Genomic DNA, 115343 nt, shown 5'->3' on the forward strand with positions numbered 1-115343 from the left:
TATAACTGACAAAGTCCTAATCGGGGCATAAGTAGCTAACTTTGATGGAAGATAAGGTTCACTTTGTCAGTTTGGTTGTTGATTAAAAGTACTCTAAATTTATTTAGCAAATCTAAAGGATGGAAGTGGCATCCTTTGCCTTTTTTCTTTAAAAAGGCAAAGATATAACGGACAGCGGGACGATGCTGCCCAGAAAGCCTTTTGTTGCTGCTCCTTACAAATACAAAAAAAAATAATATATTAACTCGAGCACTGCCCTTGCTCATAATTTACCCCAATAACTAACCTACTTATGAAAAAAAAATCTTTATGGCTTATGGCACTTTTGACGAGTGCTAGTGTCTCTTTTGCTCAAATTAAAACAACAAAAATCAAGAATCACAACACTGAACATTACATTACTACCGTAATTAACTATCCTATTGCGGGACTTTATGCGGTGCAAAAACAAGTTGAACCCATAACGATTCTCAATGCCGATGGAACGGGAATACTACAAAATGAGGATTTGGTGAAAGAACCAATTGTTTGGGGAATTGAATGTTCAGAATCTGGAATTCCGATTTTTAAAGAGGGTTTTGACAGTTCAGCTTATTCATTGTGGTACAAAAAAGCGAAGGCTAACGAGGAGGAAGAATGGACTTACCTGTCGTTTACGATTCATTTCAATAAAATGAAAATGTTTATTGCTGGAGAGCGCTTTAAGGAATTTACTGAGGAAGAGTTAAAAAGGTAAAACGTCAACTCCTTGAAAACCTTTTGATTGAAGATTCTATTCAAGACAAAAGAGCCTAAAAACAGTTTTTTAAACAAAATTGGCTGTTTCAAGAAATCGATTTCGTTGAATACCAACTACTTAGTATTCAGAATAATAATTAGTTTTTAAAAACCTAAAAATGTTAGCATTTTTTATTTAATTTGCGAAAAATTCAATTCATTTATAATGGTAAATATCACACGCCTATTTGATTTTCCTTACTATCAATTAGAGAAATTCAACTCAATTCCCGATGCTTTGGTGACTAAGCAAAATGGAGTTTGGAACAAAACTTCAACCGAAGAGTACATTGCAAAATCGAATACCATTTCTAGGGCTTTGATTAGGATGGGTATTCAAAAAGACGATAAAATTGCCATTATATCCTCCAATAATAGAACCGAATGGCATATTATGGATATTGGTGTACTCCAAACCGGAGCCCAAACCGTGCCTATTTACCCAACTATTGGTGAGGAAGACTACGAATATATCTTAAACCACTCTGGTTCTTTGTACTGTTTTGTTTCGGATGTTGAAGTCTACAATAAAGTTAAAAACATACAAGCCAATGTTCCGGCTTTGAAAGGAATCTATTCATTTAATGAAATTGAAGGTTGCGAAAACTGGACTTCACTATTAACGCTTGGGGCAGACACTAGCAATCAAGATGTGGTAGAAGACCGCAAAAACAATGTGAAGACTCAAGATTTGGCTACCATTATTTATACTTCGGGAACTACCGGAAAACCAAAAGGAGTAATGCTTTCGCATCAAAATATTGTTTCGAATGTGTTGAATAGTGCACCTAGGATTCCGTTTGAACCCGGAAAAAATACAGCGTTAAGCTTCTTGCCTATTTGCCATATTTTTGAACGAATGATTTTGTATTTGTACCAATATTATGGTGTTTCGGTTTACTTTGGAGAATCGATTGAAAAAATTAGCGATAACATCAAAGAAGTACGTCCAAACGTAATTACTGCAGTTCCGCGTTTGCTAGAAAAAGTATACGACAAAATTTATGCTAAAGGAGCTGAACTAACGGGTATTAAAAAAGCCTTGTTCTTTTGGGCAATCAATTTAGGATTACGTTACGAACCTTATGGGGCGAACGGTTTTTGGTATGAATTCCAATTGAAAATTGCTCGAAAACTAATTTTCAGCAAATGGAAAGAAGGTTTGGGTGGCAATCTTGATTTAATGGTTTCAGGAAGTGCCGCATTGCAACCGCGTTTGACTAGAGTGTTTGCCGCTGCCGAAATTCCTGTAATGGAAGGTTACGGATTAACGGAGACTTCACCTGTAATCTCGGTGAACGATATGAGAAACAAAGGTTTCAAAATTGGTACTGTAGGTAAACTAATCAACGGTGTTGAAGTAAAAATTGCTGAAGATGGCGAGATTCTTTGTAAAGGTCCAAACGTAATGATGGGCTACTACAAAGATGAAGAAAAAACAAAAGAAGCACTTGCCAATGGTTATTTCCACACTGGAGATATTGGTAACATTGATGCGGAAGGTTTCTTGAAAATCACCGACCGTAAAAAAGAAATGTTCAAAACCTCTGGTGGAAAATACATTGCTCCACAATTGATTGAGAACACTATGAAACAATCTCGTTTTATTGAACAAATTATGGTAATTGGTGATGGCGAAAAAATGCCAGCTGCTTTCATTCAGCCAAGTTTTGAATTCATCAAAGAATGGGAAAAACTACACGGTATTGAAGTAGGTAAAACCAACCAAGAAATCATTTCGAATCCAAAAGTAATTGCACGTATTCAGGAAGAAGTAGACCATTTGAATGCTAAATTTGGAAATTGGGAAAAAATCAAACGCTTTGAGTTAACACCAGACGTTTGGTCTATCGATGGCGGTCAACTTACCCCTACTCTAAAACTTAGACGTAAAATTGTACTGGAAATGTACAAACCACTTTATGAAAAAATTTATGGTCAATCATAAAAATACGATTTAACATCAACTTAAAAGTCCTGAATTTGAAATTCAGGACTTTTTTTTTGTTGTAAAGCATTTGAGATATTTTGTGAAAACATTTTGTAGATTCCTCTCTCTTTCACTATTTTTCAACTTTACTTCTTTTTGTTAGCAAAATCATAATGTATTGGCAAAAAAAATATTTTAACAACACCATAAACTCCTGAAAAACAATGGAGTTTTTTTATTTTTACAAAAAAATTAAAAAAATAATATGCATGCATAGTATTTTTTATATATATTTGAAATCGATATAGTAAACTATGAAAGACAAAACAATTGATTATGTTTTAAGAGCAACATGGCAAGCCGTTTCTAGAATGTATAACGAAGAAGCCGCCAAATATGATGCAACAATGGCAACAGGATTTGCCTTATTGAGTATTGACAAAGAAGACGGAACACCTTCGACTGCTTTAGGACCAAGAATGGGAATGGAAGCTACAAGTTTGACCAGAACCTTGAAAACAATGGAAGAAAAGGGATTAATCTTCAGAAAGAAAAATCCAGACGACGGTAGAGGAGTTTTACTATATCTAACTCCCTTTGGAAAAGAAAAAAGAGAGCTTTCAAAAAATACAGTGCTAAAGTTTAATGAAACAGTTAAACAACATGTTTCGGAAGAAAAACTAGCGCACTTTATGGAGGTTGCCGAAATCATCAACGAATTGATTCATGAGAAAAGTATTTTCACTACTCCAGAAAACGAATCTAACGAAGACACAATGATGAGTGAAAATACCGAACAATAAGTAACGGTTTGATAAGCGACACCACATTCAAGAAATAAAATAAAAAAAATAAATAGTAACTAAGTATGAAACGCACAATTAAAAAAGTCGCAGTAATCGGGTCTGGAATTATGGGTTCTGGAATTGCTTGCCATTTTGCCAACATTGGTGTTGAAGTCTTACTTTTGGACATCGTCCCAAGAGAATTGACGGACGCTGAAGCCAAAAAAGGATTAACTCTCGAGAGTAAAATCGTGAGAAACCGATTGGTAAATGATAGTTTAGCTACCGCTTTAAAATCAAAACCCTCTCCTATTTACAATCAAAAATTTGCCAACCGAATTACTACCGGTAACACTACCGATGATATGGCAAAAATTGCAGGAGTTGATTGGATTATCGAGGTGGTTGTAGAGCGTTTAGACATCAAGAAATTGGTTTTTGAACAAATTGAAAAATTCAGAAAACCAGGCACTTTGGTAACTTCCAACACTTCGGGTATTCCAATTCATTTTATGAGCGAAGGCCGCAGCGAAGATTTCCAAAAACACTTCTGCGGAACTCACTTTTTTAACCCTGCGCGTTACTTGAAATTATTCGAAATCATTCCAGGTCCACAAACTTCAACAGAAGTTTTGGATTTCTTAACAGGATATGGCGAAAAATTCTTAGGAAAAACATCGGTTGTAGCCAAAGATACTCCAGCTTTTATCGGAAACAGAATCGGAATCTACGGCATCCAAAGTTTATTTCACTTAGTGAAAGAATTAGGATTAACCATTGAAGAAGTGGATAAATTGACGGGACCAGTTATTGGTCGTCCAAAATCGGCTACCTTCAGAACGGTTGATGTTGTTGGTTTGGATACCTTAGTACACGTAGCCAACGGAATCTACGAAAACTGCCCAACTGATGAACAACATGAGTTGTTCAAACTACCAGATTTCGTCAACAAAATGATGGAAAACAAATGGTTGGGAAGTAAAACAGGACAAGGTTTTTACAAAAAAGAAGGCAAAGAAATTTTATCTTTAGACTTAGACACTTTAGAATATCGTGCTTCGAAAAGAGCTTCTTTTGCCACTTTGGAATTGACTAAAACAATTGACAAACCCATCAATAGATTTAAAGTTTTAGTAAAAGGAAAAGACAAAGCGGGTGAATTCTACAGAAAAAGTTTTGCTGGAATGTTTGCTTATGTTTCGAATAGAATTCCTGAAATCTCAGACGAATTATACAAAATCGACGACGCCATGAAAGCTGGTTTTGGGTGGGAAAATGGACCATTCGAAATTTGGGATGCTATTGGTGTTGAAAATGGAATTGAAATCATGAAAGCTGAAGGTTTAGCACCTGCTGCTTGGGTTACCGAAATGATTGCTGCTGGAAATACTAGTTTTTATACGGTAAAAGAAGGAGCTACATATTTCTACAATGTTCCTACCAAATCACAAACTAAAGTACCTGGTCAGGATGCATTCATCATCTTGAACAACATACGCGAAACCAAAAAAGTATGGAGCAACAGTGGCGCCATTATTCAAGATTTAGGAGATGGTATCTTAAACTTAGAATTCCAATCTAAAATGAATACTATTGGTGGCGATGTATTGCAAGGCATCAACAAAGCCATCGATCTAGCCGAGAAAGAATACCAAGGCTTAGTAATTGGAAATCAAGCAGCAAACTTTTCTGTTGGTGCCAATATTGGAATGATTTTCATGATGGCTGTAGAGCAAGAATACGACGAATTGAACATGGCTATCAAAATGTTCCAAGATACTATGATGCGTGTACGTTACTCTGGAATTCCAGTAGTAGTTGCACCGCACGGTATGACATTAGGTGGTGGTTGCGAAATGAGCTTACATGCTGACAAAGTTGTAGCTGCAGCTGAATCGTACATTGGATTAGTAGAATTTGGTGTAGGTGTAATTCCTGGTGGTGGTGGATCAAAAGAAATGGCGTTGAGAGCGTCTGATTTGTTCCGTAAAAACGACGTAGAATTGAATGTACTTCAAGAGTATTTCTTAACAGTGGCTATGGCCAAAGTATCTACATCTGCTTATGAAGCTTTCGATTTGGGTATTTTACAACATGGTAAAGACATAGTGGTTGTCAACAAAGATCGCCAGATTGCTGAGGCTAAAAAACACGCTTTATTGATGGCCGAAGCTGGTTACACTCAACCTATTCGCAGAAAAGATGTAAAAGTATTAGGAAAACAAGCCTTGGGAATGTTCTTAGTAGGAACTGACCAAATGCAGGCTGGTAAATACATCTCTGAACACGACAAGAAAATTGCCAACAAATTGGCCTATGTAATGGCTGGTGGTGACTTATCTGAATCGACCTTAGTATCTGAACAATACTTATTGGATATCGAAAGAGAAGCTTTCTTATCTCTTTGTACCGAAAGAAAGACATTGGAGAGAATTCAATTTATGTTAACTAAAGGGAAACCGTTGAGAAACTAAAAGCCCCCTAACCCCCAAAGGGGGAACAAGGTAGCGAACTAATACTAATTTAAAATCCTATTTACCCCTAATAGGAATTCCCCCGCCTAGGCGGGGGCTAGGGGGCTAATATGAAAACAGCATATATAGTAAAAGCTTATCGTACAGCCGTAGGAAAAGCACCAAAGGGAGTTTTTAGATTCAAACGCCCTGATGAATTAGCGGCAGAAACCATTCAATATATGATGAATGAGTTGCCTGATTTTGACAAAACCCGTATTGATGACGTAATGGTTGGAAATGCTATGCCAGAAGCTGAGCAAGGTCTAAATGTGGGTCGTTTAATCTCTTTAATGGGATTAAAAGTAAATGATGTTCCTGGAGTTACGGTAAACAGATATTGTGCTTCTGGATTAGAAACTATCGGGATGGCAACTGCCAAAATCCAATCTGGAATGGCACATTGCATTATTGCCGGTGGAGCAGAAAGTATGAGTTATATTCCAATGGGAGGTTATAAACCAACTCCAGATTACAAAGTGGCTGCAGCTGGTCACGAAGATTACTACTGGGGAATGGGATTGACTTCTGAAGCGGTAGCAAAACAATTCAATATTTCGAGAGAAGATCAAGATGAGTTTGCTTTTCAATCGCACAACAAAGCCTTGAAAGCCCAAGCTGAAGGAAAATTTGATAGCCAAATTGTTCCGATTACTGTTGAGCAAACTTTTATCAATGAAAATGGTAAAAAAGAAACCAAATCGTATGTAGTAACTAAAGATGAAGGACCTAGAGCTGGTACTTCATTGGAAGCTTTGGCAGGTTTGCGTCCTGTTTTTGCTGCCGATGGAAGTGTAACTGCTGGTAACTCCTCACAAATGAGTGATGGTGCTGCTTTCGTTTTGGTGATGAGCGAAGAAATGGTAAAAGAATTAAACATTCAGCCGATTGCTCGTTTGGTAAACTTTGCTTCTGCAGGTGTAGAACCAAGAATTATGGGAATTGGTCCTGTAAAAGCTATTCCAAAAGCCTTAAAACAAGCCGGATTGACACTAAATGACATCGATTTGATTGAGCTAAATGAGGCTTTTGCTTCTCAAGCTTTAGCAGTAACTAGAGAACTCAACTTAAATCCTGAAATCATCAACGTGAATGGTGGAGCTATTGCTTTAGGTCACCCTCTAGGTTGTACAGGTGCTAAACTTTCGGTTCAATTATTCGACGAAATGAAACGCAGAGGCAACAAATACGGAATTGTTTCTATGTGCGTAGGTACAGGACAAGGAAGTGCGGGGATTTTCGAGTTGGTGTAAAAGCCCTCTATCCCTTCCTCTATGTAGGAATTAATAAAATGCATTCAATTAAAAAAAATAGTTTAACAATTTATACCCTACTTACCCCTAGTAGGAATTCCCATAAAGCTTACTCTACATTCGTGGTTTGGGTGCTTGGGTTAGGGGGCTACTATGAGCAATAAAACAAGAGGTGGTCAATTCATCGTAAAAGAAACAAAATGTGAAGATATTTTCACACCAGAAGATTTTAATGAAGAGCAGTTAATGATGCGTGACTCTGTAAAAGAGTTCGTAGACAAAGAATTATGGGCACACAAAGATCGCTTTGAGAAAAAAGATTATGCTTACACCGAAGAAACCATGCGTAAAGCGGGTGAATTAGGTTTATTAGGTGTTGCTGTTCCAGAAGCTTACGGTGGTTTAGGAATGGGATTCGTATCGACTATGTTGGTATGTGACTATATCTCTGGAGCTACTGGTTCATTTTCAACTGCATTTGGAGCACACACAGGTATTGGAACTATGCCAATTACATTGTACGGAACAGAAGAACAAAAATTAAAGTATGTTCCAAAATTGGCTTCAGGCGAATGGTTTGGTGCGTATTGTTTGACTGAGCCAGGAGCTGGATCAGATGCGAATTCAGGAAAAACAAAAGCAGTTTTATCTGAAGATGGAAAATATTACACCATCACAGGACAAAAAATGTGGATTTCAAACGCAGGATTTTGTTCGCTTTTCATTGTTTTCGCTAGAATTGGTGATGACAAAAACATTACAGGTTTCATCGTAGAAAACGATCCAGCTAACGGAATTTCTATGAATGAAGAAGAGCATAAATTAGGAATTCGTGCTTCTTCTACTCGTCAGGTATTCTTTAACGAAACCAAAGTTCCTGTAGAAAACATGTTGTCTGAGAGAGGAAACGGATTCAAAATTGCAATGAACGCCTTGAACGTAGGACGTATCAAATTGGCAGCAGCTTGTTTGGATGCACAAAGAAGAGTTATCTCTGGAGCAGTTAACTATGCCAATGAAAGAATTCAATTCAACACTCCTATTTCTCAATTTGGAGCTATCCGTTCTAAATTAGCTGAAATGGCTACTTCATGCTACGCTGGTGAAAGTGCATCATACCGTGCAGCAAAAGATATCGAAGACAGAATCGCAGAACGCGAAGCTGCCGGTTCTTCACATCAAGAAGCAGAATTAAAAGGGGTTGAAGAATATGCTATCGAGTGTTCTATCTTGAAAGTAGCGGTTTCTGAAGACGTTCAAAACTGTTCTGATGAAGGAATTCAAATTTTTGGTGGAATGGGATTCTCTGAAGATACTCCTATGGAAAGTGCTTGGAGAGATGCTCGTATCGCACGTATTTACGAAGGCACAAACGAAATCAACCGTATGTTATCAGTAGGTATGTTGATTAAAAAAGCCATGAAAGGACACGTAGACTTGTTAGGACCAGCTTCTGAAGTACAAGCAGAATTAATGGGAATTCCTTCTTTCGAAACTCCTGATTATTCAGAATTATTTGCTGAGGAAAAAGAAATGATTGGCAAATTGAAAAAAGCTTTCTTGATGGTTGCTGGTGGAGCGGTTCAAAAATACGGTCCAGAATTAGATGGTCATCAACAATTGCTTATGGCTGCTGCGGATATCCTTATCGAAATCTACATGGCTGAAAGTACTATATTGAGAACAGAAAAATTAGCTAAGACAAAAGGTGAAGCTGCCGTAAAAGAACAAATTGCTATGGCACAGTTGTACTTATACAAAGCAGTAGATATCATTACTCAAAGAGGAAAAGAAGGTATCGCATCTTTTGCTGAAGGTGATGAACAACGTATGATGTTAATGGGACTTCGTCGTTATACTAAATATACAAACATGCCAAATGTGGTAGGTTTAAGAGAAATCATTACATCAAAACTAGTAGCTGAAAACGCTTACTGTTTCTAAGATTTTTTTTTAGTTTTTATTTGTTTAAGAAAGTCGGCTTGTGTGGTACAAGTCGGCTTTTTTATTATTACAAAAGAACCACAAATTAGCAAATTAACCATTTACAAAGAGGTAAACAATTTGAGAATGATGGTACTATTTACAAACTATTTTCTCCCAGATAATGTTCGATAGGAAAGATAAAAACTAACCAAAGTCAAGCATGAAGCCAAGAAAAAAGGAGCGCCTGGCACATGAAACGTACTGTTCTTGGCGGTAGCAAAAGCAAACAAATTGGTCATTAATAAAGGACCAAACACTCCACACAAACTCATTAAACTCGTAAGGGCACCTTGTAATTCTCCTTGCTCATTGGCAGGCACTTGGCTCGAAATAACACCTTGTATACTTGGCCCAGCAATTCCTCCTAAACAATATGGAATCAAAAAAGCAAACATCATCCAGCTTTCTGAAGCCAATCCGAAAAGCAATAAACCAAGAGCTGAAAAAGACATGCCTAAATAAATGGATTTGGTTTGTCCTAAACGCGGAATGATTTTTCGAATCAAAAATCCTTGAACAAAAGCGACCAAAACTCCAACGACAGCTAGTGAATATCCTACGATTTCAGCAGTCCAATTGAATTTATACATCGTGTAAAAGGACCAATTCGATTGTACAGCATGGGAGGCAATAAAAGTGAGCACTAGGGAAATTACCAAACCTGAAACGACTGGATACTTTCTTAAATTTTTCAATGAACTAATAGGATTCGCGCGCTTCCATTCAAAAGCCCTACGATTGTCTTTTGACAAGGATTCAGGCAAAACAAAATAACCATAAATTACATTCAACAGTGTAAGTCCAGCAGCAATCAAAAAAGGAACATTAGTTCCCCATTTGCTACTTATACCTCCAATTACAGGGCCTATAATAAATCCCAAACCAAAAGCTGCTCCAATTAGTCCAAAATTCTGTGCTCTTTTTTCTGGCGAGCTAATATCGGCAATATAAGCAGTAGCCGTACTAAAACTCGCGCCCATAATTCCAGCTATAATTCTCCCAACAAAAAGCCAGGCAATAGAAGGCGCAAAGGCATGAAAAATATAATCTAAACCCAATCCAAAAAGCGAAAGTAATAAGATAGGACGTCTCCCAAATCGATCACTTAGTCCTCCTAAAATTGGAGAGAAAATAAATTGCATGATGGCAAAAGAAAACAACAACCACCCTCCATATTTGGAAGCTTCGTTAATACCAAGACCTGTTAAATTTTCAATTAATTTTGGTACAATCGGAATAATAATTCCAAGACCTATAACATCTACTAAAACAGTAATAAAAATAAACAGTAAGGCATTATTGGGTGTGGTCTTCATAAAAAAAAAGATAGAATTAAAAAGGTAAAAATAGCATTTAAAAGCCAGCTCGCATACTATTCATATTTTTAAAATTGCGAGTAATAAAATCAAAGGCTGCCGTCATAATACCTCCCATTGATTTAGCATTTTTGAAGTTCAAATCATGTGTATAATTGTACAACTCCATTTTCAATTGGTTTAAATGCTCAACTGGAGCTAAAGTTTCACCAGACATAATTTGCACTAATCTTTTTATTCTATTTTCAGAAGATTGGATTCTCTTGGCCATTGCAGAGCGCTCTTCCTTTTTATATTGTTCTATAGAACTTTCTTGAAGCTTTTCTTTTACCAACAAAATCATTGGATAATTTTCTTTAAAGAACTGAGGACGGTAGACTTTAAAATTTCCTTCGTAACACTGTTGATCAAAATCTATAGCTCGAATCTTATACACTACTTGATCAAAATCATGCGTAGGTACAATCACATAATTGTAGGCTCTCATATCCCCTAACAATCGAATCATGCAACGTTCATTAAACTTAACAAACTCTTTAGCGATTTGAGCTTTGGCAGTTTCCGTACAATCTTTTAACAGATTTTTCATGAATACATCCCCGGGAATCCCCATAATATGCTCTTCGATTAACGTATCCTTATAAACCAAAAAATTAATCTTATCAGGAGATAAAATATGTTCAAATTCAAGACCATAGACTCTAGAAGCATCCGCTTTTTTGATATAAAAATGGGTATAGTTATCATTAAGAATATTACGCACTTTCACACGAAAGGGTTTAGAATTTCCAAAAGTGCAATAATCTATACAATCGACTGTTAGAAACTTTATGATATTCAAATTTCCATCAGAATGCAATAACGAATAGATTTTCATCAAAGTCAAATCGATTTCATTGCGCTCAAATTCGTTATAATACACTCGTATCCAAAGCGTATCATTGTTGTTTTTATCATAGACATTTATTGAACCCGAAAAACGCAACAAATCATCATAAAAAATAGGAACTTTAGAAATGCGTTCAAATCGTTCCAAATATTCCATTAAAGGTTTGTTTATTGGGTAGGACGGTTTTTTAAAAACCATTAATGGCTCGCTCATAGGTCTGTCTTTTCTACAAATTTACAGTATTTTCTATTTTAAAAGTAACAAATTACGAATTGGCTCGTCCTACATAAAACTAAATAACTAAAAACTTGGAAACGATACTAACCATCAAAAACCTCAACAAACGCTACGGAAGAATCCAAGCGTTAAAAAACGTTTCTTTTGAAATTAAAAAAGGCAATGTTTACGGAATCTTAGGCCCCAACGGAAGTGGTAAATCAACCACACTAGGTATTACACTCAACGTAGTAAATGCTACTTCAGGAGAATACCAATGGTTTGATGGAGCACTAGAAACACATGAAGCTTTAAAAAAAGTAGGAGCTATTATCGAGCGTCCTAATTTTTATCCCTATATGACAGCATACGAAAATCTCAAACTTGTATGCAAAATTAAAAACATCAATTATTCCAAAATAGAAGAAAAATTAGAACTGGTAGGACTTATCGAGAGAAAAGACAGCAAATTCAGTACGTTTTCTTTAGGGATGAAACAGCGCTTGGCCATTGCCTCTGCTTTACTCAACGATCCTGAAATTTTAATTCTAGACGAACCCACTAATGGTCTCGACCCACAAGGAATTCACCAAATTCGTGACATCATAAAAAAAGTAGCTAGTTTAGGGACCACTATCCTTTTGGCCTCGCATCTTTTGGATGAAGTAGAAAAAGTATGCTCACATGTAGTGGTTTTGAGAAAAGGAGAAATTTTATATGCTGGTTTGGTAGACGGAATGGCCGCCAATGAAGGCTTTTTTGAACTTGAAGCAGATGATACTACTACACTTAAAACAGTACTTGCTACACATCCGGCAGTGGATAAAATTGCAGCAGAAGAAAACAAAGTATTGGTGTACCTAAAAACTGACTTGAAAGCTTCGGACTTGAATCAGTATTTGTTTCAAAATGGCATTGTTCTCAACCATTTAGTCAAACGAAAAAACAGTTTGGAGGAGCAATTCTTAGCATTAACCAAAAAGTAGTTTTTTATCTCTTAACCTTCTCAAAAAACAAATCATGAAACGATTACTCTCTATAGAATTACAAAAAATCTGGCTCAACAAAGCCAGTAGAGTCCTTACGCTTACTTATTTCATATTACTTTCCTTCATTGCCTTGATTGCATCCATCAAATTTGATTTGGGTGTATTCAAATTTCATTTGGCCGAAATGGGAATTTTCAACTTCCCTTTTATTTGGCATTTTAATACTTATATCGCGGCCATCTTAAAATTCTTTTTGGCGATTGTCATTGTATCGATGATGGCCAATGAGTACAGTTATGGCACACTAAAACAAAACCTCATCGACGGAATGAGCAAAAAAGAACTGGTACTTTCTAAATTTTTGACGGTAGTTGCTTTTGCCTTAGCTTCAACAGTATTTGTTTTTGTAATGAGTTTAATTTTGGGATTGTGTTTCTCTTCCTACACTGAGGTGAGCATCATTTTCTCTGATTTAGAATACGTCCTTGCCTTTTTTGTAAAACTTACAGGATTCTTTTCTTTGTGTTTGTTTCTTGGAATTCTAGTCAAACGTTCGGCTTTTGCTATAGGATTTTTATTGGTTTTATCCATTGCAGAAGGAATTGCTAATGGTATTTTAACTTTTAAAATCTTTCCAGATAGCCCAATTGCGGGATACATTACCCAATTTTTCCCATTAGAAGCTATGTCGAATTTGATTGTAGAACCTTTTTCAAGATTATCGTTAGTCAAAACCATTGGTACTCAAATTGGCGTTGAAAACACCAAAGACTATGGCGTAGCTTTTACCTCCATTCTCATCGTGTTGGGATGGATTGTAGTTCTCAATTTATTGTCTTACAAAATCTTAAAAAAGCGCGATTTATAGTATATTTGCTGTACTATGAAGATCAAATCTTTCCTTTTTTTACTAGTTGTTTTTTGTTTTTTTCAAAAAGCAAAAGCGCAATTTATCAAAGTAGACGATACGTTTAACACGCAACATTTAGTTGAAAAAGTATTGGTCAACAGTTCTTGTGCTCAAGTTTCAAATTTTAGTGAATCGGGCGACACATTTACCCCTAGTAGAAAAAGTTTAGGTTTTTTTGATGCTAACGGTACTTCGTTCCCTTTTAAACAAGGGATATTTTTGAGTACGTGGAGCAGTAACAACACACCTGGTCCCTATGTCGAAAATCAAAGAGGTGGAGGTTCAAAAAATTGGGGAGGAGATGTAGACTTGGATGCAGTACTTGGCATTTCGAGTATTAATGCTTCTGTTATTGAATTTGACTTTGTGCCATTAACGGATTATGTAAGTTTTAATTATTTGTTTGCTTCTAATGAATATCAATCTTACTTTCCTTGTGAGTTCTCTGATGGATTTGCTTTTTTAATTAAAGAGAAAGGAAGTACTACCCCATACAAAAATTTAGCTGTTTTACCAGGAACTACAACTCCAGTTTCGTCAAAAATTGTCCACCCATTGATCAATCCAGTTACCACTAGTAACGGAGTTAGACCAGGCTGTCCTGCAATTAACGAAAACTTTTTCAATGGCTATAATGCTTTTAATAGTCCTATTAATTATGCTGGACAAACCAAAGTATTGACCGCCGAAACAAAGGTTACTGCGGGAAAAACCTATCACATCAAATTAGTAGTTGCCGATGATAGAGAAGAAGTTTTTGACTCGGCTGTTTTTATTGAAGCAGGAAGTTTCAGCTCTAAAATTGATTTGGGAGCTGATCGTTTATTGGCCACCAATAACCCGATTTGTTTTGGAGATTCATTACTCTTAAACACGAATTTACCAGCAACAAATTCTTTTGAATGGTTTAGAAATGGAGTAAAAATTAATGGCGCAAACCAACCTACCTATCAAGTTACCTCAGCTGGAACCTATAGAGTTGACGTGGCATTTTCGCCAACTTGTATCATCTCAGAAGAAATAAAAATAGAATACACTCCAGATTTGACATTGAATAACAGCACTGTAGTGCAATGTGATATTGACGCAGATGGTTTGACCACTTATGATTTAAGTACTACTGATACCAATCTAAAAAATAATGATGTAAACATTACAAAAACTACATGGCACAGCAACTTGACCGATGCACAGAATACGACCAACGCAATAACCAATTTAACGAGCTTTAGTAATTCGAGTCCAAATCAAGTGCTTTATGTGAAGGCTAGTTCCAAATATGGCTGTTCTAAAATTGCAACAGTTACTTTGAGTACAGCTACCACGGTTGTTCCGAGTCCGAATCCTATTGCTGTTTGTGACGAAGATGGTACGCTAGATGGATTGCATCGATTTGATTTAGCCACATTGGTAACGCCTCAATTGTTGAATGGTTTGCCAACGGGTTTGGTGGCGGAATACTATCTTTCGTTTGCCGATGCTTTGACAGAAAAAAACAAGATAGGTCCAGTTTTTACAACTACTCAAGCTTTTCAACAAACTATTTATGCTAGAGTTAAAAACGGTTCCGATTGCTATGGCATAACCCCAATTAATTTGGTGGTTAACGTTTTTAATCCTATTAATTTTGAAGATGAATCACTTTTTTTATGTAATGGAAATAGTGTAAGTTTGAGTGTAGACTCGGGTTTTTCAAGTTATTTGTGGAATACTGGCACTACTACAGCAGCAATAACTGTGCAGCAAGCGGGCACTTATACTGTAACCGTAACTAACGATAAAGGTTGCAAAAAAACAAAAACGTTCATCGTCAAAGCTTCTGAAAAAGCAATTTATGAGAATGCCGTGGTAAAAGATTTTGCGGGGAATAAAAACACTATTATAATACAATTCAAAGGAACAGGAAACTACGAATTTTCGTTAGATGGTACAAGCTATCAAGACAACGCTACTTTTACCAATGTAGCTCCTGGTAGTTATACCATTAGTATCCGAGATAAAAATGGCTGTGGCATCACTACTAGTGATTTGATTTATGTATTGGACTATCCTCGTTTTTTTACCCCAAATGGGGATGGTTTTAATGATACTTGGAAAATCAATAATTTAAACACTTTGCCTCAATCGAGAATCGTAATTTTTGATCGATATGGCAAACTGCTTAAGGAATTAACTGCTGTAGGTGATTCTTGGAATGGGACTTTTACGGGAGCGCCATTGCCTTCGGATGATTACTGGTTTCAACTTATTTTTGCTGATGGTAGAATCATCAAAGGACATTTTAGTTTAAAACGATAATTACTGCGCTCTTTTATAAAAAATTGCTTTTCGTGCAAAAAACATAAAAAAAGATACCTCTACTTTGCATAAAAACTTATAAATAATTCTTTTTAGTACTCTTTTTTTATCCACTTAATAAACCTATTTTTGGTTTTATAATCTAAAAATCAATTGTATTGATGTTTGCCAGTAATCTATTTCTTAACTTTTAGCCCCGGTAGTAGCGGCATCCTTTTTCTTTTTTCTTTAAAAAGGAAAAGATACAGCGGATAACGGGACGATGTTACCTAACAATGCCTATTGTTACTGCTCCTAAAAAAAGAAATATTTTGATTTGGCAAAACCATAAATCATGCTTTTAACAACCCTATGAAAAACCTATTAACCATTTTTTTTATATTTCTAATTTCTACTGTACAAGCGCAGTTTAGTAAAACGCATTACTTACCTCCTATTACCGCGCAATCGGGTGTGGTAGAAGACCATTACATTTATATTTCTACGCCAAATACTACAAATGTTCCTTTTAAAATTATTGAGAATGGTGGTACAGTGATTTCGGGTGTGGTGAATAATTTGAATCCCTATCGCTATTTTATAGGAACGGGCGATTTTACGCAATTGTTTACTCCAAAAAACATAATTGGAATTGTAAAAAATAAAGGATATGTAATTGAAGCCGAGGATTTGGTGTATGCCAATATTCGTGTGAATGCGGCAAGAACCACCTCTAATGCCTTTAATCACGCTGGGGGAATGGTCTCGAAGGGAAATAGTGCTTTGGGTAAAACATTCCGATTGGGAGCGATGTTGAATCCTCTTTTTGATACTACTTTATTGAATTTTGCCTCCATTTTGGCGACTGAAAACGGAACAAAAGTCACGATTTCGAATTTGCCTATTGGAACTATTTTGACCGATGGTACGGTAATTAACGGACCAATCACAGTGACGCTAAACAAAAATGAAAGTTACGTACTGGCATTGGAAAATAATAACTCAGGCGGAACACCGTCAAATAGCGGAAAAATGATTGGCGCCTTGATCGAATCGGATAAAGCGGTGGCGGTTAACGCGGGTTCGTTTTGTGGTAGTAATAGTACTGTGGTAAATGGTGCAGGAAATCCAATAGGACGTGATGTGGGATTTGATCAAATTGTGCCTATTGAACGCACGGGAACTGAATATATTTTTGCCAAAGGAGAGGGAACAAACGAACTAGAGCGAGTTTTACTAGTAGCACATACAGACCAAACCAAAATTTTCCTTAACGGTGGTACAGCCCCTTTTGCTACCTTAAACAAAGGAGAATACATTGCGATTGATGGTATCAATTTTATTAACGGTAGCATGTATGTTACCACTTCTGAAAAAGTTTTTGCCTACCAAAGCATTGGAGGAACAGCTTCACCAGCCAATCAAAACATGTTTTTTGTTCCGCCTTTGAACTGTTCTACACCAAACGTGGTGGATAACATTCCAAATATTCAAGAAATTGGTAGCATCATTTATGATGGTGGATTGAATATCATTACTGAAACAGGAGCCACGGTTTTAATCAATAATTCCCCTATTAGTGCCAGTCCGCAATCAATTACTGGAAATCCTGGGTTTGTGAAATATACTGTGTCAAATTTGACAGGAAACATAGCTGTAAAATCTACCAAACAAGTGTATGTTTCTTATTTTGCAACCAACGGAGCTGCGACCTATGGCGGTTACTATTCTGGTTTTGATTTGAAACCAGAAATTGTATCGGATAAAATTGCTGTAGGTACCTCGTCTTGCATTCCTAATGTTGTTTTAAAAATTAGTAGTTTATCAGCTTATGATACATTTCAATGGTACAAAGATGATGTGGCAATTCCGTTGGCTATTACCAACACCTATACACCTACTACACCAGGTTATTATCAAGTTAGAGGAAGTATTTCGGGTTGTTTGAGTGATGTTTTCTCGGATAAAATCCCTGTTAGCGATTGTGCCAAAGATGATGACAATGACGGTACAAACAACAACATTGATATTGACTGGGATAATGATGGCATCGTAAACAATACCGAAAGCAATACTATGTTGCTTAACCAAAGTACACCTTTAGCATCAAGTGATTATGATGGAACTATTACAGGCCCAGGAACGATTTCTGGTTATCCTTTTTATGGATTTGTTTCTGAAGTACCTGCTGTTAAAAACACTCCAAATAGCTATACTTTGACCTTCAAAAAACCTGAAACCATTACTTTTCAATATATAATTGATGGCATTTCTCAAACTACACCTGTTGGAGATTTAGCCAATGGTGATGGAGATTTCGTAGTTAGTGCACCAACGAATCAAACGTTGACAATTACCAACCCATTCGATGATGTCTTAATTGATACGAATTTTGATGGAATTTATGAAAGTGGTGTAAAAGAATTTACCTCTTTTGAAATTCGTTTTCGATTTAAAAGCACTACCCCTATTCCCCAAGGTGGTGCGCGCTTTAAAATTCAAGGATACAAAATTACAGCCTTAACATTTAAACATTACAATCTTTCGGAAACAACTAGCAATCGTGCTACATTTATGCTAGGCCAAAATATAGAAACGGACACTGATGCAGATGGTATTGCAAACGCCCTAGATTTAGATAGTGACAATGATGGAATTCCTGATAGTATTGAAGCACAAGGAAAAGGATTTAAATCATTTACTGGTGTAGATACCAACAAAGACGGTTTGGATGATGCCTTTGAACCTGGATTAGTACCCATTAATTTTGATACTGATGCAACTATAAGTTTCACTGGTTATGACTACTTAGACCTTGATAGCGATAATGATGGTATTTATGACCTAGTTGAAGCAGGACACAATGCCGTCGATGCGAACAAAGATGGAAAAGTAGACGGTAATGTAGGTTTGAATGGATTATTGGACAGTTTAGAAACTACTCCAGATAGCGGAAAATTAAAGTATACCATAGCGGATTCTGATGCAGATGGTAATTTCAACTATTTTGAATTAGATAGTGATGATGATGGTTGCAAAGACGTCATCGAAGCTGGATTCCAAGATGCTGACGCAGATGGATTATTAGGAAATAGTCCAGTGACGGTAAACGACAAAGGAGTTGTTACATCAGGCACAGGATACACCACTCCAAATACAAATTACACTATTGGAGCTCCTATCGTAATTACTTCTCAACCCAGTAACAAATCACAATGTCTACTACAAAGTACTACTTTTGAAGTAGTCTCTAATGCAGACAGTTTTCAATGGGAATTGAGTACTGATGGAACAACTTGGACTACACTAATCAATAACGCAAATTATTCAGGTGTTACAACTAAAACACTACAAGTCAATAGCATTGCCGCAAGTATGAATGGCTATATTTATCGTGTGCAATTGAACAGAGTAGGAAACTCATGTGGTTTAACTTCTACAGTGGCAACATTAACCACATTAGCACTTCCAACTGTCGCCTCAAGTATCACGTTGAAACAATGTGATGATAACATTGATGGTATCTCTGATTTTAATCTCACCGAAAAAAATAGTTTCATTAGTACAAATTATCTAAACGAAACGTTTACTTATTTCAAAACTGCTGCTGGAGCTACAAACAATGATGCGGCAACGAAAATTGCTGACCCAACCAAATATACCAGTGGTATAGGAAGCGTTTGGGCTAGAGTAGAAAACACAAATGGTTGCTTTAGTACAAGTGAAATAAAATTAATCGTTTCAGCTACACAAATTCCAACCTCTTTTCAGCGCAATTTTGTAGTTTGCGATGATTATGTAGATGCTGCAAATGACGACAGAGACGGAATCGCCACCTTTAATTTTAGTAGTGTAACTGCCGATATTCAATCATTGTTACCTTCTCCATCTACAGCTTACACTATAAAATATTTCCCAACACAAGCTGATGCTTTAGCCGAAACTAATGAAATAACGAATACCACTTCCTACAGAAATACTATAGCAAATCAACACCCTATTTATGTAAGAGTAGATTCTAATCTAGACAACGCCTGTTTTGGCTTAGGAAATTATGTGACACTAACCGTTGAAAAATTACCCGTTGCCAATCCAATTACTGACTACAAAGAGTGTGATGAAATTAGCAATGATGGCATTTTTACATTCAATACAGCAACTTTACAAGCCGATTTATTAAAAGGACAAACCAATGTGGTGGTTACCTATTTTGATGAAAATAATAATCCGTTGCCCAGTCCGTTTCCTTCTAATTTTTCGACTAAATCACAAACCATAAAAGCACGAGTAACGAACAGCATTACCAAGACAAACAACGGCGTTCCTTGTTATGATGAAACAACCATCAAATTTATCGTCGACGTTCATCCAGTTGCTAATGCAGTAACCATTCCTGCTACTTGTGATGATGCTAACCCAAGTGATACCGATGGACTAAATGCTTTTGACACCAGCACTATAGAAAGCCAATTATTAAATGGTCAAACTGGAATGGTGGTTCGTTATTTTGATGCTAACAATACTCCTTTACCAAGTCCTTTGCCTAATCCTTTTATTACGGCTACTCAAAATGTTAAAGCAACGGTTGAAAATCCAAAAAATACGACTTGCATAGAAGAAACCTTAATCTCTTTTGTGGTAAATCCATTGCCCAATATTAATTTGAATACCGATGGATCTGAAGATGCCTTGGTGTGTACCAATTTACCGACCTTTTCGGTACAACTCAACGCCGCGATTAATGATGGAAGTCCAATATCGAATTACAGCTATATTTGGAAAAAAGACGGAGCTGTACTAGTAGGACAAACTGGTTATACTTTAGATGTTACTAGCAAGGGAATTTATACAGTTGAAGTAGCAACAGCACAAGGATGTAGTAGAACGAGAACAATAAAAGTAACCGCCTCCGACATTGCCAAAATCGAATCTGTTGAAATTGTTGATTTGAGCGATGTGAACAAAGTTACAATCAATGTTAGTGGCCAAGGAGATTATGAATACAGTTTAGATGACGCTACAGGTCCATTTATTTCTTCAAATGTGTTTGAAAACATTTCTTCTGGCATTCACACAATTTATGTCAATGATAAAAATGGATGTGGAATTGTGAGCAAAGAAATCGCTGTTGTTGGTGCGCCCAAATACTTCACCCCAAACGGAGATGGTTACAACGATTATTGGAATGTTAAAGGGACCAATACTGCCGCCAACTCAAAATCTGTGATTCGTATTTTTGACCGATACGGTAAATTGCTCAAACAAATTTTTCCTAACAGTAATGGTTGGGACGGAACTTTTAATGGTCAACCACTACCTTCTGATGACTATTGGTACACAGTCGTACTCGAAGATGGTCGAGAAATCAAAGGCCATTTTGCCCTGAAACGATAATTTATAAAAGGTTTGACTGCCGGAATTGTCTCGGCGTCAAACCTTTTTTCTTCAAAAATATTCGGTTAAAATAACTCAAAGACTCATAACCACATTGCATAGCAATCTGATTGATATCCAAGTCTGTTTTTAATAAAACTTGACAACTTTCTTGTATTCGAATATCATTCAAATAATCTGAGAAAGTTTTACCCGTAGCTTTTTTAAAAAATTTGCAAAAATTACTTTCCGAAAGTGAAATCAAATTCGCTACCTCAGCCAAAGTAATTTTTTTAGTGAAGTTTTGCTCCAAATAACCACAAACTTTATTAATTCTTCTTTCCGTTTCTAAAGAGTATAAAGGCACAAATTTTTCTGTGGCCAATGGAACTGATTCAGCAACACTCAATTGATTCAAAACTGACAAAAAAGAAAGAATACGATCAAAACCCGAAGTCTCCGTAAGTTGAATCATCAAGCTTTTAATTTCCTCGTTTGAAGCAGTAAAAAAAAGTCCTTTTTCGGCATTAACTAACATTTTTTGCAAAGCATCACTTTCCTCAAAACCTAAAAAAGAAGCTATAAATGAGGAAGAAAACTGTAACACAACTGCTTCAAACAACGAATCATCTTTAGATTTCCCTACCCAAGTATGCGGTAAATTAGGACCTATCAAAACCAAATCACCTTCTATAAATGGTGCATAGCTATTCCCCACTAATCGAAAACCATTGCCTTTAACTATATAAGTCAATTCATATTCGGGATGATAATGCCATTTGAATTCAAAAAAAGGAATTTCAAAACGATAGCTATAAAAAGTAGCATTAGGTTGCTGCAATCTAATTTGTTCTAAAACTGGCTTCATAACACAATACTATTCATATTTTTATCAAATATAACAACTTAAATTCAGTATAGTATCATAATTGAATAAGATAGGATTAATTCTGTACCGTATATTCCACTAATTTTGATATATTAAGTATTTTTTATTTAAAAAAAATAAAAGATATGATTTCAAAACGTCAATTTCAATCCTATGAAAAGCTATTATATTCTTTTTGCCTTATTATTTTTTAGTACTATGAATGCACAACAAAAAAAACAGGAACAGTACACAACACTACCTTTTGGAAGTATTACTCCTTCGGGCTGGATAAAAAATCAAATGGAAAATGACATGAAGGGTTTTGTTGGTCATCTAGACGAATTAGTTCCCGATTTGATTAATGATCCCATATACGGAAAAGGAAGACTGCAAAAACACAGCAAAGCAAAAGATTTGGGCAATCAAAAAGAGGGAGATGCCGAAGGAGATGATCAATACAAATGGTGGAATAGCGAAACGCAATCCAATTGGTGGGATGGCTACATAAGAAATGCCATTTTGCTGAATGACAGCAAGGCTTTACAAAAAGTAAAAAAACATATCAAAGAAATCTTAGCCACACAAGATGCTGATGGCTATCTTGGAATCTACGACCCTGAACTACGATATAAATTCAATTCAGAAAATGGAGAATTATGGGCAAAAGCCACTTTGTACCGTGGTTTATTAGCCTATTATGACTATTCAAAAGATCCTAAAGTTTGGAATTCATTAGTAAAAGCTGTCGATAACGTAATGCAAAATTATCCCATAAACGCGTCAAGTCCGTTTAGTTCAGGGGAAAAATTCAATGGTGGAGTTTCTCACGGCTTAACATTTACAGATGTTTTAGACAAGATGTATCAAATCACTAAAGAGCAAAAATACCTAGACTATGCCCTGTTCTTGTACTTAGATTACTCAAAAACGTTTCAATCTGAAAAAGATGCACAGTTACAAAACATTTTAAATCCAAATTACAAACTGCAGTCGCACGGCGTTCATACATTTGAACATTTACGACCTTTAATTGTGGCAACATATACAAAAAACAATCCTGAGATGGAACAAGCCCTTGATACTTTTATACAACGCATTAGAGAAGTTACCACCACTACAGGAGGACCAATAGGTGATGAATGGATTGCAGAAAGAAAAGCCAATGCAACACATACAGGTTATGAATATTGCTCTATTCACGAACTTTTGGATAGTTACAGCGTCTTGCTTCAAAAAAATGGAGAAGCACAACTTGGAGATGACATCGAAACTATATTTTATAATGCTGCACAAGGGAGTCGAAATCCTAATCATTCCTGCATAGCCTATCTAAAAACAGATAACTCTTTTGAAATGATGGGAACCAAAAATGGTGAAATAGAACCCAACAGAAAACAAACCCGATACAAATACTCACCAGCGCATCAAGATGTCGCCGTTTGTTGCAATCCAAATGCTGGTAGAATTACACCTTATTTCATAGAAAAATCTTGGTTGCTAGAAATTAACAATACACTTGTGGCAAGTTTGCTTGCCCCTTCAACTGTAAAAACAACCATAGAAAACAAACCCATACAAATAGAAGAAGTTACCCAATATCCCTTTGAAAACCAGTTTACATTTAGAATACATAATCCTAAAAAGGCAAAATTTAATCTAAAAATCAGAAAACCCAATTGGGCGACTAAAATAATTGCATCAAAACCATACAAAGAGGTCAACGGTTTTTTATTTTTTGAAGAAAACAGTAAAGAAAAAGAGGAGATTTCATTAAAATTTGAAGCTGAAATCATAGTCAAAAAGGACAATAACAACGAAAAATATTTTACCTATGGTGCTCAGGTTTTTGCGTTACCCATTCAAGCCGAAGAAATAAAAGGAAGACAGTACAAAACTGGTTTTTACGATGTAGAATATGCTCCTAAAGAAAAGTTAAGTTACTCCTTTATTGAGGAAAATTATGCTAAATTTAAAGATGGTAAAATAGAGGTAACCTTAAAAAACAACAAAACACAAACCACTAAAATAGTGACTCTTATCCCATTTGGAAAAACCATTTTAAGACAAGTTTCCTTTTAAAATATTGTATTTATGAAAAAAATCACCATCCTATTACTAGTAATCACCACTTCAATTCAAGCACAGATCCAACGCATTGAACCCGCCAATTGGTGGGTAGGTATGAAACTTAATCAAATCACGTTATTGGTCTACGGAAATAATATTCAAGATTTAGAACCTACAACAAAATATGAAGGAGTAAATATCGTGAAAACAGAAAAAGTTGAGAATCCAAACTATCTTTTTGTAACGATAAACATAGCTCCCGATACTAAAGTTGGAAAAGCTAAGATTGACTTCAAGAAAAAAGGAAAAACCATCATGACTAAAGACTTTCCTTTATTAGCAAGAGAAAACAACAGTGCCATAAGAGAAAGTTTCTCTAACAAAGATGCAATTCTCTTAATAATGCCTGATCGTTTTGCTAATGGTAATCCCAAAAACGATAACCTGCCCGGTAGTTTAGAAAAAGCCAATCGCGCTGACGAAAGCGGAAGACACGGTGGTGACATTCAAGGAATTATTAACAACCTAGATTACATTCAATCGCTTGGGTATACTCAAATTTGGAATACGCCATTGGTAGAAAACAATATGCCAAAATATTCCTATCATGGCTATGCAGCAACCGATTTTTATAAAATTGATCCTCGCTACGGTACCAATGAAGATTTTAAAAGACTGGTACAAGAAGCCAAAAAAAGAAACATAGGATTGATATGGGATGTAGTCTTAAATCATTGTGGTTCTGAATATTACTTCATCAAAGACATACCAATGAAAGATTGGGTTAATTTTCCTGATACCAAAACAAGAACCAATCACTTGAAATCGACGCTTTTGGATCCTTATGCCACCGAACAAGATAAAAAAGGCTATACTGATGGTTGGTTTGATACAACCATGCCCGATCTAAACCAAAAAAACCCATTAATGGCTAGTTATTTGACTCAAAACACGATTTGGTGGATCGAATACGCGGGACTTTCTGGTTTTAGAGAAGACACTTTTTCCTATGCGGACAAAGACTTTTTGTCCTATTGGACCAAAACTATTTTGGAAGAATATCCCAACTTTAACATTGTAGGCGAAGAAATGACCAACGTAAAAGAAATTTCCGCCTACTGGCAAAAAGACAAAAAAAATACCGACGGTTACCAATGTTACTTGCCTTCCTTGATGGATTTTGCATTGACTGATAACTTAGTCAAAGCATTGAATACCAAAAACGATTGGGAGTCTACCTGGAAAGAAGTGTACCGTGGAATGGGAGAAGATCATTTGTTTCCTAACCCAAATAATCTGTTGATTTTCCCCGATAATCATGATATGGATCGTATATATACTCGATTACAACACAATCTGGACCATTGGAAATTAGCCATGACCTTATATGCCACTATGCGAGGAATTCCGCAAATGTATTATGGCACTGAACTGTTGTACAGACAAGAAAAACCTGGCAATGATGGTTTCAGAAGGGTCGATTTTTATGGCGGTTGGGAAGGCGATGCCAAAAATGCCATTACTGGAAAAGGCTTAACCACTGAAGAACAAGAAGCCCAACAGTATTTTAAAACACTTTTCAATTGGAGAAAAACAGCCACCGCTATTCACAATGGAAAATTCAAACATTATGCTCCTGAAAAAAATGAAGCTTACGTCTATTTCCGATACACCGATACGCAAAAAATAATGGTGGTTTTGAATAAAAACGATAAAAAAATCACATTGGATATGAAAACCTATCAAGACATGATTCCTTCCAATTTTAAGGCTAAAGAAGCACTTAGTGGTAAAGAAATAAATGTGAATGGAACGCTAGAAGTAGCTCCAAAATCGGCGTTGATTCTAGAAATACAATAAATGAAAGCGCGTTTTTTAATAGAATTCAGATTTAGCTGGAGAAAATCTATATCTTAAAAACCTTATTCAATTATTAGCTTTTTGATTTCCTGCAAGGTTTTCCAAACCTTGTAGGTATGTTTCTAAATACCTATGAGTTCATAAAAAACCTCGTAGGAAATTGAAAAAACACTAAACATAAACAAATGAAATTCAATTTAATACTACTATTTTCTATCATTTTTATTCACCACTCGGTGGCACAAGTGCAAGTAACTTCGGGCAAAGTACAACGTTTTGAAAACTTCAAATCACAACTCATTGATGCTCGAAATGTAGATGTTTGGTTACCCGATGGATATTCTGAGAAAGAAAAGTATGCCGTTTTGTATATGCATGACGGCCAAGCTTTATATGATGCCCAAAGCACTTGGAACAAACAGGCTTGGGAAATTGACGAAGTAGCTGGGAAATTAATTGCCGAAGGAAAAACTCAAAAATTTATAGTCGTAGGCATTTGGAATAATGGTCCAAAACGCCATCCGGAATATTTTCCTCAAAAGCCTTTTGAAAGCCTAAATGCTATTCAAAAAGATAGTGTAACTGCGCAATTACAAAAAGCGGGCAGAACCAAAGAAGCCTTCCAACCGTATTCTGATTTGTATTTGAAGTTTTTGGTGACCGAGTTAAAACCATTTATTGACCGAACATTCGCCACAAAAAAAGATCAAAAGAACACCTTTATTGCTGGTTCCAGTATGGGGGGATTGATTTCGATGTATGCGATTTGTGAATATCCCAAAGTCTTTGGTGGTGCGGCTTGTTTGTCTACCCATTGGCCCGGAATCTTTACGGTTGAAAACAATCCCATTCCTGAGGCTTTTGTTCAATACTTAAAAAACAATTTACCCCATCCAAAAACGCATAAAATCTATTTTGATTATGGCGACCAAACTTTGGATGCTTTGTATCCAGCACTACAACAAAAAGTAGATGTTGTAATGAAAGCCAAAGGATATACCAACAAAAATTGGGAAACCAAATTCTTCCCCGGAGAAAACCATTCGGAAGTAGCTTGGGCAAAGCGATTGGACATTCCTCTATTGTTTCTTTTAAAAAATGACTAATGAAAAAGATAGCACTCATTCTGTTTTCTGTCGGCTTATTTATCGGGTGCTCCAAAAAAGAACAAACACCTGATTTTACACAATTTGTCAACCCTTTCATTGGTACCGATGGAACTGGTCACACTTTCCCTGGTGCTTGTTTGCCTTTTGGAATGGTACAGCCAAGCCCAGACAATGTAGATATTGGTTGGGATTACACCTCAGGCTATCAATACAAGAATCCTGAAATTCTAGGGTTTTCCCAAACTCATTTGAGCGGCACGGGAATTAATGATTTAGGGGACGTTCTATTGCTTCCTTTTGTAGATATTAAAACCGAAAATTTCAAAACGACTTATAATAAAAAAACGGAAAAAGCTAGCCCAGGTTTTTATACTGTCACCTTAAACGATAGTATAAAAGTCAACCTTACTGCTACTGAACGTGTGGCTTTTAATCAGTTTGTCTACCCAACTAACAAAGCTAAATTATTAGTTGATATTCAACACGGGTTGCGCTTTTTGACCGATTCTTTGGTCTTAGATAGTAAAGTTAGCATTGAAAACAACAACACTATTTCGGGGTATTGTCATAACAAAAACTGGGTGGAGCGAAAATACTTTTTCACACTTACTTTTGATACCCCATTTGTAAATACAACTGAGTTACCCAAAAAACCAAAAGAAAAAGCGCCTCGATATATTCTTGATTTTAAGCTAAAAAACAAAACATTACAAGCCAAAATTGCCTTTTCGACTGTAAGTATAGAAGGAGCCAAAAACAATTTAGAAACAGAAGTATCGCATTGGGATTTTGATAAAACAGTGGCTAATGCCAAAGCAAAATGGAACGAGTATTTGTCCAAAATTGAAATCGAAGCGCCTCTAAAACAAAAGCAAATATTTTATACTTCTTTGTATCATTTGTTTACACAACCCGCCAACATTGCTGATGTGGATGGCCAATACAGAGGTGCCGACGATAAAATTGCAAAAGCTCCAAATGGCGAATACTACTCTACCCTCTCGTTGTGGGACACCTATCGAGCCGCCAATCCTTTATATACTATTTTAGTGCCAGAACGCGTAAATGGTTTTGTGAACACTATGCTTTTGCATCATAAAGCTGCTGGTTATTTACCTATTTGGACCGTTTGGGGACAAGAAAACAATTGCATGATTGGGAATCATGCCATTCCAATAATAACCGATGCATACAACAAAGGATTCAAAGGATTTGATGCCAATGAAGCTTTGCAAGCCATGATTGAAACCACTACCGAAAATCATTTGAATAATGATTGGGATTTGTATAACAAATATGGCTATTATCCCTTTGATAAAATAGATAATGAAGCCGTTTCACGTACATTAGAAAGTGGTTATGACGATTACTGTGTGGCAGTATTAGCCGAAAAATTAGGCAACAAAACGGTAGCCGAAACCTATTACAAAAGAGCCTCCTACTATAAAAACCTATTTGATAAAAACACAGGCTTGATGCGAGGCAAAAATACCAAAGGCCAATGGAGAACGCCATTTGAACCTTTGAAACCGACTTCCCCTATGAACAACCCAGGTGATTATACCGAGGCTAATGCTTGGCAGTACTCATGGGCTTCTACTCAACATGATGTGGCTGGTCTTACCCAATTATTAGGAGGCAAAGAACAATTTACCCAACAGTTGAATACTTTTTTTACTCTTAATGGAGAAAAAGACAATAAACACCTTGGACAAGAAGGCATGATTGGTCAATATGCTCACGGCAACGAACCAAGCCATCATATTTCGTATTTATATGCCTATTCTAATGAACCCGAAAAAGGGAAAAAATTAATCACTCAGATTTACAATCAGTTTTACAACAATACGCCCGATGGCATAACAGGCAATGACGATTGTGGACAAATGAGCGCTTGGTATATTTTTACCACGTTAGGGTTTTATCCAGTAAATCCGGCTACTGGTGATTTTGTTTTCGGGATGCCCCAAGTAAAAAAAGCTACTTTGCATTTAAAAGACAACAAGAAACTAAGTATCGAATCTTCTAGAAACACCAATTACAAAACGACTTTAAATAAAAATAATAGCCTGACTACCTCTATTACTTATTCACAAATAATGAACGGAGGAACCTTAACTTTTGAATAAAAAAGACTTCAATAACCCATCTATCCAAACCATCACGATGTATCGATTCCTTAGCCTATTTTTTTTAATATGTAGCATGGCTTTTTCTCAAAACACAAGCCTTACTATTACTGTCACTGGAATAAAAAACAACACCGGAAAACTTACCGCCGAAGTCTACAACTCGAAAGGAAAGTTTTTAAAAAGTGCTTTTAAAACCACTTCGGCAACTATAAAATCCAATTCGGGAACTGTTGTTTTTAATGATTTACCCAAATCCGAATACACGGTTATGGTATATCACGACGAAAACAACAATGGAAAATTGGACAAAAACTTTATCGGAATGCCAAAAGAAGCGGTAGCTTGTTCCAATAATGCGAAAGGCTTTATGGGACCACCAAAATATGAGGATGCCAAGTTTTCTCTTATGGCTGACACGAAAATTACAATAAAAATGAATGATAAGTTATAATTGTGTTAGGGATAGCAGCGGCATCCTTTTTGGGGCTTTTTTCTAGCCCCAAAAAGATATAGCGGATAGCCCGACCCGGCTTTTTCTGGCGGGAAACACCATAAAAAAATCCCAAACTCCATTTACTTTGGAATTTGGGATTTGTATTTTGACCTCAAACTAAATTAGATTTTGAATCGTTTTCTGTCATTTTCGTTAAGGTATATTTTACGTAAACGCAATGATTTTGGCGTTACTTCAACATACTCATCTTTTTGAATGTATTCTAATGCTTCTTCTAATGAAAATTTGATTGCAGGAACAATTCTAGCTTTATCATCAGCTCCAGAAGAACGCACGTTGGTCAATTTTTTAGTTTTAGTAACGTTTACCGTCATATCATCACTACGAGAATTCTCTCCAATTACTTGACCTTCGTAGATGTCTTCGTTTGGATCCACAAAGAATTTACCACGATCTTGTAATTTATCGATAGAATAAGGAATTGCTTTTCCGTTTTCCATAGAAATCAACGAACCGTTGTTACGTCCAGGAATTTCACCTTTGTATGGCTCATATCCAATAAAACGGTGTGCCATGATAGCCTCACCCGCAGTTGCTGTCAACAATTGGTTACGTAATCCGATGATCCCTCTTGATGGAATGTTGAATTTCACCACCATACGATCACCTTTACCTTCCATAGATAACATTTCTCCTTTACGAACAGATACAAACTCAACCGCTCTACCTGAAAGATTCTCAGGTAAATCGATGGTTAATTCCTCAATAGGCTCACATTTTACCCCATCAATTTCTTTGATGATTACTTGTGGTTGACCAATTTGTAATTCGTATCCTTCTCTTCTCATGGTTTCAATAAGTACCGACAAGTGCAATACACCACGACCAAATACCATGAATTTATCAGCAGAGTCCGTCTCAGCCACACGCATGGCAAGGTTTTTCTCTAACTCTTTAGTCAAACGCTCACGAATGTGTCTTGACGTTACAAATTTTCCTTCTTTACCAAAGAATGGCGAATCATTGATGGTAAACAACATACTCATAGTTGGCTCATCAATTGCGATAGTTTGTAACGCTTCTGGATTTTCAAAATCAGCAATGGTATCTCCAATTTCGAAACCTTCTACACCAACAATAGCACAGATATCACCAGCAACCACTTGAGCTACTTTTTTACGTCCAAGACCTTCAAAAGTATGTAGTTCTTTGATTCTTGATTTTAAAATCTTTCCGTCACGTTTTACCAAAGAAATTGGCATACCTTCTGTTAAAACCCCTCTTTCTAAACGACCAATTGCAATACGACCAGTGAAAGAAGAGAAATCTAAAGAAGTAATCAACATTTGTGGTGTTCCTTCTGATACTTTAGGAGCAGGAACATTCTCAATTACCATATCCAACAAAGGCTCGATATTTTGAGTTTGAACTTTCCAATCCTCAGACATCCAGTTGTTTTTAGCAGAACCATAAACAGTTGGGAAGTCTAATTGCCATTCTTGCGCTCCCAATTCAAACATCAAGTCGAATACTTTTTCGTGCACTTCTTCTGGAGTACAGTTTTCTTTGTCAACTTTATTGATTACCACACAAGGTTTTAATCCCAAATCGATTGCTTTTTGCAATACGAAACGAGTTTGAGGCATTGGTCCTTCAAATGCATCTACTAGCAAACAAACACCATCCGCCATATTCAATACACGCTCTACTTCTCCACCAAAATCCGCGTGACCAGGAGTATCAATAATATTGATTTTAGTTCCTTTGTATTCAACTGATACGTTTTTTGATGTAATAGTAATCCCTCTTTCACGCTCTAAGTCGTTGTTATCAAGAATTAAATCACCTGTATTTTCGTTTTCACGAAATAATTGACAGTGATACATAATTTTATCAACCAAAGTGGTTTTACCGTGATCGACGTGGGCAATAATTGCAATGTTTCTAATAGATTCCATCTGTGATTTTTTGTGGGTGCAAAGGTACACTTTATTTTCATATAAAAAACTTTCCAACACGGTTTCCTAAAACAATGAATAACAAGCAGTTCATAATCTATCGTTATTTCTGAACAAAGTTTTATAACAGAAATTTAAAATTCTAACAAATAAATTATATATATTTGAGTAATGAAAAGTAAAACCAACCAAATAATTAGCATTTTCATTCTTTTCTCCATATTTATGGCCATTCTTTGGCATAAATTTTCAAACAAACTTCACTTTGAAAACCCCTATTATTATAATCTTATAAAAGATGTTATTTTTATCTTATTTGTAGGTTTATTATTTCGATACATCTTATCAAAAAACGACAAACGAAATAATAGGATTTTAGAAAAAATAAAATCCAACACCAACGAAATAAAAGAATCCAACGAAAAATATGATATTGTATCAAAAGCCACTAGCGACACCATTTGGGATTGGAAAATACAAGAAGACGCCATAACTTGGAACAAAGGAATTGAAACCATTTTTGGATATACCGAGGATCAAGTAGGCAACAACTCGGCTTGGTGGTTTGACAAAATTCATCCTGAAGACAGTATTAAAATGTCGATTAAATTATATTCGTTTATAGAACAGAAGTCCGAAAAATGGCAAGATCAATACCGTTTTAGATGCGCTGACAACACCTATAAATATGTCCTTGACAGAGGTTTTCTTTTAAAAGACAAAAAAGGGAGAGCCTACAGAATGATTGGAGCTATTCAAGATATTACCAAGCAAAAGGAAGAAGAGCAAAATCTAAAATTACTTGAAACGGTAGTAACCCAAACAAAGGATGCTGTAGTAATTACAAAATCAGACTCCGACAACTCGCCATTACCTAATATAATTTATGTAAATGACGCATTTTGTAACATGACAGGTTACAAATCAAAAAAAGTCTTAACAAAACCATTTAATCCATTTAACACAGAAGATCCTGACCTAGACGAATACGAAAAATTTAGCAAAGCCATCGAAGAAAAAAGAGAATGTCAAATTGAAACATTGACACGAAAAAAGAACAAAGAGGAATATTGGGTACGTTTTTCAATGATTCCAATTTACAATGCAGACAATCAGCTTTCACACTGGATTTCGATTCAAAAAGATGTAACCGAAGAAAGAAAACAAGAAAAAGAAAAAGAACAACTTATTCGAGAATTAACCCAAAACAACAAAGACTTAAAACAATTCTCCTATATCACCTCACATAATTTGAGAGCACCATTATCAAATTTAATTGGCCTCCTAAACCTTATCGAGGATATCAACATAACAGACTCCGAATTACTAGAAATCATAAATGGCTTCAAAAAATCAACACATCTTTTAAATGAAACCATCAATGATTTAGTAAAAATTATAGTCATCAAAGATCAGATTTCTATACAAAAAGAAACAGTTTCAATCAACGAGGTACTAGAGCATGTTTTCAGTCAACTCCACTTTCAAATTGAACAATCCAAACCCATACTGAAACTAAATTTTGAATCAACAGATACAATCTATACAAATAAAGCGTATCTTGAGAGTATATTAATGAACCTATTAACCAATTCAATTAAATATAAATCAGAAAATAAAAAGTTAAAAATATCGATTTCAACAAAAAAAGTAAATAATAAAACCGTTGTAAAATTCAAAGACAATGGAATTGGAATAGACTTACAAAGAAATTCCGATCATATATTCGGACTCTACCAGCGCTTTCATGATTACCCTGACAGCAAAGGATTAGGACTTTATTTGGTGAAATCACAAATTGAATCGTTGGGCGGAAGTATCACTGTAACAAGTGAAGTAAACAAAGGCACACAATTCACGCTAACCTTTTAATAACTAAAAAATGTACAACACCATTTTTTGTATTGATGACGACCCAATTTCATTGATGATAAGTAAAAAAATCATCTCAAAAACTGCATTTGCAAAGGAAGTTGTCACGGCTTTAAATGGCGAAGAAGCATTACGTGTGTATGATAATTTTAAAGAAAACCCAACAGAGCTAATATCTAAACCACAGTTAATATTTCTTGATTTAAACATGCCTGTTATGGGAGGATGGAAATTCTTAGACGTCTTTACTAGTGAAAAATATCAAGAATTCAACACAGTTAAAGTAATTATCCTATCCTCCACCATTGATCCCCAAGATTTAGCAAAAGCCAAAACTTATAGCGTAGTAGCAGATTTCCTTCCAAAGCCTATAACTGTAGGAATGCTAGATTATCTCAAAGAAAAATTCAGATAAAACAAGACATAAAAAAAACTCCTAGAAGGAGTTTCTTTTTTTTCTATTTTATATTGTACTACAATTTAGCAACATGTTTAGTTAACTTAGATTTTAAGTTAGAAGCTTTATTATCATGGATAATATTTTTCTTAGCTAACTTATCAATCATAGAAATAACAGCAGACAATTTAGCTGTTGCGTCAGCTTTATCCGTAGCAATTCTCAACGCTTTGATAGCATTACGAGTAGTTTTGTGTTGGTATCTATTTAACACTCTTTTCTTTTCGTTACTTCTAATTCTCTTTAGAGCTGACTTATGATTTGCCATTGTATTATTTTTTTATCTTTATTATTTTTCTGTAGTCCGTAAGGGAATCGAACCCCTGTTACCAAGACGAAATCTTGGCGTCCTAACCCCTAGACGAACGGACCAATATTCTTCTAAGTACGGGAATCAATTCAATAAAAGTTCGTAGTCCGTGGGGGAATCGAACCCCCCTTACCAGGATGAAAACCTGGCGTCCTAACCGATAGACGAACGGACCATTATCCTGATTAGTCCAGGAAAAACTTTAAACCTCAAAACAAATTTGTAGTCCGTGGGGGAATCGAACCCCCCTTACCAGGATGAAAACCTGGCGTCCTAACCGATAGACGAACGGACCCTGCTTCTGTATTGCGGATGCAAAAATACAACTATTTTTGAGAAGCGCAATAGCTGATGCAAAAAAAATTTATTTTTTTTAATATGCCTTAGCAAAAAGCACTCTCCCCACAGAAGGATTCCCTGTAAACACGCAGCTTCCAGACTCCTCTATCCTATCCAAAGGAATACATCTTATGGTTGCTTTTGTTAATTCTTTTATCTTTTCTTCGGTAGCGGCAGTACCGTCCCAATGGGCAGAAATAAACCCTCCTTTACCTTCCAAAACAGACTTAAATTCCTCAAAACTATTTACTTCTGTAATATGATGCTCTCTGTAAGATAGTGCACTATTAAACAAATCGGTTTGAATTTGAGAAAGTAATGTAGCAATATAATTTTCGATTCCATCAGCCGCCACAACTTCTTTAGACAAATTATCTCGTCGTGCCACTTCAAAAGTTCCATTTTCTAAATCTTTTGGACCAACTGCAATTCGAACAGGAACACCCTTTAATTCCCACTCTGCAAATTTAAACCCTGGTTTCTGCGTGGTTCTATCATCGTACTTAACACTAATATTAAGCTTGCGTAAAGCAGCTGAAACATTAGCTACGGCAGTAGAAATAGCTTGCAATTGTTCTTCTGACTTATATATAGGTACAATTACAACTTGAATTGGCGCCAAATTAGGAGGCAAAACCAATCCTTTATCATCAGAGTGTGTCATAACCAAAGCCCCCATCAATCGAGTCGAAACCCCCCAAGAAGTTCCCCAAACATATTCCTGTTTCCCTTCTGCATTGGCAAACTTCACATCAAATGCTTTCGCAAAATTTTGCCCCAAGAAATGAGAGGTTCCTGCCTGCAATGCTTTTCCGTCTTGCATCAAAGCTTCAATACAATATGTTTCTTCTGCACCAGCAAATCGCTCTGTTTCTGTTTTCAATCCTTTTATAACTGGAATCGCCATGAAATTTTGAACAAAATCAGCATATACATTCATCATTTTTTCGGACTCTTCAATTGCCTCTTTTTTCGTTGCATGAGCTGTATGACCTTCTTGCCACAAAAACTCAGCAGTCCTCAAAAACAAACGCGTCCTCATCTCCCATCTTACCACATTCGCCCATTGATTAATCAACAATGGTAAATCTCTATACGACTGTACCCATCCTCTATAAGTCGACCAAATAATCGCCTCACTAGTTGGACGTACAATTAACTCTTCTTCTAACTTAGCATTAGGATCTACCATCAACTTTCCTGACTTATCAGGATCGTTCTTTAATCTATAATGAGTTACTATCGCACATTCTTTAGCAAAACCTTCTGCGTTTTTCTCTTCAGCTTCAAACATACTTTTGGGCACAAACAAAGGGAAATATGCATTTTGATGTCCCGTTTCTTTAAACATACGATCCAACTCGGCTTGCATTTTTTCCCAGATAGCATATCCGTACGGCTTGATTACCATACAGCCTCTAACACCTGAATTCTCGGCTAAATCAGCTTTTACAACTAGCTCATTATACCATTTAGAATAATCTTCTTCTCTTGTAGTAAGGTTCTTGCTCATATCAAATAGTTTGGCACAAATTTTGTTTTATTTTTTTTAACGTATTAGTTAGGCAAAACTAACTATTTTTGTATTGTTCAACAATAAAAAATCCCATAGAATTATGAAAACCACTGTTTTTTCCTCAAAAAATATAAGCCAATTTACTTTTATTGGATTTTTAAGTTTAATTATCACTTCGTGTGGTTCCTATCAAAATAGTTCATACTACGAAACCGATGGTGTATATGGTTCAAATTCTTCAAGAATCATTTATAATGAATCCCAAAACACCTCTGGCAATCAATACCAAGAATATTTTAATTCACTTCAAAACGACAACGCTTCTAGTGATATTTTTACTGATGTTGAAAGTTATAATAATTACACAGACATCAATGACAGCATTCAAGCTCCAAAAACTGGCTATGCAAGTTGGGGAAGCAATCCACAAAGCACCACTATAAATATCATCGACAACGGTTGGAATAACTGGTATGGCGCTGGATGGGGTTGGGGATGGAACAACCCTTGGGGATGGAATGGCGGATGGGGTTGGAATACTGGCTGGGGCTGGAACACTGGCTGGGGCTGGAATGTTGGCTGGGGTTGGGGTTACCCTGGAGGCTGGTGGGGATATCCAGGAGGTTACTGGGGATACCCAAGTTACCGATATAACAATTACGTATATAACACAAGCAGAAGAGGCTCTGGATACTACTCTAATGGCAACTACGTAAACAGAACCTACAACAGCCGTAATAGCCAAAATATAACTAACTTCAACAGAAGAAGCAGTACTGATTTTAGAAGAAATTCGAATACTGACTATAGCTCTAACAATTCTTTTAATAGAAGAAATTCGAATACTGATTACAGTTCTAGCAATTCTTTCAATAGAAGAAACAATAGCTCTAACTCGAACAATTCGTCATACACAACCACAAGAACCAGTAGAGAAAGTAGCAATTACAACTCAAATTATAATAACTCTTCAAGATCAAGAAGTAATAGTTATACTCCTAGTCGCTCTTATTCGCCAAGTTCCTCTGGCGGAAGCATGCGTTCTTCTGGAGGCGGTGGCGGATCAAGATCTTCTAGTGGAGGCGGAAGAGGCGGAAGAGGATAACAACTCCCTTTTTACAATTATTCAATCAACTAACTTAATCAACATGAAGAATTCCTTTTTACTACTTGCTTTTGCTTTTATGTTTACATCAGCAAATGCGCAAGATATATCTGATGCGCTACGATATTCTGTAGATAATCTCAACGGTACTGCTAGATACCGATCTATGAGCGGAGCTTTTGGAGCATTGGGTGGTGATTTATCTTCTATTAATGTGAATCCTGCAGGTTCTGCTGTGTTTAACAACAACCAATTAGGACTAACTATAAGCAATTATAGCACTAAAAATAATTCCAACTATTTTGGAACCCAAACTAGTGATAGTGAAAATTCTTTTGATTTGAATCAAGCAGGAGGTGTTTTTGTATTTAAAAACCATGATAAAAATGCCAAATGGAGCAAAATAGCCTTTGCAGTTAACTATGAAAATACCAATAATTTTGACAATGCTAAATTTTCTGCAGGAGTAAATCCAACAAATTCTATCGCTAACTATTTTTTGAGTTATGCTAATGGAATTCCGTTGGACATACTTGAAAACGGAAATTACCCAGAGTTAAATAATGCTGAACAACAAGCTTTCTTGGGCTATCAAGGATACATAATCAACCCTGTTTCGAATTCATCTACCAACACTGCTTACAGTTCAAATGTTCGAGAAGGTGGCAATTACTACCAAGAAAACGGTATTTATTCTAATGGATTCAATGGTAAATTATCTTTTAACTTTTCTTCTTCCTATAAAGACAGACTTTACATAGGCATTAACCTTAATTCGCATTTTTCTAATTTTACGCAATCGTCTAGATTTTATGAAGACAATGATAATACCTTAACAAATGTAGACCGAATTAACAGAATGCGTTTTAGTAATGATTTGTACACGAACGGAACGGGATTTTCTTTTCAAATTGGCGCTATTGCAAAAATTACAGATGGATTACGATTAGGCGCAGCATATGAATCACCAACGTGGATGAATTTGAGTGATGAATTGACACAACGATTAAGCTCTGTTAGGAGCAACACTTCTGGAGAATTACCTGCCGATGTGATTGACCCACGGGTTACTAATTATTATGCACCCTATCGATTACAAACTCCTAGTAAATTTACCGGAAGTGCGGCTTATGTATTTGGCAAAAAAGGGTTAATAAGCATTGATTACTCTATTAAAGATTATTCAAATGTGAAATTCAGACCTACCAATGACGATTACTACAGAAGATTGAACGCCGAAATGAATGCAACTCTTGATAATTCAGGCGAGTTACGAATTGGTGCAGAATATAAAATTAAAGCATTGAGTTTGAGGGGTGGCTACCGAATGGAACAAAGCCCTTATAAAAACAAAACCACTATTGGAGACTTAACTGGCTATTCTGGAGGTTTGGGATACAATTTTGGCGCAACTCGAGTTGACTTGGCTTATTCTTATGCTAAACGCAATTACCAACAAGGCTTTTTTAGCACGGGACTTACGAATGCAGCAAGTATAGACGCTATTAACAACAATGTGTCTCTGACGGTGCTGTTTGAATTGTAAAAAAAAAGAAGCCAAGTTTGGCTTCTTTTTTTTTGCTGTACTATATCGAGTCTTCTTGTAAATGACAACAAAAAAGCCTTATCTTCCTTATAGCCCCGGTAGAAGCGGCATCCTTTGCCTTTTTCTTTCAAAAGGCAAAGATATAGCGAATGACGGGTCATTAACTACAAGAAAGCCTCCATGTTTCCGCTCCTAATTCAATTCAAAACTTTAGTCAAAAACCAAAGCGTATTGGGATGTCGTACGTAATAAATACTTTTTCTGAAGAAAAAAAAGCGTAATTTTGCCAATTCCTAGAAGAAGGGGAATTAATATTATGAGAACAAAGTCATCAAAAAAGAACAAAATTAATGTTATCACTTTAGGGTGTTCAAAAAATGTGTACGATAGTGAAGTCTTGATGGGACAACTTCGCGCCAGTGGAAAGGAAGTTACGCATGAAGCAAAAGCGGAAGATGAGGGTAATATCATTGTAATCAACACTTGTGGTTTTATTGATAATGCCAAAGCAGAATCGGTTAACATGATTTTGGAATATGCAGATAAAAAAGAAAAAGGATTAGTTGATAAAGTTTTCGTAACAGGTTGCCTTTCTGAAAGATATCGTCCGGATTTAGAAAAAGAAATTCCGAATGTAGACCAATACTTTGGCACCACTGAATTACCTGGCTTATTGAAGGCTTTGGGTGCTGACTACAAGCACGAATTATTGGGCGAGCGTTTGACAACAACTCCGAAAAACTATGCTTACTTAAAGATTTCTGAAGGTTGTGATCGCCCTTGTAGTTTTTGTGCAATACCATTAATGAGAGGAAAAAATGTTTCGCAAACCATTGAAAAATTGGTTAAAGAAGCAGAAGGTTTAGCCAAAGATGGCGTAAAAGAATTGATTTTGATTGCTCAAGACCTTACCTATTATGGTCTTGATTTGTATAAAAAACGTGCGCTTGGTGATTTACTAGAAGCATTGGTAAAAGTGGAAGGCATTGAATGGATTCGTTTGCATTATGCATTTCCTACTGGATTCCCGATGGACGTATTGGAAATTATGAAGCGTGAACCAAAAATATGCAACTACATTGATATTCCGTTGCAACACATTTCGGATAGCATTTTGAAATCGATGCGTCGAGGAACAACTCAAGCAAAAACTACTCAATTATTGAAAGATTTCAGAGCGGCTGTTCCAGGTATTGCTGTTCGCACAACTTTAATCGTTGGTTATCCTGGAGAAACTCAAGAAGATTTTGAGACGTTGAAAGATTTTGTTCAAGAAATGAAATTTGACAGAATGGGTTGTTTTGCTTATTCGCACGAAGAAAACACACACGCTTATTTACTAGAAGACAATGTTCCTGACGAGGTAAAACAAGCTCGTGTTAATGAATTAATGGAACTACAATCACAAATTTCATGGGATTTGAACCAAGAAAAAGTAGGTAAAACGTTCAAATGTGTTATTGACCGCAAAGAAGGAGCACACTTTATTGGTAGAACCGAATTTGATAGTCCAGATGTAGACAATGAAGTATTAATTGATGCTTCAAAACATTATGTAAAAACTGGCGATTTTGTCATGATCAAAATTACTGATGCAACTGAATTTGATTTATACGGAGAACCCGTTTAATTAGTATATTTGAATTTATAAATAGTTTACGATGCAAAAATTTCAATATTTATTGTTTTTAGGGTTTACATTATTTTTCACTCAAACCAATTGGGCTCAATTTAACAATGGATACGGCAACAATGGATATGGGGGATACAATGGTAGAATGAATCAAATGGGAATGGGTTCAGGCCCAACTCAAAGCGCTCCTAAACCACCATCTAACGAAGAAACCGCCACAAGAGTAATGGAGAGCCTAAAAGCAGACCTTAATCTGGATGCATTACAAGAAATTGCTATCAAAAATTTATTAATTGAAAGTTTAAATGCCCAAGGTGTTATACTAAAAAAAGAAAGCTCTAACGAAAGTAAAAGCGAAGATATTAAGGTAATCTCTGAAAATACAGATCGTAAAATTCTGGAATTATTGAATCCAGACCAAAAAGACCTTTACAAAAAAATTATTGCTGGAGGATTCAAAAAGAAGAAAAAGAAATAGAAACTAGCCAATCATCAACCAACTAATCAATTAACGATGTTTAGACAACTTATACTTAGCATCTCTTTGGGTTTGCTTATTAGTTCATGCGGAACTAATCCTTACAAGGAAAGTAATAAAGTATACGAACAGCAATTAAAAATCTTACAGCAAAAACTAGCTGAAAAAGAGGCTATTCTGCTAAAAAAAGTAGAAACCACCAGTACCTCTCTAGATACATTGTACACCAAACAAATCAACACGTTGAAGGATTCTATTTCTAAATTCAATCCAACAGCACTTGAAAACATCAAAACAGAATGGATTGGTACCGTAAACTTCAACTTAAGAAAGCCTAATTTTGTAATCATACATCATACAGCTCAGGATTCCTTAAAACAAACTTTAAAAACATTCACCTTAGCAAGTACAAAAGTGAGTGCCCACTATGTAATCGCCGAAGATGGAAAAGTAGTTCAAATGCTAAACGACTATTTGAGAGGTTGGCATGCTGGCAATGGAATTTGGGGAAAAAATAGTGATATTAATTCTACTTCTATAGGAATTGAACTTGATAATAACGGCTCAGAGCCGTTTTCAGAGGCACAAATTAATAGCTTATTGGCCCTTTTAGCAAAACTAAAAAAGGACTATAACATTCCTACTCAAAATTTCATAGGACACTCTGATATTGCTCCAACCAGAAAAGTAGACCCTAGTGCTTTGTTTCCGTGGCAATTATTGGCTGAAAAAGGTTTTGGTCTTTGGCCAGATGCACAAATAGAAACCGCCCCTACAGATTTCAATGCTGAAATGGCTTTGCGAATAATTGGATATGATACAAAAAACCTGAATGCCGCTATTAAAGCTTTTAAATTGCATTATATCAAAACAGAAATTGACTCAGTCTTAGATCAAAAAACGCTAAATGTTATTTATGCTATTTATAAAAAGCAACTATAATTAAGTAGAATAAATTGAATTAAAAAAGGCTTTTTGATAGTATTCAAAAAGCCTTTTTTATTACTTAAAACTTAAACCAAGCATAAGGTTCATGTTCAAAATCTAATGCTCTTGGTAAACCGTCCCCAGGTGTAACTTTTAGTTCTGGCAATATTGATGGATTAGATGGGTAAGTCTTTCCGTTAAACTTTACAATACGGTATTTACTTCCACTGTATATAAACAAGTCCTTCCATCCGTTGGTTTTATTCGTATCGATTACAACCGGATTACCTGATACCGAGAATTGCGTAATTACATTTCCTTGATCATCCAACAGCAGTTGAGTACATCCTCCAGTACCACAAAAATAACCTCCAGTTAATCCAACTAGGATCTCTTTTTTTCCATCTTCGTTTAAATCATATTCAAAGAAAATAAACTTTTTACTATTGTCATCGATAAAATTCTTTGCCAAATCATCTTTGTACAAGTCTTTCAAAGTTAAACGAATCAAATCGGCTGTTTTCAAATTAGAAGAATTAATTCCATAACTTCCAGCTGGAATGGTATCTGTTGGGTCTGGATCTACCATTGCTTCCGTTTTAACTGTATCTACAACTAATGTGGTAGAATCAATTGGCATTTCTTCTTGTTTAGCTTCTTTTTTACAAGAAGTCAAACCAAAAAGAGCTATTAATGATAAAGTTACGATTGCTTTTTTCATTTCGTCTTAATTTTAAATTGGTTACTAAAATTCTATATTGCTCTTATTAATAATCAACAATTATACCTTTTACTAAAAGAAGTCTTTTGTGAAAAACTAGAATTATTCCTTATCCAAATTTTCATCATTGTTAGCAGAAACATTGGAACGAATATGTAAATCTTGCTGTGGAAATGGTATTTCGATTCCATTTGCTTTAAATGCTACATCGATGGCTATAATAAGGTCATTGCGAACGTCATTCCCAAAATTAAAATGAGGCACCCAATACTTTATAGCAAAATCTATAGAACTATCGTTGAATTTTGTCACCCAAACCATAGGAGCTGGATTTTTCAATACCAATTCGTGTTGCATTAACACCTCTATCAAAATAGTTTTTACTTCATTCAAATCTGAGCCATACGCCACGCCCAAATCAATCTCAAATCTACGACGATTACTACCCATAGTCCAATTCACCAAATGTTGACTCAACAAATCGCCATTTGGGATGATTACATCTGCTCCATCCCAAGTAGTAATAACACTGCTACGAATTCCGATTGATTTCATCTTACCCGTTTGCCCTCCTACCTCAACTATATCATCCAAATTAATGGGTTTTTCGAAGGCAATAATTAATCCGCTAACTAAGTTGTTAATTACATTTTGCAAACCAAAACCAATACCCACACTCAACGCACTAATCATCAACGCAATTTTATCCATAGGTATTCCCACTGATATAAATGCGATTAAAACACCAACAGTAATTATGGCTATACGTATCAACAGTAACCAACTCCCTAAACCTGATTTTGGTGTTCCGCCATTGGCTCCTTTACTCTCAGTGGTTAAAAACGAAACAATTTTGGCACTTAGGCCCGACATAAACAAAATAAAGAAAAACAAGAATATCGCATTGAATGAAAACTTAAATTCACCAAATTGTTTTTCTTCATAAAATGCCTCAGAGATAGGCTCTATAAAATTTTGAAAAGTATAGGAATTTCTACTTATTAGCACATACCAAGCTATCGCAAATAAAACATAAATAAAAGAGGGTACTTTAAAATTCTCTTCTTCTTTTTGTTCAGCCAATAATGCTTCTTCCTCAGATTGCGTCAAGTATTTTGAAAAGTTTAAAATATCTAAACTTAAACCAAAAGCCCAAATTAATTGATAAGCGATTAAAATGGTAAAATACCCATTGGTCATAAATATTTTGGACAAATTATAACAATTGGCTAATGATAAAATCATCGCACAACATTCAAAAATCATAAACACTAAAAGAGCAATAGCGAAACTTTTTTCATGAATTTCTTTGTCCTTTTTCTTTCTATTCCAAAACACATAAAGACCTAAAGCAAGACCTATTATACTTAAAAACAAAACGAATCTAGACACCGAAACAGTGTAAAGCAGCAATAAATTATCTTGAAAAGCCAAATTATTGAGCACAAAAAACACAACCCAAATTATAAACCAATATTTACTTACGGATTTGTACAAAATAAGCGTTAATGCAAATCCACCAATAATCCACAAAAAGGCACTAAAGACAAATGGCGGAGACGGTAAGAAAAATTGAAAAATAGAAGTCATAATCAATATTGAGGCCGCCAAAGGATAATTCAAAACGTGTCCTGGGTATTTTAAGTCCTCATATAAATCTGCTTTTTTGTATTTGCTTCTAATCACTCTTAAATAAAGTGTGAGCCCAATTATAAAGAGTAGTAACAAGGATAAAATCCCCGTTTGATTTGCAAAATAAAAAACAAACAACAGGTATCCTTTTGTAAAAGAATGTACAAAATTCTCTACAAATGAAAATCCCTTTTCTTTTGAGGTGTCAATATCTGGCGACATTGAGTTTACTTTTTCACTCAATTTCTTTCTGGCATTATTTACAACAGCTAAGTCAGACTCCAAACTAAATTTGAACATTTTCCCATTAACCTCTAACTTTTGAATACTATCAATAGCATTTTTTAGGTTGGTATTGGCATTATTTAAATCCTTAGCCATCAACACCATGCGTTGAAAGTAATTTTTTTTGGCAGTTTCTTGAGTTGGGATTTGGTAAAAAATCTTATCGGTTGCCAAAGAATCCATTCTTCGCTGTATTCCGCTTAAAGAGGTGTTATTTAAAGAGATTTTATTCAACTGAAAATCAGTTCTTTTTAGTAATTCTTTCAACAAAAGAGAAGTTGTTGTTAAATCCCTCACTGTTTGCATTTTACCAACATCCTTTACGATACCTTTTACCGATTTCTCCTTCCATTCAATTAATAATTCAAGTTCTTTGGTAAAGCCTTTATAATCGATACCTTCTTTGAGTATTGTATTTGCTTTCTGAATTTCCTCATTGAGTAAATTAAAACTAGCATTCTGCCTATTTGTCAACACATTAAACTCATAGTTTGTTTTGTTTTCTTTCAAACTCGCTTCGTTCAATTTTTGCATTAACGAATCTAACTGCTTGTTTTCTTTTACCAAAGTATCCTTATTGACCGTTTGTTTAGCCTGACCAAAAGAAGCCAAAGTAATGGCAAAGAAGAATACGGTGCAGTAGGCTTTAATTTTTAAAACAAAAAAATCTCTTAACACTCTTTTTGGGCTAGTTTTCATAAAAAAGGAATTATTAATGATCAAATAAAAAAGGGCTATAAACATTTTTTTAGTAAGTAATCATAGATTAACTACAAAACTTATCATAAAAATAGTTAAAAAAACAGAATTATAACCAATTAATTTTTAACCCCTTACCAAGGTTTTAACTTCATCATTCGTTAATAAAAATCAAAAAGAACAAGAAGTAAGAGCAGATTGATTTATTTTTACTTACAAATTTAGTATTCCCCAATGGAGTAAAATGTATAGAATACTGCTATTTTATCAAAAAAATGACACTCAATCTCAACAATCTTTTTACCAAAGAATTACCTGCCGACTCAGATACGAACAATGTTCCGAGACAAGTTTACAATGCTTGCTTTTCATATGTGACCCCAAAAGTTCCCACAAATTCATCACTAATTCACGTTAGTTTTGAAGTTGCCAAACAAATTGGATTAGAATATGATGCGTTGAAGGAAGATGATTTCCTGGCTGTTTTCTCAGGAACAAAAATATATCCTAACACACAACCTTTTGCAATGTGTTATGCTGGGCATCAATTTGGGAATTGGGCAGGACAATTAGGAGATGGAAGAGCCATTAATTTGATGGAAATCAAGCATAAAGAAAAAAACTTTACACTACAATTAAAAGGTGCTGGTCCAACTCCCTATTCACGAACTGCAGACGGATTAGCTGTTTTACGTTCCTCCATTCGGGAATACTTATGCGCAGAAGCTATGCATCATCTTGGAGTACCTACCACTCGATCACTTTCATTGGTTTTAACTGGAGACGAAGTGCTTAGAGACATTATGTACAATGGGAACCCCGCTTATGAAAAAGGAGCCATCGTATGCCGAGTTGCTCCTAGTTTTATTCGATTTGGAAATTTTGAAATTTTTGCCGCCAGACAAGATCATACGAATCTGAAATTACTAGCTGATTTTACCATTCAACATTACTTCCCATCCATAAAAGACACAGGAAAAGAAAAATACATTCAATTTTTTAAAGAAGTTTCTAACAGCACATTGGAGATGATTCTTCACTGGCAAAGAGTAGGTTTTGTTCACGGAGTTATGAATACAGACAATATGTCAATTCATGGCATTACTATTGACTATGGCCCTTATGGTTGGCTAGAAGACTACAACCCTACTTGGACACCAAACACAACAGACAATCAACACAAAAGATATCGATTTGAAAATCAACCTCAGATTGGCTTATGGAATTTGTATCAACTCGCCAATGCATTGTACCCATTAATCGAAGAAACCCAACCTCTCGAGGCAATTTTGGACGCTTACACCAAAGAGTATGACTCCAACTATCTCGAAATGATGCAATCAAAATTGGGATTACAAATAAACGATAAAGAAGATCGCGACTTAATTCAAGAACTTATTGATTTGCTACAAGAAATAGAGACTGATATGACTATTTTCTTTAGAAACTTAAGTTTAGTTCTTAAAAATGATACTCCAGAAACTGCTTTAACAAAAATTGAATTTGCCTTTTATAGTGCTAATGATTGTAATGAAAGCATTGCTCTGAAATGGCACAATTGGTTCACTAAATATAGCAACAGACTTCAACTAGAAACATTCTCTGATGCAGAAAGAAGTTCCGCTATGAATCAAGTTAACCCAAAATATGTCCTTCGCAATTACATGGCACAATTGTGTATTGATGCCGCTGAAAAAGAGGACTATTCTATACTAAAAGAATTGTTTGAACTTTTACAAAAACCTTACGAAGAACAACCCGAATATGAAAAGTGGTACGCCAAACGACCCGATTGGGCAAGAGTTAAGATTGGTTGCTCTATGCTAAGTTGCAGTTCATAAAAAAAAGGAAGCTTTACAGCTTCCTTTTTCATTAAAAAATCATTTTTTACTTTGAGAAAGAGGTCAACAACTCCGTTTTCTCAATCTTGCCATTCTTAGCATAGGTTTCTTGCTTTACCATACCTACTCCTTTAGCAACCCATTGCTTAGTAGTACCTTTTTTGGCAAAAAGCAATTTAGTATCTGTTGTGGCCGTAATAACCATACAATCAAAAGTACCTGCAGGAACGGTTATTTTCTCTTGCCCAACTACCTTTCTATCCAAGGTTTTAAAATACATATTCATATTCATTGCTGAGGATTTTACAGCAATATCAATTTCACTATCTGGTAATGTCTGACCTACGCTTAAATCTAGCGGTGACTCAACATCTTTACCAGAAACATCTACTGTAATGTTGGGGTCTTTCATATTAGATTTTAATTGATTGCTTACAATCTTTTTCTGATCCATGATAGCTACCTTACCATCACAAGTGATATCGTACTCGGTATTCAAAGTTTCCTTTCCTTTGGAATTGGTCACAAGATGAATGACAACTTTGCCTGATGAAACATCTTTTACCAAAAAACTAGAAACTGCCTCTACCTCATTTTTTTTATCATAGGCAGTAATTTCATATTTAGCTCCTTTGTGGGCAGCAAAATATCCGTCACACGGTTTTTGTCCAAATACCAAAGTAGTTGAGTATAATAAAACCAGTACTAAAAAACCAAATTGATGCAATACTTTTCGTTTCATATTATTTCTTTTTAAGTTGATACACAAGCAAATATAACTTTTTCAAAAGAAAAAAAATTGAAAAAATAGAAATATTTACAGCACGATTACCTCATAAAACATAGCCAGCATATGATTTCAAAATCATTTATTACTATTAACAACCTGAAATCAAATTATAATTATGAAGCGGTGTCAAAAAAAACTCTTTTTTATACGCTATCAAAAATCAAATGGATAGTTTTGCATTTTATAGAACAAAATCAAAATCATTAAAATAAAATAAAGATGAATCAAGAGATTATCAATGCTTTTGAGGTTATAAAAAACGGCGGTATCATTCTTTATCCAACGGATACGGTTTGGGGCATTGGTTGCGATGCGACGAATCCCGAAGCCGTAGCCAAAATATACCAACTCAAACAAAGAACCGAAAGCAAAAGTATGATTTGCCTTATGAATGGGGAAAAAATGATGTACAACGTATTCAAGGAAATTCCCGAAGTAGCCTGGCAAATTCTAGATTTATCCGAAAAGCCAACAACTTTAATACTAGATAACCCAAGAAATGTAGCTCCAAATCTTATTGCCGAAGACCAATCCTTAGGAATTCGATTGGTAAAAGAGCCTTTTTGCTTTAAGTTATTGGAGCGAATGAAGAAACCGTTAGTTTCTACTTCTGCTAATATTTCTGGGCAACCTACACCAAGTTCTTTCAAAGAAATTAGTCCAGAAATTATAAAAGGCGTAGACTATGTTGTAAATTTGCAGCACGAAAAAATTGCAGGAAAACCTTCTACGATTATTAAATTGACGAATGATTCTCAAGTTAAAATCATAAGAAAATAATTTTTTTTTGCCGCAGATTCGCAGATTTTAGAGAAAGAAGAAATTAATATGATTTTATAATTTATGGCTCAATATTTATTTGAAAAAGAGACCTATAAAATAATAGGAATTTTATTTGAAGTACATAAAAATCTAGGAAAAGGTTTTTCTGAAATCGTGTATAAAGACGCATTAGAATATGAATTTAATATAGCTAACATACCTTTTGAAAGAGAAAAGGAATATGTAGTAAATTATAAAAACACCATTTTAAAACACAAATTCTATGCTGATTTTGTAGTTTTTGACAGTATTATTCTTGAAATAAAATCTTGTGAATCTTTTAATAACAGTCATATTTCACAATGTTTAAATTATTTAAAAGTGTCAAAAACTAAATTAGCGCTTTTAGTAAATTTTAATAAAACATCTTTAGAACACAAACGAATAGTACTGTCAGAAAATTAGCTGAAAATCATAATTTTTAAAATAAAATCAGCGAATCTGCGGCAAAAAATCGTGGTAAAAACAAGATATGAATTATAAATCAGCACTTAATAACACAATATTCGAAGTAATATCGAGAGCTTCCCAAGAACTAAACATAGATAGTTATGTAATTGGTGGGTTCGTTAGGGATTTACTTTTACAAAGGGGCTCCAAAAAAGATATCGATGTGGTGGCTGTGGGCAGTGGTATCGAATTGGCGCTCAAAGTTTCCGAACTTTTACCTAAAAAACCAAAAGTACAAGTGTTCAAGACTTATGGAACCGCTATGCTCCGTTTTGAAGATACTGATATTGAATTTGTAGGTGCCAGAAAAGAATCCTACAACCACGACAGCCGCAATCCAATCGTTGAAAACGGAACGCTACAAGATGATCAAAACCGCCGTGACTTCACGATAAACGCCTTGGCTTTGTCTTTGAATCCATCTAACTTCGGAGAACTCTTAGATCCCTTTGCTGGTATTTCTGATTTAGAATCTAAAACAATAAAAACTCCGCTTGACCCAGACATCACCTTTTCGGATGACCCGCTAAGAATGTTGAGAGGCATTCGTTTTGCTACGCAATTAGGTTTTGAAATACATCCTGATTCTCTGGATTCCATTACCAAAAATGCTGAACGAATAAAAATCATTTCAGGAGAACGCATTGTTGAAGAGTTAAACAAAATTCTTCTGACTGAAAAACCTTCTTTGGGTTTTTTATTGCTTTACAAAACGGGATTATTAGAACTGATTCTGCCTGAATTAACCGCCTTGAATCAAGTAGAAGAGATAGAAGGACACACGCACAAAAACAACTTTTATCACACACTTGAAGTAGTCGATAATATTTGCCCGAACACGGATGATGTTTGGTTGCGATGGGCTGCTTTATTGCACGATATTGGAAAAGCTCCAACGAAACGCTTCAACAAAAAACAAGGATGGACGTTTCACGGTCACGAATTTTTGGGCGGTAAAATGGTTAAGAAAATCTTCGAAAGATTGCATATGCCTTTGAATCACAAAATGAAATTTGTACAAAAAATGGTAGTGATGAGTTCAAGACCAATTGTCTTGGCGCAAGACACAGTTACTGACTCAGCAGTACGTCGTTTGGTTTTTGATGCAGGAGAAGATGTAGAAAACTTAATGACACTTTGCGAGGCAGATATCACCACTAAAAACCCAAACAAGTTCAAAAAATACCACAGTAATTTTGAAATTGTACGTAAAAAAATTGTTGAAGTTGAAGCGCGCGACCACGTTCGCAATTTTCAACCTCCAATCAGTGGTGAGGAAATAATGGAGCTCTTCAATTTAAAACCATCCAGAGAAATTGGCATCCTAAAAGAAGCGGTTAAAGAAGCTATTTTAGAAGGAGAAATACAAAATGAGTACCAAGCAGCTTATGAATTTATCTTAAAAAAGGGGGCCAAATTAGGCCTAAAGATTAACGATTGTTAGCCCTTTTTTTCGTTGCCAAACCCATAAATTTGCAATAAAATAATTGATTTTTATCACTAAAAAAATGACTAAATCTAATAAACCTGTTATTATTTGGCTGCTTTCTGGTTGCCTACTTTTATTTTTAATGGTTGTGGTTGGCGGAATTACCCGTTTGACTAATTCTGGACTCTCAATGACCGATTGGCATTTGATTACCGATACCTTCCCTCCTATGACAGAGGCGAAATGGAATCAAGCTTTTGAAGAATACAAAAAGTTTCCTGAGTATCAAAAAATCAACATCCATAATGATTTTACCTTATCTGATTATAAATTCATTTACTTCTGGGAATGGTTTCACCGTTTTATTGGTCGAATCATCGGGATGGTGTTTTTAATCCCTTTCTTTTATTTTTTAGCCAAAAAAAGATTAGACAAATCCACTATCAAAAAATGCATTGTTCTTTTGTGTATGGGAGGATTTCAAGGATTTTTGGGTTGGTTTATGGTAAAAAGCGGATTAATCGACAATCCAGATGTGAGCCATTTTAGACTCGCGTTGCACCTTACTTTTGCTTTCATCACCTTTGCTTATACCCTTTGGGTGGCTTTGGATTTGATTTACCCTAACAAAGACAACTTTTATCCTCAATTGAGAACTATTGCTCGATTTGCCTTTGTGTTTTTGATAATTCAAATTATTTACGGTGGTTTTGTTGCCGGACTCAACGCAGGATTAATTCACAACCACTGGCCATTAATGAGCGATGGGCAATTCATTCACGACAGTGTATTTATCGAAAAAAACAGTTTTATCCTCAATTTGATTGAAGGAAAAAGCGGCGTACAATTCGTGCATCGTACAACCGCTTATCTTGTGGTGGCGTTAATGGTTTTGTTGTATTTCAAAAGCAAAAAGTACACTTTGTCAATTGCGCAACAAAACGGACTCAATGCTCTAGTAGTACTTGTGTTTGTACAATTTGCACTAGGCGTTTTGACTTTGTTGTACAGCGTACCGCTATGGTTAGGATTGGCACACCAAATCACGGCTTTCTTTTTATTGACAGCCATGACTTACACGCTACACCGTTTCACTAAATAAGAAAAAGAGATGGCTTAATACACCATCTCTTCTCTTTCAAAAGTGGGTAAAACGATGTGATTTATGTTTTGTTCCATCCATTGGTTCTCTAACAAATCTGCCCACGCATTCATATATTTTACCGTATCTGACATCACATTTCTATTGAAAGAAGTCACACCAGCTTTGGCTAAAATCTCAGGATTGGACAAGTTTTCGAGTTGTCTCAAATCTGATTGTGTAAAACCAAATTCAATCATCCTACCGATAATTAAATCCATAGGATAACCACTCGTTGGACAGTAATCTATAACTTGTTCCGACCAATCACCGCGTTTTTGCAAGGCAAACTGTTGAATCTCTGCTCTGGTAAACGAAGTTATATTTTGTGCCAAATGCCCACAATTACAACTTCCCATATGCCCCCATTCATAACGACCGCTAGTTGCAACTTGTGTCGCCGTTTCTCTTAGGGCTTGAATTACTTTTAAATTTGGTACCGCCATACTACAATAAATTTGGTTTTTGATACCATAAAAGTACTAAAACTCGAAACGCTCTTTTTTTACTTTAACACAAAGTAAACTATTGTTTAGGTACTATTCCGCTTAAATAGAGCTACTTTTGCGCCTCGACTATATTGTCATTCTACTTTTACAGCTTATAATGTCAAAACTTGCAACACAAGATAAGTTCTTCGACCTCTCCGATTATGGTCGCCCATTTGGTAAATTTCTGGCACAACAATTAAAAGAAACCCGATTCACAGCTATTCACGTAACGCTACTTTTTGGCCTTTCTGGCCTAATTGCTATTTTCTGCATACTCAGCAATCATTATTTTTTGGCCTCCTTTTTCATTGTATTAAAATCTGGAATTGATGCTGCCGATGGTGAATTGGCCAGACTAAAAAACAAACCTTCATACGTTGGTAGATACCTCGACAGTGTCTTTGATATCGTCTTAAATTTTATGATTTTTATGGCCATTTGTTGGGTCTCAAAAACAACATTTTGGTATGCGTTTGCCGCTTTTTTTGGCATCCAATTACAAGGAACATTGTACAATTATTACTACGTTATTTTGAGACATAAATCGGTTGGAGGAGACAGTACTAGTAAAATATTTGAGTACAAAACACCCAAAGCTTTGCCTGGAGAAACACAAAAATCGGTGACTCTTTTGTTCCAAATTTACACAATTGTTTATGGGCTTTTTGACAAAATAATTCACGCGCTAGACCCAGAGGCATACAAAGTAAAAACGTTTCCGAATTGGTTTATGAGCTTGTTATCTATTTATGGTTTAGGCTTTCAATTGCTAATTATTGCCGTGATGTTACCGTTGCATCTTATTGAATACATAGCACCATTTTTTATTGCCTACACACTGATGATTTTTGTTCTTATCGCTATCAGAAAACGGTTTATTAGTGAATAAAAGCCTCATAGATAAATCCTATACAAAACACGTAAATAACTAATAATCAGTGTTTTTAACAAATTTTATCTAAACTAAAAAATGAAGTCATTTTTTAACCAATCCAGTTTTTGAAATCGGCTACTTTTTCTCGGCTTACAATTACTTCTTCTGCTTTATAAGTAGGCAAAATAATCTTTAAACGGGAATTACTGTACACCACTATCTCCTTTATGGCCTTTAATGGAATGATAAATTTTCGGCTGATTCTGTAAAAAGCAACAGGGTCTACTTCTTGTTCCAAAACCTCTAAAGTGGTTTCCAGAAGATAATCTCTATTATCAAAAGTATGCAAATAGGTTCCTTTATTTTCGCTGTAAAAACATTCAATTTCATCTACCGAAATCACTTTCAAATGTTGCCCGATTTTTAACGTAAATCGCTTTTTGTAATTTTTCTCAAATGGATTGGTCAGCATCTTTTTGATGGCTTCAAAATCTAACGTAAGCGAAGGGTTTTCAGGTGCCTTTTCTGGCACTCTCGATTTGTATTTATTCACTGCAATTTCCAAGTCATCTTCATCGATGGGTTTGAGTAAATAATCAATACTGTTGAGCTTAAAAGCACGCAAAGCATATTCGTCATAAGCAGTGGTAAAAATGATAGCGCTCTTAATTTCGACCGCTTCAAAAATGGCAAAAGACAAGCCATCGGATAATTGAATGTCCAAAAAAATAAGGTCGGGATGCGGATGGTTCGAAAACCATTCGATAGCCTCTTCTACCGAATGCAACAGCACGGTTACATTGATTTGTAATTTTTCGAGTTTACGTTGCAACAAACGCGCTGCTGGTTTTTCGTCTTCGATGATTATAGTTGTCATTATTTGAGGTTAGAAATTAGAAATTAGAAATTAGAAGTTAGAAATTAGAGGTTAGAAGGCAGAAAGCAGAAGGCAGAAAACTGAGAACCAAGAACTGAGAACCAAGAACTGAAAACAGAGAACCGACATTACTTCCATTGCTGTTGTTTTTTATCTTCTTCTTTTAAAAATTCTTCCATTTTTCTTTTCTCCCAATCTTTGCCTAAAAACAAATCTTTCCCAAAAACAGAAGCTCCGTGTGCTACCAATCCAATGCCCCAAAAGAAGGCGGTATTGAGTGTTTGCCAACTCCAAAAATTATTATCTAATGCATCCAAATGCCTTGCTTTCAAAGCTATTAATCCAATATTAACTAATACATACACGATTAGGTGGACATAAAATCCCTTTATTTTTTGCACTCTTTTAAATGCGATTTCGTAACGTTCTTCTTGAGTTCTGTCTAAAAATGAATCGTATTGGTTTTGCTTATTTTCCATTTTATTTTCTATTTAATCTTACTTTTTTTATTTCCAATCGTTTCTGGATTGTTTTTCTTTTTCCATAAACTCTTTGATTTTTTGCTCTTCCCATTCCTTGCCGAAAAAGGGCATCCAATTAAACACTTTCATTGCGTGAAAGAACACACCTACACCCCAACCTAGTAAAGGCCAAAAGAACCATAAATATCCTGGAGAGGTTAATAAATTGATCACTGCTAAAAATATATTCACCACAATGTACGAGGTCAAATTTCCGTAAAATCCTTTTAAATCCTCGACTCTTTTCTTGGCTTGATAATATCTATCTTCTTCTTGAAAATTCGTTTCCATAATTATTTCCAGATTTGTTTTTCGCTGTTCTTTCCGATTATTCTTTTAATTTGCTTTTCTTCCCAAGATTTACCCAAAATTACTTCGGTAAAAAACAATTGTACTGCTTGAATAACAAAAAAGGTCGTCCAAATCGCCATTACAAAACCGTTGATATACCGAATGGGAAAAAAGTTCAAAGGGGCACCATAATACGTTTTCAAAACATAGATTACTACGCCTAGCATAAAAAATACCATATGAAAATAAAAATCTTTCAGCTTTTTTACTCTCTCTTTGGCCATTTGAACCAAAGCTTCTTGTTCTTGATTCGTATCTATTCGTTCCATCTTTATTTCCATTTTTGTTGTTCGTCTTCTTTTCTTAAAATCTCTTGAATTTTTCGTTCTTCCCAGCTAGAGCTGTAACCAAAAACTTTGAAACCGTGCATAATCAAACCAAATCCCCAGCCACCAGCGGAAAACCAAAACCAATGAAATTGTGGGACAAAAGTAAGATTCACATAAATTAAAATGGGGATGACTACACAATATGAAATCAGATTGCCATAAAATCCTTTTAATTCCTCTACTCTCTTTTTTGCGCGGTAGTACGCATTGTTTTCTCTGTAATTTAAGGTCGTTTCCATAACAGTTATTTGTTGGGTTAAAATGGGTATTTTAACGGTAAAAGTTTGTTCGTTTTGTTCAATCAGTACTTTTCGTTTGGTAATGATGGCGTATCGATTGATGATGTTTTGTAATCCAACGCCTTGGCGGTCTTGTAATACTTCTTTCTTTTGAAAATCATTCTGAATTACTAAATAATCATTTTCGATATAAATGCGGATATGCAAAGGTCTTTGCTCGCTTACCACATTGTGCTTTACGGTGTTTTCTAATAACAATTGCAGCGAAAGCGGGACTACTTTGGCATCTGGATTTTGAACTTCGGCAGTAACTTCATAAAACAAGCTGTTCTCAAAGCGCATTTTCAGCAATTTCATATACGTCGTTGCAAAATTCAATTCCTCGGCTACCGATACCAATTCTTTATCTTTTTGTTCCAATACATAGCGGTAAATTTTAGATAAAGAAGTAGTGAAACGTTGCGCATTATCTGGATTTTCCTCGATAAGTGAACTCAATACATTCAAACTATTGAAAAGAAAATGTGGATCGATTTGATTTTTTAAGGTTTCAAATTTGGCCGAAGCCGTTCCTGCAATAATCTTTTGTTCGAATACTTCTTTTTTAGAAGCTTGTTTCCAATTGAGCATAAAACTACGTGCGTGCATAAAGGTCGAAACTCCCAAGGAAAGAATGATATAAAACATATGCACCCAAACCATTCTGTTGTTGAAAAACTCAGCAACCTCTAGTTTTTGAAATACTACGAAAGTCAAATAATCAATTCCTAAGACTACTGGAACGGTATACAAAATGGTACAAAAAATCCCAAAATACACTCTCAAATTGGTTTGCTCTAACCAATTCCATCGGCGATCCAAAATGTCATTGATGAGTCCGTTTCCAAACCCAATTCCGTAAGAATACAAGGCGCTAACTAAAAAAGTAGTGAGTAGGCTTTGAGGGCTGAAATCCCCTTGCAACAACGAAAAAACAAGTGTAAATACTAGTGTAATCTTCAAACAATCTATAAAGCCTTTTTTGATTCTATCTAGTATACTGTTTTTCTGTTTTTCCATATTCTTTGACTTTTGTTTTTGGTTTTTCAACCCTTTCAGCGTTTTTGACTCCGAAAGGATTTGAAATTTATACTATTTTTTACAATTCTTTTGAGCTTCTTGAGCGCGATCTAATCCCCATTTTGGTGAGAAAGCTGTTTCTGGTTTAAAAGTAGCAAAAAGTCCGATAGCTTTATCAATTTGTGCACACATAGGTGTTGTATCTGTTCCCCAGAACTTCGCCCCACCAATTTCGAATTCGGCTTTACAAAATACCACTCTTGGATTTTCTGGGGCAATAGCCTGTGCTTTACCGTAGAGTTCCATTACTTTTCCAGACAACTTTTGTCCGTTGGTCATTGGGTCATAAGCAATCCAAGCGGTGTGAATCATAGCTTGCATTACTAATAACTCTGGATTGTTTTCGTTTTTGATTAATTCTACATCCAAAGCGTTTTGCGCTTTGGTCAACAAAGCAGTTACTTCGTCTTTTCCTTTGGTTCTAAAAGCGGTTGTAGTATTTACTAAAGCCACATAATAGTTAGGTAACCAGTTGTTTTTTTCGACTGCTGCAATTCTTTCGAATAAAGCGGCAGCTTCGGTGTTTTTGCCTTCTCCCCACAATTGGAACGCTTTTCCCATTCCTTGTTCGTATTGTCCTTGGGCAGCTAATAAACTGCAAATTAATAAAGCGGTGGCGGTTAAAACTTTGATCATAATTTCTATTTTTTTAGTTGTTAATTTCTTTTAAATGGTTGTTTGTTATTTTGATGATGTAAAAGTACTACTGATGTAACTGCTGTAAAATTGATTGTGACTGAACTGTCGTTTTTTGAGGATGAATTGTAAACTGCTTATACTTTCAATACGATGTGCTTGTTTTGTGTGGCTTGGAACTTAGCGTCTTTGTATTTTGGAGGTCCCATAAACCCTTTGGCATCGTTTGAAGCTGCATAAGCTTCTTTTGGAATTCCCATAAAGTTGGTGTCTAATTTTCCGTTACTGTTTTCATCGTGAAAAACACTAATCGCATACTCGCCAGCAGGAAGGTTTTCAAAAGTGACCGTTGCTTTTGCGTTTTTGATTAGAGCGACATTGCCTTTGTATACTTTTTTTAAAAAATGATTTTCGGAATTGTACAATCCGATTAGGACTTGCCCTTTGTTGTTTTTTAGACCAACGATGTCTACTTTGATAGCGACTTGAGCGGTTGCCATTGCACTTATGGCTAAGAACAGGATAAGAACTGATGTTTTCATAGTTTATTTTTTTAAAGGTTGTTGCTTTTATTATGCTGATGTAAAAGTAGTTTGGACAAATCCAAACTAAAATTGATTGTAACTGAACTGTTGTTTTTGGAGGATGAATTGTAGTGCATTCGCTTTTAAAAAAAGTTAGCCACTAATTACACGACTTGTCACTAATTTTCATCGAAACTGAAATTGAATGTCACGAATTCCATCAATAGTAATAACTCGTGTCATTAAAACACATTTTTATTGGTGATTCATTAGTGAATTGCTTCGCCTATTCGCTATCGCTCGGGTCGTGGTGGATATTTTTAAAAGCAAATACCTTGGAGGAATTGTAAAAACACTTTTCTTTCCAAAAACACCTTATCTTGCCTCTTAGCCCCGGGAGGAGCGGCATCCTTTGCTGACGGGGTTCGGCAGCAAAGATATAGCGGATCACGGGACGATACCTGCTGGAAAAGCCCTATGCTTACTGCTCCTAATTCGGTTTATAAATTCTTTAACTGGTTGTCGTTTTTGTTGTCGCTGATGGTCCAAAAGAAACCTACGAAAAAGAAACTATCGGCCGTTGGTGTGATGGCTCTGCGGTTGTACACGCCCGCTGCATCTGGAGTATTGGCGTACTCGTAACCAAAGACATTTTGAGTTTGCAAAATATTGGACACAGAGAAATACAGGATTTTTTGTTGCGACACCAAGTACGCCCAATTGAAACTCAAATTATTGAAAGCTTTGGTTTTTCCGTTCATAAATTGGGTCTCGTTCGGATTGTTGTACGGACGACCTGTGGCAAAAGAATGCGTAAAACCGATTTGTGATTTCCAGTCGGTGATGAAATATTTGGTCACCAAAGACGCTGTATGGTCCGCCACGAAACTTGGCGTAACTTGTTTAGGGAAGTTGCGATAATCGCGCTCCGTATCGATGTAAGAATAGGAAATCCAATATTCTAAATTCTTAATCGAGCTGCCATCTCTCCAGAACAAATCAAGTCCTTTGGCGTAACCAGAACCGTTGTTATTGTATACCGAATTGTACATTGGCGTTGTGGTATTGAATTTTACCAAATTGCTGTAGTCTTTGTAATAAGCCTCGGCTCTAAACGTTTGACGGTCGTTGTTGTATTGAAAGTTTAGGATGTAATGCGAAGCTTTCTCGCTTTCGAATTGGTGCATTTTGGAATATTTGATAAAATCAACACTTGGCGCCTGAGTGAAATCGCCATAAGCGAAAGAAAACTGGCTGGTTTTATTCAGTTTGTAAGCCAAGGAAACACGAGGAGCAACGGCGGTTTCGTCCAACAAATCGTTGTATGAAGCACGAACCCCTACTTTGGCAGCAAAGTTTTTGGTGAATAAAATATCGCCTTCGGCAAAAGCTGCTGCAATAGAAGAATTGTATCCGCTAGTGCCTCCAAATCCAGAATTTGGAGTGAAATTTTCGTTGAAACGAGTAATGAAATAATCCGTTCCGAAAGCTAATTTAACGTGTTGCGAAATGCTTTTACGGAGTTTGAATTTAAGATGTGAGGCGTTTTCGTCATTGTTAAGCTTGTCCAAATCCAATCCCAATTTGTTTTTTGAATAGCCATAACTCAATCCCGTTGTTACTTGCCAATTGTTGCCAAAACCACCTTTGTAGGAAGTATTTAAATAAAAGTTGTTATTGTTCAAATCGACTCTGACTTTGTTGGGCGAATTGACGCTTTCTTGATTCAAATCGAATTTGGAGGAATCGAAAGCTGCATAGAATTTTAGGATTCCGTTATTGAAGTTGTAGCGATAAACCGTTTCTCCAGAAAGGGATTGAAAAGGATTGTTCCATTCGATATTTTGAGGCACCACTTTTTGATAAGGCGCCAAATTGATGTAAGCGGCATTGACACTCAAGGAGCTTTTTTTCCATTTTTGTGTATTTCCAACGCCCAAACCTACGGTCATTAAGGCAATTTCGGTTTTGTTTTGGTCGGGTTCGTCTTGGGTATTCAATAATAACACACTTGATAAAGCTTCGCCATACTCGGCAGAATAACCTCCAGTAGAAAAAGAAATCCCGCTAAACAAAAACGGAGAAAAGCGTCCGCGAGTAGGCAAATTATTCGTGCTAGCGCCATAAGGCTGCGCCACTCGGATACCATCGACAAAAGTTTGTGTTTCATTGGCCTCGCCCCCACGAACGAACAATCGACCGTCTTCACCCACGTTTTGAGTTCCTGGCAAAGTTTGTAGCGCTGCAATAATATTTCCAGCAGAACCCGCTGTGGTGACAATATCTAAAGGCTTCAACACCGAAACACGAGCTTTGTCTCCCGACTCTAAAGTTCCAGCTGTAATCACCACCGCGTCTAAGGTGTTGACATTCTCTTTGAGGGTTATCGTTTTGTTTTTGTAATTGGCCACATCTATAACCAGAGTTGCTGTTTCGTGTATCAAAGAGCTTATGATTAGGGTCGCATTTCCTTTGACTGTGGTTTCGAATGAGAACAATCCTTTCTCATCGCTTGTGGCGCCATCATAAGTGCCTTCGATATAAATATTGGCGCTAACGACGGGCTTACCTTTTGGATCGATAACTTTTCCTGAAATGGTGTTTTGAGCAAAAGCAACACTACTCATCAAAACCAATAGGGCTACTAAAAAGAATTTGTGTGTGATTTTTTTGATACTTGTTTTCATTATACTGTTTGTTTTTTGATGAAGCAAATATCTTTCGGGATTATGGATTCTCTAAAAAGTAATGACCGAATTGTAGAAAAACGAGGCTGAATTGTAATTTAAATAAAATAGAAAATTCTCAATAAAAAAGTAATTCGATTCAAAAAAACGAACTATTGTTTCTAAAAAACACCAAACTGCGCTAATAATTCAACAAAAAATAAATATCAAAAATAATTTTATCCCAATAAAACCTTTTAATATTATATAAATGATAATAATGTTTAAAAGTGAAAAAGCGCTTTGGAAAATTTGTTTTAATTTATTTATGTTTGTGCCAAAATTGAAATTCATGAAGATGAGTAGAAAAAAATACACCCATGCAAATAGTAGAATTGCTCTACTATTTCTGTTTGTGTTTTTTAATTTCTTGCTTTATTCTGCTTTCAGTACGGTTTCCGTTTTTTCTTTTTCAAAGCTAGAAAAAGATTTTTATGCTCAAGTTCTAGCTAAAAAAGATCACTCAAAATATTCAAAAATTCATATTCCAAGTAGTGATATGGAGGAAGAATTTGAATATAGCGAAATTGAGATAGATCCATTTATAGAATCCCCTATTCATTTATTTGATTTTAACCTATCGAGCGGGACGTTCGTCACTGTTCAATCCAAATACCACAACAGCTATATCTACAAAAAAAGCTGTCTATTTCTGCTTTTTTGCAATTTAAAATACCATCTGGTTGATAACAAGCATTGAAAATTATTTTCGATTATTTGTTTATTAACCTAATAAAATACTTTCCTACTCTATTCCCAAGAGACTAACCTATCCTAATAGGTTTATCCAAACGTTTCTTTTTGACTAAGTGCCGAAGGTATTTTAGAAATATTTTAAAAAAAATGAAATCAACTTCTATCGTTTTTGATGAACATGAAGTACTTCATAGTCTAAAGCATTATTTGCCAGCACAAAACCCACTTAAGGATTTTGTTCACCACAACACACTTCATGCTTTTCAAGGTAAAACATTCTTTGAAGCCTTAGAGGAATCCTCTAAAATTTTTGGTTACAAAACTTTTTTACCATTAGCCAGTTTCAGAGAGCGTTATGCCAAAAATGAGATTAACCATGAAATTCTTGAACAAGTCATACGTTCAAAAAAGGGAGAAGATCAGCTTACAACATGGAAACATAATCTTCTTGAAAAAAACTATGACGAATCTATTTACCCTAGAATTGGTAGCTTGCGTGCTACATGGAAGAAAGAATACGCTATCAATCTAGAAAAATCAACTTATAGCATTTTATTCAAGGTTCTTTGTGGGTATCTCGATCAAGGAATTGCATTAACCACGTTTCCTGTACTTAAAGACAGCTTCTTGGCGTCTATCAAAGAACTCGACAAAAATAGTTCGATAGGTATACTCAAAACGAAACGCGCTAAAAGCATGCTCCAAAGAGGAGCCTCTATCGAAGAGTTGCTTTATATTATTGTTGGCGACCCTGCTTATTATGAGCACTATTTGTTTGACCAACAATTTGGTCATCCAGGTTGGAGTGGAATAGTTGCCACCATTGAAGGTAACCCCGCTTCATTGCTTGACAAACGTTCTATTTCTCTGAAAGAGTTGATTCAGTTCGAATTGTTACTTGAATTAGACAGCCTAGACCAAAAGTTCAATTCTATCTGGTCTCCTTTGAGTTTCAAAATCAATCAAAAACCAATTCCTTTGTTTGATGAAATAAAAAAAACAGAACTTTTCGAAACCTTATCGCTTTGGCAAGAGGCATTCGAGTGGACGTTTTATGACCAAGTTTTATCAGGAATCAAAAAAGTTGAAAAAGAAACGGCAACTGTTGAACCTTCTTTTCAAGGATTATTTTGTATGGATGATCGTGAATGTTCCTTCAGAAGACACATCGAACATTTAGACAATTCAGCAATCACATTTGGAACTCCAGCATTTTTCAATTTCGAATTCTTTTATCAGCCGGTTAATGGGCAATTTTTCACCAAACTTTGTCCTGCTCCTATGCAGCCTAAATACCTGATAAAAGAAGAAAAAAGAAAGAAAAAACAATCCAGAGATTTACACTATCATAAACAATCGCATTCGTTAGTTTTTGGCTGGATTATCAGTCAAACTCTTGGGTTTTCGGCTGCTTTAAAATTGTTTTTGAATATTTGGAAACCAACCTTAACTCCTGCAACTAGTGCTTCTTTCAAACATTTGAATAAAAAATCAAAATTAATCATTGAACATAATGAGAGTTTTGAGAATGTAGACGGACTTCAAGTAGGTTTTACCGTTGAAGAGATGGCTAACCGTATCGAAGGTTTATTAAAAAGTATTGGATTGGTGTCCGATTTTGCGCCAATAGTTTATATCGTAGGTCATGGAGCCACTAGTGTAAACAATACACACTATGCTGGTTATGATTGTGGGGCTTGTTGCGGAAGACCTAGTTCTGTCAATGCAAAAGTGGCTTCTTTTGCCGCTAATCATCCTGAAGTTCGTGAAATCCTGAAAAAACGTGGTATCCTTATTCCTGATACAACACAATTTTTACCTGCGTTGCATGACACCACAAGAGATGAGATTGCTTTTTATGATGAAGAAACGCTAACCGCTAGCAATAAAGAATTACATCAACAAAACGAAATTACTTTTGCAAAAGCCTTATCTAGAAATGCAAAAGAACGTTCTCGCCGATTTGACACTATAGATTCTACACAAAGTCTAGAAAAAGTGCATGAAAAAATCAAAAGACGTTCCGTTTCCCTTTTCGAACCTAGACCTGAATTAAATCATGCTACCAATGCTATGTGTATTGTAGGTCGTAGAAGTTTGTCTAAGCACTTGTTTCTAGACAGACGCTCGTTTATGAATTCTTACGACTATCAAGTGGATCCTACGGGGGATTATCTTGCTGGAATTCTTGGAGCTGTTGCTCCAGTAGGTGGAGGAATAAATCTAGAATATTACTTTTCAAAAGTAGACAACCAAAAGCTAGGTGCTGGTAGTAAACTTCCCCATAATGTTATGGGATTGATTGGAGTTGCCAATGGTATTGATGGAGATTTACGTTCGGGATTACCAAGTCAAATGATTGAGGTACACGATCCTATTCGTTTATTAATCATTGTGGAGCATTTTCCAGAAATAGCCAAATACGCTATTACTAAAAATCCTGCTACTTATGAATGGTTCAAAAATCAATGGGTTAAATTGATTGTGGTACATCCAGAAAATCATGAACTCTTCCATTTCATAGATGAAACCTTTGAATCCTACTCACCAATTCAGCAGGAGAACGCAAGTATTCATGACGAGTTAGCATTGGCAGAAGCCTCACAAGATAATCTTCCAATCTATATTCTAAAATAAAAATATCAGCTATGAATGAGATACTTCAATACTTTATATTACTTCCATTTATTGGATTTGTAATCAGCTTATTACTACCCGAAAAAAAAGAGTCAAGTATTTCTTGGTTGGCATTTGGTATCGTTTTTACACAATTTACAGGTATTACCATTTTTACCATCTTATGGATTCTAAATGGGAGCAAAACTTTAAACTTAGACGAGCTAACTATAGTTAAAACCGAGAACTACACCTTTTTCATCGACTTTTATTTTGATAAAATTTCGGCAGTATATTTACTAATTGGTGCTTTATTAACCTCAATGATTTCTACATACAGTAGGTACTATTTACATAGAGAAAAAGGATATAAACGTTTCTTTAATACTGTTCTTTTTTTCTTCTTTGGTTATAATTTGACTATTCTTTCTGGAAATTTCGAGACTTTATTCATTGGTTGGGAAATTATCGGAATTTCATCTTTTTTGCTTATAGCATTTTACAGAGAGCGTTATTTACCCGTAAAAAATGCCTTCAAAGTATATTCTCTATATCGCATTGGGGATGTTGGATTGATTTTAGCTATGTGGGCAAGTCATCATTTATTTCATGAGAATATAACGTTTGTTGAGCTAAACAATTATGCATTAGTCAACCATCATTTAGAGAGTCATACTTTTATTGGTTTCTTTATCGCATTCTGCTTGGCCTGTGCAGCAGCCGTAAAATCAGCTCAAATCCCTTTTTCGAGTTGGTTACCGAGAGCAATGGAAGGACCAACACCATCTAGTGCTATTTTTTATGGTTCGTTATCTGTGCATTTAGGTATTTTTTTAATGCTAAGAACCTATCCTTTTTGGGAACACCAAATCATTGTAAGGGTTGCCATTGGCATCATGGGAATAACAACCAGTATCATTACTTCCATGATTGGCAAAGTACAATCGAATGTAAAAAGCCAAATCGCTTACAGCTCCATTTCCCAGATTGGATTGATATTCATCGAAATTGCTTTAGGATTAGACAATCTAGCCTTACTTCATTTTACAGGTAATGCTTTATTACGTACTTATCAATTACTAGTGTCTCCATCAGTAGTAAGCTATTTGATTCGTGATCAATTTTACAATTTTGTAGCTGTAGAAGAAAAAACAAATCATTGGTTTTCGAAACGCTTACGCAATTCTATGTATGTACTTAGCTTAAAAGAATTTAACGTTGAAAATATTCAAAGTGCTTTTTTATGGAGACCGCTACGAGCTTTGGGTAAATCGTTGGATTTTCTGAATTTAAAAAGAGTATATCTTATCTTCTTACCGCTATACTCAATAGGGACTTTAATTTATGTTTTTAAGGAGAGTGTACCAACTGAAATCATTGATAGCATCCCTAATTTATTTGCGTTTTTTGGTTTTGTCTTTGTATTAAAATCATTTTCTGAGCGTAAAACACCTTTCTTGGCTTGGACTTTAATCGTTTTGAGTCATTTTTGGATAGCAATGGCGATTCTTTTCAATGAAAAAGTAACAGCTAACGAACTTGTTATGTACCTGTCTGGAATAACTATTTCAGGAATAGTAGGCTATATTGCCCTGTTACAACTAAAAAAATTAGAAAAACGTATTTTGATTAATCAATATTTAGGACACGCCTATGATCACCCAACATTTGCTATATTCTTTTTGATTGCGGCACTAGGTGTTACAGGTTTTCCAATCACTTCAACTTTTATAGGTGAAGATCTCTTATTTAGTCATATTGAAAGCAATCAATACCTTTTAGCTTTTCTTATTTCTTCTTGTTTCGTTGTTTCAGGTATAGCTGGCATACGTGTATATGCTCGATTATTCTTGGGACCTCACGTAAAGACCAATCATGAATTGCCGTACAAATCGTCATAACCAACTTTCATAACCAACTTAATTATCAAAAAAATGTCAGTAAAAAATAAACTAAATATACCTGCAGATGGAATTGCAGGATTAAAAGAGAATTTTAAAACAGATGCAATTTCTGGTTTCATTGTATTTTTATTAGCGCTACCACTAAGTTTAGGTATTGCCAAAGCGTCTGAATTCCCTCCTATCATGGGACTTTTAACTGCCATCATTGGGGGGTTAGTAGTAAGTTTGATGATGGGTTCAAAATTGACCATCAAAGGACCAGCCGCTGGACTAATTGTAATTGTTGCTGGTGCTGTGGCTGAATTTGGTCAAGGAGACCCAGTATTAGGCTGGAAACTTGCCTTGGGCGCTATGGCAGTTGCTGGAGTAATTCAAATCCTTTTTGGAGTTTTGAAATTGGGTAAACTAGCCGATTTTTTCCCTCTTTCCGCTATCCACGGGATGCTTGCCGCCATTGGTATAATCATTATAGCCAAACAATTCCCAGTCTTACTTAATGACGATCCAAGTTTAGCCAAAGGAAAAGGACCTTTAGAACTGATTGCTAACATTCCAAATTTCATCATGAATCTAGATCCAAAAGCTACATTCATAGGTGTTGTTAGTTTAGCCATAATGTTAGGATGGCCTTACATCAAAAACAAAACAATCAAAATGATTCCGGCTCCATTGGTAGTCTTGCTTTTCGCAATTCCGTGTGAATTGTTCATGCATTTCAAAGAAACAGAACCAGCATATTCTTTAGTAAAAATTGGTAATTTCGTTGATAACATCAATATTAACATCAGTTTTGATGGTATTTCTCAAACAGGTTTATTCATAAAATATGTAATCATGTTTGCATTAGTTGGCACTATTGAATCTTTACTTACTGTAAAAGCTATCGATTTAATGGACCCTTACAAAAGAAAATCAAACATGAATCAAGATTTGATTGCTGTAGGTATAGGAAATACAATTGCTGCAGTTTTTGGCGGTTTACCAATGATTTCTGAAGTAGCTCGTTCTTCTTCAAATGTAAATAATGGAGCTAAAACTCGTTGGGCTAACTTTTTTCATGGTTTCTTTATCTTATTATTTGTGCTTTTGGCAGCTCCAATTCTAGAAATGATTCCAAATGCAGCTTTGGCAGCCATGCTAATTACAGTAGGAATTAAATTAACTCACCCAAGAGAATTTATCCATACTTTAAACATAGGTAAAGAACAATTAGCCATTTTCTTAATTACTATTTTCTTTACTCTTCATGAAGATTTATTGGTAGGAATTGGAGCGGGGATTTTATTAAAAATCTTCTTCCACTTAATTCATGGTGCTCCAATTAGTTCTTTATTCAAAGCCACTGCTTCGGTTTCCTCAAACGGCGATGATTATTTAGTCGAGGTAGAAAAGTCGGCTATCTTTAGTAACTTTTTGGGAATCAAAAGCAGATTAGAAGCACTACCATCTGCTATGAATGTAACCATCGATTTTACAAAAACAAAACTAGTAGATCACTCGGTTATGGAAAACCTTCATCATTTTGAAAATGAATATGTAGCAAAAGGCGGAAAAGTAACCATAATTGGTTTAGATGATCACATCACATTCTCAGATCACAAATTGTCTTCTAGAATAAAAGGTCAAAAATAATTGTATTAAGTCGTTTGATTTTAGTTAGTGTTGCGACTGTACTTCCCGCAAGAAAATACTTGTGGGAGTACTACTCGCATTCCTATATTCAAGAATATCTTCACTTTATAAAAATGAAAAAAAAAGTAATATTCCCAATACTATTAATGTCCCTTTTCCTGAATTTTACTGAAGCTTCTGCTCAAGTAAAATCTCAGAATAATGACATTTGGTTCCATTATTTTGGTAAAAATATGCTTACCAAAAAGACGTCTTTTTCATTTGAAACCGTAATGCGCTATGCTAATGGCTTTAGCGAAAAACAACAATGGTTTGTTCGTCCATCTATAGATTACCAGTTTACCAAGAGATTTATGGGAAGCCTTGGTTACTCGCACTACAACACTTATTCTTATGGTGATCCTGCGATGAACAAAATTAGCATTCCCGAAAATCATGTTTGGATACAAGGTACTTACACCATTGTTTCTGGGGATTTTAAATTTGTCAATCGTTTAAGAGATGAATTTAGATATGTTGGCGTTGCCGTTGGACAAAAAGATCCCGTATCTGGTCAAACAGAATATTCTATAGACCATTATGATTACAGAAACCGCCTTCGTTATCTTTTCTTAGCCAACTATAATTTGACAAAAAAAGACGACAAGGTAAAACTCTTTACTTTTGTTGGTGATGAAGTTTTTATGAATATTGGTAGTAATGCAGGAGCTACCTTTTTAAATCAAAATAGAATTATTGGCGGTTTTGGATACAATATCAATACGCATCATCAAATTCAACTATCCTATATTCATCAACATATTTGGAATTTTAAGAATACGATTCAAGAAGATAATCCGACCTTGAGAATATCCTATATTACCAATTTTAACTTATAACGCTAGTTATCGAATATCAATTTAAAAAATACCCACTAAAAAAAGGAAAACAGCAAGATCTAACTCACAAAAAAACATCTATCAATATGCTAAGCTAATATAATCTCAATTCCGTATTAGGTTCGAAACAAAACTGAATTACTCAATAAAAACAAGAACTTACCGCCATTTTTTCAAGAATCAAATAAAACGGAAGAACCAAAATTTAAGTGTTCCTATTGTATTAATTGAAGGATTCCTTTTGAAATCGTCGTCTAATTTAGTTATGATGAAAAAATGACATCATCAAAATTCAAAAACAAACAAATGCAGTTCTTTCCAATGAATCAAATTTTTTATAATTAAAACAGTTTCCAAACAATGTCGCATTGGTAATTTTCAATAAAAAAGTACAACTTAGCGTTCAGCAATAATAGCTTCATTTTTATACCAAGTACCAATTTGTAAAATAGAATCCATACTTTTGCAAGCCAAAATAAAATTACCAGCACTCCGAAATTGAGTTAAATTTTTTATGAATCATTGGAAAGTTTTTTTTATTATTTCCAATCATTACATAAAAAAAGATGTAAAATATGTCATTAAAAAACAATCTTAAACTACCTGCGGATGGAATTGCAGGATTAAAAGAAAACTTTAAAACAGATGCCATTTCTGGTTTCATTGTGTTTTTATTAGCCTTGCCTTTAAGTTTAGGTATTGCCAAAGCGTCTGAATTCCCTCCTATTATGGGACTTTTAACCGCCATTATTGGAGGGCTACTAGTTAGTTTGATGATGGGTTCAAGGCTCACCATCAAAGGACCCGCCGCCGGCTTAATTGTGATTGTAGCAGGTGCTGTGGCTGAATTTGGAAAAGGAGACCCAGTAATGGGCTGGAAATTAGCATTAGGCGCTATGGTTGTTGCTGGTGTAATCCAAATTCTATTTGGATTACTAAAATTAGGCAAACTAGCAGATTTCTTTCCTCTATCTGCCATTCATGGAATGCTTGCTGCCATAGGAATTATCATCATTGTGAAACAAATTCCTGTGTTACTAAACGACAATCCAATTTTATTCAAAGGAAAAGGACCGTTAGAATTGATTGCCAATATTCCTAATTTCATATTGAATTTAGACCCCAAAGCTTCCTTTATCGGTATCGTAAGTTTAACAATCATGCTTGGTTGGCCATTTATCAAAAACAAAACAATTAAAATGATTCCGGCTCCATTGGTCGTATTGCTTTTTGCAATTCCTTGCGAATTATTAATGCAATTCAAAGAAACCGAACCTGCCTATTCCTTGGTAAAAATTGGAAGTTTAATAGACAACCTTCATGTCAATGTAAGCTTCGAAGGTTTTAACCAAACCGGATTGTTTGTTAAATATGTAATCATGTTTGCATTGGTTGGATCGATTGAATCGTTACTTACGGTCAAAGCGATTGATTTGATGGATCCATTTAAACGAAGATCAAATATGAATAAAGATTTGATTGCTGTCGGGATTGGGAATACCATTGCTGCTATTTTTGGTGGATTACCCATGATTTCAGAAGTGGCACGTTCTTCCTCTAATGTCAATAATGGAGCAAAAACACGTTGGGCCAACTTCTTTCATGGTTTCTTTATCTTGATTTTTGTGCTTTTGGCAGCTCCTATTCTTGAATTAATTCCAAATGCTGCCTTAGCTGCTATGTTAATCACCGTAGGAATCAAATTAACACATCCTAGAGAATTTATCAATACGTTCAAAATTGGCAAAGAGCAATTGGCTATTTTCTTGGCGACCATCTTTTTCACACTTTTTGAAGATTTGTTGGTCGGAATCGCTGTTGGAATTTTATTAAAAATCATCCTTCATTTGCGCGATGGTGCGCCAATAAAATCTTTATTCAAAGCTACTGCATCAGTGTCTTCCAATGGAAATGACTATTTGATTGAAGTAGAAGAATCTGCTATTTTCAGCAATTTCTTAGGTATAAAAAGTAGACTTGAAGCTATTCCAGCTGCGATGAATGTGACTATCGACTTTGCTAAAACAAAACTAGTAGATGATGATGTAATGGAAAACATTCAACAATTCAAGCATAAATACGCACTAAAGGGTGGCAAGGTTACTATAATTGGGTTCGAAAATCATACACCTCTTTCAGACCACAAACTGTCTTCTAGAAAAAGAAATTAACTACTTTTTTGGTAGTTTTTTGATTGCATTTTATTGTACTTTATAGTAAAAAGTTGATACCTTTGAACCAATAACTTTTAAACAATAACCATGAAATCTTTAAAATTCTTACCTGTTTTGTTCTTCTTTTTGGTGGTTTCCAATTTGTCTGCACAAACTACTTTTGAAAAATGGCCTGCTATCAAAACCTTTCACGGGGTAATGTCACAAACTTTTCACCCAGCAGAAGAAGGTGATTTTAATCCTATTAAAACGCGTTCTGCAGAAATGGTTCAAAAAGCTGATGCGTTGTCAAAAGAAGCTATCCCAGCCGAATTCAAAACACCAGCCATCTTAGCTTCTATCAAAAAATTGCAAGAAGGTGCCAAAGGTTTGGACAAACTAGTAAAAGCCAAAGGTTCAGACGAAGCTACCCTAAAATCATTGACTGCCTTGCACGATGTATTCCATGAAATCGTAGGTTTGTGTTCTGAAGAAAAGCATTAATCTCTCAAAATCTAACTTATAAAAGCTGTCTATTTTAGACAGCTTTTTTTTATTTGTACAACTTTTGAAAATAAAATCTTTTCAACAAAATAAAATTGCAAAACAGTTTTCTAAAATTAAATTTTACCTTTGACGTTTCAACAAAAACAAAAATTATGGTTTATAAATTTAGGGTTATTCTAGATGCCGAAGAAGACATTTTTAGAGACATAGCGATACGTTCTGAAGATAATTTAGAAGATTTACACAACGCTATTTTTAATGCATTTGGCTTTGATGGTATGGAAGTAGCTTCCTTTTATACCTGTGATGAAACTTGGAATCAAGAAGATGAAATTCCTTTGTTTGATACGGGAGATGTTCCTGGCGAACAACGTACCATGAGCGATTACGCTTTATCGGATATCCTTGATGAAGCCAATACCAAAATCATCTATGTGTACGATTTCATCAACATGTGGACGTTCTTGGTTGAATTAGCCGCTATAGAAGAACCAGTTGCTGGTGGTACCTATCCAGAAACCTTATTCTCTCACGGTATTATGCCTGCAGAAGCCGGTGAAAAAAACTTTGAAGCCGATATGAATGACGACATCTACGGCGAATTCGAAGACGATCTTGACGAAGACGACCTAGACATGTTTAGCGGTGACGATAGCTTCGAAGACTACGGATTCGAGGAGAATTGGAACTAAGAGTTTAATTGTTCTGTAAAGGTTTAATGTTGTTTAAGATTGTTTAAAAGTTAAAACTATCTGATATGGCTACTATAAAAAGATTTGAAGATTTAGAAATTTGGCAAGACGCTAGAAGACTTTCAAAAGAAATCATTTTTATATCTAAAAACACCGATTTAAACAAAGATTTTAAATTTAATGCTCAAATAAAAGATTCCTCGGGATCTGTTATGGATAACATTGCTGAAGGATTTGAAAGAAATGGAAATATAGAATTCCGTCAATTTCTGTCAATAGCAAAAGGATCTGCCGGAGAGACTCGCTCTCAATTGTATAGAGTATTTGACAATGATTATATAAATGAAGAAAAATTAAACTATTTAGTCATTGAATATGAAAAATTGAGTGTTAAAATCCATAATTTCATTACATACCTAAACAAAAAAGACTTTAAAGGAACAAAATTCATAGACGAACATTCCCAAAACCACAATAAACTTTAAACTATTAAACACCTTCAAAAGTTAAACAATTTTAAACCTTTAAACAACTTTAAACGTTAAACAACATTAAACAATTTCAAACTTTTAAACAACCTTAAACCTTCATCCTTCCTTAATGATCAACTTATTCAACACCCACATCGAAACGCTTTCCATACATCGTGTTGGAAACAAGAGTCGTAATGAAGCGATCTTCTTATCAGAACAACCTTTTAACCTCAACGATGAAATTGTTCCGTTGATTAAAGAATTCTTCTTGAAACCTTTCAGAGAAAAAGAAGAAAATTACTTTCAATTTGCACACGAAGTAGATTTGGATTACAACGATATGTTCAAATTTGCCACTCAAATTTTTGATAATCCAGGCAGTTTACACGAAGTTTCTAAGCAAATTACACAACACTTGTTCGAGCAATCCAATCATCCGCACATCAAGAATGGCGAGGTGTATGTGGCGCACTTGACCAACGTATCGATAGACAATAACATAGTAGACGCTATAGGTGTTTTTAAAAGCGAAATACAATCCGACTTTTTACAATTTGAGGAAAAAGAAACGCACTTAGAGATGATTCTGCAACATGGCGTTAGCTTGAACAAACTCGACAAAGGTTGTTTAATCTTTAACCACAAAAAAGAAGAAGGTTACAAAATATTAACAGTAGACAGCAATCGTTATGATGCGCGCTACTGGTTGGAGCATTTCTTATCTGTAGATGCTTTTGAGGACGAAAACTTCATCACCAAAAAGTATTTGAAATTTTGTCAAAACTTTGCCAAAGATGTTGTTTTTCCTGCCGAAGACAAAAAAGAAGAAGTGATGTTCATGAACCGCTCGGTGAATTATTTTGCTAAAAATGACCAATTTGAAGAATCGAATTTCTTGAACGAGGTTATTGATAATCCCGATTTGATTCCTGAATTCAAAAACTATAAAGTAGACAAAGGAGAGAAATACAGCATCGAAGATGTGACCTCCTTCCCTATTGCCAATGCTGCCGTTTCGGACGCTAGAAAATCCATCAAAAACGTGATTAATCTGGATACGCATATCCAAATCAAAATGGATTTTATCAATCCAGAAAGTGCCGAAAAATTTGTAGAAAAAGGCTGGGACGAAGAAAAACAAATGTATTACTACCTAGTATATTTCAACAAAGAAGAGAAAAACTAGCTTTTTTTCAGACTTCAAAAGTACTATCCTCAATTGCCCCGTGCAGTTGAGGATTTTTTTTGAGCCATAGCACACAAAGATTGCGTAAATTTGCATTCTTAAGCCTACGCAGATGAAAAGCATTACACTCAAAGAAAGTCCTTTCAAAACGCTCATTTCGTTTCATAAACTCATCGAATCTTTAGAAGAAATTGCGCAATCCAGTGTGGATTACCGTTCCAACTATGCCAAAGCCTTACTCAAAGAAATCGAAGCTTTTCCTGAATTTAGAGACGGAATCGAGGATTTGAGCTTAATTGAGAACAACGAAGCCTTAGTACGCAATTTACTCGCCGACTTGTTTCCTACCGCTTTAACCCACAACGAAATCAAAGCGGTGGCTATTCCTTTTCAAAATCTGACCTTCAATTATACCGAACGTTTCAAAAAAATACTTCAGCACCAAGGATTTTCGCCAGAATTCTCGATAAGAGATGTAGACGACGACCAATTGTATATTATGAATTGCGCCTTGATTCTTAATGAATTCTACGGTCAAAAAATCAATTTCAACAAACCTTTGTTTTTTGATATCCAAGACCAAAACGGTATCATGAATCATTATCGCATTTTGTACAATGCCGATTTTGTGGAAATCATTCCTACCGAGAAATCCTTGACTTTAACCCAAGAAGAAGTGCACGAATTGCTCGACAATTATGACAATATCGACCTTTGGAAAGCCAAATTCCCTAAAGAAAGCTGGATTCTCAAAGGCTTTGGAATTGTTTCTTTGTATGATGCCACGACCGAAAGCGCCATTTCGAATTTAAAAAGTAACCTTTTGAAGTCCGAAATCGAAAAGGCTGAATATGTTGATGAATTTGAAACCATTTTTCGTTCCGTGTTTCGAATTCCTGAGCTTAGAGTGGGTTTCATTTTGTACAATCAAGAAGAAAACACCTTTGTCAAACCGCCTTATTCTGATGAGACCTTGTCGAGCTATTTACTTTTCAACGAGCAAGAATTGAGTTGTTCCGACTCGCTGTTTAGCTGTTGTTTCGAAGAAGCCATCGCAGAAAAAAAATCGCTCATTATTGCTGATGTAGACCAATATTTACTGCAAACAGAAAATAAAGCCTTGTGCGAACATTTGCTTTCGCAAGGCATCAAAAGTGCGGTGTTTTCGCCTGTCATCAAAAACAATGTGTTGCTGGGTGTAATTGAACTCGTGGCGCCAACGGCTAGAGTGCTCAACAGCCTCAATGCCGAAAAACTCGATTTGATTATTCCTTATTTAGTCGACACTATAGAACGTCACAATACCGATATTTTGCATCAGGTCGAAGCGGTGATACAACGTGAGTATACCGCCATTCACCCAAGCGTTTATTGGAAATTCCGAAAAGAAGCCTACAAATACATTCAAACCAACAGTTTCAATAAAGAGTACATTTTCAAGGAAATTGTCTTCAAAGAAGTCTTTCCGCTTTATGGTCAAATCGACATCAAAGGCTCTTCCGTTCACCGTAACGAGGTAGTTAAAGAAGATTTAAAAAACCAATTAAAAACCTTGTTGGACATTTTTTCGAACCAAAAATCCAATCAGCATTTGTTGTTGCTCGAGCAACGCCAATTCGAATTGCAGTCGTTCTACAACGAACTCGACGCGCCGCTCAAAGCCGACTCGGAACAGCTGATTCAGAATTACATCGAAAATGAAATTCACCCCATTTTGAGAAACACCAAAATGGATTTTGATACCGAAAAAGTAGAAAACAGCTATTTTGCGAGTTTGGACCCCAAAACGGGATTGTTTTACCACGCCCGCAAAAAGTTCGATAACGCTATGTCGATTATCAACAAAAAACTGGCCGCCGTGCTTGACAAAAAACAAGTCGAAGCACAGCAAATTTACCCGCATTACTACGAACGCTTCAAAACCGATGGCGTAGAACACAACCTGTACATTGGCACCAGCATTGCGCCCACCCGAAGTTTCGACATGATGTATTTGCACAATTTGCGCCTTTGGCAATTGCAAACCCTTTGCGAAATGGAGCTGGAGCACCACCAACTCAAAGCCACTTTGCCGTATGAACTCGATGTCACCTCGCTGATTTTGGTCTTTAGTTCCCCGCTTTCAATTCGTTTTCGCATGGACGAAAAACGTTTTGATGTAGACGGCACCTACAATGCCCGTTACGAAGTGGTCAAAAAACGCATCGACAAAGCCCATATCAAAGGCACCCAAGAGCGCATCACCCAAAAAGAAAAAATCACCATTGTGTACTCGCACAACAACGAAGAGCAAGAGTACCTCAAATACATCAAGTACCTACAATTCAAGAACATCCTTGAGCCAACCGTAGAGCAATTCGAAATCGAAGATTTACAAGGCGTTTCGGGTTTGCGCGCCCTACGCGTCAAGGTCAAAAACACCACCGAGAGCGACACTCCCACCAAAACCTATACCTACCAAGAACTACTCGACGAAATCAAGTAATTTTAGGCAACATACCTCATCCGCATTTATTTATTTTGGGCATGTCCCCCGCCAGACGTTTGGATTTCCACCACAACCAAAGACCTAGCGGGCGTCGGGCTGTACGCTATATCTCTTGGGGCGAACCCCGCCCCAAGAGGATGCCGCTCCCATCCCTCATGCGAAGATAGAAGTACGAAATTAGAAGTTAGAAGTTCAAAAAAGACAAATGGAAAATAGCAAAACAGAAGGGTATATTTCAGAAAATATTTCTATTTTTTGAAGGAAAAGGAATATATTTGAGGAAGGAAAAAAAGTCTGACTACAGTCAAACTTATCTTTGCAATTTATATGCGATAGGTCTGATTTTATAAGACCTAAATGCTAGTTGGACGTCAGGCTAAAAAATAACTACCTCGACAATATTTTTGTCAAACACAGCTTTGTGTTGTGATTTTTTCACTACATTTGACCATTAAAAGCAATAAGATTATGCTAATTAGATTTACGGTCGAGAATTTTTTGTCTTTCAGAGATAAAGAAATATTTTCATTAATACCAGGAAAAGGAACACTCAAGCCTCAACATAAAACTAAACCTGTTAAAGGAACATCTGTTTTAAAAACCGCTGTAGTTTTTGGAGCAAATGCTTCAGGCAAATCTAACTTAATTAAAGCAATCGAGTTTGGAAAAAGACTAGTTTTAAAAGGATCTAAAGCAGAGCAACCAATAACTTTTGACTTCTTCAAGCTCGATACAAAAACCACTAGCAAAAATTCCAAAATCGAATATGAAATCCAACATAAGAATAAAAATTATGCTTATGGGTTTATATTCAATTCCAAAGAAATTGTCGAAGAATGGTTATTTGAAATTAATAAAAAATCAGAAACTAAGATTTTTGAACGTATAAATTCAAACCAGTTTAATATTGATTTTCTAAAGAAAAAAAACAAGAAAGAAGAAATTCAGTTTATTGAATTTACAGCAAAAGGGACTCCGAGAAATCAATTATTTTTAACACAAATACGAAATACAAATGTTACTGAAAATGTAAGCGATATTTCAGACATTCTAAATGTCATTGATTGGTTTCAGAATGCTCTTACTGTTATTTACCCAAATTCAAAAAACATAGGAAAAAAATTTGAGCTACTTGAAAATACAGATTTGCAAAAATTATTTACAGAAATGCTTGATTATTTTGATACAGGTATTGACGGTATAGAATTTAATGAAATTGATTTTAATAAAATTGAAGTCCCCGAAGAAGTAAAGGAAGATATTAAAAATGACTTATTTGGAGATAAGAGTGAAAAAAAGAGTGCTTTTCTATCAAACCCTCAAGACGACAAATACTATATAATTTCAAAAGGCGTAGATAATCAAGTAGAAGCAAAACTCCTTAAAACAAAACATAAGGTAATAGGTGGAACATTTGAGCTATTTGATTTAAAAGACGAATCAGATGGAACTAGGAGGATAATGGATTTAATTCCCTTAATTATTGATTTTTTCAAGGGAGATAATGTATTTATTGTCGATGAAATGGAACGTAGCTTACATCCCAATTTAATTTATGATTTATTTGACTTTTTCTTGTCTAAATGTGAAAATATTAGTAGCCAATTCATTGTTGCCAGTCACGAATCAACTCTATTGACACAAAAATTACTTCGTAAAGATGAAATTTGGTTTACCGTTAAAGACAAACACGGTGTAAGTCATTTACACTCATTGGAGGATTACAATATTAGATTTGATAAAGAAGTAAGAAGAGATTATTTGCTAGGCAGATATAAAGGAGTTCCAAAACTTGGTAACAGAAATGAATTAACCGTTTTGCCATTTAAAAACGATTAATTATGCCAAGAGAACCAATTCCATTAATTAGACAGGGCGGTTTTGTTGATGCCGAAAAATTATTTGTCCTTTCATATGAAGGAACCGTGACTGAAAAAAAATATTTTCAAGATTTTAGAGCTTCCAAGTATTTTAATAATAATGGTTTAATTGAGATTGTACCCCTAAAAAAACCTAAAGACAAGGGCTCAGATCCTTTTAGTGTTAAAAATTTACTTAAAGAAGCAAAGAAAGAATATGGATTCAAGGCAACAGATGAGTTTTGGTTAGTTATTGACAGGGACGACTGGGAAAAGGTACACAAATTAAATTTTGATGATTTAGTTATTGAATGTAATAACGAAAAGAATTTTTACTTAGGGATGAGCAATCCATGTTTTGAAATATGGTTGATTTTACACTTAAAAGAATTATCCGAATTCACTCAAGAAGAACAGAATTTAATTTTTGAAAATGCAAAAGTGAGCAAATCAAAAAATCACATAGATATTGTTGTTGGACAACTTCAAGGTGATAACAGAGGATACAACAAAAGACCTAATCCAAATATATACCTTCCTAAAACTAAAATTGCAATTGAAAGAGCAAAATCAATTGATAATTTGGAAGAAAATTACCCAAAATCACTTGGTACGCATTTATACAAATTAATTGAAAAGCTAATTGACAATGAAAGCCCGAACGCCTAACACACGCTACAAGCAAGCTGGGCAATTGGTTTAATTTGAAAATAGTTTGTGCCCACTACCCAAAATCTAACAAATTCATCACACCCGCTCTGCAAATGTCTCCGACTTCGCAGTATTGTTGTTCTAGAAACTTATGCGCAATTTAACCTAACAAAATAGCAACTTAACTAGTAAAAAATGATTGGAATAGCGATACTTTTTATAATTCTCGGCCTCTTAATTAAATACAGAAAAATGTATTTTTTAATTGCTGGCTATAACACTATGTCAAAAGAAGAAAAAGAAAAGATTGACATCCAAGGAATTGCCACTTTATATAGAAATGTGCTGTTTGGAATGGCTTTAACGATTATAGTTGGGTATTTTATCGCAAAAAAGTTTGAAAATTCAACTATTGAAAACATTGCGTTTTTTGCGGCAATTGCAATCGGTGTACCTTATTTATTGATTGCCTCAAATTCAAAAAAGTATAAAATTCGTTCCTAAAGATTAACTATTTCGGTACTCCCACTCAGCAAATGTCTTCGCACTAGTTCCAGAACGTTACAACTATTTACACACGTTGACATATAAACGAAATATCAAAATCCTTAAAAAGAATTGCATAAATATGGAAATTTTAACCACAACTATTACATTCGTTTTATTGATAACCCTAATTGTATCTCCTTCATTTTTAATTATTGGAATAAATAAACTGAATCTGAAAAATAATTTTATCTTTTATATCATTTTTGGAATCCTTATAACTTCAATTTTGACTTTTACTTTAGCATGGTGGTCGCATTTGAAAGATGAAATGCTTCTATCTCATTATGGCTATGATTTTGATGCAATGAATGATGTTCAACGATATAAAAATGTAAGTAAAGAAAACTTTGATAGAGTAAAAGAATTAAGAATAAGTATGATGGGAATTGGTTGGCCTTTAAAAGCTTTTATGGCATATAGTATTTACTTACCCTATCTGCTAATTGTATATAGTGTAACTTATTTTTACAAAAAAAATAAAACTAAAAAAGAACAAGTCCATTCCCCAAAGTCTAACTAATTCGGCACTCACGCTCTGCGAATGTCTCCGACTTTGCAGTATTGTAGTTTCGTTAGAATCCAAACCCGCTGTAAGAAATGCTTAGACCGCACGTTGAAAGAACAAGACGATTTTGTATATTTGAACCTATGAACTTTATTAGTCAAAATATTGAACTTATTAATGCGCTTTGTAAATCACACAAAGTAAAGCGTTTATACGCGTTTGGTTCTGTGTTAACTGACAAATTTAATGACCAAAGTGATATCGATTTAATCGTCGATTTTAGTGACATCCAATTGCTTGATTACGCCGACAACTATTTTGACTTTAAATTTTCTCTTGAAGACATTCTAAAAAGACCCGTGGATTTATTGGAAGAAAAAGCGATAAAAAACCCTTACTTCAAAAAGGCTATCGAAAAAAATAAGCAATTGATTTATGGATAATTATATTTACGCTTGGCTTTATGATATAAAAACTTCAATAGAAGAAGTTGAAAGTTATTTTCCATCAGGTAAAGTTTTTCAACATTATCATCAAGATTTAAAAACTAAACGCGCAGTTGAGAGAAATATTGAAATTATTGGAGAAGCAATGAGTAGAATTTTGAAAGTTGAACCACAAATTCAAATTTCAAACTCAAGAAAAATAGTTGATGCACGAAACAAAATAATTCATGGATACGATGAAATTTCCGACGACGTAATTTGGGGAATCGTAGTCAACAATCTTCCAATCTTAAAAAGTGAAGTAGAAATTTTATTGCCGCACAACGAAGAGTAGCTAGTTCATTATTTGTGCACTGCAAATATCTCCCGCTCCCCAAAGCCTAACTAATTCGGCGCTCCAACTCTGAGAATTTATCCAACCCCGCTCTGCGAATGTCTCCGACTTCGCAGTATTGTAGTTTCGTTTTGTAATCCACAGATATGTCAAAATCTCCTTACTCGTATCTTTTTGAGTAACGAATTGCTAAGCGAAATCATTAAAAAATTGAGGTAGCAAACTTAAAGAATACAAACTATTGGCTTTCGTAAAAATAAGAAAGTACGTTGGTTTTGATTTTGAGATAATTTGGCAAATCAGAATAATGGTTTTATTTTAGACCCGAACTACTTGCCAATCAAAACCATTATAGAATGAAAAAAATTATTGGTGCATGTCTAGCCTTATGCTTTATAGGGTGTCTCCCTAAAGCCCCTAGTTACCCCTTTCAACCTTCAGAAACTTTGAACAAAGAAGCGCTTACCATTTCTGACAATTTAGAAACTTACATTAAAAAATGGTATGCAGGAAAAGCACCTGCAGAACTACCCAAAGATCTTTTACCTCGTGGGTATGACTTCAACCGGTTTCAAAATTTCCGTTTGGTTAAGCCCAAAGATTTAGACCCCAAACAAATCTGGGTACAAAGAAAGGCGCATCCCATTGCTTTCGATAAATTGTATGGAAGTTTCCCTGATCCTAACTGCACTTATCTATTGGCTCCAGTGTTATACGCCCCTTTTGGAGCAAAACTGATGATTCAAGGTGAATTTCCGCATTGTCGCTTTTTTGATATCCAAGTCACACCAGCCTTGGATACAAGAGAATATCGCTATGATAAATGATCAGGTAAAGGAGAAGTTGCCATAGTGGATGCAGATATTGATCCACTTCCGGGACATATCAACCCGTTTCGTGTAGGAGCTAATCGTAATGCTGAAAAAAGAAGCTACGAAGTAATATACAAGATGAGTCTTGGCAATCCAGCAGCACTTGGTAAAGCCCACAATCCTCCGTACAGAGAAAAAGGCAATGTGCGTCATGGCAGTGCCATACAACTTCAAGGTCCGTGGGGTTTGGATACAAAAAGTGGGCACGGAAGAGGAATCTGGGATTTTGGTGATGTTTGGATCAGGTATTATGCTGTAGACCACGCTTATTACCCAGAAGCTGGTGTTGAATTTCCTAAAATGTATTTTGAGTTACCATCAGGAGAACAGTTTTTTATTGTCGCTGATTTTGAAAACCTAATTAAGACCTCTGAAGAAACTATGAGCAATCGTGTAATTGGAAACCGAGACCCCTCTAGTTACAATGGAAAAGAAGTAGGTTGGGATAAACAATATGGCATTTTTTTACAATTAGCTACAGGAGGATCAAAAGCGCTCTACAAAGAAAAATCATCCGATAAAGAATATGTAAGAAAACTTGATTTAGGTGTAAATGGAAGGGGTGAAAATCAACCTAAACCAGCCTCCTATGAACCCCATGCTACTGGATGTAATTATACTGGATATTTGACCTCAGGAATCTCTATCAAAAAGGGGAAAATTTTTGTGCTAACGGGCAAATTACCTACATTTCCAGATACTCGAAAAGGAGCATTAACCATGAAAGCCGCTCAATGCCGCTATTGGTCAGTGACCACCTACGATGCTGATTTCCCTTTTTCAAAAGTAAAAGGACTTGAAAATACTTGTGTAATGGACGACGAATTGGTTTTAGATGAACATAGAAATTACATCATAGTATATTCGCGAAAAGAAGACCGACCTGCGAATGCAACAGCAGAAAATGGTATTACTTGGGTAGATTGGGGAAACACAGGTACTCAAGCGTTTACAATAAGATGGATTTCTGTTAGCCCTGAATGGTCATTTGAACTCACTCCAAACGAAAGTAATTTACCATGGTCCAAAACTACTTGGTCTGGAACAAAATATGATTCTTCAATCATAGGTAAAAACCAAAGAGGTTTCTTGAAAGAATATCACCCTTTACGTCATTATATGAGCAAAGAAACATTCGAAAAACTCGACAGAAATAGGTTTAAAGATGAAAAAATAATATGGGAATAGTTTCAAATAACACCAAATAAATCAAGCCAATTCCTCATAAACGTTCTGCGAACGACTCCGACGTGCAGCATTGTTATTTAGTTTTGTAATCGGTATTAGTATCAAAAGTCTGCTGACTTGTATCGTTTTACGCAAGGAATTTATTTTAGATTTTAAAACATAACATCTTAAATTCTAAACAGATAAATAAAAACTAAAAGACTTTTAGTAGCTTTACATATCACAAAAAGATGCAAAAAATACGAAATCGTAAGACTTCGAATTCCTATAGTACCCGCTATACTTCCAAACCGGTAGCGATAAACGTAAAAGGCCGTGATTATAAACAGGTAAACAATTTTAATTTTCAATTGTTATGAAACAAAGAGAAAAATCACTTAAAATGACCATCAATTCTTCTAGCTCATTTAAAAAAGCGTGGCTCATACAACTTACATTTGCATTTGTAGTGTTTCTTTCCTCATGTTCAAAAGATACTGAGCCACCATCTCCCCCAGTTGTCACCCCTCCTTTAACAGGCACACCTGAAATCAAGATAACAACCCTACTAAGCAATCAGGGCATTATTTGGGGATTTGATGTACTGCCTAATGGCAACTTGCTGTTTACTCAAAAAGCTGGAACCATGCAGTTGTATGATACTACCACACAAAACAGCACGATGATTACGGGTTTACCTTCTAATATTTCGGCAGCAGGACAGGGTGGGTTACTCGATGTAGCCATTTCACCAGATTACGCTACAAGCCGCAATGTATTTGTAACTTATAGTATTACAGGTGGTTTTCTTTCGCTTGCAAGGTTTACATTAAATGGAAATGCAGCGACCAATTGGCAGGTGATGCTAACTACCGAATCAGCTTCTACTTGGAATGGCCATTTTGGAAGCAGAATTGCGTTTGGACCTGATGGCAAATTGTATTGGAGTGTGGGAGAAGGCGGAACTGCTAGTCTTGGCGGAGTATCAAGTCCACATCAAAATGGACAACGCCTTAATACGCTTTGGGGGAAAATACATCGATTAAATCTTGATGGGACTGTACCAAATGACAATCCATTGCTTCCCGGACAAACGGCACGAACCACCATTTATAGTTACGGTCACCGTAATCCTCAGGGCATGGCTTTTCAAACAAGTACCGGACGTTTTTTTGTAAATGAACATGGGCCAAGTGGCGGCTGTGAACTTAACCGCGTTCAGGCTGGTGAAAATTTTGGCTGGCCACTTTATAGCAATGGCAACAATTATAACGGAACACCTATTAGCAACGGACATAATGCTGCAGGAATTGTTGCACCACTCAAAAGCTGGACACCCGCACTTGCGCCAGCAGGTCTAACCTTTATCAATCACGCTTCATACAGAGATTGGAACGGCAATATGCTAATGGGAAGCCTTGGACGCCGTCAATTACTTATGATAAGTATGGCTAATGGAGTGCCTGGCACTGAAACGATTTTACTCGAAAATATTGGCCGAATACGAAACGTAAAAATGGGACCTGCCGGTAAAATATATGTAAGCGTGGAAGACGGAGGCAGGTTACTTGAGTTGACCGCAAAATAAAACATGGTTCCGACTTCGCAACATTGTAGTTTCGTTTTGTAATCTGTGTAAGTGTAAAAAGTTGCACGACTTTTAATAACCCATTAACTTATTAAATTACAAGTACATAAATAAAAACTAAAAGACTTTTAGTAGCTTTACATATAACAAAAAAGATTTATTTATGAAAAATATCCTTTTCCCGCTTGTAACAATAGTCTCTTTCTTGCTTTTCTCATGCAGCAACAACGATAATGAAGCTACACCTCCTACAAAAGCAGCTATTTCGGGGTCCGTAATTCTTTATGATGAAGGAACAACCTTATTAGACAAATCGAATATGACTGTAAAAGCCGTTGGAACCACTCCTTTGATTCAAACTACGACTAATACTGAGGGAAAATTTACACTACCCGAAGTACCCTTTGGTACCTACACTCTAGAATACTCCAAAACGGGATTTGGAACTTTTAAAAAAATTGGAGTGGTACACGGAACCAACGGGCAAGCCACCTTCATTAGCGACATTCCCTCCTTAGGACAACTGTCTACTACTACTGTAACGAACGTAACAGCTACTGTTTTGAACAATCAAGTTAAGTTATCTATTACCACAAACCCCGCAGGAAATACAGCCAACCGCCGCTATGTGCGTTACTTTTTGTCCACCAATGCTCAAGTAAGTGCCACCAATTACACTTATTCTTCTGCGGTTTTTACTGCACAAATCAATCCTTTTGAAAAAACCATCACTCAAACCGAATTACTTTCAGCCGGTTTTACTTCTGGTCAACAAGTGTATGTCAGAGCCTACGGAGATTCGTTTTGGGACAATGCCTATGATGACCAACACTTGGTAAAAAAGTATTTCCAAATCTAAATGGTACTACTGCAGCCGCAACTTCATTTGTGGTACCATAAGCTAACACAACTGAGATTTACTATTTTATTATTTATCCTCTGCTAATGTCATTTGCCTTTTGTTATTATAGGTTGCGGGGCGAGTTTAAACCATTAACTATAGTTCCTCAATTTCGTATCAAATATTTAAGAACATCAGCCTTTTTATTAGATTTACGTAGTAAAAATAAGCCTCAAATCTATGGATGGCAACCGAAGAAGATAAACAAAAAAATTAGTTGCAAGCGAGATATACTGAATTAAAGAAACAAATGAGAGTCCTAGAAATAAAAAATATAATCGTACAGGTTTTTATTGTATTGATAACTTGTACTACAGTATCAGCCCAACAAACAACAACAGTTCTAGATAGTCCTTATGTGATTCAAGATAGTGTATCAATCCCAACCCGAAGTGGTATCGATATTTCAGCCATTATTGTGCGTAAAAAAACGAATAGCAATCCTTTGCCAGCAATACTCTTTTACACGACGTATTACCAAGATGCAAACGATGCTATCTTTGGCAAAAAATCTGCCGATAGAGATTATGTTGGTGTTGTAGCCTATGCTCGTGGCATAAAAACAAGTTTAAATCAGTATGAGCCTTTTGAAAACGAAGGGACAGATATTTACGATATCATTGATTGGATAAGCAAACAAAAATGGTGCGATGGAAAAGTGGGTATGTACAGCGGTAGTTATACTGGATTTTCGCAATGGGCAACTGTGAAGAATATTCACCCTGCACTTAAAACAATCGTACCTCAAGTAGCCGTAATGCCTGGTTATGACTTTCCAATGGAAAACAATGTCCCAGTATCACATATTCTAAACTGGAGCAACGATAATATTTATAAAAATAAACCTCTACCAAAAAATTTACCGTTTGATTATTTTAATAATGGTTTGGCCTACAACAAACTTGATAGCTTAGCAGGCATCCAAAATCCAATATTTCAAAATTGGCTTTCTCATCCTGCCTACGATGACTATTGGCAATCCAAAGTACCAACGCCAGCGGAGTATGAAAAAATCAATATTCCTGTTTTGACCACAACTGGCTACTATGATGGCTCACAAATTGGAGCCATACGCTATTTTAAATTACACAACCAATACAACAAAAAAGCCAACCATTATTTTGTAATTGGTCCATACGATCATTTTGGTGCGCAACGCAAGCCTAGTAAAAATTTAATGGGCTATGAAATAGACAGTGTAGCGACAATTAATATGATGGCTTTAGCTTACGACTGGCTAGACTATGTCTTAAAAGGAAAGCCCAAACCAGCATTATTAAAAGACAAAGTGAATTATCAAGTTATGGGAACAAACCAATGGAAACATAGCCCAACTATTGACAAAACACATAACGCAACTTTGATATTCTATTTAGATAAAACAGACTTAACCTCATCAAAACCGAAAAATAAAGGATTTCAAAAGCAAAGTATAGACTATAAAGACAGAGAAAATCAAAATAATTACTTTACCCCAAGCATTATCTTTGACACACTTGATACAAGCAATGGGTTGGTTTTTGCTACAAAACCTTTTCAAAAGGAATTCATCATTAACGGCTCATTTGCTGGAAATCTTTGGGTGAGTATAAACAAAAAAGACATGGACGTTTCTATGGCGCTTTATGAACTTATGCCCAATGGAAAATACTTTTTTCTTACACGTTATATTGGCAGAGCAAGTTTTGCAAAAGATCACTCAAAGCGACAACTCTTACAACCTAACAAAAGAGAATCTATTCCATTTGACAATACCCGTTTTGTGAGCAAAAAAATAAGTAAGGGTAGCCAACTTGTTATCCTACTTAACGTAAACAAACATCCTTTTGAAATAATCAACTATGGATCAGGCAAGCCGGTATCAGAGGAAACTATAAAAGATGCAGGAAAACCATTGGATATAAAATGGTATAATGATAGTTTTATAAAAATTCCAATATGGCAAGAATAATTAGCCCTACAAATTTTGTTACTGAAAAACTAATCCTTTTCTCTATCACCATCAATTTAATATAGCTCTATCAATTTTAATAGCGAAGTAAATATTACATCCCACTCATTTTAAACGCCACGACAAAAGCCAGTACAGAAGCCACAATCCCAAACATAAAAAGATTATAAGCCACACGAAGCAAGCGGTATTTGCGCTCCAAAACAATACCCAAAAAGTATAAATCTTTGATCATAGTGTTGTAAATATAATCGCGGTCTTTGATCATTTCGTTCATTGCCCATTGGTATTCGTCGAGGGGCATTTTATAAAAATTACCAAAAAACAAGAGGTTCACTTTTTGCTCTTCGATGTCTTGTCGGGAAAAAAAGCCTTTGGTCACTTTGGGACGCGTGGAAAGAATTGCAAAAATAATCGTCGTTACGCTAGAGACAATCATAACAAATGTTGGCATCATTAAATGCGCGTATTTGGGGTTGTCCAATTTCGGAATAATCGTAGACAACGCAATAGAAATGATAATAGCATTTACGGACAACAAGATATTCGCTTTACTATCAGCAATGCCACTCAATCGGGTGTGATTGCCTAGCGTGACTCTGAAAACCGTATCAATTCCACGATCCGGTTTGTCTGGCTTGTCTTCTTTGGGAGTATTGGCTTTCTTTTTCTCCTTTTTGCTTTTTTTATCTTCTTTGGTGTTAATTATTTTTTGCAAAGCAATACAGTTTTTATCTTTTAAAGGTTGCCAGTTTTCCTTGGCAAAATCAGTATAAAATTGGTGGTTGTTGACCATAAAATCAAAATTAACCAAAGCCCATTCTTTGTCGGTGTAGGTTACCTTTTCGGTTGCTTCCCATTCCTTACGGAGTTTTTCACAACTGAACAAATAGTCCGCTCCAAAAAGATGGTGGTAATCGGCATCTTTAATTATTTTTTCCAAAAGCGTCTTAGGAACATACGTTTTTTCGGTGGCTGCAATCAACTGACAGACTTGGGCAATAAACGCATTAGAAGCTCCTTGCTCTGTCAAAAAAGTGGTCACCAAATCACAGCTACATAATTCATGTTTACTACAACCTGTAATAAATCCGGTATCATGAAACCAAGCGGCAATAAGTAAGACCTCCCGGTCTTCACCTTCTACTTTTTCTTCTCGACACAAAGTTGTGACTGCTTCCACAACTCCTTTGGTATGCGTTAGATTGTGATAGGTATATTCGCTAGAAAGCTTATCTTTGAGCAAAGTAGTGACAAAATCTTGAGCTTTAGAAATCAGGATCATAAACAAATTTTTATACAACTAAATTATGGAATTGTTTTGGGATTATCGTTTTAAAGCAATTAAAACTAGAATTACCCTTCTTATCTTTATACTATTACTTCAATCCTGTGCCACACATCAGGCACAATTTGGAAAAGAAGCCGCAAAAACAAGGACTACTAACGGCATTGACACCACAAAAATTGCCCATACTTTTTATTTAATTGGCGATGCTGGCAATGCCGACTTACCACTACCGCAACAAACGCTTGGACTCTTTAGCCAAAAGTTAGCTTCGGCACACAAAAATAGCACTTTATTGTTTTTGGGAGACAATATTTATCCCAAAGGAATGCCCAGCGACAAAGAACCTGAGGCAAAGGCCTTGGCCGAAACCAAATTGAATACACAACTGGCTTTGGCTAAAAACTTCAAAGGACAAACAGTATTCATTCCCGGAAATCACGATTGGTACAGTGGCATCAAAGGATTAGAACGCCAAGCGCAATACATCAGCACGAAATTAAATGATAAAAAAAGCTTTCTTCCACAAAAAAACTGTGCCATCGAAAGTGTAAAAATCAACAGTAATCTAACAATGATTGTGGTGGATAGCCAATGGTTCCTGGAAGATTGGAATCAGCATCCAACCATCAACGAGTTTTGTGACATCAAAACCAGAGAAGCTTTTTTCGAAGAACTTGAAGACCTTTTAAACAAAAATAGAGATAAAAAAGTGATTTTGGCTATGCACCATCCTTTGCAAACAAATGGGTCGCACGGCGGGCAATTTTCGCTAGAAAAACAACTTTTCCCTTTGGAACAAAAAATTCCGTTACCTATACTTGGGTCAGTTATCAATTTACTACGCAAAACATCAGGAATAAGTCCACAAGACATTCAAAACAAACAGTACACCATCCTGACCAAACGCATCAAAACCCTATTACAAGCCCACAATAATGTGGTAGTCGTTTCGGGACACGATCATAATTTACAGTACATTGACCACGACAACACCAAACAAATCATCAGTGGTGCTGGGTCAAAATCTGAAGCCGCAAGAGCCATTTTTCCGAATGATTTCTCCTATGGTGGCAATGGTTATGCTACTCTTTCTATTTATAAAAATGGTCGCATCACAGCTTCTTTTTTTGGAAATGAAAAAGGAAAAGAACAACTTTTATTTGAAACTACTCTTTTCGATTCGGATGAAAAAAGTGCTGTTGTAGCGCCAAAAGATTTCCCAAAAACCACTACTGTCTCGATTTACTCCCAAAAACAAACCCAAAAAAAAGGATTTTATAAGTTTCTTTTTGGTACACACTACAGAAAAGTATACAGCACCAAAATTACCGTTCCTACTGTCACTCTCGACACGCTTTATGGCGGTTTACAACCCAAAAGAGCGGGTGGCGGACATCAATCCAATTCACTGCAATTGGTAGACAAAGACGGAAAAGAATACGTAATGCGCGCCTTAAAGAAAAGTGCCACACGTTTTCTGCAAGCGGTAGCCTTCAAAGATCAATACGTAGTTACTGATTTTGAAGATACCTATGCCGAAGATTTCTTGTTTGACTTTTACACCACATCGCATCCTTATACGCCTTTTGCCGTGGGTAATCTTGCAGACAAAATTGGCGTCTACCATACCAATCCAAAATTGTTTTACATTCCAAAACACCATGCTTTGAAAGAATTCAATACCAATTTTGGTAACGAATTGTATATGGTAGAAGAAAGACCAAGTGACAGCCAAGCCGACAATGACTTGTTTGACAATCCCGATAAAATCATTGCTACCGATGAGTTGCTTAGCAATTTACACAAAGACGAAAAATACCAAGTCGATGAAAAAGCCTATATCAGAGCGCGATTGTTTGATATGCTTATTGGAGATTGGGACCGTCATAGTGATCAATGGCGCTGGAGTGCCTTCAAAGAGGGAAAAAATGTTATTTATAAACCGATTCCTAAAGACAGAGACCAAGCGTTTAGTAAGTACGACGGAGCGTTACTTTCCTTATTAATGAATATGCCCGCTTTACGCCATATGCAAACCTTCAACTCGTCTATTCGCAATGTAAAATGGCTCAACAGAGAGCCTTATCCATTGGATTTGGCTTTATTAAGAACTGCCACAAAGGAAGATTGGATTGAAGAAGCCAAATACATTCAAAACCATTTGTCTGATAAAGAAATAGAAGAAGGTTTTGCATCAATTCCAAATGAAATAAAAGGAGCCACTATCAACGACATCATTCAAAAATTAAAAGTCCGAATGCGAGACTTACCGAATTATGCCAAAGCGTATTATGAAGTGCTTCAAAAAACGGTAGTAATCGTCGGAACCAACAAAAAAGAACAATTTTCCATTTCGTTTCCTTCAAAAAACGAAGTTGAAGTGGTAGTCTCTCGTCTCAAAAAAGAAGGACCCGAATGGTGGTACACCAAACGATTTGACGCAAAAACCACCAAAACAATTTGGATTTATGGCTTGGATGATGATGATGTTTTTGAAGTAAATGGAAAAAACAAGTCTGGAATTTTACTACGCCTTTTGGGTGGACAAAATAACGATAGTTACACCGTAACGCATGGCAAAAACATTATGGTTTATGATTTTAAATCGAAACCTAACACTTATAATTTGGATGGAAAAACCAAAAAAGTAATCACAGATGATTACGACACCCAATATTACAATTATGAAAAACCCAAATACAATGCGATTTCTGGGCTTCCGTTTGGTGGTTACAATCCAGATGATGGCGTAAAATTGGGGTTGATTGCCAACTATACGGTGAATCGTTTTAAACAAAATCCATTTACCCAAAAACACATCCTAAAAGCCAACTACTTTTTTGCGACAAGCGGTTTCGAACTTTTGTACAACGCTCATTTCCCAAAGGCATTGGGCAATTGGGATTTAGATATAGCTTCTAAGTATACGAGCCCTAATTTTACTATCAATTTCTTTGGTTATGGGAACGAAACCATCAACAACGCCGAAACGTTTGGAATGGATTATAATCGTGTGCGTCTAAGAACATTATCCATAACTCCCTCTCTGAAAAAAATAGGAAGAATGGGCAGTGAATGGAACTTTGCAGCAATTGCAGAACGCATAACCGTTGAAGAAAGCACAAACCGTTTTATCAATACGCCGGGTGCGGTTAATCCAGAGGTTTTTGAAAGACAGAAATTTGCGGGTGTCAGTGCCTCCTATTCTTTTGAGAACTACGATTTGCCTGCGTATCCAAGTATGGGATTTGGTTTTTCGATAAAAGGAACTTGGAAAATGAATTTGGAAGAACTCAACCGAAACTTCACGGCTTTGGAGACCAAAATTAACCTCAACCATCGCCTAGATAAAAAAGGGAAACTAGTACTGGCTACAATTTTAAAATCGAAAATACTTTTTAATGACCATTACGAATTCTATCAAGGTGCCACATTAGGAGGAGATTATGACCTTAGAGGTTTTAGAAATGAACGCTTTTTAGGAAAACGTTCCTTCTATCAAAGCAGTGATATTCGTTGGCAACTGGGGAAAATCAAAAAAAGCTTGTTACCACTTTCTTATGGTCTTCTTGGCGGATTCGATTATGGCCGTGTTTGGCTCCCTAGTGAAAGTTCCAACAAATGGCACCAAGCCTTTGGTGGCGGTCTTTGGCTAAACGGATTGAATGTGCTAACTGCTAGAATTACTTATTTTAAAAGTAGAAACGAAGAAGCGAGACTTTCTGTGGGCTTAGGGTTTGGATTTTAATTGGCGTAACGAAGTCAAATACATTTTTGACCTTCCTTTTTTCTCGGCTTCCTCAGCGATTAGTAGTTGATTATTGTCGATAAAAGCAATGGACTCTTTTTGTGAAAAATGCCCCAAACCAAAAAGGGTTTTCGTTCCATTTAACACCGTTCCTCCTTTGAATCCTGATAACAAAAACACTTTGTCGTGGCAAAGCAAAACGATTTTGTCTTTATCAGGACTTAGTGCGGCTCCGGTGATTTGACAACTGTTGTAGGTGTAGCACGTTTTAATTTTTCCAATTAATTGCGCTTGTTGTGTTCCAGCCGCATTTCGGACTTTATACACTAACGAAGTACCGTCAAAATTTTTGCTTCTGTTTTTGGTAAACAAATAAAAATAGCCTTGGTATTCAATAAACGCTTCGGTATCGAAAAGTAGTGCCGATTTTTTGGGTGGAAATTCTTTTTGCTCCGGAAACGAAAAGGAAATTTTATAGTCCGCTTTTGCAGAAGATGCATTGAGTTTTGAAGATGCAATTTTGTAAATACACAAATCACGACGGGTGTTGTCATTGTTCCCAAAATCGCCAATGTAGACATTGCCTTGCGCATCTTTGGTCAACTCTTCCCAATCTACATTGGAGGCATTGGTGATGGTGCACGTCTTTTTGAGGTCACCCGAATTCGCATCTAAACCAAAAAGCACGTTGTCATTACCGCTATCTTCTAATCCCCAAATCATTTTGTTTTGAGGCTTGTATACCATTCCAGAAATCTCTTTTATTTTTTTAGGTAATTCAAATTGTACCGTCAAAACATTGCTGTCTTTTTGACAAGCTAAGCATAGAATTCCCATCAAAACTATAATTTCCTTTTTCATAATTAAGTCTTTAATATGGGCTCAAGTTAAGAAAGTTTACTAAAAAAGAGGCTTATGTAGCCTCTTTTAAACTGATATTAGTTATGACATTTACTTTTTTATAAACTTCCAAGTGGTGGCATTTGCTCCTATTTTGAGCGTACATAAATACAATCCTTTGGGTAAATTCGATAAATTGAGAGCTATTTTCTCTGCAGTTTGAACTTTTTTAGACCATGAAAAAACCTGAGCTCCTGAAGTAGAAAACACTTCTATGCTTGCCAATCCATCCATACTTTCGGGTAATTCGACCGTTAGCGTTGAATCGACCAATGTTGGATAAAACTGTACCTTACTCTTATTAAACTCATTTTCTTCCAGTACAGTACAGCCAGAAGAAATAACACCTGCTGTGGTTACGTTCAAGGTTGCACCCGCCCCACAATTTCCGTTAGCGACTGCTGCAGCTACATCAGCTACGGGTAAAACCGTATAAGCATAAGATGGTTTTGAGACCGAACCTACATTGGCACTTCCATTCATACAACCATCGAAAATGAGTCCAACCGTGCCTCCATCGGTGCTATTGTAATTACGATAAACACTCGCAATGTTTGCAAAATTGGTATTTTCAACATAACAAGTAGTGTTATTATTTCCGCCACCTAAGCCAATGGCTAACGAACCAGAAACCGTAGTATTGTAATAGCAATTTAATAAATGTAATTCTGCATTTCTGGCTCGAGGCATTCTTTCTTTGCAACCTTCAGCCCAATAGCAGTTTTGAAAAGTGATGCTGTAATGTCCGTCTGCAGGAAAATCCGACTTACTAGAACCTACCAAATTGGTAAAACGATGGTCATCTGCACCGCCAGGGCCGCCAGCTTTTGCCGGTTTTAAATAGGTAAACTTACACCAAGAAATGGTAGTATTGTCACCAGCTCCTTTATTATCAAAATTTCCGTCGGTGCCATCTTGAAACTCACAATGATCGACCCAAAGATTAGTACACTCAGAAGTGAGATTGTCTCTACCATCTACATCATAAGCACCAGGTCCTTCAAAAATAAGATTTCTAATAATCACGTTGTTTGAGCCTGGTTTTAGATAAAGAATTCCAGATCCAGTAGCTGTTTGATTAGTATTGACCAAGCGCGCTCCTTTTAAACCGATGATGGTTTTATTGGTAAGTGTTTCGCTAGTATAACTACAAGTAATCGTTCCAGAAACCAAAATAACTTGGGGAGTAGTCAACTTGATTGCTGCCTTAAATTCATCATAGGTAGTAACAGTTATGGGAGTAGCATTGCCACCACCGGTAGTGGCAGCTCCAAAGCCTTCGGGTTTAGACATATAATAATTTTGTCCGAAGGCAGCCAAAAACAGGAAAAAAAAGAAAGGTGTAAGTACTATTTTCTTCATAAAGTAAAATAATTTAGTAGGTTAAGATTTTGGGAAATCAGTGCAAAATACAATAATTTGACTTAATGTAATCCATTACCCAACCAGATAGTTCATTTTACTTTATAAAAAAGATTACATGATAAATCCCTCATTTTCTTGTAATAAGTGTAACACACCCATTTTTTTTGTTCTCTTTTTATAAGAAAAGAAATATGAAAAAAAATAAAATTTAAAGACTCATCTTATAAATGATTGAAATCTTATTTTAAGATTAAAAACATACCCCTATCTAAAAAGCGGAAAAAACATGTTTTGAATACAGAATCATGAACCTACCCCCTTTGTGATGGGTTTAATAAGTGAATAAGTGTCAAAAAAAAGCTACTATGCTTATAAAAAGCACATTAACTGTTTTTTAACCAAAACAGAATTGTGCACTTTTCGCTATTTTAGTACCTTTACACTGTGAAAAAATCAAAAAACATAGCATTTTTATTTCTTTTATTTTCATATTCTTTATTATGGACCCTAGACTGCTATTTAGACATAAAAGACTCTAAAGCAATAGAATGGACCGTAAAGAATGAAAATCAAAAAGAATTGGACTCCGAAGTTTTTTGGGTGTTCAAAGCTGAGTCTTTGAGTAAAACCAAAAAAGAATACTTCAGCATTCGTAAACCAAAAGTGATTATGGATTCTTTCTATACGACAGGGATTTATCTACAAAAACATTGTCCACCCCCAGAATGCTAGTTTTTTTTTCAGATTACAATTATTTAAAAAAACAATAACAACAAGAAAAAAATTAGTACTATGAGAACTTTTATAACTTTATTATTTTTAGCTATTTCTGCACCATTTTTTGCACAATCACATACTTTAGTAAAACATAATGGTGAAAAACTGAATGTGAATTACATCAAAACAGACAACAATTTAATCTACTTCAACTCAGGAAAAGATCAAGTAGAGCAAACGATAAGCACTTTTGCGGTAGCAGAATTGATCAACACTTCAACCAATACGACTACTAAAGTTTCTGATAAGATTGTGGTAAACGGTGAGCAAGATTACAACAAAGTAATTGTTATTGCTCCTAATGCAACTACTGGTTTATCTTCAGCTACAAATGGCTCAAAATTCGTTAACCGAGTAAAAGGACAAACTCCATTGGCTGTTCAACAACAAAACATCACTGCTTTGAAAAGAAAAGCTGCCAAAGAAGGAATTCCTTTTGTTTCATTAGCACAAAACAACAGAGCGGAATCAAGTGCTACGATGTACACTTACTAAATACCACTTTTACAAACAGAAAAAGCCGTTTCTTTGATAGAAACGGCTTTTCTGTTTAAACAAACAAATTAAAAAATAAAAACACGAAATTGATTCGCTTCCAAAGTCAAAGCTCCTAAACTAACCTTATTGTTTTGAACTTCATTAAGGAGAATCGAATTAAGTACACCATCTGTAGTATCATACTCAGTACCTTTTTTATTCAAATTTGAAGCATTTGCAAATTGAATAGTCGAAGTTTGAGTTTCAGCACTAGTATTAACCACGAGTAAAAAAGATTTACTTTTCCCCTTTACTAAATAGCACTGAACTTTAGGATTTACAGATTGAACGTCTTGCAAGTCAAATGAACCATTTGAATCCGCAAGCATGATATCGTTTATTGCTTTGACCTGTTTAAAATACGACATCATTCCTCTATCTTCAAAAAACTCCCACCACCATGACATAGGTAAAACTGGAGTTGGAGAAAATAGTCCCAGCCATAATCCGAGTTTAAAATCACGATCAAATTCTTTTCCAAAGGCATTAAAATCTATACTCCAATCCCAATGATATCCAGCTTCACCGATGACATAGGGCTTATTATATTTTGCTTTTTGGGTTGTTATTACCTCGGGAATAGCAAGTGTATTACAATAGATATGTTTTTGATTAAAATCTAGAGTTTGTATTTCATTTAATCCTTCTATCTCACGATGTGAAATAGACGTTGTAACAATATGATTGAATGGATCAATACTCTTTAGATAACTGCTCATTTCCTTATGCCAATCTGTAACCACCGCGTGACTAATATAGTCTTCTGGTTTTCCTTGATACATGGCATTATCTACTTCGTTAAAAAATTCCCAAGCACCAATGGAAGAACTATGCCCATACCTAGCCACCATCAATCGAAGTTTATTCTTATATTGTTTCCTTGCATTTGGTGATGTAAAAAAATCAGTAGGCGTTGCTGCGAAACCACCATTTTTAACATTATAACTACTAGTTTCCCATCCTGTACCCATAAGTCCCACGTGACTTTCTAATGCCAACATCATATATATACCCAAAGAATCACAAAGTTGCACTACATGATCCAAACGTTCCATACCTGATGGATTAAATGGCTTTTCTGAATTGACATATCTTTTATTGTTTTGGACTTGTTTCCAATCTACAGGTAAATTCCAATAAATCATCCAAGTTCTAAAGAAATTACCTCCGTTTTGGGCTAATTTCTTTAGCATAAAATCGTAGTTAAACCTAGGATTTTCATGCAATGTCTTAAAATATTTTGAATCATCTTCATCGCGTGATTCCCATCCTATATTCTCTCCAATTCCTCGAAACAAAGCACCATTATCTGTTTTAAATGTCCAATCGGTATTCATTCTTAAAAAGCCTAAGTCCTTAGATGGATTAGCAATGAAAGAAAGTTTTTTGGATTGCGAAATCAATCCTTTGCTGTTTTTATAGGAGCAGTAGTAAGTATACTTACCAAGTTCCATTGGTGCAAATCTAGCGCCCCAAACAGTGGGTTCCCCAGAATTACCAGAAACGTAAAAACAAGGCAGCGTTAACTGTTTGCCTGAAGGGCTGGTAAAATGCATATCTACCATAACTTCATCTTGATTATATGGATTCATCCAATTCCCTTTCACCTTAATTTGCCATTCTACTTTTTGATACAAAGAACATTTTTTATTCAATAGTTTTAAAGAGGTAACCTGAGCAAACAATGTCACATTGAAAAAAAAGAAAAAAGTACTAGCGGCAATAAATAATCGTTTAACTAGCATACTTCTATGGTTTTAAAACTTTTTCAATCATAGTAATCTCTTCATCGGTAAAAGAATAATTAGCAAGAGAAGCTAAATTATCGTTTAATTGAGTGACACTACTTGCTCCAATTAAAACGGATGTCACTCTATTGTCTTTGAGCAACCAAGCAATGGCCATTTGAGCAAGAGTTTGTCCTCGTTCTAATGCTATAGCATTGAGTTCCCCTATAGTTTTGAGAACATTAGGTGTAATCGCATCCGATTGTAATGCCCCGTGCTGTTTGCTTGCACGAGAATTTTCAGGAATCCCTCTTAAATATTTATTGGTAAGCAATCCTTGAGCCAATGGAGAAAATGCGATACACCCTACTCCATTATCTCCTAAAACCGTAATAAGTTCCTCTTCTACCCAACGCTCAAACATAGAGTATTTGGGCTGATGAATGAGGCAAGGAGTTCCTAAATCCTTGAGTATTGCGATTGCTTCTCGGGTAGCGGCTGCGGGATAATTAGAAATTCCTACATACAACGCCTTGCCTTGACGAACCAACTGAGCTAAAGCTCCCATAGTTTCCTCAAGAGGTGTTAAAGGATCGTATCGATGAGAATAAAATATATCTACATAGTCGAGATTCATTCGTTTTAAGCTCTGATCAAGGCTTGCCATCAGATATTTACGAGACCCCCATTCGCCATAAGGCCCTGGCCACATATCATAACCTGCTTTGGTAGAAATAATCAATTCATCACGATAAGCATCCAATTGAGAATGCAAAATTTTTCCAAAATTAGACTCCGCTGAACCAGGAGGTGGCCCATAGTTATTGGCCAAATCAAAGTGTGTAATTCCTTTATCAAAAGCGTTTAACACTATGCTTTCATAATTTGAATACACATCTACATTTCCGAAATTATGCCAAAGTCCCAAAGAAATGGCGGGTAATAAAAGTCCGCTATTACCTGTTCTTCGATACATCATTTCGTTATATCTATTTGCATTTGGTTGGTATTTCATAAAAATCTTTTCTAGATTAAAAATTAATTAACTTTAAGAATATTAGAGTAGCTAGAAGCGCCCGCTTTATTTACTCCTTTTACGCGATAATAATAGGCTTTTCCTGGGACTTTGGTTTCATCATAAAATAATTCAAGAGGATTTGCAGCACGATCCGATGGCTCAAATGTTTTTACATCAGCAATTACCGCATCCTCTATGCCAACTGCTAAAACATCCCAAGGTCCTTTTGGTGACTCACTTCGTTCTATCGTATAGCTTGCTGCGCCTGTTGCTCCTCTCCATGTAAATCCTTCTCCTTGTACCTTTAAAACTGGAGCTGGAGCTGGAACTTTTTCACTAGGAATCGCTTTACCAGCCATTAAAAAAGCATTTGCCTTTAGTAAATCCAGTAAGCGTTGTTCTTCATATTCATATCCTACTGAAAATCCGGGGACATGAAATGAGTTCACAGGAGTTCCCCCTTCGTTATGATAATACCATCCTCCATCTCGTCTATGCCCTCGTATGGACCACAGTAAACCACCTACAATAGGGCTATTTTGAATCGTAGTCATTAATTGACGAAGATTCTCGGTAGTACCCAATCCAAATTCATCAATCACCAACGGTTTTTTTCCTTTGCATTGGTTGTAGGATTCTAGAGCAATCTCAGCCAAATCAAAGGGTCGCCCCCCCATTTTGTTCCAATATTCATATAAATGATCACTTATTAGGTCAATATTTGGACTATCAATAAGAGCATTTCTATCGCAACCTCCTGCTTCCATAATCAAGTGATTAGGGTCAACAGATTTAATATAGGCTGCCATTTCTAGACTCCAAGCCAAAATTTTGGGCTCCCATTCTGAATAACTCAAGCCTCTATCTCCTGGATAGCTTCCGAATTCATTTCCTAATTGCCATGAAAAAATTGCTGGATCCTCTTTATAAAGCAAACCGTTTACGGTATTTTTTCTATTTAACATAAAATCTAGAAAATGCTTAAAATCGGCTTTTTGTTCCTCATCATACCAAAAAGAGCCTTTTGGTTTACCAGCTATCGTAGAAAACTCATCAACACCGCGAATACCTCCAAAAGTTTGTGAGGCTATAAAGGGAATTATTAATCGTACATCGTATTCATGACAAAGAGCGATAACTCTATCTAAGCATTTGAAAGCTTCTTCATTGTATTGTCTATGTCCTGAAATATAAACAGGCATGTCTTTGTCATCTGGACTATAAACAGATAAAGAAAAGGTTCGTGTAGCCCTTCCTCCTACACGTTGTAGTCCACTTAAAATGTCGCGTATTTCATATTCATCTGGAAATCTATTGGTTCTATCTAGACGAATTTGTGATTCATTTTGTTGAATATTTGGAGCAGCTAAGCTCATAAAACGAAATACCTTAGCCCCTTCATATACTTGATCACCTTTACGAGTGATGATGGGCCAATTCTTGGCAGGTGTAACTTTTAATTGAGCCAATACAAGCTGTGCCATAAGCAAAGGCGTAAACAACAATACGATATTAATTTTATAGTTCATTTTCATATATGTACATTTTTATTTTTATAGTTAATATTTGCTATCGCATTTTATTAATCGGTGTTTGTTTGCAACAAACCTTTTTTTAATGGCGATTTCATAATTTTAATCATGATTTTTAGCTTCAACAATTTCTATAGCTCTTTTTACGATTTCTAAGTCATTATATCCTCGAAATCCACTAAAACCAATTGATAATTTCGTACCATCAAAAAGTTCGATTGGCTGTCCTCCTTCCCATCCAAATAGATCAGGTTTATTGATTCCAAACGTTTCTTCTGAAAATTCTTCATTATAAAGACGTCTTTCATATTCTCCCGTTTTCATTCCAGTAATCCAAACTTGACTGCATTTGAGCCAGGCATTTTTAAAAAATTGACGTCCCATAATCTTATTATCTCCCCAAATATTTCCGTATACCAATCCCGTTTCATCTTGTATACAAACGGCTACGTTTCCATTTGCAAAGGCATCAAGTGGATTGACAGCGTACTCAGGAATAAGCTCATTTACTACATCAAAAAAATGATGTATAAATGTATTTAATTCATTTTTGTCCATAACTTTTATTTTTTTTCAACCTCTACCGTTGTTTTCTTACTAGAGGCGTAGGTTTTATATTCAATTTTGATATCATTTAAAGTATAATCGTTATCCATTTTAACGGTAAGCTCTTTGGTTTCACCGGGTAGCATTGTAACATAATTATCCGACCATAAACTAGGCAATAACTCCACATTAGACTGCTTGCCAACTACTTTAAAAGCTGCTAAAACTGCCACTGAATTTCCGCTATTTCTCAGTTTTACAGTAATGGTTCGATTTGCATCAAATGCTGACTCAGCCTTTACTTCAAGGTTGGGATCTGGTAGTGCATTTAAAGCTGTAAAATCATTATTCTCCTGCAGCCAATAGATATTATCGGCTATAGTTTTTCCTGTTGCTGAAAAAGCTTCCAATTTTAAAAAGGAAACTTCTTTTGAAGAAGGAATTACAATTCCAGTGTTCGTAGCACTATCTGGAAGAACGTTCAGCGTCTTTTCTGCCTCAAAAAATGGAATTCCAGTAGTAGAAACAAGTGTCGCTTTTACTCTAATATTGGTTTCAGAAGTAGGAAGCAATGAAATGAAATCGACTGACATCGTTGATTTATTTAATTGTACATGTACTTTTTCGCTGGCTTTTTTTGCACCATAATATCCTGCATGAGATTGCAAATACCAATCATAAATTTGCCATGTTAAACTTGGCCAACTTGAATTAGACTTCCATAAAAGCACACCACTTGCCGTATCCCACAACTGACGGTTGATAGACTCAATACTTGACTTATACACCTCATAATTCACCATTTGACATTTGCGAATATAAGTCTCCACCCCATTTTCTGTAGTTGCCTCGACACTGCCATAGTACTTTCGTACCATATCATCATAACTTGTAAACTTTCGGCTGTCCTCGCCTGGCCAGTTATTGGCATCATGATACGCCCATACCCCATCAATAGGGAATCTTTCCTTAGCAAAATCGCTGGTAGCCGTTGGAATAAAACGAACAATACTCTCATATTCTGGAACGCCACTTGGACCAATCTCACTAGAAAAGCCTTTCAATTTTGGGTGGGTAAAATAATCTTTGGGTTCGAGGGTGTGGTAGGGTCCTCCTCCATGCAAACCATCTCCGTCGGATTGTTTTAAATAATGACGAGAATCTCTCGCATCGTATTTTTTTAGAATGGTATTCACCAATACATCTTCCCTTGGATTCACACCTTCATTTCCACCACACCAAATGATTAAAGAAGGATGATTTCTGAGTTTTTTTACAATTTCAATAGATGTTTTTGTAAACAAAGACAATTCTGGCTGATACCCCGGTGTATTTTTATAAGTGCCCCAAAAGTCATTTAAAAAATCTTGCCACATTAGGATTCCATATTTATCCGCAGCATCAAACAAAGCCTGTGGTGGTACTCCGGTAGGTCCCCAAACGCGCAACATGTTAAGATTTGCATTAGCGGTGAGTAAAATCTCTTGTTCATAACGGGAATGATTCCAATTCAACATCATATCGATTACCCAATTACCTCCTTTTGGATATATTTTTCGTCCGTTAATTTTGTATACCCGTTCTGCCTCGCTTATATACGTTTCCACTTGACGAATCCCGAAAGATGTTGATTGTTCCGATATAGCATTCCCGTTTTCAACTAACTTTACATTTGCCGTATAAAGATTTGGCTTGCCGTATCCTGCAGGCCACCAAAGATTTGGATTTGCAATGGTTAACAGCTTGCTCACACTTTTATCAATTAGAATTTCCTTTGTATCTAATGCATGAACAGAATAAGGCACATTAACTGAAAAAACTGCCCCATTTTCAAACGTGACATTGGCATTTACAACACCTTTTTTTTCTTCATTCGAATGATTTTGAATGGTAGCAGAAATAGCAATATCTGCTAAAGAAGTATCAGGTAAATAGAGTTTTGAGCTTACGTATAAATCACTCAGTTCTACGTTTGATGTTGACGAAAGGAACACATCCTCAGTAAGCCCCATATCGCGATCGCGAATAGCGGGTTGCCAATCCCAACCCATAACATCCCATTTGGTATAATCTCTACTAATGACTCCATCTGCCATATTCTGACCAGGGTCGGAAAGTGGCGCAAGTGGTTCAATGGCTGGTTTTCCTGGATGGTCCGGAGGATAAATCGAAACCGCAAGAACATTCTTCCCTTTAGCCTTTAAATATTTAGAAACATTAATTTTAAAAGAACGTTCCATTCCTACAATAGCGTCTTTATCGCCTATTTTTACTCCATTTAACCAAATCTCTGCTCGATAATTGATTTCGCTAAAATTCAACCACCAAATTTTGTTTTTCAAATCTTTAGGCGATTCAAATTCTGTTCGAAACCAATAAGGTTGACTCCAAGGGTTTTTGTTTGGAATATGGCTATACCGTAACAAATCGTACTCGCGATTATAATCATCATTAGCATCTGGTATAAGCATATTATTTTTGGCTACATACGGATTGGGATACCATCCATTGCGAACCAATGCAGTCAAAGCGGTTGCTGGAAGCGTTGTTTGAGACCATTTTTTTGTATCTAAATTAGATGAGGATATTAATTTTCCTTCAACCCCAACTTCTTGTGAAGATTTTACTTTCCAATTGTATCGTAACAACACATCCCCTTCATTTATTCTTGCCAAAGGTTTATCATCGATGGTAAAATTGCTTGTTTTGCTTGTTATATTCCCTGATTTAGTGATAGCTACAACTTTCCAAACGTGTTTTCCAAACGAAAGAGGAAATGGTACTGTAGAGTTACGACTACCTTCTACAGTCTCCATCTTTATATTATCGATGTAAATATCGTATTTTGAAGCTGCAATTTGGCTCCAAACCAGCGTTGGTCTATTGTTCTTAAACATTGCATTGTTGTCAGGTGCAATCAATTTCAAGCTTTGACCATAGCCTAAAGAACAAAGCAACAGGAGCAATAATGAGAGACCGTATTGTTTAAAAATGTGATTCATATACAAAAATTTATTTGTTAGGAGTCGTATTAAATGTTTGGTTACGACAAACCGTTAATTTATTTCGATTTTATTAAACTCTATTTAAATTCCTCAACGAGCAAAAAATCAAGAAAGCCCCAATTTGCTCCTCGGTTATACTTAAACGTAATCAAATGCGGACCCGCTTTTTCAAAAGTTACTTCGCCAACAGTAGCTTGATCCCAATAATGCCAATTTCCGGTACTTACAGGTAATTTTAGTTTTGCTTTTGGTATTCCATTTACCCACAATTCAGCTGCGTTGTCCTCATTGCTGTAAATGGTTATGATTCTATACCTACCTGCTTTTAAAACATCTACGGTATAATTGGTCCATTCCCCATCCTCTTCCCATCCTATATACAATTGATTTACTTTAGGATCTACCTTGTTAGGATGATTAAAATCTGCCCAATCTTTGGTATAGGATATGTCAACGCCTTCCTTTTCGCGGAAAAAAGCAACATAAGGTGTTACGCCCGGACGATGGTGCCCATTTGTGTGGTTTAAGACTGCACCATCATTGGTTACGGTAGTGTCATGATAAGCAACTCCTTCTCCTCCTTCATCATAAAATGCCAACTCCATTCTGCCTGGAATTGTTTGCATCGAAAACGAAGAAATCCCATCTATAAAGGGTTTCCCTTTGTAATTCAAAGGTATTTGAGCCCAAAGAGAAAAACCATTAGTGCATACTATCCCTACTATAAAACACCACTTTATTTTCCAAAAATTATTCATTGCCATAGGGTTCAAAATTTGAAATCATTACGTTATCAAAATCAGCATCAATACTACCTACTGTTTTTGCCTTGCCTTTGCGTAAGCCTATCTCAAAACAGCGTACTTCGGTAGTTTTAAAATTAGGTTGATTGCCTCCTTCTTTTCCCCATTTTTCATAGCTAAGTTTGGAGAGATTGTATTTGTAAAAGGTCCAATTATTGGAGGTTATTAGCGTCATATCCTTACATCCCCATTTACCTTTATGATTAGCACTCAATACCATTGGATGTACGTAAAGAGTATCTTTATTGTTAACTCTACACCAAAAAGACAACCAAATTGTATTACCAAACGATTTTCTATAGCTCTCCATTTTTGGGTTTCGAAGTGAATCTATTTTGAGATCGGTAAACCAAGTATACTCACCCTCTTGACTTGAGTAAGGCCACTGCACATTCAAATATGCTCGCGAAGCAACTGAGTTTAGATCTTTACCACCGGTTCTGAATTCAAATTTTACTTTATCATTATAGCGCCACCATTCTTTGGTATTGGGTCTATCATCATAACTTAAAAGAATCGATTTTTCTTTTTTAATAAAAGAAAACGATAAGACTGCAAGGAGAAAAAAGAAGATTACTCGTTTCATATTGTACCTATTTAATTTATTTGTGCTATATCCACATTCCACCCTTCATATTGAAAATTGATTGTATCTTTTGAGTAGGCCTCAATAGGAATTCTGACTTCGATAGTTTTAGAAGCACCAGGTGTTAGCGATACATAATTATCATTAGCCCAGAATGGTAAAACGCGTTCACCACTTTTGTTATAATGTCCCATAAGGCGAACCATCAAGGCTACTTGGTCGCTACTGTTTTTCAATGCAACCTTAACGTTTACCTCATTTTTGGATTTTACAGTAGTTATAGAAGCCGATATTTTTGCTTTGCTAATGGACTCCAACGCTTGATAATTCATATAATCCGTTCCTCGCCAATAAAAATTATCCGATAACAGCTCGCCACTTTGATTGAACCATTCTGCCTTGACAAATTGTACAGGTGTACTCGAAGCTGTAAAATCTATTTTCCCAACATCAATCACAGCATTGGAAGGACAATCCAACTGTTTTTCTAGCTTTGAAACTTGCTTCCCATTTAAATCAAAAACCTGAATAACAACACGGCTTTGGCCAACATCTTTGAATGTATTATTAACAATTTGAACTTTCTCATTATCGGCGCGCCATAGGATATGAAGGGGTTCCCCTGCCTTTTTAAAAGCATAATAAGCAGCCGTAGCATCCAAATAATAATCATAGGTTTGACAAATTAACGATGGCCAAGCGGGATGAGACATCCAAACCAATACGCCTGGTCCACGATTACTTTGCCAACTCTCAAACATCGCTTTTGGTCCTTCCATATTGAGCATTTGAGCTTTTTTACAGAAGTCTTTGGCATCTTTAGGAAAACCATAGCTTTTAATCATATCGTCATAAAAAATAGAAACTCGTGGTTGTGTCCAATCATGTAGCCCCCACAAATCATTAATTGGCCAAATTTTATCCTCTGGCATCATAGCCACCAAACTTTCATAATTTGGAGGAGCCACAATTCCTTGTTCGCTATGAAAAGTAGTCCCTCGTTCTGTGAAATACCATTTGGGGTCTTTGGTTTCATAAGGTCCTAAACCAGTAACTGGTGAATGAGCAGAACTTGACAAATACAACCGTGTTGGATCTAATGTAGTCGTAGCAACAGTCATTGCTGAATCGAGAACTGCTGGGGGATAACCTTCGTTTCTACCACACCATAAAGCAATAGAAGGGTGATTACGAAGTCTCAAAATTTTGTCCTCAACTGTAGCAATGAATAAGCTGTTATCTTTTGGATGCGGGCCATCAACCGGATTGGCCAGCCAAAAATCATCCCAAACCAATATTCCATATTTATCACAAGCAGTATAAAATTCGTCGTGTCCTACACTACCAATCCAGTTACGAATCATGTTCATGTTCATATCTTTATGCAGTTTAACACGAGTATCAAACCCTACACTATCGCATTGTAACATGGATTCTGCCATACCCCAATTTCCACCTTTTACAATAATAGGCTTTCCATTTACCGAAATCCTGAGATTACTGTTATCGATAGTATAAGAAAAATGCCTGATTCCAAATTCAATTTTTTTCTTATCGGATAAATTGCCTTGTACATAAAACTCCAGTTTACAATGATATAGTGGTTGTTCTCCATAACCATTAGGCCACCATAATTTAGGATTTTTAATTCTTAGAGCACTTGTTTGATCCGAACTAAGCTTGACGATTTTCTTTTCATTGGGTAAAAGTGTCACCGGCCATTCAAACTTTTGCCCTTCAATCATCCCAACCAAAAAACCTGTAACCGATTGATTTTTAGCATTATTTAGCTCACATTCTAATTTTATATTTGCTAACGTAGTATCCGGTAAGTTGAGCGAAGTACTAACAAATGGGTTTTCAATGCGTACATCATCTGTGAAATTCAAAAAAACATCATTCCAAATCCCGATGTTTCGACCACGAATGGTTGGCATCCAATTCCATCCGATACTTGCCAAAATTGCAGGGCTATCCAATCCAATACTTCCACCATTCCCATCAGGATCCTTCAAATGCTGTTCTGTAACCTCACCTGGATTGTCATTTTTATGGATTAAAACTGCCAACCCATTGGGTTTCCCAAATTGAACAAATGGAGTGATTTCGTATACAGTGCGCTTGTAAACCCCTTGAGACTTTCCTAAAAAATGCCCATTGAAATAAATATCACCTTTCCAATTCACACCATTAAAGTGTAGCCAAATTCGTTTATTTTTTTTAGCTTCAGAGACAACAAACTTGGTTTGATACCAAAAATTAGAAGTGAAAAAACTTTCAGAAATCATCAATTGCTGATTGGAATAATTGGGATCTGGTACAGCGCCATTAGCAATATAATTTGACAAAACAGTTCCGGGCACAGTTGCCGAAATCCATCCATTGGCGACAAAAGTAGCTTTCGAAATTTCTTCTCCTTTTTGACCTACAAATGCAGAATGCTGAATAAACCAATTCCTTCCGTTTAAGGATAAATCACCTTTGACTTCGTATTTAAGTTCGGGAGGAAGAACCAATGGTAATACCTTCCCATACACCTCCAATTCTGCTATTTCGAAATAATCATTTTCAGTAATAGCATCACATTGGATTTTAACAAATCTGCAATTGGTCTTTGCAATAGAAATTATATTCTCATCGTTGCTCGAACTTGCTTTTGCAGTTACTTTTTTCCAGTTTACGGGTGAATACGGATTTCCTTCTGCTGAAAGTTCGACGCTAAACAAAGAGGCCTTTTTAGCACCCCATTTTACAATAATTTTAGAAACAGAAGTTACACCGCCTAAATCCACATAAATCCAGGATATTTTTTCTTTTTTACTCCTCCAAAAAGTAGAAAGGTGTCCATCTGTTGCAAGATGAGCAACATGATTATAATCACTCGCATTAGATTGATAGCATGCTCGATGTAATGCAATATTCTTTAAATTATCTGCAAAAACAGCAGTAGACAGAGAAAATAATATATAGAAGGATAAAGATAATTTGAAATTCATGAACAGTAAATTAAAGGATTCATTTTTTTAGACATGCTAAGATGAATACCAAAATTACCACATGAATCTATTTTTAATTAATAGTATTATAGCTAAAAAACATACTATATTATCATTTTTTCTCCTCAAAAAAAATGCTATTAATTATAAAACGAATAGTAAATTACATTAAATACAATCTGTAAGTAACGACAAACAAGAAATCAAAATATTTTTTTTGACCCTACAAATTTATTTCTAAACTCAGTCGGTGTACAATTTTTGCTCTTTTTAAAAATTCTATTAAAATTGGATATATTATTAAAGCCACAGTCAAAACAAATTTCATAGACACTTTCATTGGTTTCGATAAGTTTTCTGGTTGCAACACCTAATCGTAGTTCGTTTACAAATTCCACAAAAGTTTTACCGGTTTGTTGTTTAATCAATCTACTAAAAGAAACCACGGTCATATTGACCATCTCAGCAGCTTCTTCTAAACGAATTACTTCGGCATAATTTGATTTTATGTGATTGAAAATTTTTTCAATTTTCACACTTTTAAAAGAATCCGAATGTTCCTTGAAGGAGTTACTTGCCAAAAGTTGTTGGTTTTTGGAAATCGCCATTTCGTAAAGCAAGGATTGAAAATTCAAGAAGTTTTCAAACGGATTAGTACCATTTAAAGAGGATAATTTTGACTCTAATTTTATAGTCGTTTCCGTTGAAAACAAAATTCCTCTTTCAGATGCTTCAAACATCTTTTTGATGGGTTCAAGAATATTTTTATTCAATAAAAGTGAATCAAATAAATTATCTGGAAACTGAATAGTTATTTCATGGGTAATTTCGTTTGGATCTTTTTTATAATCTTCCCATCCATGATACAAATTTGGACCAACCATTACCAATTCATAAGTACCAATTTCTCCTACATGATCTCCAACTGTTCGCTTGACACCTTGCGCATTATAAATGAAATTTATTTCATATTCTGGATGAAAATGAATAGGAAAATCAAAGCTAGTTTTCGATCTTTCAAAAACCAAAAAACAATCTTGTTGGTTTAAAGGTGTTATTTCTCTGTGAATATCCATGTAATATAAATTTTATAAAAAAGAGCATAAACTGATAATATAGTACACTTTTACAAAACAAATATAGCATATTATAAATAATGTAATCAACTTTTAAAAAAATAAGCCAAATTACAAAAACAAATCACTGATTATCAATGTTTTAAATATCAAACCAAATAAAATAAAAATATAAATCAACTAAAATTTGTTAAATATTTACACACACAAGACATAACAACATTAAAATATCACAATTTTTTTAGTTACTTTTTTAAAAATTTGATTTTTTTACCTATCTATTATTATCTATATATTAATTAACATATTCAAAATTACCCACAAAAGTAAAAATTGTATTAGTTTTTGAAATAAAAATATCATTAAACTCATTTACATTATTCTACTTTTGATTTAATAGTTTTAAACACTATTGAATCCATTTTTAAAACCATTTTTTATTAACCAATAAAGCACATAATTACAACAAGAAGTAGTTATTACTTTTGACCAAACCATTTTTATTATGAAAAAAAAACTTAGAATTTTTTTACTGTTTTTTTTAAATGTTTTGTCTTGGAGTTCTTTTGCCCAAGTAAAAACAATATCAGGAACAGTGACTGATGCAAGCAGAGTTCCTATGCCAGGAGTTTCAATAACAATTAGTGGTACAAAATATGGAACCATAACTGATTACGACGGAACTTTTAGCATTAAAACTAATAGTCCACAAGATGTACTAGTAATCTCTTCTACTGGTTACAAAACTCAAAAAATCACTGTTGGTTCCAACATCTCACTAAAAATCACTCTTGTAACCGATGTAACAGAATTACATGATGTTGTAGTTGTTGGTTATGGAACATTAAAGAAAAGTGATGTTACGGGAAGTGTGGGCAAAGTTAGTGTACCCGACATGCAAAAAGTAACATCTATCGACGCCGCAAGAGCCTTACAGGGTCGTGTTGCTGGGGTTAATGTGCTTTCCAATTCAGGAAGTCCGGGAGCTGGTGTAAGCATTCGTATACGAGGTATAGGTACGATCAATAACTCAGACCCACTCTATGTTGTTGATGGTTTTCCGATGGGAGATATCAGTCACATTGCGCCGTCAGATATAGAAAGCTTGGAAGTGTTAAAAGATGCTTCTGCAACAGCAATTTATGGTTCTCGCGGTGCAAATGGGGTGATTCTTGTTAAAACCCGCACTGGAGGTAAGAACTCTAAAACCGAAGTAATAGCTACAGCCCTAACCGGTGTTTCTGTACCTAATAAATATCTAGATCTTGCAGATGCAACTCAATTTGCTACGGCACGTAAATCTATTGGATTAGATGACGACATCATTAATTATGTCTTAGATCAACAAGCTGCTGGAAATTATTTAAAAGGAACAGATTGGCAAAAAGCAATTTATCGTCAAGCTCTAAATAATCGTTTTAATGTGGCTGTTTCTGGCAACAAAGACTCTTATTCTTTTGATCATGGATTTACAACATCGCATGAAGAAGGTATTGTTAAAGGCACTAAACTAGACAAACTCATGTTTCACTCCAATAACAATGTGAAACTGACCGATAAAATCAAACTAGGATTAAACTTTAATTATGTGCATTTTGAGAGACCCGGAGAAAGAAATGATTTCTATAGTGGTACAATCCCTGGAGCTTTACGTTCTGACCCAATCTCTGTTCCATTTGACAGCTATACTAATTTCTTTGGAGAAATCTACTATTCTCAAGCTGCTACAAATCCCTCTTTGGCTATTTATTTAGCCGAAAAACAAAAAAATGTTGGCAACAGATATATGGGTAATTTCTACTTACAAGTAGATGACATATTCACCGAAGGTCTTTCGTTCCGCACTCAGTTTGGTAGCATTATGGATTATAATGAAACGAAAACTTACACCCCTCAGTACTTTATCACACCAACGCAAAAAAATGATGTTTCATCATTGTATCAAAGTAGAGGACAAGGCTTGAATTGGGTATTTACTAACTATTTTTCATACAACAAGAAACTAGATAAATTGAATATCAATTCTACTTTAGGAATGGAAATGCAAGCCAACAAATACTCTGATATTTGGGCTACAGGTTATGATGTACCTGAATCTGCTTCACTGCAATATCTAGGTGCACACAAAAATGCGGTTCTATTTGGTTTAGGAGGAGGACAAAGCGAAAACCGTTTGGAATCTTTTTATGCACGTGGAAATTTTTCATGGGATAACAAATATGTAATTACAGCTACGGTTAGAGCCGATGGAAGTTCAAAATTTATGCCTGATCAACGCTGGGGAACTTTCCCATCCTTTGCTGCGAGTTGGAACATCAACCGAGAAAAATTCATGTCGAACCTTGAAAGTACGCTTCCTACTTTAAAACTTAGAGCTGGTTGGGGACTAGTAGGTAACCAAGGTAGTGCCGGTAACTTTGATTATGTATCAAGTGTAAATGGCGGTTATAATTATGCCTTAAATGGCCTTCCGGTTGAAGGTGCTGTACAGCTACAATTAGCAAATACAGAACTTACTTGGGAAAGCTCAGAGCAATTTAATGTGGGGTTAGACTTTGGATTATTCAACAATAATCTTAGAGGAACAGTGGATTATTTCATTCGTAATACCAATGATATGATTCTTTCTAAACCTATTCCAACTTATGCAGGTAAAAGAAGACCAGCTGTTAACGCGGGTACTATGCAAAATAAAGGGTTTGAATTTAGTTTAAATTATGCCAACAATAAAAATGAGTTCAAATATGATTTTGGTTTAAACTTAGCCATGATTAGAAACAAAATAACAAGTTTAGCTGGTGGTGACCCTATTCGAAGTGGTGGTGTAGGTAGATTAGGAAATACTACAAAAACAGAAGTAGGACGAGAAATTGCCTATTTTTATGGTTATCAAACCGATGGGCTTTTCAAAACCCAAGCCCAACTTGATGCCTACCAAATCAACAATGTACCTATTCAACCTAATGCAGGACTGGGAGATGTGAAATTTGTAGACAGAAATGGCGATGGAATAATCTCAGAATTGGACATGACGTATTTGGGTAGTGCAAGTCCTGATTTAACAGGTGGTTTAAACATCAACCTGTCTTATAAAGGATTTGATATGGTTATGTTTTTTGTAGGATCATATGGAAATGAGATAGTAAATTCAATGCGTCAAACGTTGTATAACTCTAAAATGTTCGAAACAAACATTAGTAGAGACATGGCCGTTAATTCATGGACTCCAAATAATCCTAATTCTAATATCCCAAGATTAAATGCTGCTGATTTAAATAGAAATACTGAAAATTTCTCAGATCTTTATGTAGAAGACGGTTCTTATATTCGATTAAAAAATATTCAGTTTGGTTATTCAATTCCAGCTACAAGTTCTAAAAAAATTGGAGTTAAAAACTTAAGATTTTACACCACCATAGATAACTTGTTAACCTTTACAAAATACACCGGACTAGATCCAGAATTATTCGGACTATACGGAAATCCATTTTACTATGGAATTGACATGGTTAATTACCCTCAACCAACCACCTATTCATTTGGTGTAAATATTAATTTCTAAAAATCAAAAACTAATTGTTATGAAAAAAGCAAAATACTTAATCCTATTCACCGTATCAATTCTAGGTTTTTGGAGTTGTTCAGACTTCCTAGATGTTGAGCCACAAGGAGCAGAGAATAGTGGAAACTTTTTTGACACACAAGAAAACGGTGTTCGAGCAATTATAGGTTTATATGACATGCTACAACTTGATGAAGGAGCTGGTCCTGATGGTCAATGGATGGGACATCACCATGATTTTTTTCTAAGTGATATTCGCTCAGATGATGCCGAAAAAGGAAGTAATGATGGTGATTATGGAGCCATGTGGGAAATGATAGAATTTTCTATGACACCACAAATTGGTTTTGCAAACGACTTTTGGATACATGGTTTTTGGGGGGTATCTCGTGCCAATTATGCCCTTGACAATCTTCCTAAAGTAAGCTGGAACCCTGCTGTTCGTGATAGATTAATAGGAGAAGCATCCTTTATGCGAGCTTATTTCTACTGGTATTTGGTTCGTGCTTATGGCGGAGTACCACTTTTTACAACCACAGTCAAACCATCCGATTTTGGTAAAATTAAAAGAGCCACACTAAATCAATGCTATACACAAATTGCTGAAGACTTAACCAAAGCCATCAATTTATTACCAGAAAAAAGTGCCATCCCATTAGCTGAAACCGGAAGAGTGAGCAAAGGTGCAGCAAGAGCACTCCTTGCCCGTATCTATATGTATCAAATCGGGACAGACAAAGAAAATAAAATCACTTGGCAACAAGTTTATGACCAAACTAATGCAATTATTAACTCAGGCGAATACTCTTTAGTTCCAAATTATGCAACTTTATGGGAAACCGAAGGTGAAAACTCCTCAGAATCGATTTTCGAAATTCAATTTGGTGTAGGAGCTAGTGATTTAGCTCCGGGTTCAATAGGAACAAATTTCTATAATTTCCAAGGAAACAGAAAAGATGACTCAGGATGGGGATTCAATAACCCAACACCCGACTTAGTAGAAGCCTACAATGTATCTGTAACTAACGACCCTCGTTTATCATGTGTAGTTTACGGAGAAAGTTTTAACAATGGGGTTTTATATGGTACTAAAAGAAAATACGACCGTAATGAACAAGGTTCGGATTGGTTGAATAGAAAAGCGGCTCTTCCGGTTAAACCTGCTCTTGCAAAAGCAAGCGATAGAAACATAAAAATTATTCGTTATGCCGATGTTTTATTAATGCATGCTGAAGCTAGTTGGTACCTTAGTAAATTTAGTGAAGCAACTTCTAAACTAAACATGGTAAGAAATAGAGCTCGAAACAGTACCTATTGTAAAGGGTATGCTGAGGGTAAAATGGACTATAGTGCAGCTCCTAGTTCAGTAAATCTTCCTGATATCAATTCATCAGGCAATCAATTACTTGCTGATATTTGGAAAGAAAGACGCTTAGAATTGGCCATGGAACAAATTCGTTTTTATGACTTGGTAAGAACCGGTAGGTATTTCAATGTCATAGACAATGAAAAAAATATTCGTCGTGCTCCAGGAAGTAATTATGGATTGGGCGTAAGACCTTATAAGCAATTCCCAAACATAAAAGCTAGTGGAATAGCCAAATCAATTGATGGTCCAAATGGCAATAAAGTTCCTTTATTACCAATCCCTCAAACCGAAGTACAAGCATGGAATCTTGAACAAAATACTGGATATTAGTAACACACTTATTCAAAACTACTATGATGCAAAAAATTAGTTAGATCCAAAAACCAATATTGCCTCGTACAAGTTTTTGATTAAAAAAAACAAACTCTATGAAAAAGAATATTATAAAAAGCGTATTGATTGCCTTTTGCGCAGCACTACTATACAACTGCGATGACATAGCATTTTCTGAGGAATCAGATATAAATCTTCCTGCATCAACAATTACGGAAATTTCTAATGAAACTCCTTTTGTTGGAACAGAGATAGTCTTAAAAGGAACTAATCTAAACTATGTAACTAGTGTAGCTGTTGGTACAAGTGAATTTAAAATCATAAAACAAAGCGCTGACAACATGACTGTTGAGGTTCCTAGACTAATTGAAAGTGGTCCAATAACTCTTTTTAATAAATACAAAAGAAAATTTGAATCTATTCAAATTCTCAAGCCTCAATTTTATCCAGCTAAAGTAATCACTTGGCCCGTTAACATTCAAAAAGGGAAGCCTTTTTTAATGATTGGTGAGAATTTAGATTTGATAAAAGAAGTTAAAGTCAATGGTAAAGTTGTTGCCTTATTTGGTGCAGCAAGCCCTCAAAAAGTTACCTACTCCTCAGCTGGAGTTGAAATGGAAATTGGTGAATTCGCAACCATAGAAGTTACCCCAAAAACAGGTGACAAACAAACCTCCCCAGCGATTCTAGTGGTTAAACCAGTTAACACCTATACACCAAAACAAACATTAATGATTAGCGATTTTGATGCTCCGTTCAATGCGGTTAATGGTGATGCTACAAGTCCATTTAGCCATACAACAATAGCTGGAGAATACGGCAAAGCCTTAGAAGTTAAAGCTGCTTCTGCAAACGGATGGAATGGTGTTTATTTGAAAGTAGAAAACGACAATGGTGGCAAAGGATATGATTTATCTGCCTACAACAAACCACATATTACATTTTTAGTAAACACTGCTGGTGGTCAAGGTTATGTACAACCAATTCTTACCGCTGGTGGAAAAACTGAAGATCGTCATTTAACGGGAGCCTTCGGTTACGGAGATGATTATAAAATCAATACCTCAAATTGGGAATGGCGTTCTTATGATCTTGAAAAAATGGGATTCCCAGTAGTAAAAGGCAAATTGGACAGAATTGGAATTCAATTCCGTGGTGGTAATGTAAATGGAACTCCTTTCTATATTGCAGTAGATCAAGTGATGATTACAGATGGTCCTTTAAATCCAACCATAGCTTGGAATTGCGAAACACCAGCTGGATCTACTTGGAATATTTTGCCAAATTCAAGTAGCTTACAAGGTTACAATCAAGGTTCTAAATACGCTAGTTTAACTGGAATTTCTCAAGGATGGGATAATAAGTTAGGGCAAGCATCATGGGATGTAAAAGCACTTGATCCAGCCGTTTATGCCAATGGAATTTGGATTAACTTCCTTTTAAACACAGGAAACAAAGAAGGCTATTTTCAATTTGACTTTGGTCAAGGGTGGATGCACTTTACAAAATCGCAAGGATATGGTGATGATTATAAGTTTGTACCAACAAACAATAAGTGGGTATGGCGTTCTATCAAGCTAACCCCAGGAGAAGGTGATTTGAGCAAATTTGATCCGACCAAAGCCTTTACAATGGGAATCCAATTATATGGTGGAAACCTTGCTAAAGGAACTGCAATGGAAGTAAATGTGGACTCTTTCATTTTTACAACTGTGCCTCTTGATCCAAATTTAGTAACAGATTAATCATTACAAACTGAGTTGACACATAATAAATATA

At 35.7% G+C, this 115343-nt stretch carries 86 protein-coding genes and 3 tRNA genes; 56 read left to right on the forward strand and 33 right to left on the reverse strand.

Going from position 1 to position 115343, the window contains the following annotated elements; genetic code table 11:
• Positions 1-292: 292 nt before the first annotated feature.
• The 6 genes from ACZ1AQ_RS08390 to ACZ1AQ_RS08415 all read left to right on the forward strand — a co-directional run bounded on the left by ACZ1AQ_RS08390 (position 293) and on the right by ACZ1AQ_RS08415 (position 9202).
• Complete coding sequence (locus ACZ1AQ_RS08390; protein ID WP_489632474.1) at positions 293-736, forward strand: hypothetical protein; 444 nt, start codon at positions 293-295, stop codon at positions 734-736.
• A 207-nt stretch (positions 737-943) separates the two neighbouring features.
• Positions 944-2725 (forward strand): AMP-dependent synthetase/ligase, encoded by a 1782-nt coding sequence (locus tag ACZ1AQ_RS08395; RefSeq protein WP_489632475.1) that lies wholly within the window; start codon positions 944-946, stop codon positions 2723-2725.
• 296 nt (positions 2726-3021) lie between these two features.
• On the forward strand, positions 3022-3510 hold the full coding sequence (locus ACZ1AQ_RS08400) for a MarR family winged helix-turn-helix transcriptional regulator (RefSeq protein ID WP_489632476.1): 489 nt from the start codon (positions 3022-3024) through the stop codon (positions 3508-3510).
• 65 nt (positions 3511-3575) lie between these two features.
• Positions 3576-5966, forward strand: coding sequence for a 3-hydroxyacyl-CoA dehydrogenase/enoyl-CoA hydratase family protein (locus ACZ1AQ_RS08405; protein ID WP_489632477.1), 2391 nt, complete (start codon positions 3576-3578; stop codon positions 5964-5966).
• A 110-nt stretch (positions 5967-6076) separates the two neighbouring features.
• The gene (locus ACZ1AQ_RS08410) at positions 6077-7258 is read left to right on the forward strand and encodes a thiolase family protein (protein ID WP_489632478.1); all 1182 of its coding nucleotides are present in this window, start codon (positions 6077-6079) and stop codon (positions 7256-7258) included.
• 153 nt (positions 7259-7411) lie between these two features.
• Positions 7412-9202 (forward strand): acyl-CoA dehydrogenase FadE, encoded by a 1791-nt coding sequence (locus ACZ1AQ_RS08415; protein WP_438060081.1) that lies wholly within the window; start codon positions 7412-7414, stop codon positions 9200-9202.
• Positions 9203-9348: 146 nt separating this feature from the next.
• Here the strand turns inward: ACZ1AQ_RS08415 and ACZ1AQ_RS08420 are convergent, their stop codons facing one another.
• The gene (locus ACZ1AQ_RS08420) at positions 9349-10560 is read right to left on the reverse strand and encodes a TCR/Tet family MFS transporter (protein ID WP_489632479.1); all 1212 of its coding nucleotides are present in this window, start codon (positions 10558-10560) and stop codon (positions 9349-9351) included.
• 37 nt (positions 10561-10597) lie between these two features.
• On the reverse strand, positions 10598-11662 hold the full coding sequence (locus ACZ1AQ_RS08425; RefSeq protein WP_489632480.1) for a hypothetical protein: 1065 nt from the start codon (positions 11660-11662) through the stop codon (positions 10598-10600).
• Between the two features lie 95 nt (positions 11663-11757).
• Between ACZ1AQ_RS08425 and ACZ1AQ_RS08430 the strand changes: the two genes are divergently transcribed.
• The 4 genes from ACZ1AQ_RS08430 to ACZ1AQ_RS08445 all read left to right on the forward strand — a co-directional run bounded on the left by ACZ1AQ_RS08430 (position 11758) and on the right by ACZ1AQ_RS08445 (position 21235).
• Positions 11758-12651 carry an ABC transporter ATP-binding protein gene (locus ACZ1AQ_RS08430; RefSeq protein ID WP_489632481.1) on the forward strand — a complete coding sequence of 298 codons (894 nt, stop codon included), beginning with the start codon at positions 11758-11760 and terminating at the stop codon, positions 12649-12651.
• A 34-nt stretch (positions 12652-12685) separates the two neighbouring features.
• A complete protein-coding gene (locus tag ACZ1AQ_RS08435) occupies positions 12686-13522 on the forward strand; it encodes an ABC transporter permease (protein WP_489632482.1) in 837 nt (278 codons plus the stop codon).
• Positions 13523-13537: 15 nt separating this feature from the next.
• Entirely contained in the window at positions 13538-15862 is a 2325-nt protein-coding gene (locus ACZ1AQ_RS08440) for a T9SS type B sorting domain-containing protein (RefSeq protein WP_489632483.1), read from the forward strand.
• Positions 15863-16213: 351 nt separating this feature from the next.
• Positions 16214-21235, forward strand: coding sequence for a T9SS type B sorting domain-containing protein (locus ACZ1AQ_RS08445; RefSeq protein ID WP_489632484.1), 5022 nt, complete (start codon positions 16214-16216; stop codon positions 21233-21235).
• Between the two features lies 1 nt (position 21236).
• On the opposite strand, the gene ACZ1AQ_RS08450 is transcribed toward ACZ1AQ_RS08445, so the two are convergent.
• On the reverse strand, positions 21237-22082 hold the full coding sequence (locus ACZ1AQ_RS08450) for an AraC family transcriptional regulator (protein WP_489632485.1): 846 nt from the start codon (positions 22080-22082) through the stop codon (positions 21237-21239).
• Between the two features lie 174 nt (positions 22083-22256).
• Between ACZ1AQ_RS08450 and ACZ1AQ_RS08455 the strand changes: the two genes are divergently transcribed.
• The 5 genes from ACZ1AQ_RS08455 to ACZ1AQ_RS08475 all read left to right on the forward strand — a co-directional run bounded on the left by ACZ1AQ_RS08455 (position 22257) and on the right by ACZ1AQ_RS08475 (position 29704).
• Entirely contained in the window at positions 22257-24164 is a 1908-nt protein-coding gene (locus ACZ1AQ_RS08455; protein WP_489632486.1) for a beta-L-arabinofuranosidase domain-containing protein, read from the forward strand.
• 12 nt (positions 24165-24176) lie between these two features.
• Positions 24177-26012, forward strand: coding sequence for a glycoside hydrolase family 13 protein (locus ACZ1AQ_RS08460; protein ID WP_489632487.1), 1836 nt, complete (start codon positions 24177-24179; stop codon positions 26010-26012).
• Positions 26013-26197: 185 nt separating this feature from the next.
• Positions 26198-27118, forward strand: a complete 921-nt coding sequence (locus ACZ1AQ_RS08465; protein ID WP_489632488.1) for an alpha/beta hydrolase — start codon at positions 26198-26200, stop codon at positions 27116-27118.
• Positions 27118-29250 carry a GH92 family glycosyl hydrolase gene (locus tag ACZ1AQ_RS08470; protein ID WP_489632489.1) on the forward strand — a complete coding sequence of 711 codons (2133 nt, stop codon included), beginning with the start codon at positions 27118-27120 and terminating at the stop codon, positions 29248-29250. The genes ACZ1AQ_RS08465 and ACZ1AQ_RS08470 overlap by 1 nt, the downstream gene beginning before the upstream one ends.
• Positions 29243-29704 carry a DUF2141 domain-containing protein gene (locus ACZ1AQ_RS08475; RefSeq protein ID WP_489632490.1) on the forward strand — a complete coding sequence of 154 codons (462 nt, stop codon included), beginning with the start codon at positions 29243-29245 and terminating at the stop codon, positions 29702-29704. The genes ACZ1AQ_RS08470 and ACZ1AQ_RS08475 overlap by 8 nt, the downstream gene beginning before the upstream one ends.
• A gap of 164 nt (positions 29705-29868) precedes the next feature.
• Here ACZ1AQ_RS08475 and typA read toward each other — a convergent pair whose 3' ends face one another.
• Positions 29869-31665 carry a translational GTPase TypA gene (gene typA, locus ACZ1AQ_RS08480; protein WP_489632491.1) on the reverse strand — a complete coding sequence of 599 codons (1797 nt, stop codon included), beginning with the start codon at positions 31663-31665 and terminating at the stop codon, positions 29869-29871.
• Between the two features lie 171 nt (positions 31666-31836).
• On the opposite strand from typA, the gene ACZ1AQ_RS08485 reads away from it, so the two are divergent.
• Both ACZ1AQ_RS08485 and ACZ1AQ_RS08490 read left to right on the forward strand, forming a co-directional pair.
• Positions 31837-33537 carry a PAS domain-containing sensor histidine kinase gene (locus tag ACZ1AQ_RS08485; RefSeq protein WP_489632492.1) on the forward strand — a complete coding sequence of 567 codons (1701 nt, stop codon included), beginning with the start codon at positions 31837-31839 and terminating at the stop codon, positions 33535-33537.
• Positions 33538-33547: 10 nt separating this feature from the next.
• Positions 33548-33952 (forward strand): response regulator, encoded by a 405-nt coding sequence (locus tag ACZ1AQ_RS08490; RefSeq protein ID WP_489632493.1) that lies wholly within the window; start codon positions 33548-33550, stop codon positions 33950-33952.
• 58 nt (positions 33953-34010) lie between these two features.
• Here the strand turns inward: ACZ1AQ_RS08490 and rpsT are convergent, their stop codons facing one another.
• The 5 genes from rpsT to proS form a co-directional block, all read right to left on the reverse strand.
• Positions 34011-34262, reverse strand: a complete 252-nt coding sequence (gene rpsT, locus ACZ1AQ_RS08495; protein ID WP_064715194.1) for a 30S ribosomal protein S20 — start codon at positions 34260-34262, stop codon at positions 34011-34013.
• Between the two features lie 32 nt (positions 34263-34294).
• A tRNA-Glu gene (locus ACZ1AQ_RS08500) sits at positions 34295-34366 on the reverse strand.
• Between the two features lie 41 nt (positions 34367-34407).
• Positions 34408-34479: transfer RNA gene (locus tag ACZ1AQ_RS08505), tRNA-Glu, on the reverse strand.
• 48 nt (positions 34480-34527) lie between these two features.
• Positions 34528-34599: transfer RNA gene (locus ACZ1AQ_RS08510), tRNA-Glu, on the reverse strand.
• A 78-nt stretch (positions 34600-34677) separates the two neighbouring features.
• A complete protein-coding gene (gene proS, locus ACZ1AQ_RS08515) occupies positions 34678-36156 on the reverse strand; it encodes a proline--tRNA ligase (RefSeq protein ID WP_489632494.1) in 1479 nt (492 codons plus the stop codon).
• A 103-nt stretch (positions 36157-36259) separates the two neighbouring features.
• Here proS and ACZ1AQ_RS08520 point away from each other — a divergent pair, with 103 nt between their 5' ends.
• The 5 genes from ACZ1AQ_RS08520 to ACZ1AQ_RS08540 all read left to right on the forward strand — a co-directional run bounded on the left by ACZ1AQ_RS08520 (position 36260) and on the right by ACZ1AQ_RS08540 (position 41863).
• Complete coding sequence (locus ACZ1AQ_RS08520) at positions 36260-37264, forward strand: hypothetical protein (RefSeq protein ID WP_489632495.1); 1005 nt, start codon at positions 36260-36262, stop codon at positions 37262-37264.
• Positions 37265-37307: 43 nt separating this feature from the next.
• On the forward strand, positions 37308-38810 hold the full coding sequence (locus tag ACZ1AQ_RS08525) for an OmpP1/FadL family transporter (RefSeq protein WP_489632496.1): 1503 nt from the start codon (positions 37308-37310) through the stop codon (positions 38808-38810).
• Positions 38811-39126: 316 nt separating this feature from the next.
• Entirely contained in the window at positions 39127-40440 is a 1314-nt protein-coding gene (gene rimO / locus ACZ1AQ_RS08530; protein ID WP_489632497.1) for a 30S ribosomal protein S12 methylthiotransferase RimO, read from the forward strand.
• Between the two features lie 31 nt (positions 40441-40471).
• The gene (locus ACZ1AQ_RS08535) at positions 40472-40921 is read left to right on the forward strand and encodes a hypothetical protein (RefSeq protein ID WP_489632498.1); all 450 of its coding nucleotides are present in this window, start codon (positions 40472-40474) and stop codon (positions 40919-40921) included.
• Positions 40922-40957: 36 nt separating this feature from the next.
• A complete protein-coding gene (locus tag ACZ1AQ_RS08540) occupies positions 40958-41863 on the forward strand; it encodes an N-acetylmuramoyl-L-alanine amidase (RefSeq protein ID WP_489632499.1) in 906 nt (301 codons plus the stop codon).
• A 64-nt stretch (positions 41864-41927) separates the two neighbouring features.
• Here the strand turns inward: ACZ1AQ_RS08540 and ACZ1AQ_RS08545 are convergent, their stop codons facing one another.
• Entirely contained in the window at positions 41928-42569 is a 642-nt protein-coding gene (locus ACZ1AQ_RS08545; RefSeq protein ID WP_489632500.1) for a hypothetical protein, read from the reverse strand.
• A gap of 102 nt (positions 42570-42671) precedes the next feature.
• Positions 42672-45185 carry a mechanosensitive ion channel family protein gene (locus ACZ1AQ_RS08550; RefSeq protein WP_489632501.1) on the reverse strand — a complete coding sequence of 838 codons (2514 nt, stop codon included), beginning with the start codon at positions 45183-45185 and terminating at the stop codon, positions 42672-42674.
• Between the two features lie 275 nt (positions 45186-45460).
• On the opposite strand from ACZ1AQ_RS08550, the gene ACZ1AQ_RS08555 reads away from it, so the two are divergent.
• Complete coding sequence (locus tag ACZ1AQ_RS08555) at positions 45461-47026, forward strand: protein adenylyltransferase SelO (RefSeq protein ID WP_489632502.1); 1566 nt, start codon at positions 45461-45463, stop codon at positions 47024-47026.
• 46 nt (positions 47027-47072) lie between these two features.
• Here ACZ1AQ_RS08555 and ACZ1AQ_RS08560 read toward each other — a convergent pair whose 3' ends face one another.
• On the reverse strand, positions 47073-47768 hold the full coding sequence (locus ACZ1AQ_RS08560; RefSeq protein ID WP_489632503.1) for a TapB family protein: 696 nt from the start codon (positions 47766-47768) through the stop codon (positions 47073-47075).
• A 267-nt stretch (positions 47769-48035) separates the two neighbouring features.
• Here ACZ1AQ_RS08560 and ACZ1AQ_RS08565 point away from each other — a divergent pair, with 267 nt between their 5' ends.
• The 4 genes from ACZ1AQ_RS08565 (at position 48036) to ACZ1AQ_RS08580 (ending at position 51619) form a co-directional block, all read left to right on the forward strand.
• The gene (locus tag ACZ1AQ_RS08565; protein WP_489632504.1) at positions 48036-48596 is read left to right on the forward strand and encodes an L-threonylcarbamoyladenylate synthase; all 561 of its coding nucleotides are present in this window, start codon (positions 48036-48038) and stop codon (positions 48594-48596) included.
• Between the two features lie 63 nt (positions 48597-48659).
• Positions 48660-49043 (forward strand): GxxExxY protein, encoded by a 384-nt coding sequence (locus tag ACZ1AQ_RS08570; protein WP_315169964.1) that lies wholly within the window; start codon positions 48660-48662, stop codon positions 49041-49043.
• A 67-nt stretch (positions 49044-49110) separates the two neighbouring features.
• Entirely contained in the window at positions 49111-50532 is a 1422-nt protein-coding gene (locus tag ACZ1AQ_RS08575) for a CCA tRNA nucleotidyltransferase (RefSeq protein WP_489632505.1), read from the forward strand.
• A gap of 64 nt (positions 50533-50596) precedes the next feature.
• A complete protein-coding gene (locus ACZ1AQ_RS08580) occupies positions 50597-51619 on the forward strand; it encodes a COX15/CtaA family protein (protein ID WP_489632506.1) in 1023 nt (340 codons plus the stop codon).
• Between the two features lie 14 nt (positions 51620-51633).
• Here the strand turns inward: ACZ1AQ_RS08580 and ACZ1AQ_RS08585 are convergent, their stop codons facing one another.
• The gene (locus tag ACZ1AQ_RS08585) at positions 51634-52104 is read right to left on the reverse strand and encodes a hypothetical protein (protein WP_489632507.1); all 471 of its coding nucleotides are present in this window, start codon (positions 52102-52104) and stop codon (positions 51634-51636) included.
• Positions 52105-52264: 160 nt separating this feature from the next.
• On the opposite strand from ACZ1AQ_RS08585, the gene ACZ1AQ_RS08590 reads away from it, so the two are divergent.
• Complete coding sequence (locus tag ACZ1AQ_RS08590; protein WP_489632508.1) at positions 52265-53038, forward strand: CDP-alcohol phosphatidyltransferase family protein; 774 nt, start codon at positions 52265-52267, stop codon at positions 53036-53038.
• Positions 53039-53132: 94 nt separating this feature from the next.
• Here ACZ1AQ_RS08590 and ACZ1AQ_RS08595 read toward each other — a convergent pair whose 3' ends face one another.
• The 8 genes from ACZ1AQ_RS08595 to ACZ1AQ_RS08630 form a co-directional block, all read right to left on the reverse strand.
• Positions 53133-53900, reverse strand: a complete 768-nt coding sequence (locus ACZ1AQ_RS08595) for a LytR/AlgR family response regulator transcription factor (protein ID WP_489632509.1) — start codon at positions 53898-53900, stop codon at positions 53133-53135.
• A 128-nt stretch (positions 53901-54028) separates the two neighbouring features.
• On the reverse strand, positions 54029-54379 hold the full coding sequence (locus ACZ1AQ_RS08600; protein WP_489632510.1) for a 2TM domain-containing protein: 351 nt from the start codon (positions 54377-54379) through the stop codon (positions 54029-54031).
• A 27-nt stretch (positions 54380-54406) separates the two neighbouring features.
• Positions 54407-54712 carry a 2TM domain-containing protein gene (locus ACZ1AQ_RS08605; protein ID WP_024981118.1) on the reverse strand — a complete coding sequence of 102 codons (306 nt, stop codon included), beginning with the start codon at positions 54710-54712 and terminating at the stop codon, positions 54407-54409.
• Between the two features lie 2 nt (positions 54713-54714).
• The gene (locus ACZ1AQ_RS08610; RefSeq protein WP_489632511.1) at positions 54715-55041 is read right to left on the reverse strand and encodes a 2TM domain-containing protein; all 327 of its coding nucleotides are present in this window, start codon (positions 55039-55041) and stop codon (positions 54715-54717) included.
• Positions 55042-55043: 2 nt separating this feature from the next.
• Entirely contained in the window at positions 55044-56399 is a 1356-nt protein-coding gene (locus tag ACZ1AQ_RS08615; RefSeq protein ID WP_489632512.1) for a histidine kinase, read from the reverse strand.
• A gap of 72 nt (positions 56400-56471) precedes the next feature.
• Positions 56472-57095, reverse strand: a complete 624-nt coding sequence (locus ACZ1AQ_RS08620) for a hypothetical protein (RefSeq protein ID WP_438066239.1) — start codon at positions 57093-57095, stop codon at positions 56472-56474.
• 137 nt (positions 57096-57232) lie between these two features.
• A complete protein-coding gene (locus tag ACZ1AQ_RS08625) occupies positions 57233-57637 on the reverse strand; it encodes a DUF2141 domain-containing protein (RefSeq protein ID WP_024981122.1) in 405 nt (134 codons plus the stop codon).
• Between the two features lie 482 nt (positions 57638-58119).
• On the reverse strand, positions 58120-60306 hold the full coding sequence (locus ACZ1AQ_RS08630; protein WP_489632513.1) for a TonB-dependent receptor: 2187 nt from the start codon (positions 60304-60306) through the stop codon (positions 58120-58122).
• 337 nt (positions 60307-60643) lie between these two features.
• Between ACZ1AQ_RS08630 and ACZ1AQ_RS08635 the strand changes: the two genes are divergently transcribed.
• From ACZ1AQ_RS08635 to ACZ1AQ_RS08740, 22 genes are all read left to right on the forward strand, one after another.
• Positions 60644-61045, forward strand: coding sequence for a hypothetical protein (locus ACZ1AQ_RS08635; protein ID WP_489632514.1), 402 nt, complete (start codon positions 60644-60646; stop codon positions 61043-61045).
• A gap of 143 nt (positions 61046-61188) precedes the next feature.
• Complete coding sequence (locus tag ACZ1AQ_RS08640) at positions 61189-63678, forward strand: YbcC family protein (RefSeq protein ID WP_489632515.1); 2490 nt, start codon at positions 61189-61191, stop codon at positions 63676-63678.
• Between the two features lie 11 nt (positions 63679-63689).
• Positions 63690-65558 carry a proton-conducting transporter transmembrane domain-containing protein gene (locus tag ACZ1AQ_RS08645; RefSeq protein WP_489632516.1) on the forward strand — a complete coding sequence of 623 codons (1869 nt, stop codon included), beginning with the start codon at positions 63690-63692 and terminating at the stop codon, positions 65556-65558.
• A 33-nt stretch (positions 65559-65591) separates the two neighbouring features.
• On the forward strand, positions 65592-67193 hold the full coding sequence (locus ACZ1AQ_RS08650) for a SulP family inorganic anion transporter (RefSeq protein ID WP_489632517.1): 1602 nt from the start codon (positions 65592-65594) through the stop codon (positions 67191-67193).
• A 113-nt stretch (positions 67194-67306) separates the two neighbouring features.
• Positions 67307-68071, forward strand: coding sequence for a DUF2490 domain-containing protein (locus ACZ1AQ_RS08655; protein WP_489632518.1), 765 nt, complete (start codon positions 67307-67309; stop codon positions 68069-68071).
• 575 nt (positions 68072-68646) lie between these two features.
• A complete protein-coding gene (locus ACZ1AQ_RS08660) occupies positions 68647-70242 on the forward strand; it encodes a SulP family inorganic anion transporter (protein WP_489632519.1) in 1596 nt (531 codons plus the stop codon).
• Between the two features lie 90 nt (positions 70243-70332).
• Positions 70333-70728, forward strand: a complete 396-nt coding sequence (locus ACZ1AQ_RS08665; RefSeq protein ID WP_489632520.1) for a hypothetical protein — start codon at positions 70333-70335, stop codon at positions 70726-70728.
• Positions 70729-70883: 155 nt separating this feature from the next.
• Entirely contained in the window at positions 70884-71423 is a 540-nt protein-coding gene (locus ACZ1AQ_RS08670) for an IS1096 element passenger TnpR family protein (protein WP_489632521.1), read from the forward strand.
• A 65-nt stretch (positions 71424-71488) separates the two neighbouring features.
• Positions 71489-71908: a four helix bundle protein gene (locus ACZ1AQ_RS08675; RefSeq protein WP_159686030.1), complete on the forward strand. Its 420-nt coding sequence runs from the start codon at positions 71489-71491 to the stop codon at positions 71906-71908.
• Positions 71909-72023: 115 nt separating this feature from the next.
• A complete protein-coding gene (locus ACZ1AQ_RS08680; protein WP_024981128.1) occupies positions 72024-73082 on the forward strand; it encodes a nucleoid-associated protein in 1059 nt (352 codons plus the stop codon).
• Positions 73083-73194: 112 nt separating this feature from the next.
• Positions 73195-75567: a GAF domain-containing protein gene (locus tag ACZ1AQ_RS08685; protein ID WP_489632522.1), complete on the forward strand. Its 2373-nt coding sequence runs from the start codon at positions 73195-73197 to the stop codon at positions 75565-75567.
• Between the two features lie 471 nt (positions 75568-76038).
• The gene (locus ACZ1AQ_RS08690; protein WP_489632523.1) at positions 76039-77409 is read left to right on the forward strand and encodes an AAA family ATPase; all 1371 of its coding nucleotides are present in this window, start codon (positions 76039-76041) and stop codon (positions 77407-77409) included.
• A gap of 2 nt (positions 77410-77411) precedes the next feature.
• Positions 77412-78098: an RloB family protein gene (locus ACZ1AQ_RS08695; protein WP_489632524.1), complete on the forward strand. Its 687-nt coding sequence runs from the start codon at positions 77412-77414 to the stop codon at positions 78096-78098.
• Positions 78099-78332: 234 nt separating this feature from the next.
• Positions 78333-78584 carry a DUF3784 domain-containing protein gene (locus tag ACZ1AQ_RS08700; RefSeq protein WP_489632525.1) on the forward strand — a complete coding sequence of 84 codons (252 nt, stop codon included), beginning with the start codon at positions 78333-78335 and terminating at the stop codon, positions 78582-78584.
• 124 nt (positions 78585-78708) lie between these two features.
• Positions 78709-79149: a hypothetical protein gene (locus tag ACZ1AQ_RS08705; protein ID WP_489632526.1), complete on the forward strand. Its 441-nt coding sequence runs from the start codon at positions 78709-78711 to the stop codon at positions 79147-79149.
• Positions 79150-79277: 128 nt separating this feature from the next.
• The gene (locus ACZ1AQ_RS08710; RefSeq protein WP_489632527.1) at positions 79278-79577 is read left to right on the forward strand and encodes a nucleotidyltransferase family protein; all 300 of its coding nucleotides are present in this window, start codon (positions 79278-79280) and stop codon (positions 79575-79577) included.
• The gene (locus ACZ1AQ_RS08715; protein WP_489632528.1) at positions 79570-79914 is read left to right on the forward strand and encodes a HepT-like ribonuclease domain-containing protein; all 345 of its coding nucleotides are present in this window, start codon (positions 79570-79572) and stop codon (positions 79912-79914) included. Before ACZ1AQ_RS08710 ends, ACZ1AQ_RS08715 begins: the two co-directional genes overlap by 8 nt.
• 356 nt (positions 79915-80270) lie before the next feature.
• Complete coding sequence (locus ACZ1AQ_RS08720; protein WP_489632529.1) at positions 80271-80741, forward strand: hypothetical protein; 471 nt, start codon at positions 80271-80273, stop codon at positions 80739-80741.
• A 24-nt stretch (positions 80742-80765) separates the two neighbouring features.
• A complete protein-coding gene (locus ACZ1AQ_RS08725; RefSeq protein WP_489632530.1) occupies positions 80766-81974 on the forward strand; it encodes a hypothetical protein in 1209 nt (402 codons plus the stop codon).
• Positions 81975-82329: 355 nt separating this feature from the next.
• A complete protein-coding gene (locus tag ACZ1AQ_RS08730) occupies positions 82330-83541 on the forward strand; it encodes a PQQ-dependent sugar dehydrogenase (protein ID WP_489632531.1) in 1212 nt (403 codons plus the stop codon).
• 163 nt (positions 83542-83704) lie between these two features.
• Complete coding sequence (locus ACZ1AQ_RS08735) at positions 83705-84400, forward strand: carboxypeptidase-like regulatory domain-containing protein (protein WP_489632532.1); 696 nt, start codon at positions 83705-83707, stop codon at positions 84398-84400.
• A 292-nt stretch (positions 84401-84692) separates the two neighbouring features.
• Positions 84693-86393: a CocE/NonD family hydrolase gene (locus ACZ1AQ_RS08740; RefSeq protein WP_489632533.1), complete on the forward strand. Its 1701-nt coding sequence runs from the start codon at positions 84693-84695 to the stop codon at positions 86391-86393.
• A 94-nt stretch (positions 86394-86487) separates the two neighbouring features.
• Here ACZ1AQ_RS08740 and ACZ1AQ_RS08745 read toward each other — a convergent pair whose 3' ends face one another.
• On the reverse strand, positions 86488-87678 hold the full coding sequence (locus tag ACZ1AQ_RS08745) for a Pycsar system effector family protein (RefSeq protein WP_489632534.1): 1191 nt from the start codon (positions 87676-87678) through the stop codon (positions 86488-86490).
• A gap of 25 nt (positions 87679-87703) precedes the next feature.
• Between ACZ1AQ_RS08745 and ACZ1AQ_RS08750 the strand changes: the two genes are divergently transcribed.
• Positions 87704-91432 (forward strand): metallophosphoesterase, encoded by a 3729-nt coding sequence (locus tag ACZ1AQ_RS08750; protein WP_489632535.1) that lies wholly within the window; start codon positions 87704-87706, stop codon positions 91430-91432.
• Here ACZ1AQ_RS08750 and ACZ1AQ_RS08755 read toward each other — a convergent pair.
• Together ACZ1AQ_RS08755 and ACZ1AQ_RS08760 are read right to left on the reverse strand one after the other, a co-directional pair.
• Positions 91415-92293 (reverse strand): hypothetical protein, encoded by an 879-nt coding sequence (locus ACZ1AQ_RS08755; protein ID WP_489632536.1) that lies wholly within the window; start codon positions 92291-92293, stop codon positions 91415-91417. The two genes, ACZ1AQ_RS08750 and ACZ1AQ_RS08755, sit on opposite strands and share 18 nt — an antisense overlap.
• A 90-nt stretch (positions 92294-92383) precedes the next feature.
• Positions 92384-93694 carry a pectate lyase family protein gene (locus tag ACZ1AQ_RS08760; protein ID WP_489632537.1) on the reverse strand — a complete coding sequence of 437 codons (1311 nt, stop codon included), beginning with the start codon at positions 93692-93694 and terminating at the stop codon, positions 92384-92386.
• A gap of 447 nt (positions 93695-94141) precedes the next feature.
• On the opposite strand from ACZ1AQ_RS08760, the gene ACZ1AQ_RS08765 reads away from it, so the two are divergent.
• Both ACZ1AQ_RS08765 and ACZ1AQ_RS08770 read left to right on the forward strand, forming a co-directional pair.
• Entirely contained in the window at positions 94142-94429 is a 288-nt protein-coding gene (locus ACZ1AQ_RS08765) for a hypothetical protein (protein WP_489632538.1), read from the forward strand.
• A gap of 60 nt (positions 94430-94489) precedes the next feature.
• Complete coding sequence (locus ACZ1AQ_RS08770; protein WP_489632539.1) at positions 94490-94969, forward strand: hypothetical protein; 480 nt, start codon at positions 94490-94492, stop codon at positions 94967-94969.
• A 68-nt stretch (positions 94970-95037) separates the two neighbouring features.
• Here the strand turns inward: ACZ1AQ_RS08770 and ACZ1AQ_RS08775 are convergent, their stop codons facing one another.
• From ACZ1AQ_RS08775 to ACZ1AQ_RS08815, 9 genes are all read right to left on the reverse strand, one after another.
• Positions 95038-96756: a DUF5060 domain-containing protein gene (locus ACZ1AQ_RS08775; protein WP_489632540.1), complete on the reverse strand. Its 1719-nt coding sequence runs from the start codon at positions 96754-96756 to the stop codon at positions 95038-95040.
• Between the two features lie 4 nt (positions 96757-96760).
• Positions 96761-97753: an L-glyceraldehyde 3-phosphate reductase gene (mgrA, locus tag ACZ1AQ_RS08780; RefSeq protein ID WP_489632541.1), complete on the reverse strand. Its 993-nt coding sequence runs from the start codon at positions 97751-97753 to the stop codon at positions 96761-96763.
• Between the two features lie 23 nt (positions 97754-97776).
• Positions 97777-99291, reverse strand: coding sequence for a glycoside hydrolase 5 family protein (locus ACZ1AQ_RS08785; RefSeq protein WP_489632542.1), 1515 nt, complete (start codon positions 99289-99291; stop codon positions 97777-97779).
• Positions 99292-99390: 99 nt separating this feature from the next.
• The gene (locus ACZ1AQ_RS08790) at positions 99391-99846 is read right to left on the reverse strand and encodes a hypothetical protein (RefSeq protein ID WP_489632543.1); all 456 of its coding nucleotides are present in this window, start codon (positions 99844-99846) and stop codon (positions 99391-99393) included.
• A 5-nt stretch (positions 99847-99851) separates the two neighbouring features.
• On the reverse strand, positions 99852-102836 hold the full coding sequence (locus ACZ1AQ_RS08795) for a glycoside hydrolase family 2 protein (protein WP_489632544.1): 2985 nt from the start codon (positions 102834-102836) through the stop codon (positions 99852-99854).
• Positions 102837-102916: 80 nt separating this feature from the next.
• Entirely contained in the window at positions 102917-103603 is a 687-nt protein-coding gene (locus ACZ1AQ_RS08800) for a carbohydrate-binding protein (RefSeq protein WP_489632545.1), read from the reverse strand.
• Positions 103590-104228: a hypothetical protein gene (locus tag ACZ1AQ_RS08805; protein ID WP_489632546.1), complete on the reverse strand. Its 639-nt coding sequence runs from the start codon at positions 104226-104228 to the stop codon at positions 103590-103592. The genes ACZ1AQ_RS08800 and ACZ1AQ_RS08805 overlap by 14 nt, the downstream gene beginning before the upstream one ends.
• Before the next feature lie 11 nt (positions 104229-104239).
• Positions 104240-107224, reverse strand: a complete 2985-nt coding sequence (locus tag ACZ1AQ_RS08810) for a glycosyl hydrolase 2 galactose-binding domain-containing protein (RefSeq protein ID WP_489632547.1) — start codon at positions 107222-107224, stop codon at positions 104240-104242.
• 203 nt (positions 107225-107427) lie between these two features.
• Positions 107428-108300 (reverse strand): AraC family transcriptional regulator, encoded by an 873-nt coding sequence (locus ACZ1AQ_RS08815; RefSeq protein WP_489632548.1) that lies wholly within the window; start codon positions 108298-108300, stop codon positions 107428-107430.
• 505 nt (positions 108301-108805) lie between these two features.
• On the opposite strand from ACZ1AQ_RS08815, the gene ACZ1AQ_RS08820 reads away from it, so the two are divergent.
• The 3 genes from ACZ1AQ_RS08820 (at position 108806) to ACZ1AQ_RS08830 (ending at position 115309) form a co-directional block, all read left to right on the forward strand.
• Positions 108806-111862, forward strand: a complete 3057-nt coding sequence (locus ACZ1AQ_RS08820; RefSeq protein ID WP_489632549.1) for a SusC/RagA family TonB-linked outer membrane protein — start codon at positions 108806-108808, stop codon at positions 111860-111862.
• A 19-nt stretch (positions 111863-111881) separates the two neighbouring features.
• Positions 111882-113561, forward strand: a complete 1680-nt coding sequence (locus ACZ1AQ_RS08825; protein ID WP_489632550.1) for a RagB/SusD family nutrient uptake outer membrane protein — start codon at positions 111882-111884, stop codon at positions 113559-113561.
• Positions 113562-113659: 98 nt separating this feature from the next.
• Positions 113660-115309: an IPT/TIG domain-containing protein gene (locus tag ACZ1AQ_RS08830; protein ID WP_489632551.1), complete on the forward strand. Its 1650-nt coding sequence runs from the start codon at positions 113660-113662 to the stop codon at positions 115307-115309.
• The last annotated feature ends 34 nt before the right edge of the window (positions 115310-115343 follow it).

Source organism: Flavobacterium sp. UM26 (assembly GCF_057922445.1).

Excerpts from the sequence above, each read along its gene's own strand:
- ACZ1AQ_RS08390 (WP_489632474.1), top strand. The coding sequence starts at position 293 with ATGAAAAAAAAATCTTTATGGCTTATGGCACTTTTGACGAGTGCTAGT.
- ACZ1AQ_RS08395 (WP_489632475.1), top strand. The coding sequence starts at position 944 with ATGGTAAATATCACACGCCTATTTGATTTTCCTTACTATCAATTAGAG.
- ACZ1AQ_RS08400 (WP_489632476.1), top strand. The coding sequence starts at position 3,022 with ATGAAAGACAAAACAATTGATTATGTTTTAAGAGCAACATGGCAAGCC.
- ACZ1AQ_RS08405 (WP_489632477.1), top strand. The coding sequence starts at position 3,576 with ATGAAACGCACAATTAAAAAAGTCGCAGTAATCGGGTCTGGAATTATG.
- ACZ1AQ_RS08410 (WP_489632478.1), top strand. The coding sequence starts at position 6,077 with ATGAAAACAGCATATATAGTAAAAGCTTATCGTACAGCCGTAGGAAAA.
- ACZ1AQ_RS08415 (WP_438060081.1), top strand. The coding sequence starts at position 7,412 with ATGAGCAATAAAACAAGAGGTGGTCAATTCATCGTAAAAGAAACAAAA.
- ACZ1AQ_RS08420 (WP_489632479.1), bottom strand. The coding sequence starts at position 10,560 with ATGAAGACCACACCCAATAATGCCTTACTGTTTATTTTTATTACTGTT.
- ACZ1AQ_RS08425 (WP_489632480.1), bottom strand. The coding sequence starts at position 11,662 with ATGAGCGAGCCATTAATGGTTTTTAAAAAACCGTCCTACCCAATAAAC.
- ACZ1AQ_RS08435 (WP_489632482.1), top strand. The coding sequence starts at position 12,686 with ATGAAACGATTACTCTCTATAGAATTACAAAAAATCTGGCTCAACAAA.
- ACZ1AQ_RS08440 (WP_489632483.1), top strand. The coding sequence starts at position 13,538 with ATGAAGATCAAATCTTTCCTTTTTTTACTAGTTGTTTTTTGTTTTTTT.
- ACZ1AQ_RS08445 (WP_489632484.1), top strand. The coding sequence starts at position 16,214 with ATGAAAAACCTATTAACCATTTTTTTTATATTTCTAATTTCTACTGTA.
- ACZ1AQ_RS08450 (WP_489632485.1), bottom strand. The coding sequence starts at position 22,082 with ATGAAGCCAGTTTTAGAACAAATTAGATTGCAGCAACCTAATGCTACT.
- ACZ1AQ_RS08455 (WP_489632486.1), top strand. The coding sequence starts at position 22,257 with ATGAAAAGCTATTATATTCTTTTTGCCTTATTATTTTTTAGTACTATG.
- ACZ1AQ_RS08460 (WP_489632487.1), top strand. The coding sequence starts at position 24,177 with ATGAAAAAAATCACCATCCTATTACTAGTAATCACCACTTCAATTCAA.
- ACZ1AQ_RS08465 (WP_489632488.1), top strand. The coding sequence starts at position 26,198 with ATGAAATTCAATTTAATACTACTATTTTCTATCATTTTTATTCACCAC.
- ACZ1AQ_RS08470 (WP_489632489.1), top strand. The coding sequence starts at position 27,118 with ATGAAAAAGATAGCACTCATTCTGTTTTCTGTCGGCTTATTTATCGGG.
- typA (WP_489632491.1), bottom strand. The coding sequence starts at position 31,665 with ATGGAATCTATTAGAAACATTGCAATTATTGCCCACGTCGATCACGGT.
- ACZ1AQ_RS08485 (WP_489632492.1), top strand. The coding sequence starts at position 31,837 with ATGAAAAGTAAAACCAACCAAATAATTAGCATTTTCATTCTTTTCTCC.
- ACZ1AQ_RS08490 (WP_489632493.1), top strand. The coding sequence starts at position 33,548 with ATGTACAACACCATTTTTTGTATTGATGACGACCCAATTTCATTGATG.
- rpsT (WP_064715194.1), bottom strand. The coding sequence starts at position 34,262 with ATGGCAAATCATAAGTCAGCTCTAAAGAGAATTAGAAGTAACGAAAAG.
- proS (WP_489632494.1), bottom strand. The coding sequence starts at position 36,156 with ATGAGCAAGAACCTTACTACAAGAGAAGAAGATTATTCTAAATGGTAT.
- ACZ1AQ_RS08520 (WP_489632495.1), top strand. The coding sequence starts at position 36,260 with ATGAAAACCACTGTTTTTTCCTCAAAAAATATAAGCCAATTTACTTTT.
- ACZ1AQ_RS08525 (WP_489632496.1), top strand. The coding sequence starts at position 37,308 with ATGAAGAATTCCTTTTTACTACTTGCTTTTGCTTTTATGTTTACATCA.
- rimO (WP_489632497.1), top strand. The coding sequence starts at position 39,127 with ATGAGAACAAAGTCATCAAAAAAGAACAAAATTAATGTTATCACTTTA.
- ACZ1AQ_RS08535 (WP_489632498.1), top strand. The coding sequence starts at position 40,472 with ATGCAAAAATTTCAATATTTATTGTTTTTAGGGTTTACATTATTTTTC.
- ACZ1AQ_RS08540 (WP_489632499.1), top strand. The coding sequence starts at position 40,958 with ATGTTTAGACAACTTATACTTAGCATCTCTTTGGGTTTGCTTATTAGT.
- ACZ1AQ_RS08545 (WP_489632500.1), bottom strand. The coding sequence starts at position 42,569 with ATGAAAAAAGCAATCGTAACTTTATCATTAATAGCTCTTTTTGGTTTG.
- ACZ1AQ_RS08550 (WP_489632501.1), bottom strand. The coding sequence starts at position 45,185 with ATGAAAACTAGCCCAAAAAGAGTGTTAAGAGATTTTTTTGTTTTAAAA.
- ACZ1AQ_RS08555 (WP_489632502.1), top strand. The coding sequence starts at position 45,461 with ATGACACTCAATCTCAACAATCTTTTTACCAAAGAATTACCTGCCGAC.
- ACZ1AQ_RS08560 (WP_489632503.1), bottom strand. The coding sequence starts at position 47,768 with ATGAAACGAAAAGTATTGCATCAATTTGGTTTTTTAGTACTGGTTTTA.
- ACZ1AQ_RS08565 (WP_489632504.1), top strand. The coding sequence starts at position 48,036 with ATGAATCAAGAGATTATCAATGCTTTTGAGGTTATAAAAAACGGCGGT.
- ACZ1AQ_RS08570 (WP_315169964.1), top strand. The coding sequence starts at position 48,660 with ATGGCTCAATATTTATTTGAAAAAGAGACCTATAAAATAATAGGAATT.
- ACZ1AQ_RS08575 (WP_489632505.1), top strand. The coding sequence starts at position 49,111 with ATGAATTATAAATCAGCACTTAATAACACAATATTCGAAGTAATATCG.
- ACZ1AQ_RS08580 (WP_489632506.1), top strand. The coding sequence starts at position 50,597 with ATGACTAAATCTAATAAACCTGTTATTATTTGGCTGCTTTCTGGTTGC.
- ACZ1AQ_RS08585 (WP_489632507.1), bottom strand. The coding sequence starts at position 52,104 with ATGGCGGTACCAAATTTAAAAGTAATTCAAGCCCTAAGAGAAACGGCG.
- ACZ1AQ_RS08590 (WP_489632508.1), top strand. The coding sequence starts at position 52,265 with ATGTCAAAACTTGCAACACAAGATAAGTTCTTCGACCTCTCCGATTAT.
- ACZ1AQ_RS08595 (WP_489632509.1), bottom strand. The coding sequence starts at position 53,900 with ATGACAACTATAATCATCGAAGACGAAAAACCAGCAGCGCGTTTGTTG.
- ACZ1AQ_RS08600 (WP_489632510.1), bottom strand. The coding sequence starts at position 54,379 with ATGGAAAATAAGCAAAACCAATACGATTCATTTTTAGACAGAACTCAA.
- ACZ1AQ_RS08605 (WP_024981118.1), bottom strand. The coding sequence starts at position 54,712 with ATGGAAACGAATTTTCAAGAAGAAGATAGATATTATCAAGCCAAGAAA.
- ACZ1AQ_RS08610 (WP_489632511.1), bottom strand. The coding sequence starts at position 55,041 with ATGGAACGAATAGATACGAATCAAGAACAAGAAGCTTTGGTTCAAATG.
- ACZ1AQ_RS08615 (WP_489632512.1), bottom strand. The coding sequence starts at position 56,399 with ATGGAAAAACAGAAAAACAGTATACTAGATAGAATCAAAAAAGGCTTT.
- ACZ1AQ_RS08620 (WP_438066239.1), bottom strand. The coding sequence starts at position 57,095 with ATGATCAAAGTTTTAACCGCCACCGCTTTATTAATTTGCAGTTTATTA.
- ACZ1AQ_RS08625 (WP_024981122.1), bottom strand. The coding sequence starts at position 57,637 with ATGAAAACATCAGTTCTTATCCTGTTCTTAGCCATAAGTGCAATGGCA.
- ACZ1AQ_RS08630 (WP_489632513.1), bottom strand. The coding sequence starts at position 60,306 with ATGAAAACAAGTATCAAAAAAATCACACACAAATTCTTTTTAGTAGCC.
- ACZ1AQ_RS08635 (WP_489632514.1), top strand. The coding sequence starts at position 60,644 with ATGAGTAGAAAAAAATACACCCATGCAAATAGTAGAATTGCTCTACTA.
- ACZ1AQ_RS08640 (WP_489632515.1), top strand. The coding sequence starts at position 61,189 with ATGAAATCAACTTCTATCGTTTTTGATGAACATGAAGTACTTCATAGT.
- ACZ1AQ_RS08645 (WP_489632516.1), top strand. The coding sequence starts at position 63,690 with ATGAATGAGATACTTCAATACTTTATATTACTTCCATTTATTGGATTT.
- ACZ1AQ_RS08650 (WP_489632517.1), top strand. The coding sequence starts at position 65,592 with ATGTCAGTAAAAAATAAACTAAATATACCTGCAGATGGAATTGCAGGA.
- ACZ1AQ_RS08655 (WP_489632518.1), top strand. The coding sequence starts at position 67,307 with ATGAAAAAAAAAGTAATATTCCCAATACTATTAATGTCCCTTTTCCTG.
- ACZ1AQ_RS08660 (WP_489632519.1), top strand. The coding sequence starts at position 68,647 with ATGTCATTAAAAAACAATCTTAAACTACCTGCGGATGGAATTGCAGGA.
- ACZ1AQ_RS08665 (WP_489632520.1), top strand. The coding sequence starts at position 70,333 with ATGAAATCTTTAAAATTCTTACCTGTTTTGTTCTTCTTTTTGGTGGTT.
- ACZ1AQ_RS08670 (WP_489632521.1), top strand. The coding sequence starts at position 70,884 with ATGGTTTATAAATTTAGGGTTATTCTAGATGCCGAAGAAGACATTTTT.
- ACZ1AQ_RS08675 (WP_159686030.1), top strand. The coding sequence starts at position 71,489 with ATGGCTACTATAAAAAGATTTGAAGATTTAGAAATTTGGCAAGACGCT.
- ACZ1AQ_RS08680 (WP_024981128.1), top strand. The coding sequence starts at position 72,024 with ATGATCAACTTATTCAACACCCACATCGAAACGCTTTCCATACATCGT.
- ACZ1AQ_RS08685 (WP_489632522.1), top strand. The coding sequence starts at position 73,195 with ATGAAAAGCATTACACTCAAAGAAAGTCCTTTCAAAACGCTCATTTCG.
- ACZ1AQ_RS08690 (WP_489632523.1), top strand. The coding sequence starts at position 76,039 with ATGCTAATTAGATTTACGGTCGAGAATTTTTTGTCTTTCAGAGATAAA.
- ACZ1AQ_RS08695 (WP_489632524.1), top strand. The coding sequence starts at position 77,412 with ATGCCAAGAGAACCAATTCCATTAATTAGACAGGGCGGTTTTGTTGAT.
- ACZ1AQ_RS08700 (WP_489632525.1), top strand. The coding sequence starts at position 78,333 with ATGTATTTTTTAATTGCTGGCTATAACACTATGTCAAAAGAAGAAAAA.
- ACZ1AQ_RS08705 (WP_489632526.1), top strand. The coding sequence starts at position 78,709 with ATGGAAATTTTAACCACAACTATTACATTCGTTTTATTGATAACCCTA.
- ACZ1AQ_RS08710 (WP_489632527.1), top strand. The coding sequence starts at position 79,278 with ATGAACTTTATTAGTCAAAATATTGAACTTATTAATGCGCTTTGTAAA.
- ACZ1AQ_RS08715 (WP_489632528.1), top strand. The coding sequence starts at position 79,570 with ATGGATAATTATATTTACGCTTGGCTTTATGATATAAAAACTTCAATA.
- ACZ1AQ_RS08720 (WP_489632529.1), top strand. The coding sequence starts at position 80,271 with ATGAAAAAAATTATTGGTGCATGTCTAGCCTTATGCTTTATAGGGTGT.
- ACZ1AQ_RS08730 (WP_489632531.1), top strand. The coding sequence starts at position 82,330 with ATGAAACAAAGAGAAAAATCACTTAAAATGACCATCAATTCTTCTAGC.
- ACZ1AQ_RS08735 (WP_489632532.1), top strand. The coding sequence starts at position 83,705 with ATGAAAAATATCCTTTTCCCGCTTGTAACAATAGTCTCTTTCTTGCTT.
- ACZ1AQ_RS08740 (WP_489632533.1), top strand. The coding sequence starts at position 84,693 with ATGAGAGTCCTAGAAATAAAAAATATAATCGTACAGGTTTTTATTGTA.
- ACZ1AQ_RS08745 (WP_489632534.1), bottom strand. The coding sequence starts at position 87,678 with ATGATCCTGATTTCTAAAGCTCAAGATTTTGTCACTACTTTGCTCAAA.
- ACZ1AQ_RS08750 (WP_489632535.1), top strand. The coding sequence starts at position 87,704 with ATGGAATTGTTTTGGGATTATCGTTTTAAAGCAATTAAAACTAGAATT.
- ACZ1AQ_RS08755 (WP_489632536.1), bottom strand. The coding sequence starts at position 92,293 with ATGAAAAAGGAAATTATAGTTTTGATGGGAATTCTATGCTTAGCTTGT.
- ACZ1AQ_RS08760 (WP_489632537.1), bottom strand. The coding sequence starts at position 93,694 with ATGAAGAAAATAGTACTTACACCTTTCTTTTTTTTCCTGTTTTTGGCT.
- ACZ1AQ_RS08770 (WP_489632539.1), top strand. The coding sequence starts at position 94,490 with ATGAGAACTTTTATAACTTTATTATTTTTAGCTATTTCTGCACCATTT.
- ACZ1AQ_RS08775 (WP_489632540.1), bottom strand. The coding sequence starts at position 96,756 with ATGCTAGTTAAACGATTATTTATTGCCGCTAGTACTTTTTTCTTTTTT.
- mgrA (WP_489632541.1), bottom strand. The coding sequence starts at position 97,753 with ATGAAATACCAACCAAATGCAAATAGATATAACGAAATGATGTATCGA.
- ACZ1AQ_RS08785 (WP_489632542.1), bottom strand. The coding sequence starts at position 99,291 with ATGAAAATGAACTATAAAATTAATATCGTATTGTTGTTTACGCCTTTG.
- ACZ1AQ_RS08790 (WP_489632543.1), bottom strand. The coding sequence starts at position 99,846 with ATGGACAAAAATGAATTAAATACATTTATACATCATTTTTTTGATGTA.
- ACZ1AQ_RS08795 (WP_489632544.1), bottom strand. The coding sequence starts at position 102,836 with ATGAATCACATTTTTAAACAATACGGTCTCTCATTATTGCTCCTGTTG.
- ACZ1AQ_RS08800 (WP_489632545.1), bottom strand. The coding sequence starts at position 103,603 with ATGGCAATGAATAATTTTTGGAAAATAAAGTGGTGTTTTATAGTAGGG.
- ACZ1AQ_RS08805 (WP_489632546.1), bottom strand. The coding sequence starts at position 104,228 with ATGAAACGAGTAATCTTCTTTTTTCTCCTTGCAGTCTTATCGTTTTCT.
- ACZ1AQ_RS08810 (WP_489632547.1), bottom strand. The coding sequence starts at position 107,224 with ATGAATTTCAAATTATCTTTATCCTTCTATATATTATTTTCTCTGTCT.
- ACZ1AQ_RS08815 (WP_489632548.1), bottom strand. The coding sequence starts at position 108,300 with ATGGATATTCACAGAGAAATAACACCTTTAAACCAACAAGATTGTTTT.
- ACZ1AQ_RS08820 (WP_489632549.1), top strand. The coding sequence starts at position 108,806 with ATGAAAAAAAAACTTAGAATTTTTTTACTGTTTTTTTTAAATGTTTTG.
- ACZ1AQ_RS08825 (WP_489632550.1), top strand. The coding sequence starts at position 111,882 with ATGAAAAAAGCAAAATACTTAATCCTATTCACCGTATCAATTCTAGGT.
- ACZ1AQ_RS08830 (WP_489632551.1), top strand. The coding sequence starts at position 113,660 with ATGAAAAAGAATATTATAAAAAGCGTATTGATTGCCTTTTGCGCAGCA.